93 protein-coding genes, 1 tRNA gene and 2 riboswitches (2 of these 96 cut by a window edge) are annotated in these 115,343 nt (G+C 70.1%); of the genes, 34 read left to right on the plus strand and 60 right to left on the minus strand.

The features are described from left to right. Positions 1 to 115: the 5' portion of a helix-turn-helix transcriptional regulator gene (locus NQ706_RS03560; RefSeq protein ID WP_404360402.1), read on the minus strand. The gene continues 701 nt to the left of window position 1, outside the view; 115 of the gene's 816 nt are visible here — the first part of the coding sequence; it begins with the start codon at positions 113 to 115; its stop codon lies off the left edge, out of view. A gap of 151 nt (positions 116 to 266) precedes the next feature. Between NQ706_RS03560 and NQ706_RS03565 the strand changes: the two genes are divergently transcribed. From NQ706_RS03565 to NQ706_RS03575, 3 genes are all read left to right on the plus strand, one after another. Next, positions 267 to 1,010, plus strand: coding sequence for an ABC transporter ATP-binding protein (locus tag NQ706_RS03565; RefSeq protein WP_051805890.1), 744 nt, complete (start codon positions 267 to 269; stop codon positions 1,008 to 1,010). Beyond that, positions 1,007 to 1,846 carry an ABC transporter permease gene (locus NQ706_RS03570; RefSeq protein WP_081873660.1) on the plus strand — a complete coding sequence of 280 codons (840 nt, stop codon included), beginning with the start codon at positions 1,007 to 1,009 and terminating at the stop codon, positions 1,844 to 1,846. The genes NQ706_RS03565 and NQ706_RS03570 overlap by 4 nt, the downstream gene beginning before the upstream one ends. A 134-nt stretch (positions 1,847 to 1,980) precedes the next feature. Then, on the plus strand, positions 1,981 to 2,928 hold the full coding sequence (locus NQ706_RS03575) for a heme A synthase (protein WP_235181918.1): 948 nt from the start codon (positions 1,981 to 1,983) through the stop codon (positions 2,926 to 2,928). A gap of 251 nt (positions 2,929 to 3,179) precedes the next feature. On the opposite strand, the gene NQ706_RS03580 is transcribed toward NQ706_RS03575, so the two are convergent. Beyond that, on the minus strand, positions 3,180 to 4,157 hold the full coding sequence (locus tag NQ706_RS03580) for a heme o synthase (RefSeq protein ID WP_038568290.1): 978 nt from the start codon (positions 4,155 to 4,157) through the stop codon (positions 3,180 to 3,182). 121 nt (positions 4,158 to 4,278) lie between these two features. Here NQ706_RS03580 and tkt point away from each other — a divergent pair, with 121 nt between their 5' ends. From tkt to pgl, 6 genes are read left to right on the plus strand one after another with little or no spacing between them, the layout of a single operon-like run. After that, on the plus strand, positions 4,279 to 6,426 hold the full coding sequence (gene tkt, locus NQ706_RS03585; protein WP_038568293.1) for a transketolase: 2,148 nt from the start codon (positions 4,279 to 4,281) through the stop codon (positions 6,424 to 6,426). A gap of 7 nt (positions 6,427 to 6,433) precedes the next feature. Beyond that, on the plus strand, positions 6,434 to 7,555 hold the full coding sequence (gene tal, locus NQ706_RS03590; RefSeq protein ID WP_038568295.1) for a transaldolase: 1,122 nt from the start codon (positions 6,434 to 6,436) through the stop codon (positions 7,553 to 7,555). Beyond that, positions 7,552 to 9,183 carry a glucose-6-phosphate isomerase gene (locus NQ706_RS03595; protein WP_038568298.1) on the plus strand — a complete coding sequence of 544 codons (1,632 nt, stop codon included), beginning with the start codon at positions 7,552 to 7,554 and terminating at the stop codon, positions 9,181 to 9,183. Before tal ends, NQ706_RS03595 begins: the two co-directional genes overlap by 4 nt. Further along, on the plus strand, positions 9,180 to 10,736 hold the full coding sequence (gene zwf, locus NQ706_RS03600) for a glucose-6-phosphate dehydrogenase (protein ID WP_038568301.1): 1,557 nt from the start codon (positions 9,180 to 9,182) through the stop codon (positions 10,734 to 10,736). The genes NQ706_RS03595 and zwf overlap by 4 nt, the downstream gene beginning before the upstream one ends. Next, positions 10,733 to 11,659 (plus strand): glucose-6-phosphate dehydrogenase assembly protein OpcA, encoded by a 927-nt coding sequence (locus NQ706_RS03605; RefSeq protein ID WP_038568303.1) that lies wholly within the window; start codon positions 10,733 to 10,735, stop codon positions 11,657 to 11,659. Before zwf ends, NQ706_RS03605 begins: the two co-directional genes overlap by 4 nt. Further along, positions 11,656 to 12,384: a 6-phosphogluconolactonase gene (gene pgl / locus NQ706_RS03610; protein WP_051805893.1), complete on the plus strand. Its 729-nt coding sequence runs from the start codon at positions 11,656 to 11,658 to the stop codon at positions 12,382 to 12,384. Before NQ706_RS03605 ends, pgl begins: the two co-directional genes overlap by 4 nt. A gap of 90 nt (positions 12,385 to 12,474) precedes the next feature. Here pgl and secG read toward each other — a convergent pair whose 3' ends face one another. The 10 genes from secG to uvrA form a co-directional block, all read right to left on the minus strand. Beyond that, positions 12,475 to 12,717, minus strand: coding sequence for a preprotein translocase subunit SecG (gene secG / locus NQ706_RS03615; protein WP_006945467.1), 243 nt, complete (start codon positions 12,715 to 12,717; stop codon positions 12,475 to 12,477). Positions 12,718 to 12,793: 76 nt separating this feature from the next. Beyond that, a complete protein-coding gene (gene tpiA, locus NQ706_RS03620) occupies positions 12,794 to 13,588 on the minus strand; it encodes a triose-phosphate isomerase (protein WP_038568306.1) in 795 nt (264 codons plus the stop codon). An 89-nt stretch (positions 13,589 to 13,677) separates the two neighbouring features. Then, positions 13,678 to 14,874 carry a phosphoglycerate kinase gene (locus NQ706_RS03625; protein ID WP_038568309.1) on the minus strand — a complete coding sequence of 399 codons (1,197 nt, stop codon included), beginning with the start codon at positions 14,872 to 14,874 and terminating at the stop codon, positions 13,678 to 13,680. Between the two features lie 12 nt (positions 14,875 to 14,886). Beyond that, positions 14,887 to 15,894 carry a type I glyceraldehyde-3-phosphate dehydrogenase gene (gap, locus tag NQ706_RS03630; RefSeq protein ID WP_038568312.1) on the minus strand — a complete coding sequence of 336 codons (1,008 nt, stop codon included), beginning with the start codon at positions 15,892 to 15,894 and terminating at the stop codon, positions 14,887 to 14,889. A 155-nt stretch (positions 15,895 to 16,049) separates the two neighbouring features. Next, on the minus strand, positions 16,050 to 17,027 hold the full coding sequence (whiA, locus tag NQ706_RS03635; protein WP_038570925.1) for a DNA-binding protein WhiA: 978 nt from the start codon (positions 17,025 to 17,027) through the stop codon (positions 16,050 to 16,052). Positions 17,028 to 17,112: 85 nt separating this feature from the next. After that, entirely contained in the window at positions 17,113 to 18,096 is a 984-nt protein-coding gene (gene yvcK, locus NQ706_RS03640; protein ID WP_006945440.1) for a uridine diphosphate-N-acetylglucosamine-binding protein YvcK, read from the minus strand. Continuing rightward, positions 18,093 to 18,965, minus strand: a complete 873-nt coding sequence (gene rapZ, locus NQ706_RS03645) for an RNase adapter RapZ (protein ID WP_038570927.1) — start codon at positions 18,963 to 18,965, stop codon at positions 18,093 to 18,095. Before rapZ ends, yvcK begins: the two co-directional genes overlap by 4 nt. A gap of 17 nt (positions 18,966 to 18,982) precedes the next feature. Beyond that, positions 18,983 to 20,986: an excinuclease ABC subunit UvrC gene (uvrC, locus tag NQ706_RS03650; protein ID WP_038568315.1), complete on the minus strand. Its 2,004-nt coding sequence runs from the start codon at positions 20,984 to 20,986 to the stop codon at positions 18,983 to 18,985. After that, positions 20,986 to 21,396, minus strand: a complete 411-nt coding sequence (locus NQ706_RS03655) for a Rieske (2Fe-2S) protein (protein WP_038570930.1) — start codon at positions 21,394 to 21,396, stop codon at positions 20,986 to 20,988. Before NQ706_RS03655 ends, uvrC begins: the two co-directional genes overlap by 1 nt. Beyond that, positions 21,396 to 24,494, minus strand: coding sequence for an excinuclease ABC subunit UvrA (uvrA, locus tag NQ706_RS03660; RefSeq protein WP_038568318.1), 3,099 nt, complete (start codon positions 24,492 to 24,494; stop codon positions 21,396 to 21,398). Before uvrA ends, NQ706_RS03655 begins: the two co-directional genes overlap by 1 nt. A gap of 119 nt (positions 24,495 to 24,613) precedes the next feature. Here uvrA and NQ706_RS03665 point away from each other — a divergent pair, with 119 nt between their 5' ends. Both NQ706_RS03665 and NQ706_RS03670 read left to right on the plus strand, forming a co-directional pair. Further along, complete coding sequence (locus NQ706_RS03665; protein ID WP_006945360.1) at positions 24,614 to 26,446, plus strand: glycoside hydrolase family 15 protein; 1,833 nt, start codon at positions 24,614 to 24,616, stop codon at positions 26,444 to 26,446. A gap of 177 nt (positions 26,447 to 26,623) precedes the next feature. Beyond that, positions 26,624 to 27,307 carry an MBL fold metallo-hydrolase gene (locus tag NQ706_RS03670; protein WP_006945413.1) on the plus strand — a complete coding sequence of 228 codons (684 nt, stop codon included), beginning with the start codon at positions 26,624 to 26,626 and terminating at the stop codon, positions 27,305 to 27,307. A gap of 463 nt (positions 27,308 to 27,770) precedes the next feature. Here the strand turns inward: NQ706_RS03670 and NQ706_RS03675 are convergent, their stop codons facing one another. Next, positions 27,771 to 28,088 carry a DUF3817 domain-containing protein gene (locus NQ706_RS03675; RefSeq protein ID WP_006945470.1) on the minus strand — a complete coding sequence of 106 codons (318 nt, stop codon included), beginning with the start codon at positions 28,086 to 28,088 and terminating at the stop codon, positions 27,771 to 27,773. Positions 28,089 to 28,146: 58 nt separating this feature from the next. After that, positions 28,147 to 29,751, minus strand: coding sequence for an HNH endonuclease signature motif containing protein (locus tag NQ706_RS03680; protein WP_051805899.1), 1,605 nt, complete (start codon positions 29,749 to 29,751; stop codon positions 28,147 to 28,149). Between the two features lie 215 nt (positions 29,752 to 29,966). Here NQ706_RS03680 and NQ706_RS03685 point away from each other — a divergent pair, with 215 nt between their 5' ends. Continuing rightward, complete coding sequence (locus NQ706_RS03685) at positions 29,967 to 30,377, plus strand: NUDIX hydrolase (protein ID WP_038568324.1); 411 nt, start codon at positions 29,967 to 29,969, stop codon at positions 30,375 to 30,377. Between the two features lie 69 nt (positions 30,378 to 30,446). Beyond that, positions 30,447 to 30,668, plus strand: a complete 222-nt coding sequence (locus NQ706_RS03690; protein WP_038570941.1) for a hypothetical protein — start codon at positions 30,447 to 30,449, stop codon at positions 30,666 to 30,668. Between the two features lie 48 nt (positions 30,669 to 30,716). Here the strand turns inward: NQ706_RS03690 and uvrB are convergent, their stop codons facing one another. The 4 genes from uvrB to NQ706_RS03710 all read right to left on the minus strand — a co-directional run bounded on the left by uvrB (position 30,717) and on the right by NQ706_RS03710 (position 37,119). Then, the gene (uvrB, locus tag NQ706_RS03695; protein ID WP_038568326.1) at positions 30,717 to 32,822 is read right to left on the minus strand and encodes an excinuclease ABC subunit UvrB; all 2,106 of its coding nucleotides are present in this window, start codon (positions 32,820 to 32,822) and stop codon (positions 30,717 to 30,719) included. 48 nt (positions 32,823 to 32,870) lie between these two features. After that, complete coding sequence (coaE, locus tag NQ706_RS03700) at positions 32,871 to 33,458, minus strand: dephospho-CoA kinase (RefSeq protein ID WP_006945478.1); 588 nt, start codon at positions 33,456 to 33,458, stop codon at positions 32,871 to 32,873. A gap of 10 nt (positions 33,459 to 33,468) precedes the next feature. Then, positions 33,469 to 35,832, minus strand: coding sequence for a dephospho-CoA kinase (gene coaE / locus NQ706_RS03705; RefSeq protein WP_038568329.1), 2,364 nt, complete (start codon positions 35,830 to 35,832; stop codon positions 33,469 to 33,471). A 126-nt stretch (positions 35,833 to 35,958) separates the two neighbouring features. Continuing rightward, positions 35,959 to 37,119, minus strand: coding sequence for an aminotransferase class I/II-fold pyridoxal phosphate-dependent enzyme (locus NQ706_RS03710; RefSeq protein ID WP_038568331.1), 1,161 nt, complete (start codon positions 37,117 to 37,119; stop codon positions 35,959 to 35,961). A gap of 98 nt (positions 37,120 to 37,217) precedes the next feature. Between NQ706_RS03710 and NQ706_RS03715 the strand changes: the two genes are divergently transcribed. Both NQ706_RS03715 and cobF read left to right on the plus strand, forming a co-directional pair. Further along, positions 37,218 to 38,669 (plus strand): cobyric acid synthase, encoded by a 1,452-nt coding sequence (locus tag NQ706_RS03715; protein WP_006945436.1) that lies wholly within the window; start codon positions 37,218 to 37,220, stop codon positions 38,667 to 38,669. 3 nt (positions 38,670 to 38,672) lie between these two features. Beyond that, positions 38,673 to 39,461, plus strand: coding sequence for a precorrin-6A synthase (deacetylating) (gene cobF / locus NQ706_RS03720; RefSeq protein ID WP_038568336.1), 789 nt, complete (start codon positions 38,673 to 38,675; stop codon positions 39,459 to 39,461). Positions 39,462 to 39,558: 97 nt separating this feature from the next. Here the strand turns inward: cobF and NQ706_RS03725 are convergent, their stop codons facing one another. Genes NQ706_RS03725 through cobN form a run of 3 tightly spaced genes read right to left on the minus strand, consistent with a single transcriptional unit; the run spans position 39,559 to position 45,658 of the window. Continuing rightward, entirely contained in the window at positions 39,559 to 39,918 is a 360-nt protein-coding gene (locus tag NQ706_RS03725; RefSeq protein ID WP_038568339.1) for a VOC family protein, read from the minus strand. Next, the gene (gene bluB, locus NQ706_RS03730) at positions 39,918 to 41,981 is read right to left on the minus strand and encodes a 5,6-dimethylbenzimidazole synthase (RefSeq protein WP_200874209.1); all 2,064 of its coding nucleotides are present in this window, start codon (positions 41,979 to 41,981) and stop codon (positions 39,918 to 39,920) included. Before bluB ends, NQ706_RS03725 begins: the two co-directional genes overlap by 1 nt. Continuing rightward, positions 41,978 to 45,658: a cobaltochelatase subunit CobN gene (gene cobN, locus NQ706_RS03735; protein WP_038568342.1), complete on the minus strand. Its 3,681-nt coding sequence runs from the start codon at positions 45,656 to 45,658 to the stop codon at positions 41,978 to 41,980. The genes bluB and cobN overlap by 4 nt, the downstream gene beginning before the upstream one ends. Before the next feature lie 58 nt (positions 45,659 to 45,716). After that, a riboswitch (cobalamin riboswitch) is annotated at positions 45,717 to 45,838 on the minus strand. 10 nt (positions 45,839 to 45,848) lie between these two features. Here cobN and NQ706_RS03740 point away from each other — a divergent pair. From NQ706_RS03740 to NQ706_RS03760, 5 genes are all read left to right on the plus strand, one after another. Continuing rightward, on the plus strand, positions 45,849 to 47,132 hold the full coding sequence (locus NQ706_RS03740; RefSeq protein WP_051805902.1) for a hypothetical protein: 1,284 nt from the start codon (positions 45,849 to 45,851) through the stop codon (positions 47,130 to 47,132). Next, entirely contained in the window at positions 47,129 to 47,800 is a 672-nt protein-coding gene (locus NQ706_RS03745; protein WP_038568351.1) for a precorrin-8X methylmutase, read from the plus strand. Before NQ706_RS03740 ends, NQ706_RS03745 begins: the two co-directional genes overlap by 4 nt. Continuing rightward, a complete protein-coding gene (locus NQ706_RS03750) occupies positions 47,800 to 49,377 on the plus strand; it encodes a precorrin-2 C(20)-methyltransferase (protein WP_038568355.1) in 1,578 nt (525 codons plus the stop codon). The genes NQ706_RS03745 and NQ706_RS03750 overlap by 1 nt, the downstream gene beginning before the upstream one ends. A gap of 72 nt (positions 49,378 to 49,449) precedes the next feature. Next, positions 49,450 to 49,740 carry a hypothetical protein gene (locus NQ706_RS03755; RefSeq protein WP_038568358.1) on the plus strand — a complete coding sequence of 97 codons (291 nt, stop codon included), beginning with the start codon at positions 49,450 to 49,452 and terminating at the stop codon, positions 49,738 to 49,740. A 123-nt stretch (positions 49,741 to 49,863) separates the two neighbouring features. Then, complete coding sequence (locus NQ706_RS03760; protein ID WP_038568361.1) at positions 49,864 to 50,388, plus strand: hypothetical protein; 525 nt, start codon at positions 49,864 to 49,866, stop codon at positions 50,386 to 50,388. A gap of 73 nt (positions 50,389 to 50,461) precedes the next feature. On the opposite strand, the gene cobM is transcribed toward NQ706_RS03760, so the two are convergent. Continuing rightward, positions 50,462 to 51,205, minus strand: a complete 744-nt coding sequence (gene cobM, locus NQ706_RS03765) for a precorrin-4 C(11)-methyltransferase (protein WP_038568363.1) — start codon at positions 51,203 to 51,205, stop codon at positions 50,462 to 50,464. After that, complete coding sequence (gene cbiE / locus NQ706_RS03770) at positions 51,202 to 52,578, minus strand: precorrin-6y C5,15-methyltransferase (decarboxylating) subunit CbiE (protein ID WP_051805904.1); 1,377 nt, start codon at positions 52,576 to 52,578, stop codon at positions 51,202 to 51,204. Before cbiE ends, cobM begins: the two co-directional genes overlap by 4 nt. 72 nt (positions 52,579 to 52,650) lie before the next feature. Beyond that, a riboswitch (cobalamin riboswitch) is annotated at positions 52,651 to 52,714 on the plus strand. Positions 52,715 to 52,791: 77 nt separating this feature from the next. On the opposite strand from cbiE, the gene NQ706_RS03775 reads away from it, so the two are divergent. The 7 genes from NQ706_RS03775 to NQ706_RS03805 are packed head-to-tail and all read left to right on the plus strand — an operon-like array spanning position 52,792 to position 61,668. Next, positions 52,792 to 54,936, plus strand: a complete 2,145-nt coding sequence (locus NQ706_RS03775) for a VWA domain-containing protein (protein ID WP_038568368.1) — start codon at positions 52,792 to 52,794, stop codon at positions 54,934 to 54,936. Beyond that, positions 54,936 to 55,550: a cob(I)yrinic acid a,c-diamide adenosyltransferase gene (gene cobO / locus NQ706_RS03780; RefSeq protein ID WP_038568371.1), complete on the plus strand. Its 615-nt coding sequence runs from the start codon at positions 54,936 to 54,938 to the stop codon at positions 55,548 to 55,550. The genes NQ706_RS03775 and cobO overlap by 1 nt, the downstream gene beginning before the upstream one ends. Next, positions 55,544 to 58,063: a cobyrinate a,c-diamide synthase gene (locus tag NQ706_RS03785; RefSeq protein WP_038568373.1), complete on the plus strand. Its 2,520-nt coding sequence runs from the start codon at positions 55,544 to 55,546 to the stop codon at positions 58,061 to 58,063. Before cobO ends, NQ706_RS03785 begins: the two co-directional genes overlap by 7 nt. Continuing rightward, entirely contained in the window at positions 58,060 to 59,157 is a 1,098-nt protein-coding gene (gene cobA / locus NQ706_RS03790) for a uroporphyrinogen-III C-methyltransferase (RefSeq protein ID WP_081873662.1), read from the plus strand. The genes NQ706_RS03785 and cobA overlap by 4 nt, the downstream gene beginning before the upstream one ends. Next, positions 59,157 to 59,978, plus strand: a complete 822-nt coding sequence (locus tag NQ706_RS03795) for an adenosylcobinamide-GDP ribazoletransferase (protein WP_038568376.1) — start codon at positions 59,157 to 59,159, stop codon at positions 59,976 to 59,978. The genes cobA and NQ706_RS03795 overlap by 1 nt, the downstream gene beginning before the upstream one ends. Continuing rightward, positions 59,975 to 60,598, plus strand: coding sequence for a bifunctional adenosylcobinamide kinase/adenosylcobinamide-phosphate guanylyltransferase (locus tag NQ706_RS03800; RefSeq protein ID WP_038568379.1), 624 nt, complete (start codon positions 59,975 to 59,977; stop codon positions 60,596 to 60,598). Before NQ706_RS03795 ends, NQ706_RS03800 begins: the two co-directional genes overlap by 4 nt. Then, on the plus strand, positions 60,595 to 61,668 hold the full coding sequence (locus NQ706_RS03805; RefSeq protein WP_235181919.1) for a CobD/CbiB family cobalamin biosynthesis protein: 1,074 nt from the start codon (positions 60,595 to 60,597) through the stop codon (positions 61,666 to 61,668). The genes NQ706_RS03800 and NQ706_RS03805 overlap by 4 nt, the downstream gene beginning before the upstream one ends. Positions 61,669 to 61,733: 65 nt before the next feature. Here the strand turns inward: NQ706_RS03805 and NQ706_RS03810 are convergent, their stop codons facing one another. Together NQ706_RS03810 and rpsA are read right to left on the minus strand one after the other, a co-directional pair. Continuing rightward, positions 61,734 to 62,477 (minus strand): cobalt-precorrin-6A reductase, encoded by a 744-nt coding sequence (locus NQ706_RS03810; RefSeq protein WP_038568384.1) that lies wholly within the window; start codon positions 62,475 to 62,477, stop codon positions 61,734 to 61,736. A gap of 111 nt (positions 62,478 to 62,588) precedes the next feature. Next, positions 62,589 to 64,088, minus strand: coding sequence for a 30S ribosomal protein S1 (gene rpsA / locus NQ706_RS03815; protein WP_006943310.1), 1,500 nt, complete (start codon positions 64,086 to 64,088; stop codon positions 62,589 to 62,591). Between the two features lie 219 nt (positions 64,089 to 64,307). On the opposite strand from rpsA, the gene NQ706_RS03820 reads away from it, so the two are divergent. Continuing rightward, a complete protein-coding gene (locus NQ706_RS03820; protein ID WP_038568386.1) occupies positions 64,308 to 65,117 on the plus strand; it encodes a class I SAM-dependent methyltransferase in 810 nt (269 codons plus the stop codon). Between the two features lie 54 nt (positions 65,118 to 65,171). Here the strand turns inward: NQ706_RS03820 and NQ706_RS03825 are convergent, their stop codons facing one another. The 5 genes from NQ706_RS03825 to NQ706_RS03845 all read right to left on the minus strand — a co-directional run bounded on the left by NQ706_RS03825 (position 65,172) and on the right by NQ706_RS03845 (position 69,605). Continuing rightward, positions 65,172 to 66,155 carry a UDP-glucuronic acid decarboxylase family protein gene (locus NQ706_RS03825; protein WP_038568389.1) on the minus strand — a complete coding sequence of 328 codons (984 nt, stop codon included), beginning with the start codon at positions 66,153 to 66,155 and terminating at the stop codon, positions 65,172 to 65,174. 2 nt (positions 66,156 to 66,157) lie between these two features. Then, positions 66,158 to 67,231 (minus strand): DUF3068 domain-containing protein, encoded by a 1,074-nt coding sequence (locus NQ706_RS03830; protein ID WP_038568392.1) that lies wholly within the window; start codon positions 67,229 to 67,231, stop codon positions 66,158 to 66,160. A 72-nt stretch (positions 67,232 to 67,303) separates the two neighbouring features. Next, positions 67,304 to 67,873: an HAD-IIIA family hydrolase gene (locus NQ706_RS03835; protein WP_051805906.1), complete on the minus strand. Its 570-nt coding sequence runs from the start codon at positions 67,871 to 67,873 to the stop codon at positions 67,304 to 67,306. Then, positions 67,870 to 68,496 carry an SIS domain-containing protein gene (locus tag NQ706_RS03840; protein WP_235181920.1) on the minus strand — a complete coding sequence of 209 codons (627 nt, stop codon included), beginning with the start codon at positions 68,494 to 68,496 and terminating at the stop codon, positions 67,870 to 67,872. The genes NQ706_RS03835 and NQ706_RS03840 overlap by 4 nt, the downstream gene beginning before the upstream one ends. After that, positions 68,496 to 69,605: a GHMP kinase gene (locus tag NQ706_RS03845; protein WP_006943302.1), complete on the minus strand. Its 1,110-nt coding sequence runs from the start codon at positions 69,603 to 69,605 to the stop codon at positions 68,496 to 68,498. Before NQ706_RS03845 ends, NQ706_RS03840 begins: the two co-directional genes overlap by 1 nt. 71 nt (positions 69,606 to 69,676) lie before the next feature. Here NQ706_RS03845 and NQ706_RS03850 point away from each other — a divergent pair, with 71 nt between their 5' ends. Beyond that, a complete protein-coding gene (locus NQ706_RS03850; RefSeq protein WP_038568401.1) occupies positions 69,677 to 70,792 on the plus strand; it encodes an acyltransferase in 1,116 nt (371 codons plus the stop codon). Here NQ706_RS03850 and NQ706_RS03855 read toward each other — a convergent pair. The 3 genes from NQ706_RS03855 to NQ706_RS03865 are packed head-to-tail and all read right to left on the minus strand — an operon-like array spanning position 70,731 to position 75,849. Beyond that, a complete protein-coding gene (locus NQ706_RS03855; RefSeq protein ID WP_404360422.1) occupies positions 70,731 to 74,276 on the minus strand; it encodes an alpha-(1->3)-arabinofuranosyltransferase family protein in 3,546 nt (1,181 codons plus the stop codon). The genes NQ706_RS03850 and NQ706_RS03855 overlap by 62 nt on opposite strands. Continuing rightward, entirely contained in the window at positions 74,273 to 75,010 is a 738-nt protein-coding gene (locus NQ706_RS03860; RefSeq protein ID WP_038568407.1) for a bifunctional 2-polyprenyl-6-hydroxyphenol methylase/3-demethylubiquinol 3-O-methyltransferase UbiG, read from the minus strand. Before NQ706_RS03860 ends, NQ706_RS03855 begins: the two co-directional genes overlap by 4 nt. Next, entirely contained in the window at positions 75,007 to 75,849 is an 843-nt protein-coding gene (locus NQ706_RS03865; protein ID WP_051805908.1) for a class I SAM-dependent methyltransferase, read from the minus strand. The genes NQ706_RS03860 and NQ706_RS03865 overlap by 4 nt, the downstream gene beginning before the upstream one ends. A gap of 86 nt (positions 75,850 to 75,935) precedes the next feature. On the opposite strand from NQ706_RS03865, the gene NQ706_RS03870 reads away from it, so the two are divergent. Next, positions 75,936 to 77,171 (plus strand): glycosyltransferase family 4 protein, encoded by a 1,236-nt coding sequence (locus NQ706_RS03870; RefSeq protein ID WP_038568411.1) that lies wholly within the window; start codon positions 75,936 to 75,938, stop codon positions 77,169 to 77,171. A gap of 113 nt (positions 77,172 to 77,284) precedes the next feature. Here NQ706_RS03870 and NQ706_RS03875 read toward each other — a convergent pair whose 3' ends face one another. The 5 genes from NQ706_RS03875 to NQ706_RS03895 all read right to left on the minus strand — a co-directional run bounded on the left by NQ706_RS03875 (position 77,285) and on the right by NQ706_RS03895 (position 85,629). Then, positions 77,285 to 77,434, minus strand: coding sequence for a hypothetical protein (locus tag NQ706_RS03875; RefSeq protein WP_156444985.1), 150 nt, complete (start codon positions 77,432 to 77,434; stop codon positions 77,285 to 77,287). A gap of 87 nt (positions 77,435 to 77,521) precedes the next feature. Continuing rightward, positions 77,522 to 79,459, minus strand: coding sequence for a hypothetical protein (locus NQ706_RS03880; protein WP_167539839.1), 1,938 nt, complete (start codon positions 79,457 to 79,459; stop codon positions 77,522 to 77,524). A 4-nt stretch (positions 79,460 to 79,463) separates the two neighbouring features. Continuing rightward, a complete protein-coding gene (locus NQ706_RS03885) occupies positions 79,464 to 80,537 on the minus strand; it encodes a glycosyltransferase family 4 protein (RefSeq protein WP_038568413.1) in 1,074 nt (357 codons plus the stop codon). Continuing rightward, positions 80,534 to 81,376, minus strand: a complete 843-nt coding sequence (locus tag NQ706_RS03890) for a glycosyltransferase family 2 protein (RefSeq protein ID WP_038568416.1) — start codon at positions 81,374 to 81,376, stop codon at positions 80,534 to 80,536. The genes NQ706_RS03885 and NQ706_RS03890 overlap by 4 nt, the downstream gene beginning before the upstream one ends. Before the next feature lie 2 nt (positions 81,377 to 81,378). Then, positions 81,379 to 85,629 carry an alpha-(1->3)-arabinofuranosyltransferase family protein gene (locus NQ706_RS03895; RefSeq protein ID WP_038568419.1) on the minus strand — a complete coding sequence of 1,417 codons (4,251 nt, stop codon included), beginning with the start codon at positions 85,627 to 85,629 and terminating at the stop codon, positions 81,379 to 81,381. A gap of 114 nt (positions 85,630 to 85,743) precedes the next feature. On the opposite strand from NQ706_RS03895, the gene NQ706_RS03900 reads away from it, so the two are divergent. After that, a complete protein-coding gene (locus NQ706_RS03900) occupies positions 85,744 to 87,075 on the plus strand; it encodes a lipopolysaccharide biosynthesis protein (RefSeq protein WP_167539840.1) in 1,332 nt (443 codons plus the stop codon). A gap of 128 nt (positions 87,076 to 87,203) precedes the next feature. Here NQ706_RS03900 and NQ706_RS03905 read toward each other — a convergent pair whose 3' ends face one another. The 6 genes from NQ706_RS03905 to NQ706_RS03930 form a co-directional block, all read right to left on the minus strand. Further along, entirely contained in the window at positions 87,204 to 88,076 is an 873-nt protein-coding gene (locus NQ706_RS03905; RefSeq protein ID WP_038568425.1) for a class I SAM-dependent methyltransferase, read from the minus strand. Between the two features lie 132 nt (positions 88,077 to 88,208). Then, positions 88,209 to 88,676 carry a hypothetical protein gene (locus NQ706_RS03910; RefSeq protein WP_038568428.1) on the minus strand — a complete coding sequence of 156 codons (468 nt, stop codon included), beginning with the start codon at positions 88,674 to 88,676 and terminating at the stop codon, positions 88,209 to 88,211. Beyond that, a complete protein-coding gene (locus tag NQ706_RS03915; RefSeq protein ID WP_038568431.1) occupies positions 88,651 to 90,165 on the minus strand; it encodes an acyltransferase in 1,515 nt (504 codons plus the stop codon). The genes NQ706_RS03910 and NQ706_RS03915 overlap by 26 nt, the downstream gene beginning before the upstream one ends. 33 nt (positions 90,166 to 90,198) lie before the next feature. Beyond that, positions 90,199 to 92,064 (minus strand): acyltransferase, encoded by a 1,866-nt coding sequence (locus NQ706_RS03920; protein WP_038568434.1) that lies wholly within the window; start codon positions 92,062 to 92,064, stop codon positions 90,199 to 90,201. Further along, the gene (locus tag NQ706_RS03925; RefSeq protein WP_268746208.1) at positions 92,061 to 92,183 is read right to left on the minus strand and encodes a hypothetical protein; all 123 of its coding nucleotides are present in this window, start codon (positions 92,181 to 92,183) and stop codon (positions 92,061 to 92,063) included. The genes NQ706_RS03920 and NQ706_RS03925 overlap by 4 nt, the downstream gene beginning before the upstream one ends. A gap of 45 nt (positions 92,184 to 92,228) precedes the next feature. Beyond that, positions 92,229 to 92,819, minus strand: a complete 591-nt coding sequence (locus NQ706_RS03930; protein ID WP_038568437.1) for a hypothetical protein — start codon at positions 92,817 to 92,819, stop codon at positions 92,229 to 92,231. Positions 92,820 to 92,913: 94 nt separating this feature from the next. Between NQ706_RS03930 and NQ706_RS03935 the strand changes: the two genes are divergently transcribed. Both NQ706_RS03935 and NQ706_RS03940 read left to right on the plus strand, forming a co-directional pair. Beyond that, positions 92,914 to 94,899 carry an acyltransferase gene (locus tag NQ706_RS03935; RefSeq protein WP_167539841.1) on the plus strand — a complete coding sequence of 662 codons (1,986 nt, stop codon included), beginning with the start codon at positions 92,914 to 92,916 and terminating at the stop codon, positions 94,897 to 94,899. Continuing rightward, the gene (locus NQ706_RS03940; RefSeq protein ID WP_051805913.1) at positions 94,896 to 95,891 is read left to right on the plus strand and encodes a sugar phosphate nucleotidyltransferase; all 996 of its coding nucleotides are present in this window, start codon (positions 94,896 to 94,898) and stop codon (positions 95,889 to 95,891) included. Before NQ706_RS03935 ends, NQ706_RS03940 begins: the two co-directional genes overlap by 4 nt. Before the next feature lie 210 nt (positions 95,892 to 96,101). Here NQ706_RS03940 and polA read toward each other — a convergent pair whose 3' ends face one another. Further along, a complete protein-coding gene (polA, locus tag NQ706_RS03945) occupies positions 96,102 to 98,771 on the minus strand; it encodes a DNA polymerase I (protein WP_038568440.1) in 2,670 nt (889 codons plus the stop codon). A gap of 46 nt (positions 98,772 to 98,817) precedes the next feature. Between polA and NQ706_RS03950 the strand changes: the two genes are divergently transcribed. Next, the gene (locus tag NQ706_RS03950; RefSeq protein WP_369815081.1) at positions 98,818 to 99,279 is read left to right on the plus strand and encodes a PaaI family thioesterase; all 462 of its coding nucleotides are present in this window, start codon (positions 98,818 to 98,820) and stop codon (positions 99,277 to 99,279) included. 75 nt (positions 99,280 to 99,354) lie between these two features. Here NQ706_RS03950 and NQ706_RS03955 read toward each other — a convergent pair whose 3' ends face one another. The 15 genes from NQ706_RS03955 to NQ706_RS04025 form a co-directional block, all read right to left on the minus strand. After that, positions 99,355 to 99,954 carry an ANTAR domain-containing response regulator gene (locus NQ706_RS03955; RefSeq protein WP_006943731.1) on the minus strand — a complete coding sequence of 200 codons (600 nt, stop codon included), beginning with the start codon at positions 99,952 to 99,954 and terminating at the stop codon, positions 99,355 to 99,357. Between the two features lie 10 nt (positions 99,955 to 99,964). Then, the gene (locus NQ706_RS03960; RefSeq protein WP_038568446.1) at positions 99,965 to 100,777 is read right to left on the minus strand and encodes a shikimate 5-dehydrogenase; all 813 of its coding nucleotides are present in this window, start codon (positions 100,775 to 100,777) and stop codon (positions 99,965 to 99,967) included. A 70-nt stretch (positions 100,778 to 100,847) separates the two neighbouring features. Continuing rightward, positions 100,848 to 100,928, minus strand: a tRNA-Leu gene (locus NQ706_RS03965). A gap of 86 nt (positions 100,929 to 101,014) precedes the next feature. Next, entirely contained in the window at positions 101,015 to 102,490 is a 1,476-nt protein-coding gene (gene pyk, locus NQ706_RS03970) for a pyruvate kinase (RefSeq protein WP_006943809.1), read from the minus strand. Positions 102,491 to 102,660: 170 nt separating this feature from the next. Continuing rightward, the gene (locus NQ706_RS03975; protein WP_038568449.1) at positions 102,661 to 104,118 is read right to left on the minus strand and encodes a glutamate synthase subunit beta; all 1,458 of its coding nucleotides are present in this window, start codon (positions 104,116 to 104,118) and stop codon (positions 102,661 to 102,663) included. Position 104,119: 1 nt separating this feature from the next. Continuing rightward, entirely contained in the window at positions 104,120 to 108,655 is a 4,536-nt protein-coding gene (gltB, locus tag NQ706_RS03980; protein WP_038568453.1) for a glutamate synthase large subunit, read from the minus strand. Positions 108,656 to 108,823: 168 nt separating this feature from the next. Further along, entirely contained in the window at positions 108,824 to 109,723 is a 900-nt protein-coding gene (lgt, locus tag NQ706_RS03985) for a prolipoprotein diacylglyceryl transferase (RefSeq protein ID WP_038568456.1), read from the minus strand. Then, complete coding sequence (locus NQ706_RS03990; RefSeq protein ID WP_081873668.1) at positions 109,723 to 110,475, minus strand: thioredoxin domain-containing protein; 753 nt, start codon at positions 110,473 to 110,475, stop codon at positions 109,723 to 109,725. Before NQ706_RS03990 ends, lgt begins: the two co-directional genes overlap by 1 nt. Positions 110,476 to 110,523: 48 nt before the next feature. Next, positions 110,524 to 111,027, minus strand: coding sequence for a MauE/DoxX family redox-associated membrane protein (locus NQ706_RS03995; protein ID WP_235181921.1), 504 nt, complete (start codon positions 111,025 to 111,027; stop codon positions 110,524 to 110,526). Beyond that, positions 111,024 to 111,824: a tryptophan synthase subunit alpha gene (trpA, locus tag NQ706_RS04000; protein ID WP_051805917.1), complete on the minus strand. Its 801-nt coding sequence runs from the start codon at positions 111,822 to 111,824 to the stop codon at positions 111,024 to 111,026. Before trpA ends, NQ706_RS03995 begins: the two co-directional genes overlap by 4 nt. Continuing rightward, on the minus strand, positions 111,821 to 113,098 hold the full coding sequence (trpB, locus tag NQ706_RS04005) for a tryptophan synthase subunit beta (RefSeq protein ID WP_038568460.1): 1,278 nt from the start codon (positions 113,096 to 113,098) through the stop codon (positions 111,821 to 111,823). The genes trpA and trpB overlap by 4 nt, the downstream gene beginning before the upstream one ends. Beyond that, a complete protein-coding gene (gene trpC, locus NQ706_RS04010) occupies positions 113,095 to 113,931 on the minus strand; it encodes an indole-3-glycerol phosphate synthase TrpC (protein WP_038568462.1) in 837 nt (278 codons plus the stop codon). The genes trpB and trpC overlap by 4 nt, the downstream gene beginning before the upstream one ends. Before the next feature lie 91 nt (positions 113,932 to 114,022). Then, positions 114,023 to 114,265 (minus strand): HGxxPAAW family protein, encoded by a 243-nt coding sequence (locus NQ706_RS04015; protein WP_136788427.1) that lies wholly within the window; start codon positions 114,263 to 114,265, stop codon positions 114,023 to 114,025. Positions 114,266 to 114,267: 2 nt separating this feature from the next. Beyond that, positions 114,268 to 114,948 carry a Trp biosynthesis-associated membrane protein gene (locus NQ706_RS04020; RefSeq protein WP_038568465.1) on the minus strand — a complete coding sequence of 227 codons (681 nt, stop codon included), beginning with the start codon at positions 114,946 to 114,948 and terminating at the stop codon, positions 114,268 to 114,270. Next, positions 114,945 to 115,343: the final stretch of an anthranilate synthase component I gene (locus NQ706_RS04025; protein WP_038568469.1), read on the minus strand. It continues 1,161 nt past the right edge of the window; 399 of the gene's 1,560 nt are visible here — the last part of the coding sequence; its start codon lies beyond the right edge, outside the window; its stop codon occupies positions 114,945 to 114,947. Before NQ706_RS04025 ends, NQ706_RS04020 begins: the two co-directional genes overlap by 4 nt.

Below are 115,343 nucleotides of genomic sequence, written 5' to 3' on the forward strand. Positions count from 1 at the left end.
CCGTCACGGGGCCGTGCTCGGAGACGGCCGTACGGACGCGTTCGCGGGTCGAGGTGGCCGGTGCCGTTGCGTTCGAGGCCACCTGCTGCGTGCTCACGTTCGTGGGCGTGTTCATGGTCGACCTCCTTCGCGTGAACGGCTCACACCTAAATTAACAACACCAATGTTGCGTAATTCCCTCGGAGAGTGAAACTGAGGTTCACCTCACCTCGATGCGGGAGTCGACGCGCCCGGGCCCGGCGCCGGGTCGCGCGTAGACTTCACGGGTGCCGAAACTGCCCGCAAGCCCCGACGACGGCGCCGCGACGGCTGCCGTCGACATCCGCGACGTCACGCACGCCTACTCCGGCAACCCCGCCCTGAGCGGGCTGTCGTGGAGTGCTCCCGCCGGTCGAGTGACGGCCGTCCTCGGCCGCAACGGTGCGGGCAAGACGAGCGTCATCGAGATGGCCGAGGGGCTGCGGCGCCCCGATTCGGGCAGCATCCAGGTGCTCGGGGTCGAACCGTGGAACGCCGATGCCGATCATCGCGCGCGCGTCGGTGTCATGCTGCAGGACGGCGGGCTGCCGATGGGAACCAAGCCGATGGCGCTGCTGCGTCACCTCGCGTCGTTCTACCGCGCCCCCCGCGACGTCGATGAGCTCGCCGGGCGCCTGGAGATCCCGTCGTTCAACCGCACGAGCGTGCGACGCCTGTCGGGCGGCCAGCGCCAGCGGGTCGCACTCGCGGCGGCGATGGTGGGGCAGCCCGACCTGCTGTTCCTCGACGAACCCACCGCCGGCCTCGACCCGCACGCCCGCCGCGAGGTGTGGGCGATCATCAGCGACGAACGCGACCGCGGCGCGAGCGCCGTCGTCACGACGCATTCGTTCGAGGAGGCTGAACGCCTCGCCGACCACGTCGTCATCATGAACGCGGGAACATGCGTGGCGCAGGGCCCGCTGGATGCGGTCACCCACGGGCGTGACCTCGAGGACGTCTACTTCGACCTGACGGAGGCCGCGCGATGACCCGCCCCGATTCGACCCCGACGACGTCGGCGTCCTCGACGACATCGATGGCCGAGATGCCCTCCAAGCGCTCGACGGCTGCTGACGCGTCGACCCGGGCGGCTGCGCCCAATCGGCGAATGCGCGCCCAGGCGGCGTTCGAGGGCCGCACGTTGCTCGCGAACGGCGAGCAGCTGCTCGTCTCCTTGCTGCTCCCGGCGATGGCGCTGCTCGGTCTGCACTTCGCCTCGACGCCGGATCTCGGCCCGGGGCGCCGGATCGACCTCGCGACGCCGGGCGTCCTCGCGCTCGCCGTGGTGTCGACGGCGTTCACCGGCCAGGCCATCGCGACGGGCTTCGATCGGCGCTACGGCGTGCTGCGACTGCTCGGTGTGACGCCCCTCGGCAGCCGCGGTTTGCTCGTCGCCAAGGCGGTGGCGGTCGCCGGTGTCGTCGCGGTGCAGACGCTCGTCCTCGGCGGGCTCGGGCTCGTGCTCGGCTGGCACCCGCACTGGGCGGGCGTGCCGCTCGCCGTCGTGTTCCTGCTGCTCGGGTGCTGGGTGTTCGTCGCGCTCGCTCTCGTCGTCGCGGGCCGGCTGCGCGCCGAGGGTGTCCTCGTCGTCGCAAACCTGCTGTGGGTCCTGCTCGCCGTCGGCGGTGGCCTGCTGCTCGCGACCACGCAGTACCCGTCGTGGTGGGAGCCGATCGCGCGCTTCCTGCCCACCGGCGCGCTCGGCGACGGTCTGCGCTCGGCGCTCACCGGCTCGGGAGCGCTGGCGCTCCCCCTCGTCGTGCTCGTCATCTGGGGTGCTGTGCTGACGTTCGCCGCGTCGCGGTTGTTCCGCTGGTCCGACTGAAATTTTTCCTGCTGCGTGGCAAGCGAGCCTTTGCGTAGCGCCCACGTGGCTCCGGCAGGTGGTGACGAAGGTCCCCCGCCCCAGGCGCGACCGCGCGTCCGATATGTGATGGGCGCCCACTACGCTTGGATGTCGTGACTCACTCCTCCCCGATGACGTCCGACGCGGCCGTTGGCGCCGCGCCCGTCGCGCCTCCTGAATCTCGTCCCGTCAACCCGTGGTTGAAGCGGCTGTTCTGGCTCAACCTCGTCGTCGAGATCGGCATCGTCGTGACGGGCGGGCTCGTGCGTCTCACCGGTTCGGGGCTCGGGTGCCCGACATGGCCGCAGTGCGTTCCCGGCTCATACACCCCGGTGCCGGAGCAGGAACAGTCCTGGCACAAGTACATCGAGTTCGGCAACCGGACGCTGACGGGCGTCGTCGGCATCGTCGCCATCGCGCTGTGCCTGGGCATCTTCTTCTGGGCTCGCACGCGTCGTCGCCTGCTCCTGCCCGCCGGGTGCGTCGTCCTCGGCATCGTGCTGCAGGCCGTCGTCGGTGGCATCACGGTTCACATGGATCTCAACCCGTTCATCGTGGCCTTGCACTTCATGCTGTCGATGCTGCTCGTCACGGCGTCCGCGTGGCTCGTGTGGCGTGGGCGTGAGGGCGACGGGCCGAAGCGACCGCTCGTGCCGACGCCCATCGCCGTCGTCGCGAAGGTCGCCGCCGTTCTCGCGTTCGTCGTCCTCGTGCTCGGCACGATGGTGACCGGTTCCGGTCCGCACAGCGGCGACGCCGACGAGCCCGCCCGCACCGGGTGGGACGCGCGGAGCGTCGCGTGGCTGCATGCCGACACCGTCATGCTGTTCTGCGGGCTCGTCGTCGCCGTCCTGCTCTCGCTGCTCGTCCTGCGCAGCCCTGCCACCACGCGACGCACCTGGATCGGCCTGCTCGTCATCACTCTGCTGCAGGGCGTGCTCGGCTACGTCCAGTACTTCACGGGCGTGCCGTGGGTGCCGGTGCTGTTCCACATGCTCGGCGCGTGCCTGCTCGTCACGTGGATGACCTGGGCCCTCTGCTCCCTGCGCGAACGCCCCTGAGACGCCTGCTCCGCCAACTCCCCCTCCACCACGACCCGTCAATCATCGCTGGCGGCGGCGATCGTCGGACCTGACCGGGTGCCGTGAATGTGGACGAAAATCGCAGGGGTGGCCGAGAATTGCGAATGTGGACGGAAATCGCGAACGTGGACATGAATCGCGAGTGTGTCCACCGGACGACGAAGCGGGCCTCACCAGATGGCGGGGCCCGCTTCGTCGTCGAGTCGATGCGTTTCGGTGACTCGGTGTGATCAGCGGATGACCGCGTAGTACCAGATCGGGTCGAGGGCGACGCCGATGAACAGCAGCGTCAGGTAGCTGATCGAGTAGTGGAACAGGCGCATCGGCTTGAGCACCCAGTACGGGGCGCCTTCCTTCGCGCGCTTGAGCAGCATGTGCGCCTCGAGCAGGAACACGGCGCCGGAGACGACGGCGATGACGGCGTAGATCCATCCCATGGGCGCGATCGGGATGAGCGCGAGCGACGTCAACACCGTCACCCACGAGTAGGCGACGATCTGCTTGCCGACGGTCACGTCCTCGGCGATGACGGGCAGCATGGGGACGCCGGCGTTCGCGTAGTCGTCCTTGAAACGCATCGACAGCGGCCAGTAGTGCGGCGGCGTCCAGAAGAAGACGACGAGGAACAGCACGAGCGCCGACCACGACACCGAGTTCGTGACGGCGGACCAGCCGATGAGCACCGGCATGCATCCGGCGACGCCGCCCCACACGATGTTCTGCGACGTGCGGCGCTTGAGCAGGATCGTGTAGAAGCCCACGTACAGCACGATGGCGCCGAGCGAGAGCCATGCGCTCAGCCAGTTGACGAGCAGCCCCAGCCACAGTGTCGCGGCGACGCCGAGCACGAGGCCGAAGATCAGCGCGGCCCGCGGCGTGATCGCCCCCGTGACGAGCGGCCGCCCCTCGGTGCGGTGCATGAGCTTGTCGATGTCGCGGTCGAGGTAGCAGTTGAGCACGTTCGCCGAGGACGCCGACAGCGTGCCGCCGACGAGCGTCGCGACGATCAGCCACGCCTCCGGCACGCCGCGCTCGGCGAGAAACATCACCGGGAACGTCGTGACGAGCAGCAACTCGATGATGCGCGGCTTCGTCAGCGCGATGTAGTCGCCGATCTTCGCCTTGAGCGAGCGGTCACCGACGGGGCCTGTGGCCTCGCGGTTCGGCACAGTCGTGTCCTGTTCGAGCGCTGTCACGGTGTCCTTCATCGGTGCGATCGGGGCAGGCGGACGAGGGTCCGTCTCAGGCCAGTCTACTCAGGGTGACTCGCGACCTCGACGAGGACTAGGCTCGCCTGGAGTTCGATTCCGACACGAAGGAGCCAGACCCGTGACCACGGATCAGTCCACCCCCGAGCGTTCCGACGCACTTGCCCTGCCGAAGGCTGACCAGGCCGGCTGGAGCGACATCGACGTCCGGGCCGTCGACACGGCCCGCCTGCTGGCCGCCGACGCTGTCCAGAAGGTCGGCAACGGCCACCCCGGCACCGCGATGAGCCTGGCACCCGTCGCCTACCTCATCTACCAGAACCTCATGACGTACGACCCCACCGACACCGAGTGGATCGGCCGCGACCGTTTCGTCCTGTCCTGCGGTCACTCCTCGCTCACGCAGTATGTCCAGCTCTACCTGTCCGGTTCGGGACTCGAGCTCGACGACCTGAAGGCGCTTCGCACGTGGGGTTCGAAGACCCCCGGCCACCCCGAGGTGCACCACACCAAGGGTGTCGACATCACGACGGGCCCGCTCGGATCGGGCCTCGCCTCCGCCGTCGGCATGGCGATGGCGCAGCGCCGTCAGAAGGGTCTGTACGACCCGAAGACGCCGGCCGGCGAGTCGCCGTTCGACCACCACGTCTACGTCATCGCCTCCGACGGCGACATCATGGAGGGTGTGACGGCCGAGGCCAGCTCCCTCGCCGGCCACCAGCAGCTCGGCAACCTGACCCTCGTCTATGACGAGAACTACATCTCGATCGAGGACGACACGAACGTCTCCTTCTCCGAGGACGTCGCCAAGCGATACGAGTCGTACGGCTGGGACGTGCGCGTCGTCGACTGGCGCGCCTCCGCGAAGGACGGCGGCAAGTACACCGAGGACGTCGACGCGTTGTTCGAGGCGATCGAAGAGGGCAAGAAGGTCACGGACAAGCCGTCCATCGTCATCCTGCGCACGATCATCGCCTACCCCGCGCCGACGAAGCAGAACACGGGCAAGGCCCACGGTTCCGCGCTCGGTGAGGACGAGATCAAGGCGACGAAGGAGCTGCTCGGCTTCGACCCGGAGCAGACCTTCGAGGTCGACGACGCCGTCATCGCGCACACCCGCAAGGCGATCCAGCGCGGACAGGCCGCTCACGCCGAGTGGACGAAGAAGTTCGACGCGTGGAAGTCGGCGAACCCCGAGGCGGCGAAGCTGCTCGAGCGCGTCCAGGCCAAGAAGCTGCCCGTGAACTTCGACGAGGCCCTCCCGGTCTTCGAGGCCGACGCCAAGGGCATCGCCTCGCGCGCCGCGTCCGGCAAGGTGCTCAACGCACTCGCCGACGTCGTGCCCGAGCTGTGGGGCGGTAGCGCCGACCTCGCCGGCTCGAACAACACGACGATGGACAACCAGCCGTCGTTCATCCCCGCAGAGCGTTCGACGAGCACGTGGAAGGGCAACCCGTACGGCCGTACGCTGCACTTCGGCATCCGCGAGAACGCCATGGGCATGATCCTCAACGGCATCGAGCTCGAGGGCCTGACGCGCGCCTACGGCGGCACGTTCCTCGTGTTCTCCGACTACATGCGTCCCGCGGTGCGCCTCGCCGCCATCCAGCAGATCCCGTCGACGTTCGTGTGGACGCACGACTCGATCGGTGTCGGCGAGGACGGCCCGACGCACCAGCCGATCGAGCACCTGAGCGCGCTGCGCGCCATCCCGAACCTCAACGTCGTGCGCCCCGGTGACGCGAACGAGACGGCTCAGGCGTGGAAGAAGATCCTCGAGACGACGGATGCCCCGACCGGCCTCATCCTGAGCCGTCAGGAGCTGCCGACGCTCGACCGCTCCGAGTTCGCGTCCGCCGAGGGCACCACGAAGGGCGGCTACGTTCTCGCCGACAGCGAGGGCGAGCCGAACGTCATCCTCGTCGCCACGGGGTCGGAGCTGTCGCTCGCCGTCGAGGCGCGGAAGGAACTCGAGGCCAAGGGTGTTGCCACCCGTGTGGTCTCCATGCCGTGCCGCGAGTGGTTCGACGCACAGGACGACTCCTACAAGGAAAGCGTGCTGCCGAAGAACATCAAGGCGCGCGTCGCCGTGGAAGCCGGCCACCCGATGAGCTGGTACGACATCGTCGGCACGGACGGTCGTGTCGTCGGCATCGACCACTTCGGCGCCTCGGCCGACGCCAAGACGCTGTTCACCGAGTTCGGTTTCACGCCCGAGAAGGTCGTCGAGGCCGCCGAAGCATCCATCGCAGCTGTCGAAGGAAAGTGATTCATCCATGACTCAGAACGCCAACACCCAGGCCTTGTCCGACGCGGGCGTCTCCATCTGGCTCGACGACCTCAACCGTCCGATGGTCACCGGCGACGAGCTGTCGAAGCTCGTCGAGACGAACAACGTCGTCGGTGTCACCTCGAACCCGACGATCTTCGCGACGGCCCTGTCCGACGGCTCCGCCTACAACGAGCAGGTCGCCGAGCTGGCAGCAGCCGGCCAGGGCGTCGACGAGGCCGTCTTCGCGATCACGACGAAGGACGTCATGGCCGCGTGCGACATCCTGCGCCCCGTCTACGACGCGACGAACGGTGAGGACGGGCGCGTCTCCATCGAGGTCGACCCGCGCATGGCGCGCGACACCGAGGGCACCGTCACCATGGCGAAGCAGCTGTGGGAGACGATCGGGCGCGAGAACTGCATGATCAAGATCCCGGCGACGGTCGAGGGTCTGCCCGCGATCAGCGCCGTGCTCGCCGAGGGCATCAGCGTCAACGTCACGCTGATCTTCTCCCTCGACCGCTACCGCGGCGTCATGAACGCCTTCCTCACCGGCCTCGAGCAGGCCCGTGAGAACGGCAAGGACCTGTCGAAGATCCGCTCCGTCGCCTCCTTCTTCGTCAGCCGCGTCGACACCGAGTTCGACGCGCGTCTCGACGCCGTCGGCACCGACGAGGCGAAGGCCCTCAAGTCGAAGGCCGGCATCGCCAACGCGCGCCTCGCCTACCAGGCGTTCGAGGAGGTCTTCTCGACGCCGCGCTGGCAGACTCTCGCCGACGACGGCGCGCACGTGCAGCGTCCCCTGTGGGCCTCGACGGGCGTCAAGGACCCGAGCCTGCCGGACACGCTGTACGTGACCGAGCTCGCCGCGCCGAACACGGTCAACACGATGCCGCCGAAGACGCTCGCCGCACTCGCCGACCACGGCACGGTCGAGGGCGACCGCATCACCGGCACCCACGACGAGGCGAAGGCGACGATGGACGCCCTCGAGCACGCCGGCGTCTCCTACGCCGACGTCGTCGACAAGCTTGAGACCGAGGGCCTCGACAAGTTCGAGAAGTCCTGGGAAGAGCTGCTCGGCTCCGTCCGTTCCGAACTCGAGAAGGCAGGCGAGAACAAGTGACCTCCTCCGGTGTCAGCCTCGGCACCGTGGGTGCCGGGGCGGCAGCGATCGACGCTGCCGTCCCGGCGCTCGTCGCCGAGAAGTTCGCGAGCCGACTCTTCGCGCAGGATCCCACGCTGTGGGGTTCCGACGCCGAGTCGGAGGCCGCGAAGCGACTGTCCTGGGTGGGTCTCGCCCGCTCATCCCGTCCTCTCGTCGGTGAGATCGCCGCGCTGCGCGAGAAGTTCACCTCCCAGGGCCTGACGCGCGTCGTCCTGTGCGGCATGGGCGGTTCGTCGCTCGCGCCGGAGGTCATCTGCGCGACGGCGGGTGTTCCGCTCGTCGTGCTCGACTCCTCGCAGCCCGACATGGTGCGCGCCGCCCTCGCCGAGGACCTCGAGCACACCCTCGTCGTCGTCTCGTCGAAGTCGGGCTCGACGGTCGAGACCGACAGCCAGCGTCGCGCGTACGAGCAGGCGTTCGAGGACGCGGGCATCGACCCGACCGAGCGCATCGTCATCGTCACCGACCCGGGTTCGCCGCTCGACGAGAGCTCGCGCGCCGGCGGCTTCACGGTCGTCAACGCCGACCCGAACGTCGGCGGGCGCTACTCGGCCCTCACCGCGTTCGGTCTCGTCCCCTCCGGCCTGGCCGGCGCGGACGTCGAGGCCCTGCTCGACGAGGCCGAGTCCGTCACCGACCTGCTCGCCGAGGACGACGGGGCCAACCCGGGCCTGCAGCTGGGCGCCGTGCTCGGGGGCACCTCTCCCCTGCGCGACAAGGTGATCCTCGCCGATGCCGGGACGCAGATCCCGGGCTTCGGTGACTGGATCGAGCAGCTCATCGCCGAGTCGACCGGCAAGGACGGCAAGGGCCTGCTGCCCGTCGTCGTCGGGCGTGACGAGCCCTCGAGCCTCGCGGCGGACGAGAACCTCGTCCTGCTCACGGCCGAGGACGACGAGCGCACCCCGGAGGGCGACTCCGTCACGACCGTCTCGGGTTCGCTGGGCGCGCAGATGCTGCTGTGGGAGGTCGCGACGGCCGTCGCCGGCCGCCTCATCGGCATCAACCCGTTCGACCAGCCGGACGTCGAGTCGGCGAAGGCCGCGGCGCGCGAACTGCTCGACGCGGGCATGGGCGCCGCTGATGCTCCTGCGTTCGTCGACGGCGCCGTCGAGGTTCGCACGGCGGGCCCCGACTTCCTCGCGGGCGCCGACACGCTCGATGCGGCGCTCCAGGCGCTCGTCGGGCAGCTGACGCCTACGGGTTACCTCGCCGTCATGGCTTACCTCGATCGTCTCGCCGACACCGAGCTGGCCGCGACGCGCGCGCCGCTCGAGAGTGCGCTGGAACGACCCGTCACCTTCGGGTGGGGCCCGCGCTTCCTGCACTCGACCGGCCAGTACCACAAGGGCGGCCCGGCGAACGGTGTGTACCTGCAGATCACGACCGTCGCGGGCGAGGATCTCGCCGTGCCCGGGCGCGACTTCACCTTCGGGCAGTTCTGCGATGCGCAGGCCGGTGGTGACGCCTCCGTCCTCGCCGACCACGGCCGGCCCGTCCTGCGGCTGCACCTCGCCGACCACGACGCGGGCCTGAAGCAGGTCGTCGCGGCCCTGACGAAGATGTCCGGAGGCGAGGCTCGGTGACGCCGCCCACGGAGATCTCCAAGGGCCACAACCCTCTGCGCTCTGAGGAGGACAAGCGCCTACCCCGCATCGCCGGGCCCTGCAGCGTCGTGCTCTTCGGAGTCACGGGTGACCTCGCCCGCAAGAAGCTCATGCCGGCCATCTACGACCTGTTCCACCGCGGTCTGCTGCCGCCCGGTTTCTCCCTCGTCGGCTTCGCCCGACGTGACTGGGAGGACCAGGACTTCATGCAGATCGTCAAGGAGTCGGTCAAGGAGCGTGCGCGCACGGGCTACGACGAGGAGGTCTGGACCAACCTCGCCGACGGCATCCGTTTCGTCCAGGGCACCTTCGACGACGCCTCCGCCTTCGAGAACCTGGCGACGACGCTCAAGGAACTCGAGGACAGCCGCGGCACCGAGGGCAACACGGCCTTCTACCTGTCGATCCCCCCGGGATCGTTCGCGCAGGTCTGCGAGCAGCTCGAGACGGCCGGCCTGACGAAGCCGAGCGAGGCGAAGCCGGACGCGTGGCGCCGCGTCGTCATCGAGAAGCCCTTCGGGCACGACCTCGAGAGCGCGCGCGAGCTCAACGCGATCGTCGAGAGCGTCTTCCCGCCCGACTCGATCTTCCGAATCGATCATTACCTCGGCAAGGAGACGGTGCAGAACATCTTGGCGTTCCGTTTCGCCAACCAGATGTTCGAGCCGATCTGGAACAACAACCACGTCGACCACGTGCAGATCACCATGGCCGAGGACATCGGCATCGGTGGCCGCGCGGGCTACTACGACGGCATCGGGGCGGCGCGCGACGTCATCCAGAACCACCTGCTCCAGCTGCTCGCCATCACGGCGATGGAGCAGCCGCTCACCTTCGACGCGAAGGATCTGCGCACGGAGAAGGAGAAGGTGCTCGCCGCGGTGAAGCTGCCGCAGGATCTCGCAGCCTCGACGGCTCGCGGGCAGTACGCCGAGGGGTGGCAGGGCGCGGAGAAGGTGCCCGGCTTCCTGCAGGAGGAGGGCATCAAGCCCGACTCGCAGACCGAGACGTACGCCGCCGTCAAGCTCGGCATCAACACGCGGCGTTGGGCGGGTGTGCCGTTCTACCTGCGCACCGGCAAGCGACTCGGCAAGCGCGTCACCGAGATCGCCGTCGTGTTCAAGAACGCGGTGACCCCGTTCGACGAGAACCAGACCGAGGAGCTCGGCCGCAACGCCATCGTCATCCGGGTGCAGCCCGACGAGGGTGTCACGATGCGGTTCGGTTCCAAGATTCCGGGCTCGAACGGCTTCGAGGTGCGCGACGTGACGATGGACTTCGGCTACGGCTCGGCGTTCACCGACTCGAGCCCGGAGGCCTACGAACGTCTCATCCTCGACGTGCTGCTCGGCGATCCGCCGTTGTTCCCGCGGCACGAAGAGGTCGAGTTGTCGTGGAAGATCCTCGACCCGATCGAGAACTTCTGGGCCTCGATGGATGCGCAGCCCGATCAGTACGAGTCGGGCACGTGGGGGCCACAGAGCTCCGACGACATGATGGCCCGCGACGGACGCCACTGGAGGATGCCGTGATCGTCAACCTGGACAAGACGTCGACGACGGAGATCTCCAAGAAGCTCGTCCAACTGCGCAACGAGGTCGGCTCGATGACGATCGGGCGTGTCATGACGCTCGTCGCCGTCTGCCGCGGTGAGGACGTCGAGGAGTCGCTGCACGTCGCGGCGGAGGCCACGCGTCTGCACCCGAGTCGCATCATCGCGCTCGTCGCCGACCCGGATGCCGCCGACGCGTGGCTCGACGCCGAGATCCGTCTCGGCGGCGACGCCGGTGCATCCGAGATCATCGTGCTGCGTCTGCACGGTGAACTCGCGCAGCACGGCGCGTCGGCCCTGACGCCGCTGCTGCTCGCCGACTCCCCCGTCGTCGCGTGGTGGCCGATGAAGGCCGACGAGAACATCGGTGAGACCCCGATCGGTCGGATGGCGCAGCGTCGCATCACGGACGCGTCGCTTTCGGCCGACCCGCGCAGCGAGATCCTGCGCCGCGCGATGCACTACACCGCCGGCGACACGGACATGGCGTGGGCCCGGACGACGCGCTGGCGCGGCCTGCTAGCGGGGGCACTCGACGTGCCGCCGTACGAGCCGGTCACGAAGGTCATCGTCACCGGAGCGAGCGACTCGGCCTCCACCGACCTGCTCGGCGGCTGGCTCGGCGTCGAACTCGGCTGCCCGGTCGAGCGTCGAGTCGGTGAACCCGGTCTGGGCCTCATCAGCGTCGAGCTGGAGCGTGCTTCCGGCCCGATCATGCTGACGCGTCACGGTGAGCAGGCGATCCTGAGCCAGCCCGGCCAGCCGGACCGTCAGATGGCGCTGCAGCGCCCGGACGCGGTCGCATCCCTCGCCGAGGAGTTGCGGCGCCTCGACAAGGACGAGGTCTACCGTGACGCCCTCGTGCGCGGCCTGCCGAAGCTCGCCGCCGAGGACGACGCGTGAGCGCTGCGAACGTCGAACGACGCGTGGCGGCGACGAAGGCTGATCTGGCCGACGCGATCGCCGAACGCCTGCGGGAGGTCATCGCCGACGCGGTGGCCTCCCGGGGCGTCGCCCACGTCGTCCTCACGGGCGGGTCGATGGGTGAGGCGAGTGCGCGAGCTCTCGCCCCGCTCGACGACATCGACTGGGCGCACGTGCACCTGTGGTGGGGCGACGAACGGTTCCTGCCCACGGGGGACGCCGAGCGCAACGAGACGCAGGCTCGGGTGGTGCTCATCGACGTCGTCGGCGTGCCCGCGGCGAACGTACACGCCATGGCGGCGTCGGACGGCCCGGACGGTGACGACCTCGACGCGGCCGTTGCGCGCTACCGCGACGAGCTGGCCACGGTGGCGCCACAGTTCGACATCGTCATGCTCGGGATGGGTCCGGACACGCACGTGGCGTCCCTGTTTCCCGGGCACGCGACGACACGCGTCGACGACACCAGCGTCGTCGCGGAGAACGACTCCCCCAAGCCGCCGCCGCAGCGCATCAGCCTCACCTTCCCCGCGCTCAACGCGGCGCGCGAGGTGTGGCTCATGATCGCGGGGGCCGACAAGGCAGACGCGGTGCGCGCAGCGTCGGGTTCGACGGATCGAACCGCTCACCCGGCCTCCGGCGTACATGGACGCGAACGCACGATCTGGTGGCTCGACGAAGCGGCAGCCGGGCCCGGCGCCTGAAGCACCCATCCAACGCGACGAAGCTCGTCACCTCCCGCTGGAGATGACGAGCTTAGTCGCGTCGGCGATCATGGGCGCCGATGGAATCCGTCAGTTGAAGCGTTCGACGAGCCCCAGGCCGATGATGGCGAGGATCCAGATCGTCGCAGCGCCGACGGTGATGCGGTTGAGGTTGCGCTCAGCGCGCGAGGAGCCGCCGAGGTTGGCGCCGGAGCCACCGCCGAACATGTCGGACAGACCGCCGCCGCTGCCCTTGTGCATGAGGATCAACAGCACGAGAAACAGGCTGCTCAGCACGAGCAGGCCCTGCAGCAGGATCTTGACAATGTCCACGAAGAAATCTCACCTCACGACGGGGCGGGCGTGAGCCCGCACGAAATCAGCCCCCAGCGTACCGCGTGCCCGAGCCTCAGGCGTTCTGGTAGGTGCAGATGCCGATGAAGTCGTCAGCGACGAGCGACGCGCCGCCGACGAGGGCACCGTCGACGTCGTCCCCGGCCATGATCTCCGCGACATTGCCCGGCTTCACCGAGCCGCCGTAGAGAACGCGGACCTTGTCCGCGAGTTCCTGCTCGAACGCGTCGGCCAGGGCGACGCGGACGGCGGCGCACACCTCCTGCGCGTCGGCGGGCGTCGCGACCTCGCCGGTGCCGATGGCCCACACGGGCTCGTAGGCGACGACGAGCGTCGACGCCTGCTCGGGCGTGAGACCGGCGACGGCGGCGCGCACCTGGGCGACGCAGTGCTCGACGTGCTCGCCCGCCTGACGGACCTCGAGCGGCTCACCGACGCACAGGATCGGCGTGAGGCCGTGACGGTACGCCGCCTCGACCTTCGCGCGGACGATCTCGTCCGTCTCACCGTGGTACTGACGGCGCTCGCTGTGACCGACGCACGCGTAGGTGCAGCCGAGCTTCGCGAGGAATGCGCCCGAGATCTCACCGGTGTACGCGCCCTCGTCATGCTGCGACAGATCCTGTGCGCCGTAGACGAGCTTGAGCTTGTCGCCGTCGACGAGCGTCTGCACCGAACGCAGATCGGTGAACGGCGGCAGGATGGCGACCTCGACGGCCCCGAAGTCGTGACGCTTGTCCTCCAGGCCCCACGCGAGCTTCTGCACGAGGTGAGTGCCCGCGAGGTGGTCGAGGTTCATCTTCCAGTTGCCCGCCATGAGCGGCGTGCGCGTGTTCTTCGTCGAAGCCATGCCGGCTTCCCCTTTCACGTTGATCGGATACCGCGAACCCCGCCCCCGCCGAAGCGACGGAGGCGGGGTTCGCAGCTGTGGAGGTCAGATCAGCCGAGCACGGAGATGCCCGGCAGTTCCTTGCCCTCGAGGTATTCGAGGCTCGCCCCACCACCGGTGGAGATGTGCCCGAACTGATCATCGGAGAATCCGAGCTGACGCACGGCGGCGGCCGAGTCGCCACCACCGACGACGGTGAGGGCACCGTTCTCGGTGGCCTCGACGAGCGCCTGCGCGACCGCCTTCGTCCCGGCGGCAAACGGCTCCATCTCGAACGCGCCCATCGGGCCGTTCCAGAACACCGTCTTGCAGTCCGTCAGCTTGCTCGCGTACAGCTTCGCCGACTCCGGGCCGATGTCGAGACCCATCTGGTCGGCCGGGATCGCGTCGATCGAGACGACCTCGTGGCCCTTGTCGGCCGCGAACTCCGGCGCGACGACGACGTCGCTCGGCAGCACGATCTCGACGCCCAGCTCCTTGGCCTTCGCGATGTAGCCCTTGACCGTCTCGATCTGCTCGGTGTCGAGCAGGCTCTTGCCGACCTCGTGCCCCTCGGCCGCGAGGAAGGTGAAGACCATCCCGCCGCCGATGAGCAGCCGATCCGCGGTCTGCATGAGGTTCTCGATGACGGCCAGCTTGTCGGCGACCTTCGCGCCACCGAGGATCACGGCGTACGGACGCTTCGGGTTCTCGGTGAGCTGCTTCAGCACCTCGACCTCGGTCTTGACGAGCCCACCCATCGCCGACGGCAGCAGCTGCGCCACGTCGTAGACGGACGCCTGCTTGCGGTGCACGACACCGAAGCCGTCGGAGACGAACACGTCCGCCAGTGACGCGAGCTGCTCGGCGAACTGCTTGCGCTCCGCCTCGTCCTTGCTCGTCTCGCCCGCGTTGAAGCGCAGGTTCTCGAGCAGGGCGACGTCGCCGTCACCGAGGGATTCAACCGTGGAACGCGCCGAGTCGCCGACCGTGTCGGTGGCGAACGCCACGTCCTGACCGAGCAGTTCCGACAGGCGCCCGACGACGGGCTGCAGCGAGTACTTCGCCTCCGGCTCGCCCTTGGGGCGGCCCAGGTGCGCGACGACGACGACGCGAGCGCCGGCCTTCGTCAGCTCCTGGATCGTCGGGACGGACGCGCGGATGCGGCCGTCGTCGGTGATCGTCGAACCGTCGAGCGGGACGTTGAGGTCGCTGCGCAGCAACACTGTCTTGCCGCGCAGATCACCCAGATCGCTGATCGACTTCACGCCTGACCCCGATCAGAGGGAGGAGCCGACGAGCGTGGTCAGGTCGACGAGGCGGTTGGAGTAACCCCACTCGTTGTCGTACCAGCCGACGACCTTGACCTGGTTGCCGATGACCTTCGTCAGACCGGAGTCGAAGATGCAGGAGGCCGGGTCGGTGACGATGTCCGTCGAGACCAGCGGGTCCTCGGTGTACTGCAGGTAACCCTTGAGCGGGCCCTCGCTCGCGGCCTTCTTGACGATCTCGTTGACCTCTTCGACGGTCGTCTCGCGCGGAGCCTCGAACGTCAGGTCGGTCGCCGAGCCTGTGGGGGTCGGCACACGCAGCGCGTAACCGTCGAGCTTGCCCTTGAGCTCCGGCAGCACCAGCGCGACGGCCCTGGCGGCACCCGTCGAGGTCGGAACGATGTTGATCGCGGCGGCGCGGGCGCGACGCGGGTCGCTGTGCGGCGCGTCGTGCAGACGCTGGTCACCCGTGTAGGCGTGGATCGTCGTCATGAGGCCACGCTCGATGCCGAGGCCGTCGTTGAGGGCCTTGGCCATCGGGGCGAGGCAGTTCGTCGTGCACGAGGCGTTCGAGATGATCGTGTGCTTCGACGCGTCGTACTGGTCGTCGTTGACGCCCATGACGATTGTGATGTCCTCGTTCTTCGCCGGGGCGGAGATGATGACCTTCTTCGCGCCACCGGTGAGGTGCGCCTTGGCCTTCTCGGCGTCCGTGAAGAAACCGGTGGACTCGATGACGACGTCGGCGCCGACCGAGGCCCAGTCGAGCTTCGCCGGGTCCTTCTCGGCGAACGCGGCGATCTTCTTGCCGTCGACCGTGAGGAAGTTCTCGTCGTAGGAGACCTCGCCGTCGAAACGGCCGAGGATCGAGTCGTACTTGAGGAGGTTGGCGAGCGTCTTGTTGTCGGTGAGGTCGTTCACCGCCACGATCTCGACGTCTGCGCCCGAGGCCTTCACGGCCCGGAAGAAGTTGCGGCCGATGCGGCCAAAGCCATTGATACCAACGCGGACGGTCACTTGAGGACCCTGCCCTTCCCTAGGAATCGAGTGCTCACGCGCCCAGAAAGGCGCGAGGTCTTTCAACACCTCCACTCTATGACACGCAGGCGGGCCGCGGGGCACCGCGGGGCAGGTTACCGGTCAGTCAGGCCGCTGACCGGGGCGCGGCAGGGTCAGTCGTCCTCGAGCATGTCGGGCGTGAGGTTCGCGTCGGTGCCGGGGATGCCCTGATCGGCGGCGCGCTTGTCGGCCATCGCGAGCAGCCGGCGGATGCGTCCGGCGACGGCGTCCTTCGTCATCGGTGGGTCGGCGAGGGCGCCGAGCTCCTCGAGGCTCGCCTCCTTGTGCTCGATGCGCAACTCACCGGCCTGACGAAGATGATCGGGCACGTCCTCGCCGAGGATCTCCATCGCCCGCGCGACGCGGCTGCCCGCGGCGACGGCAGCGCGCGCCGAACGGCGCAGGTTGGCGTCGTCGAAGTTCGCGAGACGGTTCGCGGTGGCCCTCACCTCACGGCGCATGCGGCGTTCCTCCCACACGAGGCGCGCGTCCTCGGCGCCCATGTGGGTGAGCATCGCGCCGATCGCCTCGCCGTCACGGATGACGACGCGGTCGACGCCGCGCACCTCACGCGCCTTTGCGGGCACACCCAGCCGGCGCGCCGCGCCGACGAGGGCGAGGGCGACTTCGGAACCGGGACAGGTGATCTCCAGCGACGACGAACGGCCCGGCTCGGTGAGCGAACCGTGGGCGATGAACGCGCCGCGCCACGCGGCGGCGGCGTCGTCGAGGGTGCCGTTGACGATCTTCGGCGGCAGCCCGCGCACCGGGCGGCCCTTCGCATCGACGAGGCCGGTCTGCACGGCGAGCTCGGGCTTGGCGACGCGCACGAGATACGTCGTCTGACGACGGATGCCGCCGGCACTCATGACGGCGAGCTCGCTCGTGTGACCGTAGAGCTGCGTGATGTTCGTACGCAGACGACGCGCGGCGACGCCGGTGTCGAGCTCCGCCTCGACGACGACCCGCCCGGCGACGAGGTGCAGCCCGCCGGCGAAGCGCAGCATGGCCGCGACCTCGGACTTGCGGGTCTGCTGCGGCGTCACCACCACCCGGGCCAGCTCGTCCTTGACCGCTGCCGTCATCGCCATGTCGTCGTGCACCTTCCTCGTCGATCGCCCTGCGGGACGAAGGATCTATTGTGCCGAACGCGCGGCACCCGGCCCAAACGGGTGATCACGCGCGACGCCGCGCCTGGGCGCGGGCGGCCGATTCCATGACGTCGCGGTACGCCGTCGCGAGGCGCAGGGTGTCGTGGACGCCGGCGCTCTCCTGGTCGGCGACCGGCTTGTAGACGACGCTCGCGCCCAACGCGGCCGCCGACGACTCGAGCGCCTCGCGGGCGCGGGCGTCATCACCGACGACGCCCGGGTCGGCGAGGATCGCGTCGAGGTGAAGGGCCGGAGCATGGGCCGCGAGCACCTCGAGGTGATCGCTGGCCGAGAAACCGGAGGTCTCGCCCGTGTCCATCTGCACGTTGAGCGTCAGCATCCGCTTCGCCTTCGTCTGCACGAGCGCGTCGAGCAGGTCGGGCACGAGCAGGTGCGGCATGACGGAGGTGAACCACGAACCCGGCCCGAGGATGACCCAGTCGGCGTCGAGCACCGCGTCGATCGCCTCGCGGCACGGCTGCGGCGGGTCGGGGAACAGGCGCAGGTTGAGCACGGTGCCCGGCGTCTGCGCGACCGCGACCTGGCCGGAGACCTCGCGCACCCCGTCTGGATCTGCGGGGTCGGCGCCGCGGACTTTGGCGTCGATGCGCAACGGCTGCAACGACATGGGCAGGACGCGCCCGCGCGCGCTGAGCAGGCGCCCGACCATGTCGAGACCCTGGATCGGGTCTCCCAGCGAATCCCACAGCCCCGCGATGAGCAGGTTGCCGAGGGCGTGCCCGCCGAGCGGGCCCTCGCCGGGGAAGCGATGCTGCAGCGCATCACGCCAGGCGATGCCCCACTGGGAGTTGTCGCACAAAGCGGCCAGCGCCATGCGCAGGTCGCCGGGCGGGAGGATGTCGTACTCCTCGCGCAGGCGCCCCGAAGAGCCCCCGTCGTCGGCGACGGTGACGATGGCGGTAATCTTGTCCGTCACGAGACGCAGGGCCTCCAGCGAGGCGAACAGGCCATGCCCCCCACCGAGGGCCGCGACCGCGGGGCGCTTCACTCCCGCCCCAGATCACGGTGGACGACTAGGGTCCCGAGCTGATCGGAGGCGAGGCGCTTCGCCAGTTCCTCGGCCATCGCGACACTGCGGTGCTTGCCGCCGGTGCAGCCGACGGCGAGCGTGACGTAGCTGCGCCCCTCGCGCAGGTAGCCCTGCGTCATCGGTTCGAGCAGCGCGAGGACGCCGTCGAGGAACTCACGGGCCCCCGGCTGACCGAGGACGAAATCACGCACGACCTCGTCCTTTCCGCTGAACGGGCGCAGCTCCGGGTTCCAGAACGGGTTCGGCAAGAAACGCATGTCGAAGACGAGGTCGGCGTCGAGCGGGATGCCGTACTTGAACCCGAAGCTCATGACGGCGACGCGCAACGCCGGCCCGCCCGTGTCGCCGACGAGCTCGTGCACCTTCGCGGACAGTTGGTGGACGTTGAGACCGCTCGTGTCGATGAGGATGTCGGCGTTCGAGCGCAGGTCGCGCAAGATCTCACGTTCGCGGATGATGCCGTCCAGCATGCGCCCCTCGCCCTGCAACGGGTGCGGTCGGCGCACCGACTCGAACCGGCGCACGAGCGCCTCGTCGGTCGCGTCCATGAACACGACCGACGGGCGCCAGCCGTCGTCACGCAGACGTTCGAGGCCCGCGCGGAAGTCGGTGAAGAACGCGCGGCTGCGGACGTCGACGACGGCGGCGAGGCGCGGGACGTCCTCCGCGCTCGCGTCGACGAGCCCGGCGAGGTCGGGCAGCAGCTGAGGCGGCAGGTTGTCGACGACGTACCAGCCCTGATCCTCGAGCACGTTCGCGGCCGTCGAGCGGCCGGCGCCGCTCATGCCGGTGACGATCATCAACTCCGCGCGCGGTGGGTGTGACATGGCTGCCTCTCGCTCGTTCATTCGACGACCTCTCCGGTCATCACGTTAACCGCTGGCTCGCCCTGCTCCTGCCGGAGCGAACGCACGATGGTCTCGGCGAGCGTCGGACCGATGCCCTTGACCTCGCACAGCGCGTCGGCGTCCGCCGCGCGGATGCGCTTGAGCGAGCCGAAGTGCGCGAGCAGCGCCTTCTGCTTGGCAGGGCCGAGCCCGGCGATGCCGTCGAGCGCGGACGTCGTCATCGACTTCGAGCGCCGCTCGCGATGGAAGGTGATCGCGAAGCGATGCGCCTCGTCGCGCACGCGCTGCAGCAGGTACAAGGCCTCACTCGTGCGCGGCAGGATGACGGGGTAGTCGTCGTCGACGAGCCACACCTCCTCGAGACGCTTCGCGAGCCCGACGACGGGGATGTCGTCGAACCCGACGTCGGCGAGGGCCCGCGCGGCGGCGTCGACCTGCGGGCGTCCGCCGTCGACGACGAGCAACTGCGGACGGTAGGCGAAGCGCTTGATGCGGCCGTTCTCGTCACGCAGGGAGGGGCCTGCGGTCGCCGCGTCCGCCGGGATCTCGCCGGTCGTCGCGGGCGCGAGGTCGGCGCTCTCCTTCGCGAGCCGGGCGAAACGCCGCGTCAGCACCTCGTGCATCGCGGCGACGTCGTCGTTGCGCAGCGTGCCGTCCTCACCCTCGATGCCGTTGACGATGAAGCGGCGGTACTCCGACTTGCGGGGCAGACCGTCCTCGAACACGACCATCGAACCGACGACGTTCGTGCCCTGCACGTGCGAGATGTCGAAGCACTCGATGCGCAGCGGCGCCTCGGGCAGCCCGAGGTTCTCCTGCAACTCCTCGAGGGCCTGCGAGCGGGCCGTCAGGTCGGACGCGCGGCTCACCTTGTGGCGCGCGAGTGCGTGCTCGGCGTTCTTCGCGACCGTCGCGGCGAGCTCGCGCTTGTCGCCGCGCTGCGGCACGCGGACGTCGACGTTGCTGCCGCGGCGTTCGCGCAGCCACGAGCTGACCGTCTCGACATCGGGCGGCAACGACGGCACGAGCACCTCGCGCGGGACGTCGTCGCGCCCCTGAAGGTCGCCGTAGACCTCGAGCAGCATGGCCTCGACGAGGTCGGCGGTGTTGACGCCGGCGTCGCTGCCCTTGTCGGTGACCCAGCCGCGCTGACCCCGGATGCGGCCGCCGCGCACGTGGAAGACCTGGACGGCTGCCTCGAGGTCGTCCTCGGCGACGCCGAAGACGTCGGCATCCGTCGCGTCGTCGAACACGACGGCCGACTTCTGCAGCACTTTCTCCAGGGCACCGAGGTCGTCGCGCAAGCGCGCCGCTTGTTCGAAGTCGAGGTCGGCGGCGGCAGCCTTCATGCGTCGCTCGATCTCCCGGGTGAAGCGCGCGGAATCGCCGGCCATGAAATCGCAGAAATCCTGGGCGATCTCACGGTGCTCGGCCTTGCTGACCTTGCCGACGCAGGGCGCGCTGCACTTGTCGATGTACCCGAGCAGACACGGGCGACCCGACGCCTCGGCGCGTCGATAGACCCCGTTGCTGCACGTGCGCATCGGGAACACGCGCATGAGTTGATCGAGCGTGTCGCGGATCGCCCACGCGTGCGTGAACGGGCCGAAGTAGCGAGTGCCGGGACGCTTGCGCCCGCGCATCACCTGCGCGCGCGGCACCGCGTCGGACATCGTCACCGCGAGGTAGGGGTAGGACTTGTCGTCGCGGTACTTGACGTTGAAGCGCGGGTCGAACTCCTTGATCCAGGCGTACTCGAGCTGCAACGCCTCGACCTCGGTGCGCACGATCGTCCACTCCACCGAGGCGGCCGTCGTCACCATCGTCCGCGTGCGCGGGTGCAACAGCCGCAGATCCTGGAAGTAGTTGCTCAGGCGCGAGCGCAGGTTCTTCGCCTTGCCGACATAGATGACGCGCCCGTCGCGGTCGCGGAAGCGGTAGACGCCGGGTTCGGTCGGGATGTCGCCCGTCTTGGGGCGGTAGGTGCGGGGGTCTGCCATCAGCCGGTCACGTGCAGCTGGCTGCCCTTGACCTCGACCTTCTTCTCGGCGAGCGGCTTGTCCGCGGGGCCGGCGAGCACGGCGCCCGTCATCGGGTCGAAGCGGCTGCCGTGGCAGGGGCAGACGATCGCCTTGTCGGTGACCTCGCCGACCTGGCAGCCCTGGTGCGGGCACACGGACGTGAACGCCTTGAAGGTGCCCTTCGTCGGCTGAGTGACGACGATGGAGTTGCCGCGGTCGACGAAGCCGCTGCCGACGCTCACCTTGCTCGCGTCGATCGCGGCGTCGACGGACTTCGTCGAGGCCTCGTCGTCGCCCCCGCCGCACGCGGCGAGCATGCCGGTGCCGGCCACGGCGATCGTCGCGGTCATCGCGCTGCGGCGGGTGAACTGTGCCTGGAGGTCGCTCATCATGCCTTCTTCCGGGTCGTCTTCTTCGCCGCACTCGGCGCGGCGCTCGTGTTCTTTGCGGTCGTCTTGCCGGCCGCGGTCTGCTTGCTCGCCGTCTTCTTCGCGGCGGTCTTCTTCATCGCCGCGCGCGGGTCGATGACGGGCTTCTGCGCCACGATCGTCGGCGTCACGCCCGCGGCTTCGAGCAGCGGACGCAGGAAGCGACCCGTGTGGCTCGCCTCGACCTGCGCGATCTGCTCTGGCGTGCCCTCGGCGACGACCTCACCGCCGCGGAAACCACCCTCGGGGCCCATGTCGATGACCCAGTCGGCGCTCTTGATGACGTCGAGGTTGTGCTCGATGACGACGACCGTGTTGCCCTTGTCGACGAGGCCCTGGATGACCTCGAGCAGCTTGCGGATGTCCTCGAAGTGCAGACCGGTCGTCGGCTCGTCGAGGACGTAGATCGTGCGGCCGGACGAGCGCTTCTGCAGCTCCGCGGCTAGCTTGACGCGCTGCGCCTCACCACCCGACAGCGTCGGCGCCGGCTGGCCGAGACGGACGTAGCCGAGACCGACGTCGACGAGCGTGCGCATGTGACGCGCGATCGCGGGCACCGCTTCGAAGAACTCCGCGGCCTCCTCGATCGGCATGTCGAGCACCTCGGCGATCGACTTGCCCTTGAAGTGCACCTCGAGCGTCTCGCGGTTGTAGCGCGCCCCGTGGCACACCTCGCACGGCACGTACACGTCGGGCAGGAAGTTCATCTCGATCTTCAGCGTGCCGTCACCCGAACATGCCTCGCAGCGTCCGCCCTTGACGTTGAAGGAGAAGCGCCCCGGCTGGTAGCCGCGGATCTTCGCCTCCTGTGTCTCTGCGAAGAGCTTGCGGATGGCGTCGAACACGCCCGTGTAGGTGGCCGGGTTGCTCCGCGGCGTGCGCCCGATGGGGCTCTGGTCGACGTGGACGACCTTGTCGAGCAGTTCGGTGCCGGTGACGCGCTTGTGGCGCCCGGCGACCTGGCGGGCGCCGTTGAGGTCGTTCGCGAGCGTCGTGTAGAGGATGTCGTTGACGAGCGTCGATTTGCCCGACCCCGACACGCCGGAGACGACGACGAGGTTGCCCAGCGGGAACGCGACGTCGATGTCCTTGAGCGTGTGCTCACGCGCTCCCTCGACGACGAGGCGGCGACCGTCCTGACCGCGACGCGTCTGCGGCACCGGGATGGACAATCGGCCGCTGAGGTAACCGCCGGTGACGGACTTCTTCTCCGCGAGCAAGCCCTTGACCGGGCCGGAGTAGACGACCTCTCCCCCGTGCTCGCCGGCACCGGGCCCGATGTCGACGATCCAGTCGGCCGTCGCGATCGTGTCCTCGTCGTGCTCGACGACGATGAGCGTGTTGCCGAGGTCGCGCAGGCGCGTCAGCGTCTCGATGAGGCGGTGGTTGTCACGTTGGTGAAGACCGATCGACGGCTCGTCGAGGACGTAGAGCACGCCGACGAGACCTGAGCCGATCTGCGTCGCGAGGCGGATGCGCTGCGCCTCGCCACCCGACAGCGTGCCGGCGGGCCGGTCGAGCGAGAGGTAGTCGAGGCCGACGTCGAGCAGGAAGCCGAGACGCGCCGCGATCTCCTTGATGACGCGCTCGGCGATCTGCCGCTCGCGCGAGGTGAAGTCGACGTCGTCGAGGAAGTGCGCGGACTCCGAGATCGGCAGCGCGCACACCTCGGCGATCGACTTGCCGCCGATCGTCACCGACAGCGACTCGGGCTTGAGGCGTGCGCCGTTGCACGTCGGGCATGGCACCTCGCGCATGTAGCCCTCGTAGCGCTCACGGCTCCACTCCGACTCCGTCTCCGTGTGGCGACGCTTGACGAACGGGATGACGCCCTCGAAGCCCGTCGAATAGGAGCGCTCACGCCCGAAACGGTTGCGGTAAGTGACGTGAACCTTGTGGTTCTTGCCCTCGAGCAGCATCGTCTTCGCCTTGGCCGGCAGGTCGCGCCACGGGGTGTCGAGGTCGAACCCGCTCTCCTTGCCGAGCGCGCCCATGACGCGGACGAAATAGTCGGCGGCACCGCTGCCCTGCGCCCACGGCAGGACCGCGCCCTCGCGCAGCGTCTTGTCCTCGTCGGGGATGATGAGGTCGGGGTCGACACGCAGCTCGGTGCCGAGACCGGTGCAGGCCGGGCAGGCACCGAACGGGCTGTTGAACGAGAACGAACGCGGCTCGATCGCGTCCATCGACAGCGCGTGGTCGTTCGGGCAGGCGAGCTTCTCCGAGTAACGGCGCTCGAGCGGCAGCTCGTCGTGCGCGTCCTCGGCGCCCTCGCGCACGACGCGTTCGATGACGACGAGGCCGTCCGCGAGGCCGAGGGCCGTCTCGACCGAGTCGGTGAGGCGCTGGCGGCCGCTGAGGTCGTCCGGCCCCTTCGCGACGAGACGGTCGACGACGACGTCGATCGTGTGCTTCTTCTGCTTCTCCAGCGTCGGCGGTTCGCTCAGCGTCACCGTCTCACCGTCGACACGGGCACGGGAGAAGCCCTTCGTCTGCAGTTCGGCGAACAGGTCGACGTACTCGCCCTTGCGGGCGCGCACGACGGGTGCAAGCACCTGGAAGCGGGTGCCAGACGGTAGCTCCTGGATCGAGTCGACGATCTGCTGCGGCGTCTGGCTGCCGACCGGCGCGCCGCAGACGGGGCAGTGCGGGCGACCGGCGCGGGCGAAGAGCAGACGGAAGTAGTCGTAGACCTCCGTGATCGTGCCCACCGTCGAGCGCGGATTGCGGTTCGTGCTCTTCTGATCGATGGAGACGGCGGGGCTGAGGCCTTCGATGAAGTCGACGTCCGGCTTGTCCATCTGACCGAGGAACTGACGCGCGTACGCCGACAGGGATTCGACGTAGCGGCGCTGGCCCTCGGCGAAGATCGTGTCGAACGCGAGGGACGACTTGCCCGAGCCGGACAGCCCGGTGAACACGACGAGCGCGTCACGCGGGATCTCGATCGAGACGTTCTTGAGGTTGTGCTCCCGTGCGCCGCGCACGAGAAGGTGATCGTGGCCGCGACGTGGGGCCACGGCGTTGCTGCTGCTTGGAATCTTCGGCACGTCCCCCATGCTAGGTGCGCGCACCGACAACCCCCGAACGGCGCGGAGAAACCCACCCCTGTGGGCACCCGGGACACGCCCACGACGACGGATCAGGCCATGGCGCCGGTCCGATTAGTCTGGGGCGCATGTCTGTGGATTTCACCCCTTCCGAGGTCAACACCACCCCGATCGAGGACTACGCCATCATCGGTGACACCGAGACGGCGGCGCTCGTCAGCCTCCGGGGGTCCATCGACTGGTTGTGTCTGCCCCGCTTCGACTCGTCGAGCTGCTTCACGGCGCTGCTCGGCACGCCGGATCACGGACGCTGGCTGCTCGGGCCCGCCGAGGAGGCCACGACGACGCGGGCGTACCGCGAGGACAGTTTCATCCTCGAGACGATCCACGAGACGGCGACCGGCAAGGTTAAGGTCACCGATCTCATGCCCGTCAGCGACGGCCGCGCAGACGTCCTGCGTCGCGTCGAGGGCCTCGAGGGTACCGTGACGATGGAGCAGGAGTGGGTCGTCCGCCTCAACTACGGCAAGGTGAAGCCGTGGGTGAGCCACCACCCGGGGCACGTGCAGGACGAGGAGGTGCTCGTCGCGATCGCCGGCCCCGACATGCTCATCTTCCGCGGCGACCGGCTTCCCGTCGGCAACGAGGGGCGTCACCGTGACCTGTTCGACGTCTCCGCCGGTGAGACGCTCGACTTCAGCATGACGTGGGTGCCGAGCTACAAGCCGATCCCGATCCCGCTCGACACCGACAAGCGCATCGCGTCGACGCTGGGGCGCTGGAACGACTGGATCGGCCACTGCACCTACGACGGGCCGCACGCCGACGTCGTGCGTCGCAGCCTGCTCGTGCTCAACCTGCTGACGGACAGCCGCCGCGGCGGCATCGTCGCGGCGCCGACGACCTCGCTGCCGGAGGACTTCGGTGGTGAACGCAACTGGGATTACCGCTACTGCTGGCTGCGCGACGCCTCGCTAGGTCTCGAGTCGCTGCTGCGCGCCGGCTACGTCGACGCGACGATCAAGTGGCGCGAGTGGCTCGTGCGTGCCCTCGCCGGTGATCCCGAGGACATGCAGATCATGTACACGATCGACGGTGGGCGCGAGCTGCCCGAGCGTGCACTCGACCATCTGCCCGGGTACGCGGATTCGCGGCCGGTGCGCGTCGGCAACGGCGCCGTCGACCAGAAGCAGACGGACGTCCTCGGCGAGGTCATGATCGCCTTTGAGCACGCGCGCGCCAAGGGTGGGTACGAGAACGAGCAGAGCTGGGCGATCCAGGCCGCGCTCGTCGACCAGCTCGCCGAGCACTGGGACGAGCCGGACAACGGTTTGTGGGAGATCCGCGGGCCGCTGCAGCACTTCACGCACTCGCGCGTCATGGTGTGGGCTGCGTTCAACGCGGCGATCGCCGCCGTCGAGAAGCACGGCCACCCGGGCGACGTCGAGCGGTGGCGCGAGGTGCGCGAGCTCGTGCGTGAGGAGATCCTCACGAAGGGTTTCAACGTGCAGAAGAACACGTTCACGCAGCACTACAACACGACCGAGGTCGACGCGTCGCTGCTGCTCATCCCGGCCGTCGGGTTCCTGCCCGCCGACGATCCTCGCGTCATCGGCACGGTGCGGGCCATCGAGAACGACCTCATGCGCGGCGGTTTCCTCCTGCGCTACCGCACCGAATCGGGCGTCGACGGCCTCGCCGGAGACGAGCACCCGTTCCTCGCCTGCTCGTTCTGGCTCGTCTCCGCGTACGCGAAGATCGGTGAGCTCGACAAGGCCGAGGAGCTGTTCGACCGGTTGTGCGACCTGCCGAACGACATCGGACTCCTCGCCGAGGAGTACGACCCCGAGGAGATGACCCAGGTCGGCAACTACCCGCAGGCCTTCAGTCACCTCACTCTCATCGGCGCCGGCTACGACCTGCATGAGGCGCAGGTCGCTGCGCGCGGGGCGAACGTCTGACGCGGTGGGAGCGGGGTTTCCTGCCCCGGCGGCCCAAAGCGACGACACTGATGACGCGGCATTCACTGCTCGCTCGCGCTGCCACGGGACCGGGCCGCCCCTGCGCGCGGCGTGGCCCGGGCCACCCGGCGCCGATACCTGTGGCGCCGGCGGCTGGGTGGGTGAGATTCTAGAGGCATGAGTTCTTACCTCTCCGATGTGAAACCGGGCGACGCGCCGTCGCGACTCGACCTGCCGGGGCTGACGATGTGGAAGCTGTCGGTTTCCGACATGCACAACAACGTGTATCTGCTGCGTGATGCGACGCCCGAGACGGGTGGTGCAGCGGTGCTCATCGACGCTGCGGCAGATGCCGGAGCCATCACTGCGATGCTCGACGAGGCGCGCGTCGATCGTCTCGATGCCGTCGTGACGACCCACAAGCACTGGGATCATCACCGCGCCCTGCCCGAGCTCGCCGAGCGTGCTGACGCGACGCTCGCCGGTCTCGAGGACGGACCGCACCTCCCGGTCGCGCCCGCGCGGACGCTGAGTGACGGTGACACGATTCAGTTCGGCGCGCAGACGCTCGTCGCGCACCACGTGCCAGGCCACACCCCCGGCAGCGTCGTCTTGTCGTGGACGCCACCCGCCGGCAGCGACGCTCTGCCTCAGCTGTGGACGGGCGACACGCTGTTTCCTGGCGGCGTCGGCGCGACGACGCATTCCGATGAGCAGTCGTTCGACGAGCTGTTCACCATGGTTCGCGATCGCATCTTCGGGCGTTTCGACGATGCCGACGTTCACCCGGGCCACGGCGACGACACGCGTCTGTCTGTCGAACGCCCGCACCTCGACGAGTGGCGCGAACGCGGTTGGTGAGCTGAGCGCCCGACATCATCGTCGCCCTTGACTGCATGGTCCCCTGACTGCACGATGCGGTCGTTGCGTGACCACCGCACCTGGATGCGTGGCGTGGGCAGGCCTGGCGACCTGGGCGCCCGACATCATCGCCGCCCTTGCCTGCACGACGCGGTCTTTGCGTGAATGACCGCACCTGGATGCGTGGCGCGGGCAGGCCTGGCGACTTGAGCGCCGACCACGACGCGGGTCTGCGGCGCGCCGCGGTGACCAACCGGATGGTCATGCCTCGACCAGGTGCGCGAACACCTCTGGTGCCTTGAGCGCCGGCGATGTCTCGTATCGCAGCCGCGGCTGAGTGACGCGCAGGCAGGGGCCGGCGTCGTCGGTGCGTCTCGTCGACTGGCGTGTCATGACGAACGAGCGGCGGGGCTGCGAACCCTCGCGGTTCGCGGCCCCGCCGGTCGCACGTGCAGGGGGATCGTCAGCCGGCGAGGGGCTTCTGACGCGGTTCGTCGCCGAGTTCGCCACGCGCTTCGGCGCGCTTCTCGAACCAGATCGTCGCGAACGGGATCACGGCGCAGAGCAGGCCGATGCCGATCGTCTTGTTCGGCCAGCTCTTCTCCTGCCACAGCTTGAGCGCGCACAGGACGTACCCGATGAACATGACGCCGTGGATGGGCCCGGCGATCTGCACTCCGACCTCAGTGGTCTTGAGCACCCACTTGAAGAACATGCCGATGAGAAGCAGACCCCAGGAAACAGCTTCGGCGAACGCGAAGATCTTGAAGATTCGAGACATGCGGCGATTCTACTGAGACGGCCTGAGTGCCGGCCGATGGAGCGTGCCTGCCAACAGCTCAGCTCGCGGGAGCGAGCGTGGTCGCGACCGTCTCCCCGCTCGGGAGAGTCGTCCAGCGGCGGCCGGTCGGTGACTCCCACGTGCAAACTCCGTCTGGCGTCATGGTCACGGCATAGCCGCCGAAGGTCTTGGCGCGGTGATGGTGGCGGCACAGGGCCTGCAGGTTGCCGACGCTCGTCGGCCCACCGTCGGCGTGCGGGACGACGTGGTCGAGGTCGCAGTTCGTCGAGACCCGGGTGCAGTGCGGGAAGCGGCAGTGCACGTCACGCTCACGGACAAGCCGCGCCACTCGCGCGCCGGGACGATACGTCGTCGAGCAACTCGCGAGCGTCGTCCACGCACCGTCAACGAGGTCGATCGTGAACGTGGTGTCGACGAGCGCCGCGACGCGCCGAACGGCTGCCGCGTCGACGTGGCCCAGGCCGGGGATGTGGGCCGCGCCCAATGTGTCCAGGGGTCGCGTGATGACGCCGATCGGCCCGGCCTCAGCGTGCTGACGGGGCCGACCAAGACCGTCCTCATCAAGACCGCCCTCGTCGAGACCGCAGTTGGGGACGGAGGCGAGCGACGCAGGGGGCTCCAGCGTTCCGAACCGCCGGTCGGAAGGCGCTGGTGGGCTCGCGTGGACGGGCACCTTGAGGTGCATGACGGTGTTGACCGTTGAGTTCGCGAAGACAAGGTCGAGCAGTGCGTCGACGCGAACGGCGCCGAGGGGTTCGGTGCCACTCCCTGCCACACTGACGTGGCTCGCGGCGCGCCACCGCGCGAGTTCGTCACGTGGATCTGGCGCATGGTCGTTGAGCGTCTGAGCGTGCGCTTCGATCGCGGCGCGGAGACGGGCAGCGTCCTCGGTGGCCATGATCAGACGCACCTCGGTGAGGGTGTCGCAATCGAGGTGGGGCGTGAACCATAGCCCGTGCTCACGACGGGGGTCGAGGGTGTCGGCCTCGGTCTGCGCCAGCCGCCTGTCGTGCAGCAGTTTGCGCGCCCGGGAGCGGGCACCGTCGACGCTGAGGTGGTGTGCTCCCCCGCTCACGAGATCCGTGAGCACCTCTGCAGCCAACTCGTCGTCGAGGTGCGCCATCTCACGCGCCAGCGTGGCGGCCACCATGGTGCGGCAGGCTCCCCGCAGCGTCAGTTCGTGCAGAGCGGGCGCGCGGTCGCGGAGCATGCGTCCGTCGACAGCGAGGCGCGACGCGGTGGCGCTCGAACACCCGAGGGCGTTCCCGAGATCATCCCCCGCGAATTCGCCTGCGGTCGGAGGGCGTTCGCAGAGCCCATAGTTCTCCTCGTCGAGGTGAGCACGCTGGGCGACCGTGTCTTCGTGTTCGACGGCGACGGCGTGAAGCACCGCGTCGGCGGCCCTCGTCACCTCCTGCGCAGCAACGGCGATGTCTTCCAGTTGTGCTTGGAGCGTGAACGTGCGCGTGTGGCGCTCATCGAAGGTTCGCGGCAACGCGTCGCCCGAGCAGGGCGCCAATGTCTCCGGGTCGGCCAGCGCCTGCTCTGCGATCGCGCGCGTCAGCAGAACCCATGCGCCCACCAGCTCGGTGGACGGCATGGCGGCGACCGTCTCGGCCGTCACTGCCAGCGTTTGATCCATGCCACTAGTTTAGTACACATGTTCGAATCTTGGTAGGGTCAAAGGGATAGTGAGTGAACCCACTGGCCGGCCCTTCCTCCGCGCCAGGGCTGCATCACGAATCACAAGAGCACCCGCCGCGTGCAACCCTGCGATCAGGCGGCGCTGGTTTGCACCCGCTTGGTCTACCGCCTGACGGCAGACGAGGTACAGGCGACTGGTGGTTGACTCATCCCATGGCCTCAGCGACGCTGCCCACGCACATTGCCGTCGTGGCACTCGTTCGGGACGCGAGGGTGCTACTCGCTCACCGCCACCCGAACCGGATGAATTATCCGGACCTGTGGGACCTGCCCGGGGGACACGTCGAACCCGGCGAGTCCGCCGAGTGCGCTGCCCGTCGCGAGTGCGTCGAAGAGCTCGGAGTGACGGTGATCGATGCAGAGCGATTTCCGATGGCCTGCAAGGATCCAGCCCTGTTGAAGCATGCGTTCTTCGCGACGCGCTGGGTAGGGAACCCCCGCAACATCGCGCCCGACGAGCACGACGACATCGGCTGGTTCGCCGAGAGCGAACTGCCCCGGTTGGCCATGGCCGATCCTGCGGGGTGTCAGGACCTCGTCAGGCTCATGCGGGCGATCAAATGACATCAGCCCCGGCGTGGCGTGACCGTATTTCGCTTGCCGGTCGGCTGCCTCGCCCATAGCGTGTCGAGCATGCCCCAACCTGCTGGCTTCGCCTTTCTCGAACGTGATGGCGTCGTTGTCATCACTCATCACGGACGCACAGCGACGACTCTTAGGGGCGCGCGTGCTGCGGACTTCTTGGAAGACGTCGAGGACGGTGACGCTCAGGAGATCATGGCGCGCCTCACCGGCAACTATCGCCGCGGCAATGAGCGTCAGGCCCGCAACCATCCTCGCAACAAGGGGCGATGACCACGCGGCGCCGAGATCCCACCCGGCGCCGCGGACGCCATCAGGGCGCTACTTCTGCGCCTCCGTCATCTGGCGCAGTTCTTTCTTGAGGTCACGTAATTCGTCGCGCAGACGCGCTGCGAGTTCGAACTGCAGCTCGGAGGCCGCCTCACTCATCTGGGCCTGCAACTCCTGGATGAGGCCCGCGAGGTCGGCGGCGCTGCTCGCCTCGCGCTTCGCGCCCGCGGCGACGTTCGCGTCGGCACTCGCCGCACCGCTGCCGCCGCGACCCTTACCACGCGACATCGAACGGCCGGAACCGAGCAGTGCGTCCGTGTCGGCGGACTCGCGCTGCAGCATGTCGGTGATGTCCGCGATCTTCTTGCGCAACGGCTGTGGGTCGATGCCCTTCTCCGTGTTGTACGCGATCTGCAGCTCACGGCGGCGCGACGTCTCGTCGATCGCCTCCTGCATCGACGGCGTCACCTTGTCGGCGTACATGTGCACCTGACCGGAGACGTTTCGCGCAGCGCGACCGATGGTCTGGATCAGGCTTCGTGCGGACCGCAGGAAGCCCTCCTTGTCGGCGTCGAGGATCGCGACGAGCGACACCTCCGGTAGGTCGAGACCCTCACGGAGCAGGTTGATGCCGACGAGGACGTCGAACTCACCCATGCGCAACTCGCGCAGCAACTCGACGCGGCGCAACGTGTCGACCTCCGAGTGCAGATAGCGCACCCGCACACCCTTGTCGAGCAGATAGTCGGTGAGATCCTCGGCCATCTTCTTCGTCAAGGTCGTGACGAGGACACGCTCGTTCTTGTCCGTCCGTGTGCGGATCTCGCCGAGCAGATCGTCGATCTGCCCCTTCGTCGGCTTGAGCACGATCTCGGGATCGACGAGACCCGTCGGGCGGATGACCTGCTCGACGTAGCCGTCGCTCTTGCTCATCTCGTAGTCGCCCGGCGTCGCCGAGAGGTACACCGTCTGCCCGATGCGCTCGAGGAACTCCTCCCACTTCAACGGCCGGTTGTCCATCGCGCTCGGCAGACGGAAACCATGGTCGACGAGGGTGCGCTTGCGCGACATGTCACCCTCGTACATCGCCCCGATCTGCGGGACCGTCTGGTGCGACTCGTCGATGACGAGGAGGAAATCCTCCGGAAAGTAGTCGAGCAGCGTGTTCGGCGCGGTACCGGGGCCACGACCGTCCATGTGACGGCTGTAGTTCTCGATGCCGGCGCACGACCCGACCTGCCGCATCATCTCGATGTCGTACGTCGTCCGCATCCGCAAGCGCTGCGCCTCGAGCATCTTGCCCTCGGCCTCGAACCGCTTGAGCTGATCGCCCAGCTCGACCTCGATGCCGGCGATGGCGCGCTCCATGCGCTCGGGCCCGGCGACGTAGTGCGTCGCCGGGAAGACGTACATCTCCGACTCCTCGTTGACGATCTCCCCCGTCAACGGGTGCAACGTGTAGAGCCGGTCGATCTCGTCGCCGAAGAACTCGATGCGGATCGCGAGCTCCTCGTACACGGGGATGATCTCGACCGTGTCGCCGCGCACGCGGAACGTGCCGCGCGTGAACGCGAGGTCGTTGCGCGTGTACTGCATCTCGACGAACCGGCGCAGCAACTCGTCGCGGTTGATCTCCTGGCCGACCTTGAGACGGGCCATCCGGTCGACGTACTCCTGCGGCGTGCCGAGACCGTAGATGCACGACACGGACGCGACGACGATGACGTCACGCCGCGTCAGCAGCGAGTTGGTCGCCGAGTGACGCAGCCGCTCGACCTCCTCGTTGATCGAGGAATCCTTCTCGATGTACGTGTCCGTCTGCGGCACGTACGCCTCGGGCTGGTAGTAGTCGTAGTAGCTGACGAAGTACTCGACGGCGTTGTGCGGCAACAACTCGCGGAACTCGTTGGCGAGCTGCGCCGCGAGCGTCTTGTTGGGCGCCAGCACGAGCGTCGGGCGCTGCACCTGCTCGATCAGCCACGCCGTCGTTGCCGACTTTCCGGTACCCGTCGCACCGAGCAGGACGATGTCCTGCTCCCCCGCCTTGACGCGCTTCGACAACTCGGCGATGGCCTTCGGCTGATCGCCGGCGGGCTCGAACTCGGATTCGACCTTGATGGGTGCGACAGAACGCTGCAGATCGGTGACTGGACGCATGCCGCAACCCTAGACCCGCCCACTGACAACCCCGGAATCCCGCGGTCCTCAGCCCTGCAAGTGCGTGCGCCACACGTCGTCGACGCGGCGACGCAACGTGTCCTCGTCCCCCGCGTTGTCGATCCACACATCGGCGACCGCGCGGCGCTGCTCGTCGCTGGCCTGACTGCGCATGCGTGCCTCGGCGACCTCACGCGGCATCCCGCGGTGCTCCTCGAGCCGCTGCAGACGCGTCTCGACGGGCGCATCGACGACGATGACGACGTCGTAGTCGCCCTCGCGCCCCAGCTCGACGAGCAACGGAATGTCGTGCACGAGCACCTGCCCCGGTTTCGCCGCGGCGAACAACTCGAGCGTGCGCGCCGCGATGAGCGGGTGCGTGATGGCTTCGAGGTCGCGCCGCGCGCCCTCGTCCGCGAAGACGATGGCCCCCAGCGCGCCGCGATCCAGCTCGCCCCGCGCCGTCAGGACGCCGTCACCGAAGCGGTCGGCGATCTGCGCGAGCCCCGCACTGCCGGGCGCGACGACCTCGCGCGCGACGGCGTCGGCGTCGACCACCAGCGCCCCGTGCTCGACGAGCAATCGGGCCACCGCAGACTTGCCCGAACCGATCCCACCCGTCAACCCGACCTTCATCGTCGCCTCCTCAGACGCGCGTCGCGGCACTGTTCAGCGCCGGTGCGACCTCATCGTCCCAGAACGCACCGACAGCCGCGTCGAGCTCGTCGATGCTGCCCTCGTTCGAGAGGACGACGTCGGCCGCGTCGCTGCGCTCGCGCCCCTGCGTGTCGGCGTCGATCTCGGCCCAGGCCTGCTCAAGATCCAGTCCACGCTCGGCCATGAGCCGTTCGACGCGCACCTCCGCCGGCGCCTCCACGACGACGACGTGGTCGAAGTCGCGCGGCGTCGCGGCGTCCGTCAGCAGCGCGAGGTCGAGCACGAGCACCGAGTCATCGCCCACGGCCTTGGCCCGGGCGTCGGCCTCCGCACGCACGAACGGGCCGATGACGGCATACATCCGCTCGCGCGCCGCGGGGCTGCGCGTCGTGAGGTCGTCGAGCGTGTGCCAGTCGATCGTGCCGTCGGGGTGGGCGATCGTCTCGGAGAACACCTCCCGCAACCGGTCGAGGGCTTCCTCGCCCGGCACGAGCAGTTCGCGCATCACCTCGTCGAACTCGACGACAACCGCGCCGCGGCGCTCGAACGCGTCGCCGACGACCGACTTGCCCGCGGCGACCGGCCCCGTCAGCCCGAGGGAGACGGCGGCGCGCTCCGCGGCCTGCTGCTGCGTCTGCGCCGTCGTCGGGACGTGCGTCTCGAACTCCGGCTCGGTGCCCTCCTCGAACTCGGGCAGGACGACGTAGGCGTCCTCGTCGAGCACGCCCTCGGCGGCGCGCCGCTCGTACTCCTCGGCGGGCAGCACCTGCTTCCACTGGCGGGTCCGCATCGGGCGTGCCGCTCCGGCGTCCTCACGCAGCGCCTGGAACAACAGCCAGGCCTGCAGGACCGTCAGGACCGTGATGGGGAACCCGATGACGATGATGACCTCCTGCAGCGCCGACAGCCCGTCCTCGCCCGCCGTGAGGATGATCGCAGCACAGACGGCGCCCACCGACAGCGACCAGAACACGCGCTGACGGCGCACCGACGCGTCCTCGTGGCCGTTGACCATGGCGTCCATGACGAGCGCGCCCGAGTCGATCGAGGTGATGAAGAAGATGACGATGACGGCGAGCGCCAGCGTCGCGACGGGCAGGTAGCCGGGCAGGTCGCGCAAGAACTGGAACAGCGCCGCCTGCGGGTTGTTCTCGTCGACGATGGTGTGCGCGAGCGAACCGCCCTGTCCCGCAGCCTTCGCGCTCGCTCGATCGCTCGTGATCGACGTGAGGCCGTACACGCCGATCCACACGATGACGAAGGCGCTGGGCAGCCCGATCGATGCCGTCACGAACGCGCGGATGGTGCGTCCGCGCGAGATCTTGGCGACGAACATCCCGACGAATGGCGCCCACGTCACCGTCCACGCCCAGTAGAAGACCGTCCACTGACCCGACCACGCGCCGTGGTGCATCGTGTCGTTGAACGTCGACAGCATCGGCAGCTGCGACAGGTAGCGACCGGCCGACTCGACGATGCCGCGCGCCACGTCGGAGGCCGACATCGCCGTCATCGCCACGAAGAGGAGCAGCGCGATCGCCATGAGGATGTTGGCGTAGGACAGGTTCTTGACGCCCTTGTCCATGCCGGCGAGCACGGACGTCAGCGCAGCCGCCGTGATGACGGCGAGGATCGCGGCCTGCACCCACCCGGCGATCGGCACGCCGAAGACATCGTTCATGCCCGAGTTGATCTGCAGCGCACCGAGACCCGTCGAGACGGCGAGACCGAAGACGGTGGAGACGACGGCGATGATGTCGATGGCCTGGCCGATGGGGCCGTGGATGCGGTCGCCGAGCAGCGGATGGAACGCAGACGACACGCGCGGCGGCAGGTTCCGCTTGTACGTGAAGTACCCGAAGCACAGGCCGGGCACGACGAGGATGGCCCACATGTGGATGCCGAAGTGGAAGTTCGCGATCGACAGCGCGTCCCACGCCGCTTCGTCCGAGTAGGGCGCCGCGCCGAGCGGCGGGCGCGCGTAGTGGTTAATCGGCTCGGCGATGCCCCAGAACATCAACGTCGCGCCGACGCCGGCCGCGAACATCATCGCGAACCACGACAGCCCCGAATAGGCGGGCTCGGCGTCGTCAGGGCCGAGCTTGACGCGCCCGTAACGGCTTGCGGCGAGCCCCAGCGAGAAGACGACGAGAAGGGTCGCGGCCGCCGTGTAGAACCAGCCGAGGTCGAAACGCAACCAGTGCGCCGCCGCACCGAAGACGGAACGCACCGGGTCGGGGAAGAGTGCCATGGACGCGGTGAACAGGACGATCAGCGCAGCGGAGCCGAAGAAGATCCGCGGTGACGTACGTAGGCCGAGACGGTCGTGCAGACGGGTGGTGAAGGAGCTCATCAACGCTTCGGGGTCGGTGGGGCCCGAGCCCGCGGACGATCGCCACGAGCCGGGTCGTGCCCTCGTGGCACGACGGCCAACCCTACGTGGTGCCCGCGGCTCGCGCCGAGCGCCCCCAGGCCGCCGTCAGTCGCCGAAGATGCTCATGCGCTCCAGGCGGTCGAAGGCCTCGTCGATCTGCTCCTCGCCGACGGTGACAGCGAGACGCAGGAACCCTTCGCCCGACGCGCCGAACGCGGTGCCGGGGATCGTCAGGATGTGGGCTTCCTCGACGATGCGCGCGGCGCACTCGAGCGACGTCAGACCGGTCTCGCGGATGTCGACCCACAGGTAGATCGTGCCCTGCGGCTCGAAGGCGTCCATGTGCGGCAGCCGCTGCACACGCTCATAAGCGCGCTGCAGGCGGCCGCGGTAGAGCTCCTTGACGGGCGGACGCAGCTCGGCGCGTCGTTCGAGAGCGTTGAGGGCCGCGCGCTGCGAGATCGAGGGCGCGGTGAAGACGTTGTTCTCGTTGACGTCACGCGCCGTCGAGACGAAGTCGGCCGGGGCGAGGATCCACCCGATGCGCCACCCAGTCATGAGGTAGTCCTTGCTGAACGACCCGATCGTCACGGTGCGCTCCGCCATGCCGGGCAGCGACGCGAACGGCACGAACGGCTCGCGGTAGGTGAACAACGTGTAGATGTCGTCGGCGACAACGACGAGGTCGTGCTCCGTTGCGACCCGCGCGACGCCCTCGAGCGCTTCGCGGCTCCACTGCACACCCGTCGGGTTGCACGGCGTGTTGACGATGACGCCGCGCGTGCGCGGCGTGATGGCGGCCTCGAGGTCGCCGATCGTCACCTGGAAGCCGTTCTCCTTCGTCGTCGGCACGAAGACGGGCACGCCGCGCGCGAGACGCACCTGGTGCGGGTACGGCGTGAAGTACGGCTCGATGACGAGCACCTCGTCACCGTCGTCGAGCAGCGTCTCCATGACGAGCCACATCGCGTGGCAGCCCGACGTCGTCACCATGACGTCGTCGACGCTGCGTTCTACGCCGTAGTCGTCGCGGTACATGTCGACGATGCCCTGGCGCAGCTCCGGGTAACCCAGGCTCGAGGTGTAGTGCGTGTGGCCGGCCTTCGCGTCGGCCGCGGCAGCCTCGATGATGCCGGCGTCGGTCGTCAGGTCGGGGTCGCCGAGGCTGAAGTTGATGACGTCGTCGAACTCGCGCGCACGGTCGGCGATGACGGACATCTGCGTCGCGGAACCCGCCTGGTAACGGGAGGAGATGAAACGAGGCACGGTGCGCCTTTCGAGCTGGTGGCCCCGCGGATCTCGCGGGGCCCGACGCAGCCATCATGCCGCAGAGCGAGACCTCGTGAAACGTTTAGGGTGGGGGCGTGAATGGCCTCCTCGTGACCGGTACCTCCTCCGATGCGGGCAAGTCGCTCGTCGTCACCGGGCTCGCGCGGGCGTGGGCGCGACGCGGGGTGCGTGTGGCCCCGTTCAAGTCGCAGAACATGTCGAACAACTCGATGGTGTGCCGTGACGGCAGCGAGATCGGGCGCGCGCAGTACCTGCAGTGCGAGGCTGCGGGCGTCGAGGCCGCGAGCGTGCACAACCCAGTCCTGCTCAAGCCGGGCAGCGACCGGGAGGCGTTCGTCGTCCTGCGTGGCCGACCGGCAGGGCGGTTGCGCGCCGGTGAGTACGCGACGGGCCGCCGTCACCTCGCGGACGCGGCGTTCACGGCCTTCGAGGAGCTGGCGGGCGACGTCGACGTCGTCATCGCCGAGGGTGCCGGCTCCCCCGCCGAGATCAACCTGCGCGGCGGCGACTACGTCAACATGGGGCTCGCGCGCCGCTTCGACCTGCCCGTCGCCCTCGTCGGCGACATCGACCGCGGCGGTGTGCTCGCCGCGCTGTACGGGACGTGGGCGTTGCTCGACGACGACGATCGTCGCCATCTCGCGGCGTACGTCATCAACAAGTTTCGCGGCGACGCGTCCGTCCTCGAGCCCGGCCTCGACGAGATCACGCGACGTACCGGCCTGCCCTGCCGCGGCGTGCTGCCATGGCTCGAGGATGTGTGGCTCGACTCTGAGGATGCCTTGTCGATCGGTCGGTGGCGACCGAGTCTTGCGGGCGGCGATGCAGACGAGGCGTGTCTGAGCGTCGCCGTCGTCCGGTTTCCGCGCACGAGCAACGCGACCGACGTCGATGCTCTCGCCGCCGAACCGGGCGTCGACGTGAGGGTGACGACGGACGCCGACCTGTGCCGTGAGGCCGACCTGCTCGTCCTGCCGGGCAGTCGCGCGACCGTCAGTGATCTGGCTTGGCTGCGCGCCCGCGGGCTCGCCGACGTCGTCGCCGACCGCGTTCGGCGTGGGGCGCCGGTGCTCGGCATCTGCGGCGGCTACGAGATGCTCGTCGACCGGCTGGAGGATTCCGTGGAATCCGGTGTCGGGGCGGTCGACGGGCTCGGGCACCTGCGCGGATCGGTGAGGTTCGAGGCGGAGAAGACGTTGGCTCGGCCCGCTGGAACGTGGCGGGGCGAGGACGTCGACGGCTACGAGATCCACCACGGTGTCGTCACCGCCGAACCGAACTTTCCCGGCGGTACGTGCGCGGGGGCCGTGTGGGGCACGATCTGGCACGGCACCCTCGAGAACGACGGATTCCGGCGGGCGTGGCTGCGTGACGTCGCCCGCGCGTCGGGCTCGGCGTGGGTGCCTCGCGACGGCGCGATGGGGTTCCGTGCCCGACGTTCAGCCATGATCGACGCCCTCGCCGACGCCTGCGACGAACACCTCGACGTCGACGCGCTGCTCGACCTGGCGATGAGGAAGGGCTGAATCATGACGGACACCACGACTCCTCGCGAGGTTCGCGTCATCGGTATCGGCGCGGGCTCCCCGCGTCATCTGACGCTCGAGGCGATCGACGCGATGCGTGAGGTCGACGTCTTCCTCGTCGCCGACAAGGGCGATGAGAAGCGCGAGCTCGTCGAGGTGCGCGAGGCGCTGTGCCGCACGCATCTGGCCGAGGGCAGCTACCGGTTCGTCGCGCTCCCCGATCCGCGGCGCGGCCCCGACGCCGAGCGTGACGCGCACCAGTACACCGACGGTGTTCTCGATTGGCACGACGCGCGCGCTCACGCGTGGGGCGAGGTGATCGACGCGCTCGAGCCGGGAATCGTCGTCGGATTCCTAGTCTGGGGTGACCCCGCGTTCTACGACTCGACGATCCGCGTCGTCGATCGACTGGCGCGCCATCGGCCGGTGAACTCGCTTGTCATTCCGGGCATCTCGGCGTTCCAGACCCTCGCCGCGGCGCACGGCATCGTGCTGCACGAGATCGGCCAACCGGTGCACGTCACGACCGGACGACGGCTCGTGAGTGAATGGTCCCCCGGCCTCGGAACGGTCGTCGTCATGCTCGACGGGCACCTCGCCTGCCGCCACCTCGTCGAGACGCACCCTGCCCTCGTCATCCACTGGGGCGCGTATGTCGGCATGCCCCAGCAGACGCTGCGCGCGGGCCGCCTCGTCGACGTCATCGACGAGATCGTCGACGTTCGTGCCCGCCTGAAGCAGGAGCACGGCTGGGTCATGGACGTCTACGCGCTGAGCCTGCCGGCATCCTGACGAGTGGCCCCGCCGTCGGCCACCGCACTCCTGGGTCTCGTTCCTGAGAGGCGGGATGTCGTGAGAGCCGCGATCGCGCCATACAGGGTTTCAGCTCTCAACCGTCGAGGATGCAGAACTCGTTGCCCTCTGGGTCGGCGAGGACGGCCCAGCCGAGGTCGCTGCGGCGATCGTCGACCATCGTCGCGCCGAGGGCGAGGGCACGCTCGATCTCGGCATCACGCGTCGAGGCCTGAGCCCGCAGATCCATGTGGGCGCGATTCTTCACCTGCTTCGCATCGGGCACCCGGTAGAACAGCACGATGGTGCCGTTCGGGGCCTCGAGTGAGCACTCGTCCGAGCCGGGACGGTACGACTCCGGCTCGGCGATCTCCCATCCCATGAGTGCGCGCCAGAACTGCGCGACGGCGAACGGATCGCGCGCGTCCCAGGTCGTGTGGGACAGATACAGCCCCATCAGCTGTCTCCTGCCGCATCACCGTCGCCGAGTACGCCGCCGGCATCGGTCGTGCGCACGGAGGCGCGGCGCGCGTCCAGCGCCTGCAGGATCATCCCCGCAGCGAGACACGCACCGACGCCCTCGCCGGCGCGAAGGCGCAGGTCGAGCAGTGGTTCGAGGCCGAGTTCGTCGAGCATGAGACCGTGCGCGCTCTCCCGGCTGCGCTGACCCGCCACGAGATACGCCTGGACCGACGGCTCCATCCGTGCGGCCGCCAAAGCCGCGACAGACGTCGCCAGTCCGTCGAGGACGATCGGCGCGTGCGCCTCAGCGGCGCCGAGCACGACACCTGCGAGCACCGCGACCTCCGGCCCACCGACCTGCGTGAGTGCCAGGCGGGCACGCTCGCCCCGATTCGTGGCGACGTCACGTGAGCCTTGGCTGCGCTCCAGTGCGGCCTCGACCACGCGCTTCTTGCGCGCCATCATCGCGGCATCCGCGCCCGATCCGAGGCCGAGCACAGCGTCGGACGGAGCCTCGAGCAGCGCCGCCGCGAGAGCAGCGGCGATCGTCGTGTTGCCGACGCCGACCTCGCCGAGCACGACGAGACCGCTCGCCCCGGCCCTCGCCCCGAGCCGCCGCCCGGCCGCAAGACACGCCTCGACGTCGTGCGGGGTGAGCGCGTCGGCGTCAACCAGGTCACCCCGTGGCCCCACGAGGTCCACGCGCTCGGTGGGGACGCCCGCGGAAAGCTCATCGGCACCCGATGCAGGCGCCGGCTGCCGCCCGTCCACGCCGGCATCGACGACAAGACAGGCAAGGCCGGCCGAACGCGCATGTGCCGCTCCAAGGGAAGTGCCCGCCCTGGCCGCGCGCATGACGTCGGCCGTCACGGACGAGGCGTAGGCGCTCACGCCGTGGCGGGTGACCGGGTGGTCGGCACCGGCCAGGACCAGTGTGCCGCCGGCGACGTCCGGCCCGGCGATGGCGGCGACCCGGTTGACGACGCGGTCGAGCACCCCGAGCGCCTCCGGCGGAGCGAGCAGGCGGTCGGCGTCGTCGCTGGCGGCGACGAGACGGGCGCCTTCGGGGCCGGCGAGGTAGGACGGTGGCGGCTCGGTCGGTCGCAAGCCTGACGCGGGGGCCCCTGGACCGAACGCCGCCGCCGGGCCGCCGTCGACACCCACGGTCTCCGGTTCGCGTGCCGTGGCATCGATCTCACCCGTCTCGGGCCAGCGTTCTGCCAGCACGACGTCGTCGAGGGCCAGCTTGGCCGACCATGCGGCGCGCTGCAGACCTGGTTCGGGCGGACGCTCGTCGGGCCAGCCGAGGCACATCCAGCCGAGGGTCTCGACGCCGTCGGGCAGGCCGAGCAGATCAGCCAAATCGGCGGGTTCGAACAGCGTCACCCACCCCATGCCGAGGCCGTGGGCGCGCGCCGTCAGCCACATGTTCTCGATGGCGCACGCACACGACCAGACGTCCGTGTCGGTGAACGTCGCCCGCCCGAGCACGCCCGCTGCGGGCACGCGCCGGTCACAGGCCACGACGACGCCGACGGGCGCCTCGCGCAGCCCTTCGAGCTTGAGGTCGAGCAACCGCGCCGCCCGCTCGGGCAGCATCTGACGAGCCTGCCGCAAGCGTGCCGTGTCCGCGAGGTGCGCAGCGCGATCCCGGGTCGCCGGATTGCTCACGACGATGAACCGCCACGGCTGTGAATGGCCGACCGACGGCCCGGCATGACCCGCCGCGAGCACCTCGCGCACGAGCTCGTCCGGCACCGCGTCGGGGCGATAACGCCGAATGTCGCGACGCGCCCCGATGACGTCGGCGAGGGCTTCCTGCACCTGCGCGCCCATGGACCAGCCAGCCGGATCATCGCGGCGTTCGCGCGCCGACGAGGCGTCACCGATGACAGGCGTCGGACGACGGAAGCCACCTCCGTCGCTCGAGTCGGCGATCCGAGAAGACTCCGCGAGCGAGGCGTCCCCGACGTGACGCCGAAGCCCCTCGACATCCGGGGACGGCGCACCCCGCGCAGGCCCTGCCGGCACTCCACGCAGCGACTCGTCGGGGCTCACTCCTCCAGCTCACCTTCGACGTCGAGGTAGACCTGCTGCATTGCGGCGACGGTCTCGGGGTTGGGTTCCGCCCACAGTCCACGCTCGGCCGCCTCGCCGAGCTTCTCGATGATGCCGCGCAGCGCCCACGGGTTCGCGTGGCGCATGAACGCCTGGTTCGTCTCGTCGAGCACGTACTCGGACGCGATCGACTCGTACATCCAGTCGGGCACGACCTGGCTCGTCGCGTCGAAACCGAACAGGTAGTCGACGGTCGCGGCGAGCTCGAACGCGCCCTTGTAGCCGTGGCGCTGCATCGCCGAGATCCAGCGCGGGTTGACGACGCGGGCGCGGAAGATGCGGGCGGTCTCCTCCGTCAGCGTGCGGGTGCGCACGGCGTCAAGGCTCGTCGAATCTCCCACGTACGCCTTGGGTTCGGCACCCGTCAGTGCCTTCACCGTCGCGACCATGCCGCCGTGGTACTGGAAGTAGTCGTCGGAGTCGAGGATGTCGGATTCGCGGTTGTCGACGTTCTTCGCCGCCACCTGGATGCGTCGATAGTTGCGCTCCATGTCGTCGCGCGCGGGCGCGCCGTCGAGGTCGCGGCCGTAGGCGAACCCACCCCACGCCGTGTAGACCTCCGCGAGGTCGTCGTTGCTGCGCCAGTTGCCCGACTCCATGACCTGCAGCAGGCCCGCGCCGTACGAACCCGGTTTCGAACCGAAGATGCGGGTGCGGGCGCGCCGCTCGTCGCCGTGCGTCTCGACGTCGGCGAGGGCGTGCGCGCGCGGGAAGTTCTGATCGAGCGGCTCGTCGAGGTCGACGACGAGCTTGACGGCGTCGTCGATCATCGCGACGACGTGCGGGAAGGCATCACGGAAGAACCCCGAGATGCGGACGGTGACGTCGATGCGCGGACGCCCGAGCTCCTCGAGGCTGATCGGTTCGAGCCCGACGACGCGGCGTGACTGCTCGTCCCAGATGGGCATGATGCCCAGCAGTGCAAGGATCTCGCCGATGTCGTCGCCGCTCGTGCGCATCGCGGAGGTGCCCCACGCCGACAGCCCGACCGATTCAGGCAGCGCGCCCTCGTCCTCGCGGTAGCGGGCGATGAGCGAATCCGCCATCGCGCGGCCCGTCTCGTACGCGAGGCGGCTCGGGATCGCCTTCGGGTCGACCGAGTAGAAGTTGCGGCCCGTCGGTAGGACGTTGACGAGCCCGCGCAGCGGCGAACCGCTCGGGCCGGCGGCGACGTACCCACCGTCGAGCGCGTGCAGCACGGAGGTGATCTCCTGCGGTGTCTGCTGCAGACGCGGCACGATCTGGGTGCAGGCGAACCGCAGGGACGCCTCGACGCCGGCGCGGTCGACGCCGGCGACCTCGTCGTCCGCCAACCCCGCGAGGTGCGCCTCGACGACATCGGAGACCGACGCGGCATCCCACCCGGCAGCAGCCAATGCGGTGACGAGGGCGTGCGCGTGCCGCTCGGCGTTGTCGGTGGCGTCGCGGTCGTCACTCGTCGGGTCGAGGCCGAGCGCGGTGCGCAAGCCGGGCAGCCCGTCCTTCGCACCGCCGAAGAGCTGGTTGGAGCGCAGCATCGCGACGACGAGGTTCGTCAGGCCCTCGCCGTCGGGCGCGGCGCCGAGCACGTGCAGACCGTCACGAATCTGCACGTCCTTGATCTCGCACAGCCACCCGTCGACGTGCATGACGAACTCGTCGAACGAATCCTCGTCCGGCATGTCCTCGAGGCCGAGGTCGTGGTGCAGCTCGGCCGCGCGGATGAGCGTCCAGATCTCGCCCTGCAGCGCCGGCGCCTTCGCCGGGTCCATGACGCTGACGTTGCCGTACTCGTCGAGCAGCTGCTCGAGGCGGGCGATGTCGCCGTAGCTCTCGGCGCGCGCCATCGGCGGCACGAGGTGGTCGACGATCGTCGCGTGCGCGCGTCGTTTGGCCTCGGTGCCCTCGCCGGGGTCGTTGACGAGGAAGGGGTAGATGAGCGGCAGCGAGCCGAGCGCGGCATCGGTGCCGCACGAGGCGGACATGCCGAGGCTCTTGCCCGGCATCCACTCGAGGTTGCCGTGCTTGCCCATGTGGACGACGGCGTGGGCGCCGAACTCCTCCTCGATCCACCGGTAGGTCGCGACGTAGTGGTGCGTCGGCGGCAGGTCGGGGTCGTGGTAGATCGCGATGGGGTTCTCACCGAAGCCGCGCGGCGGCTGCACGAGGATGACGAGGTTGCCCGCCTGCAGTGCCGCGGTGACGATCTCGCCGGCCTCGTCATGGGAGCGGTCGACGAACAGCTCACCGGGCGCCTCACCCCAGTGCTCGCTCATCCCCTCGCGCAGATCCTCGGGCAGGCGGGCGAACCACTCGCGGTAGAGGGCTGCGGGGATACGTACGTGCGCGTCGGTGAGCTGCGCGTCCGTCAACCACTCCGGGTCCTGCCCGCCCGCGGCGATCAGGGCGTGGATGAGCGCGTTGCCCGCGGTCGTGTCGAGCTCCTCGCCCTCGATCGGTTCGACGTCGTCGAGACCGGGGATCGCGCCGCGTTCGCCGAGGTCGTAACCGGCCTCGCGCATGGCGCGCAGCAGCCGGATCGTCGAGACGGGCGTGTCGAGGCCAACGGCGTTGCCGATGCGCGAGTGCTTCGTCGGGTACGCCGACAGCATGACGGCGATGCGGCGCTCCGCCGGGTCGAGATGACGCAGCCGCGCGTGCCCGACGACGATGCCCGCGACGCGGTCGCAGCGCTCCGGGTCGGCGACGTAGGACGGCAGGCCGTCCGAGTCGAACTCCTTGAAGCTGAACGGAACGGAGATGATGCGCCCGTCGAACTCGGGCACCGCGACCTGCGTCGCGACGTCGAGCGGCGTCATCCCGTCATCGGAGGCGGCCCACTGCTCGCGGCTCCACGTCAGGCACAGCCCCTGGACGATGGGGACGTCGAGCGCGGCGAGGGCCTGGACGTCCCAGCTCTCGTCGTCCTCCCCCGCGCCCGCGGACGCCGGACGCGACCCGCCGGCGGCGAGCACCGTCGTCACGAGGGCGTCGTAACCGGCGAGGTGGTCGAGCAGTTCGGCGTCGGCCTCGCGCAGGCTGGAGACGTAGATCGGCACCCCGATGCCGCCGGCGCGGTCGATCGCGTCGGCGAGGGCATGGGCGTACGCGTCGTTGCCCGCGACGTACTGGGCACGATAGAAGAGCACCGCGACGCGGGGCTTCTTCGTGGCCGTGGCGCCGTCGGTGCTCTCGGCGTCATCGGCGATCTCGGGGCGCTCGAGCACACCCCACGAGGGTGTGACAACGGGCGGTTCGAAGCCTTCGCCGGTCATGAGCAGCGTGTCGCTGAGGAACGCGTGCAGCTCCTTGAGGTTCGCCGCACCGCCCTGCGCGAGGTACTCGTGGGCCTGCGCCGCGACCCCGGGCGGCGTCGTCGAACGCTCCATGAGGGCCGCGTTGGGCTCCTGCTCACCGCCGAGGACGACGACGGGACGGCCGGAGGCGGCGTACGCCGCGAAACCAGTGCACAGATCCTGCGGGCCGCCGAGCAGGCGGACGACGACGATGTCGGCGCCCTCGGAAGCGTCGCCGTGCGTCGGCACGCGCCCCGGGTTGGAGACGGCGTAGTCGGCACCGCTCGCACGGGCGCTGAGCAGATCGGTGTCCGAGGTGGAGATGAGGGCGATGCGCGCCATGAGGGCAGCTCCTTCGCGGGTGTCCACGCCCGCGTCGTCGTGAGAGGGCTCCCGTGGCACGGGAGTCGATCGTCAGGGCGTTCCTGACTCGCCGACGCACGCGTCGGACACACAGTGGCGGGACCGTCCCGGATTCGCACCGGGTTCCATCACCTGACGACCGTGCCCGAGCCTAACGGAGACGGCTCGTATGCTGCTCGCTGTGCCCGTACGAGATGTCGACGACCGCTGCCCCGGTGTGCTGCGCCCGTTCGCAGCTGCCGACGGCGCCATCGTCCGCCTGCGCGTGGCCGGTGGGCGCGTGTCGAGCCATGACCTCGTGACGGTGTGCGATCTTGCCGAACGATTCGGTCAGCCGTTCGTCCAGCTGACGTCGCGAGGCAACCTGCAGCTTCGCGGTTTGGACGAGCCGCTGCCGGGCGCGTTCGTCGACGCCGTCGCGGCGCTCGGGATGCTGCCGTCAGCAACGCACGAGCGGGTGCGCAACATCGTCGCGGGGCCGGATGCGTCGCTCGATTCCCTGGTGGGTCAATTGGATTCGGCGATCCTCGACGCACCGTCGTTGGCGTCATTGTCGGGGCGATGGATCTTCGCGCTGGCCGCCGGGGACGAGACGCTGCCCGCGGTGCCGGCCGATGTCGCGTTCGCTCTCGGCGCGGACGACGACGGCTCGCGGGCCGGTGAGATGCGCGTCGATCAGATGCGTGCCGGCGAAGTGCGCGTCGGTGGCCGGTCCTTCGCATGTGCTGCGCACCAGGCCGCGGCGACGCTGGTCGCTGTCGCGGAGGACTTCGTCGCGACGACGCAGCATGATGACGGGCGGTTCTGGAACGTCACAGACCTGCCCGACGACCATCCGTTCTTCGCCCGACTCGACAAGCGGGTGCGCGCCGCCGATATGCCCCGCGCCGAGGCCCGGCCCGCGACCGGCACCGCGGCGGCCACGTCCAAGAGCCGCCTGGAGGTTCATCTCCCGCTCGGCCTGCTCGACGCGCCGGCCGCTCGCGCCCTGGACGAGGTGACGCAGGACGTCGTCGTCACCCCCGAGCGCAGCATCGTCGTGCGTACGCTGCGCGACGGCGCCGACCTGCCCAGCGCGACCAGGCATCTGCGCGGCGCCGGGTTCGTCACCGAACCCGGTTCGGCCCGAGCGCGATTCAGCGCCTGCGTCGGCGCACCATACTGCCGTCGCACCGACGTCTCGACGCTCGACCTCACGCGGGCCGCGGCGAGGATCTTCGACGACGGCAACCGGTGTGACACGGCGCTCGATGACAGCCGCATCGGCAGCGTCATCGCTGCGAGCACGCCCGAGCATGCCAGCGCCGATGATCGACGTGCCACCGTTTCCGCCGCACCCCGCGTCCACGTCGTCGGGTGCGAGCGTGCGTGCGGCCGCCCCACCGGCGAGCATCATCTCGTCGTCGCCCCTCACAACCTGACCGACATCCTCGACCCGAACGGCCGCTCATGACCGACATCGCTCCCCCGACCCGCCGCTACGACTACGAGCGTGACGGGCGTGCCATCTATCGCGAGTCGTTCGCGACGATCCGTCGTGAGGTGACGCTCGACCACCTGCCCGAGGGCGTCCACCGTGCTGCGGTGCGGGTCGCGCATGCCGCAGGCGACGTCGGCGTCATCGACGAGATCGCCGGCAGCACGGACGTCGGCGAGGCCGCTCTCGCCGCGCTGCGCGCCGGCGCGCCCGTCATCACCGACTCGCACATGCTCGCCGCGGGCGTGACGCGCAGCCGACTGCCCGCCGACAACGACGTCATCTGTACGCTGCGCGAACCGCAGGTGCCGGCGCTCGCACAGGCCTGGTCGACGACTCGCTCGGCCGCCGCCGCGTCGTTGTGGGCACCGCACCTCGACGGCGCCGTCGTGGCCATCGGCAACGCCCCGACGGCCCTGTTCCACCTGCTCGAGATGCTGCTCGACGGCGCCCCGCGCCCAGCTGCGATCGTCGGGATGCCCGTCGGTTTCGTCGGCTCCGCCGAGTCCAAGGTCGCTCTCGCCGAGCATCGTCTCGACGACGGATCACAGATCCCCTGGCTGACCGTCCATGGGCGCCGGGGAGGCTCAGCCATGGCTGCGGCCGCCGTCAACGCCCTCGCGACCGAGCAGGAGATCCTGTGATGACGGGCAGCCTGTGGTGCGTCGGCGTCGGCCCCGGCGACCCCGAACTCATCACCCGCAAGGCCGCTCGGCTCATCGAGACCGCCGACGTCGTCGCCTACCACCGCGCCGGTCATCGTCCGAGCACTGCACGCACCATCGCGGCCGATCTCATCCCGGACGGCGTCGTCGAGGAAGAGCTCGTCTACCCCGTGACGACGGGTGAAATCGACCATCCCGGCGGCTACCACGGTGCGATGGCGGCATTCTACCTCGAGTGCGCCGAACGCCTCGGCGCCCACCTCGACGCCGGACGCAGCGTCGTCCTGCTCGCCGAGGGCGACCCGTTGTTCTTCGGTTCGTCGATGTACGTCCACGACCTGCTCGCCGAGCGTTTCGACGCCCATGTCGTGCCCGGGGTGACGTCGGTCTCCGCGGCGTCCGCGGGCCTGTCGACAGGGTTGTGCAGGCACGAGGACGTGCTCACCGTGCTGCCCGGCACCCTCCCCGTCACCGAGATGGCGCGCCGCCTCGCCGACACCGACGCCGCCGTCATCATGAAGCTGGGCCGCACCTTCGCGAACGTGCGCGAGGCACTCGCCCAGGCGGGCCTGCTCGAGCGCGCCTGGTACGTCGAGCGGGCGAGCCGTGACGGTGAACGCCTCCTCCCTGTCACACAGGTCGACCCGGCGCACGTGCCGTACATGTCGCTCGTCGTCGTGCCCGGGCTCGATCGACGCGCCGACGCCGCCGGCCGCGCGTCGGGAAGCGCGAACAGTTCGAGCCGGGCCGCGATGCAGCGAGTCCGCGGCGTGCTGCCGGCCGCAGCGACGTCCGAGAGGTCGGGCGAGCCCGGAACCGTGTTCGTCGTCGGGCTCGGGCCCGGCCCCGACGCCTGGCTGACGCCCGAGGCGGCTGACGTCCTGGGGCGCGTCTCGTACGTCATCGGCTATGCGCCGTACGTGGCCCGGGTCCCCACACGCGATGGCCTCGTCCGGCTCCCGAGCGGCAACACGGTCGAGGTCGATCGCGGCACCCAGGCACTCGAACTCGCGCATGACGGGCACGACGTCGCCGTCGTCTCCGGGGGCGACGCCGGGGTGTTCGGGATGGCGTCGGCCGTCTTCGAGGCGCGCGAGCGACCCGAGAACGCCGCGCTCGCCGGGATGCCCGTGCATGTCGTTCCCGGCGTGACGGCGGCACACGCCGCGGCCGCCCTGGCCGGCGCCGTGCTCGGAGGTGACCACGCGCTCATCTCCCTGTCCGACCGCCTCAAGCCGTGGGACGTCATCGACGCGCGCCTGCGCGCCTGTGCCCGCGCCGACCTCGCGATGGCGTTCTACAACCCGCGTTCGGCGAGCCGCCCCCATCAGTTCGCCCAGGCGCTCGCCGTGCTGCGTGAGGAACTGCCAGGCGACCGACCCGTCGTCGTCGCACGTCATGTGGGCCGCGAGCAGGAGGCCCTCGAGGTGACGAGCGTGGCTGCGCTCGACCCCGAGGCGATCGACATGGGTTGCCTCGTCATCGTCGGCTCCCAGGGCACCCGCACCACGGCCGACGGGCGCGTGTGGACGGCGCGATTCGTCCCGTCGAGGTGATCACGCCGGCGGTCGAAAAACCGTCGGGTCTCTATGGACACAGGAGACCCGCGGGCACGTAGCGTCAGGGGTATGAGCGACTTCACCCCCCACGCCGGCTCCTCCGAGTCGCCGTCGGTCACCTACCCCGACGGCTCGACGCTCGGTGTCGAGGTGGATGGGTCCCAGGTGCATCTCGTCGCACGCGGCGACGTCCACGACCTCATCCGCGACACCAACCTCTCGCCCGCCGAGGCCCATCACCTCGGGGAGGCGCTCGTCGAGGCCTCCGCCGAGGCCGGGGCTCCGGAGCCGCCCCGCCGAAACGACCCCGCCGAGATCGACGCACTGCTCGATAAGTTCGCGCTGGACGAGCCCGCCTGAGCCACGCGAGTCTGCCTCAGACAGACGTCAGGCCGACGCGGGGCGCGAGTTCGGTTGCGTGCCGTCACGAACCCCGGTTAGATGCACGTGATACCGGAACATCACCGTTCAAGGGGGAGAACGATGCGTCGAATTCTTGTCGCCGGCGCGGCTGCCGTCTGCTTGCTCGTCGAAGGCGCGGGCCCGGCGTCCGCTGCTGAACCCACGTCGGTGACTGCCGCGTCGACCAGCGTCTCGTCTGCGGCGTCAGCACGAGCCGCAGCTGTCACCTGGGGCGTTGGGACGGCAGGTGTTGCGGCGCCCGGTGCCCAGAACGTCGCGTTCGTCGACGCGTCGACGAACCATCAGTCCATCGGGCAGCAGCCCGAGCGGCGGCGCACGCCGTCCCGCAAGAAGCGTCGCAGCGGCGGGGTCGGGCGATTCTTCGGCGGGCTCGTGTTCATGTTCATCGGGTTGCCGCTGCTCGTCGTCGCCGCGCTCGTCCTGTTCTTCATGGTGCGTCGCGGTCGCAAGCAGCGCGAGCAAGCCTTCGCGCAACAGCAGCGTCGTCAGACCCAGAACGGCCCCTACCAGGCGCAACAGGGCCCCTACCCCGGCGCGAACGGCACGAACGACGTCGACGGGCAGAACCCGACGCACCGGTACTGAGCGACGCCGGTCAGGACACCGAGCGAGCAGGCCACCCGAGAGCCACCGCCGATGACGCGGTGGCTCTCGTGCGTCACGTTCGTTCGCGGCTGCAGCTGTAGAGGTGCGACTCGGCGAAGCCGTGGGCCGCGAGCGCAGGCCCGACGAGGATGACGGCGGCCTGCCGCAGCCCGGCGTCCTCGACCTGATCGGCGATGTCGGCGAGCGTGCCGCGCAGGATGAGTTCGTCGGGGCTGCTGACCTGTGAGCCCACGACGACGGGACAGTCGGTGCCGTAGTGCTCGGCCAGCTCGTGTGCGAGCCGCCGCGTGTGACGGATCGCGAGGTGGAGCACGAGTGTCGCCCCCGTCCGCGCGAAGTTCGCGAGCTCCTCACCCGCCGGCATCGGCGTCGAATCGCGCTGTGCACGCGTCAGGACGACCGACTGCGTCACCTCGGGCACCGTCAGCTCGCGTCCGACACGCGCGGCTGTGGCCGCGTAGGCCGGCACGCCCGGGCAGACGTCCCAGGCGATGCCGGCTGCGTCGAGGCGCCGGCCCTGCTCGGCCACGGCGCTGTAGACGGAAGGGTCGCCCGAGCACAGACGCGCCACGTCGTGCCCCAGCGCATCCGCGGCGACGATGTCGTCGATGATCTCGTCGAGGGTGAGGTGCTGTGTGTCGACGCGGCGCGCGCCCGGCGGGCAATGGGCGAGGACGGCGTCGTCGAGGTAGGTGCCGGCGTACAAGCACACCTGCGAACTCTCGATCAGGCGCACCGCGCGCAGCGTCAGCAGGTCGGCGGCGCCGGGGCCAGCACCGATGAAGTGAACGGTCATGTCAGATCCTTCGCGTAGCTCCACTGGACGACGGCGCGCGCGGGGCGCCAGCCGTGCAGCCGGCCGAGGGGTTCGAGGTGTTCGACGGCCAGGCGCGTGAGGTCGCCGCCACGCGTGCGCCAGGCGTGGAGGAGGATGCTCTCGCTCTCGAGCGTGACGGCGTGAGCGAGGAGGCGGCCACCGGGGCGTAGAGCCGCGAGGGCAGCGTCCACAGCCTCGGCGCTCAGCCCGCCACCGAAGAAGACCGCATCGGGAGCGCTGTCACGCGCGTCGCTCGTGCCGCGAGCGGCGCCGTCACGGCAGGGGCCGCCGGCGGTGCCATCGGGGTGCTGCACGCCGCGGACGGCGACATCGTGGACGACGACATCATGGACGCTCGCCTCGACGACGTCGACGCGATGATCGACTCCGAGGGCGCGGGCGTTCTCGCGGGCGCGTTCGGCGCGTACGGGATCGCGTTCGACGGCGACGGCGCGAGCCTCGGGCGCGGCGAGCGCCCATTCGATGCCGACGGCCCCCGAGCCGGCGCCGAGATCCCAGAGCAGCGCGCCGCGCGTGGGGCGCAATCGCGCGAGTGCCGCAGCCCGCACGTCGCGTTTCGTGATGAGCCCGTCATTGCCGAACCACGTCTCGGTGCGGCCCGGAACCGTCCCGACGACGTCGGCCGCGCCCAGTTCGTCGGGCACCTCGACGCAGACGAGGACGAGGTCGGGAATCGGCTCGGCGAGGTCGCGTTCCCCGTCGGGCCACCCCTGGGCGGTGGCCTGTAGCGACCCTTCCCCGGGCCCGCCGAGGTGCCACCAGGCCGTCAGCCTCGCCTCCGGTGCTCCCGACTGCACGAGCAGCGCGGCGAGCTCGCCCGGGCCGCGCGCGTCGGAGCACAGCACGACGAGTCGCGCTCTGGGCGTGACGAACGGGCGCACTCGCTCGATGCTGCGGCCCACCGTCGTCACGACGTCGACGCTCTCGGCCGCCCACCCCATCCGGGCGCGCGCGAGGGTCTCGCTCGACAGTGCGGGATGGACGCGAACGGCGCCCGCACCGAACTCGTCGATGAGCGTCGTCGCGACACCCGAGCGCAGCGGATCGCCGGAGGCGAGCACGACAACGCGCCCGGACGCGGCATCGTCCGTCTCGTGGGCGTCGGACGACGTGGCGCGCCCATGGGCATGGTCATCGGCATGGAACAGGAGCTCGCGCAGCCCGTCGCGCAACGGGCGCGGCCACGTGAGGCGCTCCTGGCCCTCCACCTGCGGCAGCAGCTCCAGGTGCCGTCGTCCGCCGACGACGACGTCAGCGTCCGTGACGAGTTGCCGAAGGTGGGCGGGCAGCAGCGCCCACCCACCGTCCTGGATGCCGACGACCTCGATCATGGGCGACACCCTATGCCCCGCCGGGGCCTCGGGCGGCGTCGGCGTCTGTCATGATGGGGCCGTCGCGCGCGAGGAATGCCGGTGCGAATCCGGCAGCGGTCCCGCCACTGTGATCCCCGACGGGGTAAGCCAGGACGTCGCCGCGACCACTGGCGTCGTCCGGCGTCGGTGCCCCCGAGCGGCAAGCGTGGTCACTTGCCAGGAGGCGAACTGATGCCCCGTTTTCCCTTCACCGCCGTCGTCGGCGCCGACGACCTGTCCACCGCCCTCGTCCTGACGGCCATCTCCCCCGCCATCGGCGGCGTTCTCGTCCGGGGTGAGAAGGGCACCGCGAAGTCCACGATCGTGCGTGGTCTCGTCGGCGTCCTGCCGCGGGTGGAGGTCGTCGCCGGGTGCCGCTTCTCGTGCGACCCCGCCGACCCCGCGCCGGACTGCCCGGACGGCCCGCACCCGATCGGCGCTGACGCGGCCGTCACCGCTGAGCGACGCCCCACGCGCCTCGTCGAACTCCCTGTCGGTGCGAGCGACGACCGCGTCACCGGCTCGATGGACCTCGCGCAGGCCCTCGGCGCCGGCCGCACCGAGTTCCACCCCGGTCTGCTCGCGCAGGCGCACCGCGGGCTGCTGTACGTCGACGAGGTCAATCTGCTCGCCGACCACCTCGTCGACCTACTGCTCGACGCCTCGGCGATGGGTCGCAACACCGTCGAACGTGACGGCATGTCGGTGACGCACCCGGCGCGCTTCGTGCTCGTCGGGACGATGAACCCCGAGGAAGGCGAACTGCGCCCCCAGCTGCTCGACCGCTTCGGGCTGTCGGTCGACGTCAATGCCTCCCGCGACCCCGACGAGCGGGCCGAAGTCGTGCGTCGACGTCTCGCCTTCGATGCCGACCCGGACGCGTTCTCTGCCCGCCACGCGGCAGCCGAGACCGAGCTCGGGGCACGCATCGTCCGGGCGCAGGAGGCCCTCGACGGCGTCGACCTGAGCGCGTGGGCGCTACGCACCATCGCCCGTGTGTGTGCCGGATTCGACGTCGACGGCATGCGCGCCGACATCGTCATCGCCCGCGCGGCGCTCGCCCACGCGGCGTGGTGCGAGCGCGATCGCGTGACGCGTGACGACATCCGCGTCGCCGCCCGGTTCGCGCTGTCGCACCGTCGCCGACGCGGGCCGTTCGACCCGCCCGGCCTCGACGAGGAGCTGCTCGACCGGCTGCTCGACGAAGAACCCGAACCGCCGACCGACCCCGAAGGCCCCGACGATCCGCAGCCCCCGTCGGGTGGTTCGGACGACGACCCGAACGGCGAACCGGGTGACGGTGACGACGCGCCTGACAACGACGACGACGCGCCCGGCAACGATGACGCCGGGCCTCCCCCGGCTGGCTCGCAGCAGCCACCGGCATCGAGCGATCCGGCGACTGACTCCTCGTCGGATTCGGTTGATCCGCAGCACGATTCGCCGTCCGATGCGGAGGAGTCCTCCCAGGAGCAGCCGTCCTCCCAGCAGCGAACCGGCGCAGCCGCCGCCGTCGGCACGGCCTCGGCGGGCACGCCGTACCGTCCGCGCCGTTTCGAGGTACGCGGTGTCGGTCGCGGTGAGGCCGGTCGGCGCAGCGCGGCCGAGACGACGCGCGGACGCGTCATCGGTGTCTCCCCGACGACGACCGGCCGCGTCCACGTCACGGCCACCATCACGAGCGCAGCGTCGCGTCGCACCGCGGGGACGCGGGGCCGCCTCGACATCGCGGCGCACGACGTCCGCCACGCCCGGCTGCGGGGGCGCGAGTCGAATCTCGTGCTGTTCTGCGTCGACGCCTCCGGTTCGATGGCGGCGCGCAAGCGCATGGACGAGGTGAAGACGGCTGTACTGTCGCTGCTGCTCGATGCGTACGAGCGTCGCGACAAGGTCGGGCTGGTCGCGTTCAACGGCGCCGACGCGCACGTCCTGCTCGCCCCGACGTCGTCCGTCGATCGGGCGGCCGCGGCACTGACACAGCTACCGCACGGCGGACGCACGCCCCTCGCGGAAGGGCTCACGCTGGCCGCGAGTACCCTCGAACGTGAACGCCGCCGCGACCCGCGCCGGCGCGCGCTCGTCGTCGTCGTCACCGACGGGCGTGCCACGAGCGGGCCCGATGCCCTCGCGCGCGCCCAGCGCACCGCGTCGGCGTGGCCTGGCCTCGGCGTCGACACCGTCGTCGTCGACTGCGAGAGCGGACGCTTCCGCATGCGCCTGGCCGCCGACCTCGCCCACCGCATGGGCGCGACGCACGTGCCCCTCGAGAACGTCTCCGCCGCGGGCCTCGTCGACGCCGTCGCCGCCGCTCGCGCGCCGCACGGAAAGGCCGCCTGATGCCCCAGGGAGAAACGACCGTCACCCCGGACGACGGCCTGACGACGCGTCAGCGCCGCAACCGGCCCGTCGTCGCCATCCACTACGGCGCGGGCAAGGGCAAGTCGACAGCGGCGTTCGGGCTGGCACTGCGCGGCTGGAACCAGGGGTGGTCGATCGGCGTGTTCCAATTCGTCAAGTCGGCGAAGTGGAAGATCGGCGAGCAGGAGGCGCTCATGGCGCTCGGCGAGGTGCACGAGCGCACCGGCCGGGGCGGGCCCGTCGAGTGGCACAAGATGGGTTCGGGCTGGTCGTGGTCGCGCAAGGGCGGCACCGAGGCCGACCACGCCGCGGACGCGCTCGAGGGCTGGCGCGAGATCCAGCGTCGCCTCGCGGCGGAAACCCACCGGATGTACGTGCTCGACGAGTTCACCTACCCGATCAAGTGGGGCTGGGTCGACGGCGAGGAGGTCGCGCGCACCCTGGCGGAGCGACGCGGAAACCAGCACGTCATCATCACCGGGCGCGACCCGCACCCGGCGCTGCTCGAGGTGGCCGACATCGCCACCGAGATGACGAAGGTCAAACACCCCTTCGACACCGGCCAGAAGGGCCAGCGAGGTATCGAATGGTGACGCGACTGCCGCGCGTCGTGCTCGCCGCGCCGGCGTCCGGGCAGGGCAAGACGACGGTGAGCGTCGGCGTCATGGCCGCCCTCGCCGCACGCGGCCTGCAGGTGGCGCCCGCGAAGGTCGGCCCCGACTTCATCGACCCCGGCTACCACGCGCTCGCGACAGGACGCGTCGGGCGCAACCTCGACCCGTGGCTCGTCGGCCCCGAACGCGTCGCACCGATGCTCGTGCACGGCGCGATGACGCCGGCGCCCGCCGACGTCGCCGTCATCGAGGGCGTCATGGGGCTGTTCGACGGGCGCCTCGGCACGGAGGGGTTCGCCTCGAGCGCGCACGTCGCGACGCTGACGCACTCCCCCGTCGTCCTCGTCGTCGACATCAGCTCGTCGTCGCGTTCGGTCGCCGCGAGCATCCACGGGTTGCGCACGTTCGACCCGCAGCTCGACGTCGCGGGCGTCGTGCTCAACAAGGCCGGCTCCGAACGTCACGCAGGCGAGGTGCGGCGCGCCTGCGAACGCATCGGCGTGCCGGTGCTGGGTGTGCTGCCGCGTGACGCAGGCGTCAGCGTCCCGTCACGGCATCTGGGCCTCGTCCCGGCCGACGAACGGGACGCCGCACGCGCGACACTCGACCGACTGGCCGAACGCACCGCCGCTCACATCGACCTCGATGCGCTGCTCGAGATCGCCTCGGGCGCACCCGATCTCGCTGACGAACCGTGGTCACCCGCACCCATGTCTGCGGCGCCGACGACGGCCGGGAGGGACGCCCCCGTCGTCGCCGTCGCGGGGGGTCGTGCCTTCACGTTCCGTTACGCCGAGACGCTCGAGATGATGCGCGCGCGAGGTCTCGAACCCGTCGTGTTCGACCCCGTCCGTGATCGCGAACTGCCCGCCGGCACCCGCGCGCTCTACCTCGGCGGCGGCTTCCCCGAAGTGCACGCGCGCTCGTTGGCGGCCAACACGAGCCTGCTGGTCCAGCTGCGGGACGCCGTGACGTCGGGGCTGCCGACCGTGGCCGAGTGCGCCGGGATGCTCTATCTCCTCGAGGCCGTCGACGGTCACCGCTTCTCCGGGGTACTGCCCGCGACGGCGGCGATGTCACCACGGCTGACGCTGGGCTACCGCGAGGCCGAGGCACCCGTCGACACGCTTCTCGCCGACGCGGGCACGCGGGTGCGCGGCCATGAGTTCCACCGCACGTTGACGACGCCGGCCGCCGATGACGGCGAAGGTGGGGGCCACGCGGCCTGGCTGCTCGACGCGGGTGCCGACGGCTTCTCCGCCGCCCACGGCTCCGGCAGCGAGCCCACCGTCCACGCCTCGTACCTGCACACGCACTGGGCGGGGTACCCCGAGTTGGCCGACCGTTTCGCCGCCGCCACGCATCGCGCGGCGGGCCTGGGCCTCGTCGCGACGACGCTGCTGAGCCTGCCCCGCCCGAGTGTCGACGCGCGAGCGGGCGCGGCGCTGCCGGGCGCTGCGACGCCCGGCGACGAGCATCACGGCGACGCCGAGCTCGGTGACGGGCTCGTCGACTTCGCCGTCAACGTCCGCGCGAGCACGCCCCCGGCGAACCTGCGGCACGCCCTGCGCGGCGTGCTCGACGAGGCCGCCCACTACCCCGATGCACGCACCGCCACCGACGCGGTCGCCGCGCACCATCGGCTGGCGCGTGAGCAGGTGCTCCTCACGAACGGAGCGGCCGAGGCGTTCACGCTCATCGCGCGGGCGCTGGCGCCGCGCGCACCCGTCGTCGTCCACCCGCAGTTCAGCGAGCCCGACGCCGCGCTGCGCCGCGCCGGGTGCCCGGCCCGGGCGCACGTGCTCGACGTCCGCTCCGGTGCGCACCTTGGGGGCGCTGACGTCGCGGCGCTCGACGGCGCCGATCTCGTCGTCCTTGGCAACCCGACGAACCCGACGGGCGTGCTCCACCCGCGCGCGCAGCTCGAGAAGCTGCGCGGTTCCGGACGCGTGCTCGTCGTCGACGAGGCGTTCATGGATCTCGTGCCGGGTGAGAGCGAGAGCCTCATCGGTGGCGACATGACCGGGGTGCTCGTCGTGCGATCGCTGACGAAGACGTGGTCGATCGCCGGGGTGCGCGCCGGCCATGTCGTCGGCGACGCGGCCCTCATCGCGACGCTGCGCGCGCAGCAGCCGCATTGGTCGGTCAACTCACTCGCCCTCGAGGCGACGCGGTACGCGATGACGGCCCCCGCCGCGCGTCAGGTCGCCGAGTGGGCCGAGGAGACGAGCCAGTGGCGCGAGCATCTCGACCGCGGCCTGCGTTCGCGCGGCGTGCCGGTGCTGGCGTCCGCCGCCCCGTTCGTGCTCGCGCGCGTCGGATCGGGCGCGCACGCCGCGTGGCGGGACGCCGGGTTCGCGACACGCCGCGCCGACACCTTCCCCGGCCTCGACGGCTCCTGGGTGCGCCTCGCCGTCCGAGACCCGCTGACGACGGATGCCCTCCTCACCGCGTACGACGCGTTCCGCCAGAGCGGGCAGGTTGCCTCATGACGCGCGTGTTGCTCCACGGACCGGGGGTGTTCGGCCCCAGCCTGCCCGGGATGATCGCCGAGCTCGCCCGCGCGGGGGCGCAGGTCGATGTCCTTCTGGATGTGGGCGAGAACGCGAGCGCCGGCGCTGCTCACCTCAGCTCTCCCCACCTTCAGGCTCCCGCCCCTCATGCTCCCCACCTCGACGACCTGGCCGCACGCGGGCTGTGTCGACTCGTCACGGACGCCGATCCGCTGCGCTATGACGAAGTGCGTCGCCTCACCGTCAACCAGCCCGTCAACCAGCCGGGCGAGGAGGCTCCCCACGGACCTGCCGGTGAGGCCAAGCGTCCTGGGCGAGTGACGCTCGTCGGCGGCGGCCCGGGTGATCCGGGCCTGCTCACCGTCGCCGGGCTGGGCGCGATCGAGCGCGCCGACGTCATCGTCTGCGATCGCCTCGCTCCCCTCGACGCCCTCGCACACGCCCGAGCCGACGCGACGATCATCCACGTCGGCAAGATTCCGCGCGGCGCGTTCACGCCGCAGGAGGAAATCAACCGGTTGCTCGTCGAGCACGCGCTCTCCGGGCGTGACGTCGTGCGGTTCAAGGGCGGCGACAACTTCGTCTTCGGTCGCGGCGGCGAGGAGGTGATCGCCTGTCGAGACGCCGGTCTCAGCGTCGACGTCGTGCCGGGGGTGACATCGGCGATCGCCGTGCCGGCGCTCGCCGGCATCCCCGTGACGCACCGGACGTCATCGCAGGGGTTCACGGTCGTCTCGGGGCACGTCGCGCCCGGCGACCCGCGCTCGGATCTCGACTGGGCCGCACTGGCCTGCACCTGCACCACCCTCGTCGTCCTCATGGGCGTCGCGCACCTGCGCGCCATCGCATCGGCACTCGTCGACGGTGGCCTGCCCGCCTCGACGCCCGCCGCAACGATCGCCGACGGCGCCATGCCGAGCGAGCGACGCGTCGTGGCGACCCTGGCGACGTTGCCGGACGCCGTCGCCGACGCCGGCCTCGGCGCACCTGCCATCACCGTGATCGGCGACGTCGTCGCAGCTCTCGACGGCACCCGGCTCCATGCGTCGTCCGACGACGCCGGAGCGGTGTGATGAGCGACGCTGTCGTGACCCGACCGGCACGGGAGGGGCTGCGCCTCGCGACGGGGACGTTGAGCGTCATTCCCGTCGGCGCGATCCCGCCGATCACCACGCCGGTGGCGCGCTGGGCGATGACCCTCGCGCCCCTGGCCGCCGTCCCGCTCGCTGTGGTGACGTCGCTCGTCCTGTTCGTCGGGCACTGGGTCGACGCGCCTCCGCTCGTGGCCGGTTTCTGCGGGGTCGCTGCCCTCGCGGCCGGCACGCGCGCCATGCACGTCGACGGATTGGCCGACACCGTCGACGGATTCGGCGCGGGGTGGAACCGGGAGCGCGCCCTCGAGGTGATGAAGCGTGGCGATGTCGGGCCGATGGGTGTCATCGCCGTCGTCGTGACGGCCGGCGTGCAGGCGGCGTGCTTCGCGGCGCTCCTCGACGCGCCGTGGCTGGCCGGCGCCGCCGTCATCGTCTCGCGGGTGGCGTGCACGACCCTCGCCCACCGACGGTGGAACGCCGCGCGGCCCGACGGGATGGGCGCCGTCGTGCTGTCGGCCGTCCGAACCCCGGAGCTCGCCGCCGTAAGCGTCGTGGGATGGCTGGTGCTCGTCGGCGGATCTGCCCTGGCTGATGGCTCAGGTGACGATAGGTTCTCCACCGGCGCAACGCTTCTCGCCGCTCCCCTGGTCGCCTCGGCGGCCGCCGGCATCGCGCTGGAGTGGCTCGCTCGTCGCGCGACGCGCACCTTCGGCGGCCTGACGGGTGACGTCATGGGAGCCGGCATCGAGGTGGCCCTCACCGTCATGCTCATCGTCCTCACGCTCGGAGTCTGGCGATGAGCGCCCCGCGCCGCGTCCTCATCACCGGCGGCGTGCGCTCGGGCAAGTCGACGTACGCCGAACGCCTGCTGTGGGAGGCGCCCACGACGTACCTGGCCACGGGGCCGACACGTCCCGACGATGACGAGTGGCGTGCCCGCGTCGCAGCCCATCAGCAGCGGCGGCCGTCACACTGGTCGAGCCTCGAGTCGGTCGATGTTCCCCGCGCGCTCACCGAGATCCACGGTCCGTGTCTGCTCGACGACGTCGGCTCGTGGCTGACGTCCGCCCTCGAGGAGTCCGGCGCCTGGGTTTCTGACACCGGCGAAGGCCCTCGCCGAGGCGACGAGGAGCCATCGACGCCCCCGCCCCCGTCGATGCCGACGTGGCACCAGCGGTACGCCGCCCGGGCCGATGCCTTCGTCGCGGCGATCGCGGCGTTCGAACACGACCTCGTCATCGTGACGAACGAGGTGGGCTTCGGTCTCGTCTCTCCCTACCAGTCGGGGCGCCTCTTCACCGACGAGCTGGGCCGCCTCAACCAGCGCCTCGCGCGAGCGTGCGACGACGTCGTCCTCGTCGTGGCGGGTTGCCCCCTCGTGATCAAGGGCGAGCCCAAGAACCCATCGGGGGCATCGTGAGCCATCCTCTTCTCCTGCGACTCGCGCACCTCGGCGGTGCGGTTTCGCGCTGCGCGACGACCACCGCCGCGGCAAAGTTCTTGACGCGGACAGGGCTTCTGAGGCGGACAGCGCGCGCGAGCGCCGGCTGCGATCCGACCGCGGCCGGTGTGGCGCTCGGGTATCTCGCCGACCGGCGCTGGGGTGACCCGGCCCGGCATCACCCCGTCGCCTGGTTCGGTGGCTGGGCGGCGGCCTGCGAGCGCCGGCTGTGGGCGCCGCGACGCTCGCGGGGCATCGCGTATCTCGTCGTGACGCTCGCTCCGCCGGTCGCCGGCGCGCTCGTTCTCGATCGACGTCGGCCGCTGATGCGCACCCTCATCACGGCGCTGGCGACGTGGGCGGCCCTCGGCGGACGTTCGCTGGAGCGAGAGGCGATGGCGGTGCACGACCTGCTCGCTGCCGACGACCTTAACGGCGCTCGTCACCGCATTCGCTCGCTCGTCGGACGCGACACGTCGCAGGCCGGACCCGACGAGTTGGCCCGGGCCGTCGTCGAGTCGCTTGCCGAGAACCAGTCGGATGCCGTTGCGGCAACCCTCGTCTGGGGCGCGGCGTTCGGGGCGCCCGGCATCGTGCTGCACCGCTGCGCCAACACGCTCGATGCGATGATCGGGCACCGGACCGAGCGGCTCGAGCAGTTCGGTTGGGCCGCAGCACGACTCGACGACGTCCTCAACGCCGTCCCGGCCCGTGTGAGCGTGCTCGCGACGACGATCAGCTGTGTCGTGGCGGGCGAGCCGTCGCGCGTGCGTGACGTCGTGCGCGCCGTCCGCCACGATGCCCCCGCGCATCCGAGCCCCAACGCCGGGCCCGTCGAGGCCGCCGCCGCGGGCGCACTCGGGGTGCGCCTCGGCGGAACGAACGTGTACGCCGGTCGCACCGAGCATCGTGGTGAACTCGGCGACGGACGCGCGGTCGACGTCACCGACATCCCGCGTGCGGTACGGCTCACCCGACGCGTCGGACGCACGGTCCTCGTCCTCGCGCTCGGCGCGCGTCTCCTCGCGGGGCGTCGCACGATGAACTGACCGGTTCGCGTGTGCGGGCACAGCCGAACCTCGTGCGTGTTCGAACGCAGGAAAAGCCCCGCTCGTCAGCTCCGCAGGAACGTCACGACCTCGTCGAGCGTGCTCACCTCACGCAGCCCGGCCGGTGCCGCGGGGCGTGCGACGACGACGACGGGGACACCGAGTTCGCGTGCTGCGGTGAGCTTCGCGGCGGTGTAGCTGCCGCCGGAGTCCTTCGTCAGGAGGACGTCGACGGCGTGCTCCCGCATCGTCGCGATCTCGGCGTCGACGTCGAACGGCCCGCGGGTGTGCAGCACCGTCCACGCCTGCGGCGCGGGGACGTCGAGCGGTTCGACGATGCGCACGAGCGCGGCCGTGTCGTCCCAGCCGAGGTAGTGCTCGAGTGTCTGACGCCCTGTGGTCACGAACGGGCGACGCCAGCCTTGCGCGTCGACGAGCGCCTGCGCGCCGGCGTAGGTGCTGACCCAGTGCCAGGTGGGCGCATCCGGGTGCTCACGCCAACTGGGGCGCGCGAGGCGCACGAGCGGGACGTCGGCGGCCGCGCAGGCAGCCACCGCGTGGGAACGCATCGTGACCGCGAACGGGTGCGTCGCGTCGACGACGTGCGTGAAGCGGTCGTCGCGCAGCGCCGCCGTCAGCCCTGCGACGCCGCCGAACCCGCCGATCCTGACGTCGCCGACCGGCAGCCTTGGCCGCGACACGCGCCCGGCCAGGGAACTGACGAACGCGATCCCCAGCTCGTCGAGGCGAGCTGCGAGAGCGCGGGCTTCACTCGTTCCGCCGAGGACGAGCACCTTCGTCGATGACACGCCCGCAGCCTACCGACCCGTGCCCCGACAACGCCGTCGGCCCCCCTCACCGCAGTGAGAGGGGCCGACGTTCAACGGGTGAGAGCCGTGGCTCTCAGCTGATCGCGTGGATCAGTTGCCCGTGAGCTTCTCGCGCAGAGCAGCCAGCGCCTCGTCGGAGGCGAGGGTGCCTTCGGCCGGAGCCGAGCTCGAGCTGGAGCTCGACGACGAGGAGGACGAACCCTGCGAGCTGGAGCCCGAGTTCGACGACGAGTACGACGTCGGGGCGGTCTCGCCGGATGCCGCAGCCTCAGCGTCGTCCTTGCGGGCCTGCTCGATCTGGGCCTGGTGGGCCTCCCAGCGCGAGTGGGCCTCGGCGTACTGCTTCTCCCACTTCTCACGCTGCGCGTCGAAGCCCTCGAGCCACTCGTTCGTCTCCGGGTCGAAGCCCTCGGGGTACTTGTAGTTGCCCTGCTCGTCGTACTCCGCAGCCATGCCGTACAGCGTCGGGTCGAACTCGGAGGCGGCAGCGCCGTCCTCGTTCGCCTGCTTCAGCGACAGGGAGATGCGGCGACGCTCGAGGTCGATGTCGATGACCTTGACGAAGATGTCGGAACCGACGGTGACGACCTGCTCGGGCAGCTCGACGTGACGCTCGGCGAGCTCGGAGATGTGGACGAGACCCTCGATGCCGTCCTCGACCCGCACGAACGCACCGAACGGGACGAGCTTCGTGACCTTGCCCGGCACGACCTGGCCGATGGCGTGCGTGCGAGCGAAGTGCTGCCACGGGTCTTCCTGCGTCGCCTTGAGCGACAGCGAGACGCGCTCGCGGTCCATGTCGACGTCGAGCACCTCGACGGTGACTTCCTGACCGACCTCGACGACCTCGGACGGGTGGTCGATGTGCTTCCAGGACAGCTCGGAGACGTGGACGAGACCGTCGACGCCACCGAGGTCGACGAACGCACCGAAGTTGACGATCGAGGACACGACGCCGGAGCGGACCTGGCCCTTCTGCAGCTCCTTGAGGAACGTCGTGCGAACCTCGGACTGCGTCTGCTCGAGCCACGCACGACGCGACAGAACCACGTTGTTGCGGTTCTTGTCGAGCTCGATGATCTTGGCCTCGATCTCCTTGCCGACGTACGGCTGCAGGTCGCGGACACGACGCATCTCCACCAGCGACGCAGGGAGGAAGCCGCGCAGGCCGATGTCGAGGATGAGACCACCCTTGACGACCTCGATGACCGTACCGGTGACGACGCCGTCGTCTTCCTTGATCTGCTCGATCGTGCCCCAGGCGCGCTCGTACTGCGCACGCTTCTTGGACAGGATCAGGCGGCCTTCCTTGTCCTCCTTCTGGAGGACGAGAGCCTCGACGTCGTCGCCGACCTTGACGACCTCGCCCGGGTCGACGTCGTGCTTGATCGAGAGCTCGCGCGAGGGGATGACACCCTCGGTCTTGTAACCGATGTCGAGGAGAACCTCGTCACGGTCGACCTTGACGATGACACCTTCGACGATGTCGCCGTCGTTGAAGTGCTTGATCGTCGCGTCGATCGCGGCGAGCAGCTCCTCCTCCGAACCGATGTCGTTGACAGCGATCGGGGACGTGGTGGTGGAAGTCATGTGTAAGAAGTAACTTTCGGTGGGCAATTCGGGAGGCGAGACCATCTGGCGCGACAACGCGCAGGCGGACCGCCTCTGCGGACAAATCGAAACAACGTCTCGGGCGCGCCCGACCCCGTCTGCGAGCAACGGGGAGCGTGGGCACGTACGACACGCCCTCTCATCCTAGGCACGCGGGGCCATCAGGGCCAAATGGGCAGGGCATCGTAGCGTGGGTTCATGCAGACCCCCGACCGTGCCGGACGCTTCGACGTCGACGCAGCCTCCTCCGCCCGCGGAAATCGCTCGTGGTGGGACGCCGAGGCGCGCGACTATCTCGACGAGCACGGTGCCTTCCTCGGTGACGCCGAGTTCGTCTGGGGGCCGGAGGGGTGGCAGGAGGACGAGCTCCACGTCCTCGGCGAGCCGAGCGGCCTCGCGGGCCGCGACGTCCTCGAGTTCGGTGCCGGCGCCGCGCAGGCCGGACGCTGGTGCGCCAGGCAGGCTGCACGCGTCGTCGCGACGGACCTGTCCGGCGGGATGCTGCGCACGGCCGCGCAACTCGACGCCCGCACCGGCACGTCATTGCCGCTCGTGCAGTGCGACGCGAGCCGACTGCCGTTCGCGGACGCCTCCTTCGACGTCGTCTTCTCGGCCTTCGGCGCCGTTCCGTTCATCGCCGACACCGAAGCCCTCATGCGGGAACTGGCGCGCGTCACGCGCCCAGGCGGGCTTGTCGCGTTCTCGACGACGCACCCCGTCCGCTGGAGCCTGCCCGACGTGCCCGACGCCGCCGGGCTGACGATCCAGCACTCGTACTTCGACACGACGCCCTACGCCGAGACGGCGGGCGACGACGTCGTCTACGTCGAGCACCACCGCACTCTCGAACAGCGCGTGCGCGAACTGCTCGACGCCGGGCTCGTACTCGAGCAGTTGCGCGAACTGCCGTGGAAGGAGTCGAACGAGTCGACCTGGGGTGGCTGGAGCCCCCTGCGCGGACGTCTCGTGCCCGGCACGCTCATCCTCGCCGGCCGCAGACCTGCCTGAAGGATGAAGTCGCGCGAATACCGCCAACAGGGTCGGCCGCGGCCGGGATCGGCGTCAGCGGTTGAGGATCTCCTCGGTCTGACCGGGCGTCAGGACCGGAGCCGACGCGGCCTCGGTGCGAAACCACTCGATGGTGCGCTGCAGCCCAGTCTCCACGGGAACCTGCGGTGACCAGCCGAGCAGGCGCTGCGCCTTCGTCGTGTCGGGGCGACGGACCGTCGGATCGTCCGTGGGGCGCTCGATGAACTCGAGTGTCGAGGATGAGCCCGCCAGCTCGATGATCCACTGCGCGAGGTCGCGCATCGAGATCTCGTGCGGGTTGCCGATGTTGACCGGGCCGGGGTCGTGCGTCTCGAGCAGCATCGCGAGGATGGCCGCGACGAGGTCGTCGACGTAGCAGATGGACCGCGTCTGCTCACCGTCGCCACTGACCGTGACCGGCTCACCGGCGAGGGCCTGACGGACGAAGTTCGGGATGGCGCGACCGTCGTTGGGCCGCATGCGCGGGCCGAACGTGTTGAAGATGCGCACGATGCCGGCATCGACCCCGCGCGCCTCGCGGTAAGCGAGCACAAGCGCTTCCGCATATCGCTTGGCCTCGTCGTAGACGCCGCGCGGGCCGACCGGGTTGACATGACCCCAGTACGTCTCGGGTTGCGGGTGCACCTGAGGGTCGCCGTACACCTCGGACGTCGAGGCGAACACGAGCCGGGCGCCCTTGCGCGCCGCGAGTTCGAGCGCGTTCTGCGTGCCCTGCGAACCGACGCGCAGCGTCTCGATCGGCAGCTTGAGGTAGTCGACCGGTGAAGCCGCCGACGCGAAGTGGAGGATGCCGTCGACGTCACCGTCGACGTCGAAGGGCTCCGTCACGTCGTGCTCGATCAGCTCGAAACGACCTGAAGCCTTCAGCTGCCTGACGTTCGCGCGGCGCCCGGTCACGAGGTTGTCGACGGCGACGACCTCGTGACCGCGTGCGACGAGCGTCTCGGACAAGTGCGAGCCGAGGAAGCCCGCACCTCCCGTGATGACGATCCGCATGCTCAGTACTGGCCCCGCTCATCGGCGGAGTGCGCGCCACGCGACTGCGGGTGGTCACCGAACACGAGCGTGGAGTCGTCGTCGTGGCGCACGTCGTCGACCTCGCGCTCGTCACGGCGCTCATGACGGGCGGCGCGACGCTCACGGCCGGCACGCAGCGAGACGAGTAGGCCGAGCAGCAGCGCGAACAGACCGAGCAGCCCGAGCAGCAGCGGAGCCCACAGGCGCAGGATCTTGAGCTGGCTCGACTTCGTCTTGTAGTCGTCGACGTTCTTCTTGATCGTCTCGTCGGTCATCGTCGAGGTGGTGAGCATCGCGTCGACGGGCTTCGCGTTCGGCACCTCGAGCGTCTGGTGCTGCTTCTCCTGCAGCTTCATCATGACGCCCGTCTCCGGCTCGACCCACACCGTGCGGTCGTTCGTGTAGTACCGGTCGGCGAGCTTCGAACCCTTGGGCAGACCGAAGACCTCACCCGGGACGTCCATCGTCGTGAACTTCGTCTTTGGGATCGTCTGCGTGAACTTGTACGTCTTCAAACCCTTGATGTCCTCAGAACCCGCGTACTTCATCGGGAAGGCCTTGCCGAGCGTCGAGTCCCAGTAGCGGTAGGTCTTGTTCTTGTCGACCTGGAACGGGAACTTGATCGTCTGGCCCTCGTAATTGGTGGGCTTGCCGTCGAGCATGTTGCCGCTCCACTTGACGGCCTCACCCGAGGACTTGTCGACGGCGTACTGCTGCGTCGAGGCGTCCATCGGCGGCGGCGCCGTCTGGCCCTTGTCGTTGACGTTGTCCGTCGTCTGCCACTGGTCGATGACGATGACGTCGCGGCCGAGCTCCTTGGAGGCCTTCTTCGTCATCTCCTTGTTGGCGACGACGGTCGCCTTCGTGATGATCTTGCCCGACCCCGGCTTGACCGTGTCGGCGTCGAAGTAGCTGGCGTGATCGTCGGTGACCGTCTGCTGGGTGTTCTGATCACTCGGGATCACGGCCAGCTTCGGGTACGCGTAGAACCGCATCAGGAGCGCCATCGTCAGGAAGAACGCACCGAATCCGATCATGACTGCGGCTTTGCGCACGGGAGAGCCTCCTAGGCAGGGACTGGAACTTACGCGACGGTAACACCTGCAGCAGGGGCAATGTGACCGATTTCACCAACGAGATGGAATTGTGCCCGTTTCGTCATCCACGAGCGAATCGACCACCCCGGCGAGCCCGATCGTCGGCTCGCATCGCACGAACCGCACCCACGCGGCTGCGGCGGCTGCGGCATCCGTCTCGGCGTCACCGACCATGACGCTGCGCTCGCGCGACACGTGCGGATTCTCGTCGAACAGCTCGCACAGCAGGCCGGGCGCCGGCTTGCGGCACACGCAGGTGTCGGCCGCGTGCGGGCAGAGGCGGACGTCGTCGATGCGGCCACCGGCGGCCTCGACCTCGGCGATCAGCCGTGCGTTGACGGCGCTCAGCTGCGCCCACGTCAGCCGTCCCGTCGCAAGGCCCTGCTGGTTGGTGACGACGACGATCGCGCAGCCCGCAGCGCTCAGGCGCGCCACCGCGTCGACGGCCCCCGGCAGGAGCGCGAAGTCGTCGGGCGTGCGATACCCGGGGGCGAGGGCGTTGAGTGTGCCGTCACGATCGAGCAGGACGACGTCGTACGGGGCGCCGGCCCCGGGACGCGGCAGGCGCGTGTGGGTGCGTCCGCTCGGATCGGGGCTCACGCGCCGGGCTGGCTGAGATCGTCGACGGCCTCGCACCACGCGTGCGCCCACAGCATGTGGACCTCCTGGATGCGCGGCGTCTCGTGTGACGGCACGACGAGGAGGTGGTCGACGTCGTCGCGCAGGTGCTCTCCCCCGGCGCCCGTCATCGCGATCGTCGTGATCCCGAGCTCGCGCGCTGCGGCCAGGGAAGCGACGATGTTGGGGCTGCGTCCGCTCGTCGACATCGCGACGTAGACGTCGCCCGCGCGCCCGAGGCCGCGCACGCCGCGGACGAACACCTGCCCGTAGCCGTAGTCGTTGCCGATGGCCGTGACCGACGACAGGCTCTCGGCGAGGTTGATCGCCGGCAGCGGCGCACGATCGTGGACGCACTTGCCGAGGAACTCCGCGGCGACGTGCGAGGCGATCGCCGCGGAGCCGCCGTTGCCGGCGACGAGGATCTTGTGTCCGCCGGTGAGCGCGTTCGTCACCGCCTCCCCCGCGGCGACGACCTGCGCGTGCAGCGCCGCCTCGCGCACGGCGTCGACGAGCTGCGCCCACGCGGCGATACCGCCGTCGAGACGTGAGGTGAGCGCGGGCGAGGCCGCGCCGTCGGCCAGGGTGTGGATGGGGTGCTCCATCAGCTCTGCCCCCTCCACGTCGTGACACCGTCATGGCTGAAGATCGGCTCGCTCACCGTGAGGCCGAGGTCGATGAGCTGCTGGGCGACGATGTGACGGCGCTCGAACTCGCAGATGAACACCATGTGGCCGCCGCCGCCGGCACCCGTCACCTTGCCGCCGAGCGCGCCGTGGTCGAGGGCGCGGCGCATCGCCTCGTCGATGAGCGGCGTCGTGATGCGCGACGACATCTTCTGCTTCTCGCGCCACGCCTCCCCGAGCAGCCTGCCGATCGTGTCGACCTCGCCGCGCACGAGCGCGATCTTCATCCGCTCGGCGAGTTCCTTCTGCGCCCGCAACCCCTCGAGGGCCTCGGCGTTGCCCGTCTCGTAGCGGCTGCGCTGATCCTCGATGATGTGGTCGCTCACCCGCGTCCGCCCGGTGAACGCCAACAACATGTTGTGCTCGAGCTCGTGGACGGTGGCGCTGCGCACGCGCAGCGGGTTGACGACGACCTGGTCGGCGGTGAACTCGATGAAGTTGAACCCGCCAAACGCTGCGGCGTACTGATCCTGCGAACCGCCGGGAATGCCGAGATCCTCGCGTTCGAGGCGATAGGCGAGCTCGGCGATCTCGTACTGCGTGAGGTCGAGGCCGCAGTGCTGCGCGACGAGGCCGATGACGGAGACCATGACGGCGCTCGAACTGCCCAGCCCCGAACCGGGGGGCGCCGCGGTGTGGAGGAAAAGGTCGAACCCGCTGACGGGTAGCGCACCCGGCACCTCGCGGATGCGAGCTATCGCGGCCTTCGGCAGATCGAGCTCACCGTTGTACTCGACCGGGTCGTCGACGCCGAAGCCGATCGAGTAACCGAAGTCGAGCGACTGCACCGTGATGCGGCCGTCTGTGCGCGGACGCAGCGTCGAGTACGCGAACTGGCTGAGGGTGCCTGACAGGACGCAGCCGCCCTCGCGTTCGGGGAAAGGCGCGACGTCCGTGCCACCCCCGGCGAAACTGACGCGCAGCGGCGCTCGCGCACGCAGCACCGGACGTCGGTAGTCGACGTACGCCCGACCCTCGGGCGAAGGCCCGGGAGAAGATTCGGGGGTGGATCGCGCCTCGTCGTTCATGGGCGGCTAGCCTCCATTCGATGATGCGTGCCGGACGCACGCTACCCGATGGTAGATGTGAGGGAGGGCACATGCAGCGCATTCCATGGATCGATCCGCTGCGAGGCGTCGCGGCCGGGCTCGTCCTCGTCTCCCACGTCGCCTACTGGAGCGGCGGTTCGAGCATCGACGGCGTCGGGCGTCTGCTCGCCCGCGGTGACGTCGGCGTCGCCGTCTTCTTCGCCGTCTCGGCCTACCTGCTGACGCGTGGTGCGAGCGCGGGGACGGCCCCGACGAGGCACTACTGGCGCAAGCGCGCCGCACGCATCCTGCCGGCCTATCTCGTCGCGCTCACGGCGGTCGTCGTCGTCACGCTGGCGGTCGAACCGGGTGCGGTCGGCGTGCGCTCGGCGCTGTCACACCTGACGCTGCTGCAGGGATACGCGGGCGAGTCGTTCCGTGGATTCACGCAGGCCTGGAGCATCACGACGGAGGTGACGTTCTACGCCCTCGTGCCGCTGATCTGCCGGTGGTTGCGCGGCTGTCGCCGTGACGGTCGCTCTCCGCTGCCGGTCCTGATGTTCGTCGCCGTCGCCGGTCTCGTCGTGCAGACACTCGCCGCCTCGAGCGGACGAGCGAACCTCGGGGCCGTCAGCACGAGCGTCATTGGACACGCCGCGTGGTTCGCCGTCGGTGTGGCGGCGGGGTGGGTGTTCACGGCCGACCCGACGACCGGCGGGTCAGGCCGCCGGGCGCGGATGGGGCTCGCGGTGCGTGAGGCGTCGCCGTCAGCACTGCTGGGATGGGCGGGCGTCACGTACGTCGCGGTGGCCACACCGCTCGGCGGGCCGATCCACCTCGAGACACCGACGCACGGGCAGGCGCTCGTCAAGGAACTCGCGTACGCGCTCATCGCGGCGTTGCTGCTCGGCGCGGCCGTCCGAGCTTCGGAAGACGAGACGTGGCCGACGCGCGCCGAGGCGCAGGCCCTGCTGAGCGGCGCGGGCGACGTCAGCTACGGCCTGTTCCTGTGGCATGTTCTCGTGCTGCAGGTGCTGTTCGCGACCCTGCACCTGACCTTGTTCCACGCACCGTTCGCTCTCGTGCTCATCGTGACGCTCGTCGTGTCACTCGCACTGGCGCGACTCAGTTGGCGCGTCGTCGAAGCACCCGCCATCCGCTGGGCACACCGCTCACCTCGAGGCTGAACACGACGAGCGCGAGCGCCGTCAGCACCTGGCCGGAGACCGCGCCGAGCGATCCGCGATCGACGACGCCGAGCGCCGCCATGATCGGGCCGACCGTGACCATGAGCGCGATGACGAGGACCCGCCGTCGACGCCGCGGCACGAAGCAGGCGACGAGGACGACGGGTATCGCCACCCCTCCCAGGAGTGCCGCCGCGATGGCGGTGAGGACGGCAAGCGCGAGGGCGGCGCGGGGGCGCGAGGCCGGCACGGCAGATTCTGCTTGCGCTGCGAGTGCCCGCGGTGTCTGCAGCGCGAAGTCGTCTGAGGCTTCCTGGCGGCGTATCGGCGCAGCGCGTCGCGATGACGCCGCGGTACGCCACGTCGTGGCAATGAGCAGCACGAGGCACGCGAGTGCGCAGGCCGCACCGACGACGAGGCTGAGGCGGTGGAGGTGCTGCGGTGCGAAGACGAAGCGTTGTCCGGGTGCGGCGTGCTCGGCGCCCTGACGCCATCCGTCGAGGGTCACGAGGCGCGTGCTACCGGCGGGCGTGCCAGATGCCGGGGTGGGGGATGCCGGGTCGAGAGCCCAACCGGCGTTGGCGCCCCGCGTCGAGGCGAGCGTCGGGTCACCCCGCGTGCCCGTGCTCGAAGCCGCGGTGAGTCCGAGCTGTTCCCTGGCCGCCGCGGCGGCCGGAACAAGTGTCACACGTTCGACCTCAGGTGAAACCTTCAGGTTGACCTCGCCGGCAGGCAGGGCGATCAACCTCGTTCTCCCCGCAGCATCGGCCCCTCCAGCAGGCGCTCCGGCAGGCTGCCAGGCGCCGGATCCAGACCTCATCATGAGGGGCTCTCGCACCGATCCGGGCGCCACGCCAGCCTTGAACGTCAGCGTGACGTTCATGGTCGCGGCACGCGAGACCGTGAATGCTCGCGTCCACGCACCGTCATCCTCCGAGGCCAGCGCGTGACCGTCGAACCAGGGATGCGTGCGCGTCACGACGACGCCGTTTCGGGTGCCATCGACGGTGCCCGGCAGGTGTACGACGCTGACGACGGGGCGGGTGGAGCGCACCTCGACCAGCCCGACGGCTGCATTCTTCGTGCCCGTCCCCGGCGCCGCGCGCGGGGTGACCGCGACCGCGCGCGTCCCGGCCGGCACGTCGATTCTCCAGGTGCTACCCGCGCCTTGCTGCGGCTTCACGGATCGCCCGTCGGTGAGCACGTCGACGCTTGCCATCCGCGCGTCGCCCGTGGCCGCAGGGACGAGCGTCATCGTCTGAGCGGGGGCGCCGCCGTCCCACGTCACGCTCAGGGTGCCGGGCCGGTCGGCGCGCGTCAGCCAGCGCGTGGCGTCGGAGCCGTCGAACGCCGCGTCCGCAGACGTGCCCGGGCCGAGGTAGAGCGAGGCGAACGGGTCGGCGGTCGACGATGTCGCCTCGATGCGCGAGGCGCCGGTGACGCTGCGGACGCTGCTGCCCGCGTCACGGCCGGGGAAGTCGAGGTCGTGCGCGCCGACGCGCGTGGGCGCGGGGTCATCGGCGGTGAGGGCAGGCCCGAAGGCCCGTCCGACGACCTGGCCGTTGTTGTACGCGCGGCGTCGCACATCGTCGGTGATCCACCCGTCGGCACGGCCCGTGACGAACGGGCTCCTCGCGCTGACGCCGACGCCGGCGAGCGTCAGCGTAGACTCCGGACCGCCGAGGACGGAGACCGCAGCGCCCGTAGTCGACGGTGTGGGGGCCAGGTCGAAGACGTCGTAGCGCGTGGCGCCGCTGCCGTGGACGCGATGGGCGCTCACTCCGTCGGCGTGTGTCAGGGCTGCGACGTACGCCTGCGGCGGTGATGTCTGCTGCGACGTCGAACTCCCCCAGCGCACGACGATGCGGTGCACCCCCGCCCGTGCCGCCGCCTGCACGGCCTCGCTCGCCCGTCCCCGATCACTCGCGGAACCCGGCGCGAGGGCCGTGTCGACGGCATCGACGAGCCGCTGCGCACCCGGGTGGTAGAGCGGAGCCGAGGCGCGCACGACGATGGGCGACGCGGCGAACGCCGTGAGCGGTTCGTCGGTGGCGTTCCCCCAGTCCGCCTGGGCCGAGCGTGTCGACGGCAGGACGAGACTTGATCCGCCGTCGCGGGCTGCCGCGTCGTCCACGTCTCGGGCGGTGGCGACGAGCGAGGCCGGCCACGCGCGCACGCCGTTCGCGTCACCGAGACGCCCGACGAGCAACGGTGCCAGCGTGCCGACGAGAACGACGAGGATGCCGGCCCGCGCCACCCACGCGGTGCGTGCGGCGCGAGGGTGATCCGCACGAGTTTTCCTGCGCGCCAGCGCATCCCACGCCGCACCAACGCCGATGGCCAGGGGCAGTCTGGCGAGCGGGTCGAGCTTGTGAACGTTGCGCGCCGCAGCGAGCGGGCCGTCGAGCAGATCGCGCATCAGACCGGAGAACGGGCCGCTCGGCGTGCCGGCGTAGGGCAGGGCCATGCCGACGAGGCCGCCCGCGAGCAGGACGACCCAGGCGTCGCGGACGCGGCGCGCGGCGCGGATGACGTCATCCGACGCGCCCCGCGAGGCACCACCGCGCGTCGTCATGATCCCTGCGAGCGCGATGCCGGCGAGCGTCGAACCTGCGACGATGCTGAGGGTGCCCTGCGCGACGACCCACCCCGACTGCCAGACGGGGTGACCGTCGGCGTCGACGATGTAGGCGACCCAGTCGGACGCACCGCGCAGGATGGCGGGCAGCGTCGTCACGGCCGTCGTGATGCGCGCGGTCTCGATGAAGTCGAGGAACGGGTAGGCGTACCCGCCGAGGACGACGAGGGGCCCGAGCCACCAGGCGCTGCCGAACGCGGCGCCGATCACGTACGCGCCGACGAGGCGCCACTCGCGCGTCACGACGAGCGCGAACAATCCGGCGCCGAGGACGGCGACGAGCGACGCCGTCGCGTTGACGCCGCCGAGGCACGCGACGAGCACACCGGTGGACGCGAGCAACCTGATGTGGCGGCCGCTGCGCCATCCCCACCACACGGCAAGGACGAGCCACGGCAGCAGCATGCCCGGCCACGTCTCGACGCTGAGTTCCGACAGCAGCGTCAGCACGCGTGCGCTCAGCGCGTACGCGACACCGGTGACGCAGGCCGCCCCCCCGCTCAGCCCGGCGATGCGGCGCGCGACGAGGGCCGCGCCGAGAAAGCCGACGACGAGGATGAACGACCACCACGCGCGCTGCGCCGCCCAGCCGGGCACGCCGAGCGAGTGCAGGACGCCGAAGAACGGGCCCATCGGGAACAGGTAGCCGTAGGCCTGGTTCTGCAGTTCGCCGAAACCCGAGTGCGTCGACCACGCGTCGAGCGAGCGCGCGAGGTAACGCCACGGCGAGACGACGAGGTCGACCTTGGTGTCCGGCTGGATGACGCCCGGCTGCACGAGCCACGGCACGAACGCGAGGACCAACGCGACGCGCAGCGCGAGCAGCCGTGCGCGCGTCGCGTTCATCCGCGGCGCACGAGGACGAGCAGGTTCCACGTGACGATCTCGCGCAGCCCCGGCACCCGCAGGACGGCGCGAGCGGCATCCGGCCAGTAGCGGGGACGGGCGTCGATCAGCTCACCGCCGCGCTGCTCGACCGATCGCGCCCAGGCGAGCCCCTGCGCGACGCTCACCCGGAAAAGGCCCTCGTCGACGAGGTTCTTCGGTGGGTGGCCATGCCGACGCTCGTAGCGTCGCGCCGCCCGTTCGCCGCCGAGCCAGTGCCACGGCGACGTCTCGTGCCCACCCCACGGGCTCAACCAGTTCGTGTACGCGAGGAACAGCACGCCCCCCGGCGCAAGTGCGTCGAGCAACGAATCGGCGACCGCTTCGGGGCGTCTCACGTGCTCCCACAGGTTCGAGCTGAACACGACGTCGAAGGTTCGCGGTGCGAACGGCAGGTGCTCCGCGTCCGCGACGACGCCGCCGTCACGCACCGAGGGGACGCTCGCGTCGGCGTCCAACGGCACATAGTGGGCGCCGGCCGCGAGGAAGGCGTCCGCGAACTCGGACGGACCCGCGCCGACGTCGAGCACGCGCGCACCGTCGAGGTCGATGTGCTCGGCGAGGATCGCGATCGAGTCGTCGGCGAGAGCCGAGTAGAAGCGGTGCGGGTCGCTCTGCTCGACGAGGAACGCACGGAACAACCGGACGCTGCGCCCGAGGCCCCGTCGCGTCGCGGCACGTGGGCGAGACGTCACTCCGGCCTCCGCGCGACGAGGTGCAGCGTCGGGCGCAGCCGGGGCACGAGCGCGCGTGCAGCGAGAGTCAGCGGCAGCGTCGCACCGGCGAGAGCGAGCGTCGAGCGCTGCGTGAGAACCCCCTGCGGCCGCGGCGCAGGCCGTACGCGGCGGACGGTGCTCGCGGCGTCGTGGACGAGCGAATCGAGCGGCGGACGACGGATCTCGACGTCGTCAAAGCCTGCCTCACGCGCGGCGCGGACGAGGGAATCGGCGGTGAAGAAGCGCACGTGCGTCGGGTCCTCGAGCATCCACCAGCCGTCGCTCGCGAGGCGCAGGCCGGCCCAGTCGCCGGCCGGGGTGAAGAAGTGGGCGCTACCGCCGGGGCGCAGCAGGGTGTGCGTGCGGCGCAGCGTCTCGATCGGGTCGACGACGTGCTCGAGGACGTGGATGCCGTAGACGAGGTCGACGGACGGCTCCCCCACCGGCACGTCCTCGATGCCGCAGGCGTGCAGGCGAGCGTGCGCGACGACGACAGTGTCGACGTCCCGTTCGAGCTGATCCGGGTCGGCGCCCGCGACGCGCGCCCCCGCGTCATGGAAGGCGCGCAGCAATCCCCCGGCGCCGTACCCGATCTCGAAGACCGACGCGGGCGCGCCGTCGGCGACGAGGGCACGGTGGGTCAGGCGCAGGCGGGCCGCGTCGAGGGTCGGGTCTCCGCCGTAGGCATGATCGCGGTGGCGCGCGGGCGCGCGATCGAGGTCGCGACGCAGGTGCCCGCAACGGGTGCACGCGTCGAGGACGGAGCCTCCCAGGGGCAGATCCGTGCACGGACCACCGCACACTTCGCACGCGCTCATGGAAACGGGCCACCTGCCTTCCTCGACCCCGATACTCTAACGGGCGACCCGGAAGCAGGCAGCCGAACGGCGAGGAGAGCCACAGGATGCACGACGAGCGCGACGCCGAGCCTCTGCGCGTCCTCTATCTGTCGTGGCGCGACCGCGAGAACCCCGAGGCGGGCGGCTCGGAGGTGTTCGTCGAACGCACGAGCGAGGTGATGAGCGAGCTGGGCGCCGACGTCACGATCCACACGGCTCGTTTCCCCGGCGCCGCGCGCCGCACGATGCACGGGGACGTCACCGTGATTCGCGCCGGCAACCGGTTCACCTGCTACGCCGCGGGGCTGTGGCACCTCGTGCGGCACCAGCGTGACTACGACGTGGTCATCGACGTGCAGAACGGCGTGCCGTTCTGGTCGCCGCTCGTCGCGCGCATCCCCGTCGTCGCCGTCGTGCACCACGTCCACCGCGACCAGTGGGCGAGCATCTTCGGCCCGCGCCTCGCAAGGTTCGGCTGGTTGCTCGAGTCACGCGTCGCGCCGTGGGTGTACCGGCGCTGCCGCTACATCACCGTCTCCAAGGCGAGCCGCAGCGAACTCGCGAGCCTCGGCGTCGACGCCCAGCGCATCGACCTCGTCTACTCCGGCAACGACCACCCGCGCGATCTCGACTCCTACGCCGACGTGCCCCGCAGCGCCGCGCCATCGCTCACCGTTCTCGGCCGTCTCGTGCCGCACAAGCAGGTCGAGATCGCCGTCGACACCCTCGCCGAACTGCGTGAGGAGTTCCCGGGCCTGCACCTCAACGTCGTCGGCTCGGGTTATTGGCAGCCGAACATCGAGCGCCATGCCCGTGAACGCGGCGTCGAGGACGCCGTCCACTTCCACGGGTTCGTCGACGAGGCGACGAAGCACACGCTGCTCGCTTCGTCCTGGGTCGTCATGATGCCGTCCTACAAGGAGGGGTGGGGCCTGACGATCGTCGAGGCCGGCCTGCATGGCACCCCGGCCGTCGCGTTCGCGCAAGCCGGAGGGCCGAGCGAGTCGATCCAGCACGGCTCGACGGGCGCGCTCGCCTCGACGACGGCGCAGATGATCGACGACGTGCGCGTGCTGCTGTCGCGCGACGACGTGCGTGAGGCCTACGGACGCAACGCTGTGACGTACGCGCGCTCATTCAGCTGGGAATCGGCCGGCCGCAACGTGCACCACACGCTGCTCGACGTCCTCGGACGCGCCGAGCGCGCACCCCAGCCGCCCGACACGCCCCTGCACGTGCGACGCCTGCGCGAGCTCGTCGCCGAACGCGATGCCCGCCGCGGCGCTGCCGAGCTGAACTGACGTCATGCGCTACCCGGCGCGGGCGACCACTGAGCCGCGTCAGGGCATGCGAGAGCGGGGAACGACCGTCGAGGTCGTTCCCCGCTCTCGTCTGAGATGAGGGAGCCGGAGGCTCAGCCGTCGTAGCTGATCTTCGACTGGTACTGCTGCGGCTGGCTCGAGTTCTGCGACTGGACGAGACCCCAGATCGCGAACAGGGCGAGCAGGAAGCCGACAACGGCTCCGATGATGTTGTACATCGTCTTGTTCGTGGATGCGCCCATGGGGTTGACCGCCTTCACCTTCGCTCGTGGTCAGTCGCCGCGCCCCGGGGGGGCGCGACGGAGCATCGCCGGGGCGACGCGTTTGGTTCAGCTTAGCTGCTCCGGCGCGCGGGCGCATCGCTTTCGGCGCAATCGCCCGGTTCGGCTCGCACCCACGATGACCACACCGGCAGTGATGAGGCTGGTCACGAGGCCAAGCGCGCGCCACCACGGCGTCGACGGGCGAGGCGAAGCGCCGGGGACGGACCACGTCGTGAGGTGCGAGACCGGCCGCGCGGCGGCGAGCGGCGTCGCCCCCGCCCGCCGGACGAGATCCGTGACGGCGGCGGCGTCCGGCTGGTCGGTCTGGACGATGACGCGGCTGACGTCGGCCCGAGCCATCGCGTCACGCAATTCGTCGGCCGAGCGGTGAACGAGAGCGCGACCGACGGCGGCGGCGTGCGGGTCTTCCCCCGCGACGACCCGCACGCCAGAGCCCTGACGCACGGCCAGCGCGTCGTCGGCGATGACACGGCCGGTGAGCAAACGGTTCCACGGGTCGAGGACGGTGCGCTCGCCGTTCCAGGCATAGCGACGGTAGGTCGACCAGGGCAGGACGAGCGTCGCGCCGTTGGTCCGGGCGTCAAGGTCGCGCGCGACCTGCGTCCACGTCGCCGGATAATCGACGGTGCGCCACTGCCCACCGCGTGCCCACGCGAGGCCGGGCAGGAGCACGAGCGGGGCGACGATGCCACCGATGAGGGCGACGGACGCGAGGATGCTGCCGCGAGCGCGGCGCACCTCGGCGTCGATGAGCAGCCCCCAGCCGAGGGCGGCCGGAACGACCCAGAGGGCGACGAACTTCTGCCCGTCGCGCAGCAGCCCGCCGCCGGGCACGTGCAGGACGATCTCCGTCATGACGTCACGCAGCCCCGGCACGGTGCTCGCGCCCGCGAGGAACAGCCCCGTGACGGCGAGCGCCGTGATCGGCCCGCGACCGAGGCGCCGGGCGGCGGCGATGACGCCGGCGAGGCACACCAGGGCGGAGGCGATCACGATGAGCAGTGAACTGCGTTCGGCGAACCACGACGGCGCGTGCCAGATGCCGCCGCCGCCGAGCAGGGACGCCCACACGGGCCCCGCTCCGTCGCTGCGGGCCGCGAACGCCTCGACACCGGCCGCGTCGGCGGCGTCGCTCGGCGCGGCCGTGAGGAACGGCCACCACCACGAGGCGTTGAGGCCGACCCAGGCGAGCGCCGTCAGCGACGCAGGGCGCCACCCGGCGCGCCATGCCAGCCGTCCCGCGCCGGGTGCGAACGTCACAGCGGCGAGGGCCAAGGCGACGAGGACGGCCCCCGTCGAACCTGACGCCGCCGACATGACGAGCGCGACGGCGATGCTGCGGCGGGCGTGCGTGGCATCGGCGTCGCGGGGAGCGACGCTCTCTCTGGCGCGGTCCTTGTCGATCCAGGCGCCGACTTCTCCCGCCGAATCAGCGCGGCGAGCGGTCTCGGCCCCCGCGCGGCCGCCCGCGACGCCGTCCGACGAACGTGTGCGAGCGCGGCGCGCCTCGAGCGCCCCGACGATCGCCCACACACACGCCGCGTAGCCCCAGAGGTACCCCCAGTGGCCGATCGCGAGACGCTCGGCGACCCACGGGTTCCAGGCGAGCAGGACGCTCGCGCACACGCGCGCGAGCACCGGCGAGCACCCTCGATCGACGCCTGCGCCAAGGGCGAGGAAGGCCCCGAGCAGGATGATCTTCTGCGTGATGTCCCCGGCCAGGACGAGGTCGAGCAGCGCGACGATCGCGTCGTTCGGCACCGCGCGCGGCACCTGCCCGGCCGTACCGAGCGTCATGTCCGACAACGGCAGGTGCGGGACGAACACCATGTCGTAGTGCAGCCAGAACCCGCGCGTCAGCAGCATCGGGCCGAGGATGACGGCGGCGCACACCGCGCTCGCGAGCAGTCCGGCCTGACGGCCCGCCCAGCGCGTCGCGCCCCCCGCAGCCCCGTGCGTCTCTCCCCGGCCGGACGTCGTCACGGCGTCACTCGAACTCGGCAAAGGCCTCGCCCATCTTCGCGCTCTGATGGCGGATGTCGTGCTCGGCAAGCATGCGCTCGCGGTTCGCCGCCGACGCAGCACGCGCGGCCGAGTCGTCGGTGAGGAAGTGTACGAGACCCTCGGCGAGCGCTTCGGCCCCCAACTCCGTCAGCAGGTTGGGTGGGCGCACGGCTTCGTCATTGGTGCCGCACGCGGTCGTGACGACGGGCAACCCGCACGCCTGCGCCTCGAGGTAGGCGAGGCCGAGCTGTTCGGTCCACTTCCACGTCGGGCGCGGTGCCGTCGTGAAGACGCGCGCGGAGCGCAGCAGCTCGGCGACGCCGTGCGCGTCGAGTGATCCGGCGCGCACGACGGCGCCCGGTTCGGCCTGCTCGACCTCCTCGACGAGCCCCGCGAACGGCCCGCTACCGGCGACGACAAGTTGTGCGTCGGGCACGCGCCGGCGCACGAGGCGCATCGCGTCGAGGACCGTGTCGATGCCCTTGTTCGCCGCGAGCGGCGAGGTGAACACGACGCGCGGTCGGTCGGCGAGTTCGGCTGCGGGGTGGAACAGTTCGACGTCGATGCCCGGCTTGACGACGCGCACGCGCGACAGGTCGAATCCGTTGAGTTCGAGGTGGTCGCGCGCCGCGTCGACCATGCAGAGGATGAGGTCGGCGTCGCGGGTGCTCTCGAACGCCTGACGGTACGGCGGCAGCGCGTACAACGGTTGGCGCGGCAGGTTCTCCCAGGTGATGACGGCCTGCCGCAGCCCCGGGCGGCGTCGGCGCCGCGCGCTGAGCTGGCCGGTGACGAGCGAGCACAGCTCGAGGCTCGCGACCCAGTCGGGGCGCGTCCGCTCGAGCTGTTCGTCGAGCCCCTGCGCCCACGCGAACGCGCCGGCCTCGATGAAGCGCGTCACGGGGCGACGGTACGTCGTCGGCACCCAGGTGAGGTCGCCGAACGGCTCCTCGCGCGCCATCGCCGTGACGTGCGTGCCCGGCATCCGCGACATCCAGTACAGCTCACGGCGCGGCCGCTGATCGGGCAGCGACAGCCACAGCAGCTCGCGGGTCATCGCGCGTGATCGCGCCGTGCGCTCGCCGCGCCGAGGGCGTAGCCGACGGCCTCCATCGCGCGCATGCCGACCATGCCGGCCGCGTGCAGCGGACGACGCGCGAGGTCGTCGCGGTGCGCCCAGTACGCCGTCAGCACGTCCCGGCCCTGCTGCCCGACGGCGCCGTCGTGTTCGGCCGCGAAGGCAGGGATGCTGCGCCCGTAGTAGTAGCGCTTGGAGAAGACATCGCGCAGCGTGAGGCGGCCCTCGTCGTGGTCGATGATGATGGGGGCGAGCTCGATCCGCTGCCCCGCGAGGCGCATCTTGAGCCGCAGATCCGCGTCCTCCGGCCCCGACATCGCGAGGTGGAACTCGCCGTCGGTGCGCATGAAGTCGCGCCGCAGCAGCCGCGGGTTGTGCAGCCACGGCTGGTCGAGATAGCACTCGCGCTCCAGGGAGCGGCACGCCGTCCAGAAACCGTCGCCGATCGTGCGCTCGGGCAGCGCGACGCCGTCGGCGCCGGTGCGCTGCGCCGTGTCGAGGGCGACCTCGATCGTCCGCGGCGGCAGGATCATGTCGCTGTCGAGCCACACGATCCACGGCGTCTGCGCGGCCTCGATGCCCTTGTTGCGCTGCGCGGAACGCTCCGGCCCACCCTCGAGGTAGACGTCGGCCCATCGGCGCGCGATGTCCTTCGTCGCGTCCGTGCTGGCGTTGTCGACGACGATGAGCGTGACGCCCGGCTCGCTCTGCTCCTTGACCGAGCGCAGCGTCGCTTCGAGGGTGCGCTCGTTGTTGCGCGTGGGCACGATGACGCTGACACCACGCTCGAACATCGCGTCAGGGGTTCGCTCGTCCATCATCATCCTCGTTCTGCGATCGCCCGGTCGGTCGTGGCTGTCTTCGTGGCTGGGCCCGTGGCCGCCTCGGTGTGCGGCCCCGCGCGGTGGCTGCCGCCGCTGCGACGCACGGTGCGTGGCGCGTCGTGCTGACGCAACAACCCGATGAGCGCGATGACGAAGCCGGCGCCCGCGATGCGGTGCGGCCACATGTTCGCGGCGATGGCGTCGGCGCTCACCTGCCCGAGGCTCGGGTCGAGCACGAGGAACGCCCCGACGCCTGCGAGCACGAGCAGCGCACCCGCGACGACGAGATGACGCGAGCGCACCCGCGTCAGGCGCAGCACCGCGACCGCGACGAGCGAGGCGACGAGGCCCGCGGCGCCGACGCCGAACGTCGCGACGACGACGCACACCACATCGAGGCGCAGGCACTGAGCGTCGCTGCGCCGCGCAACTGCGTCGGCGCGGCGCATACTGCGCGCGTACCTCTCGCTGCGGTGCGGCACAGGCGCGCGCAGGCCGCCGCGTCGGGCGGCGACGATGACGATGGCGGCGATCGCCGCGAGCGTCAGCAGCGTGACGATCAGCGCCACGTTCGCCCAGCGCTGCGGCGCGAACCGCATCTCGACGGTGCCCTGCGCGCCGGCGGGCAGGATCCAGCCGGTGCTGTAGCCGTCGATCGTCGTCGGGGCGGGAAGCGCCTTGCCGTTGAGCGTCGCGCTCCAGCGTGCGTCGTAGCTCTGGCCGATGACGACGGCGCTCGGCGTCGCGCTCGATTCGAGGCGGATCGTCTTGTGCGTCGGCGTGTCGTCGGTGACGCGGAACGCGGGCGCCGCGGGCACGCTCGTCGCCTGCTTGCGGTTGTCGCGCAGGTCGAGGGAGTCGAGGACGAACCCGGAGGCCTGCTCGATGCGGCGATCGCCGGCGTCGAGCGTCACCGACGTGCACGAGACCCAGCGCGTGCCCTCCTGCGAGGAGCGGGTGATCGTGTCGTCGTCGAGGCGCATCGGCACGGCGCGCCCGTCGATCGTCGCGACGTCGAGGCAGCGGTTCTTGCCGGGTGAGTCGAACGGGCCGAGGTCGGAGGTCTTCATCGTCGCGCCCGTGTCGATGCGGGTGAACTCGGCGGGCGCCGCGAGCTCCGGGCCGTCGGAGGCGTCGATGACGACCCGCACACGCGAGCCGCGGGTGCCGTCGGGCAGCGCGATGTGCGTGTCGCCGTTCTTGTTCACCGACGAGCTCGCGACCTTCTTGCCGTCGACGAGCACCGACACCTTCGTCGCCCACTGCGTGCGCTTCGCGTCGCCGAGCGTCGGTTTCTGCGTGAGGTCGACGCTGGTGATGTCGCGCGGCGCCGTCGTCAGCTGCCACCAGGCGCCCTTGGGCGAGGCTCCCCCGGGCACCCAGCCCGTGTCGCTCTTGCCGTCGGCCGCGGCCGAGGCACGGTACTGGCGTTTGTCGAACCACACGCCCGACGACGTCGCACGCACCGCGTCGCTGTACCCGGCGACCTCGTCGTAGATCTTCTCCAGGTCGTCGCCGTCGATCCGCACGCGCGCGTCCGCGGTGAACGTGCGGCCCTGCGGCAGGGAGACGACGCGACGCAACGCGATCTCGCTGTCGTCGGCGGCCGCGGGCGTGTTCTCGACGCGGCGCAGCAGGACGTCGAGGGGCGCGGACGAGAACGCCGAGCGGCCCTTGTCGTCGAGGTTCGTGTAGAGGCGTGTCAGCGTCGTCGGCGTGCGCGCGGCGCGCGTCGCCTTCGGCCCGGGCAGGCCCAGTTCGGAGATACCGACGAGGTTGAAGCCGTCGCCGCGGATGCTGTCGATGTGGACGCTGACCCGGTCCGCGCTCGCGCCGCCCATGTTGAAGGTCGCCTTGCCCGAATCGGGGACGCGCACCGTGACGGAGCGGCCACCCGCCGTCATCGTCGCCTTGTCGATCTTGACGGGGCCGAGGTCGGGTTGGGCGATCGTGACAACACCGAGCGTCTGCCTCGCGGGCAGGGTGAGGTCGAGGCGCTGGCCGACGGCGCGGCGGAAATCGCCGAAGCGCCAGCTCGTGTCGGGGTTGCCGTCGAACGCGTTCTCGGGCACCGCGTACGGCAGGTCGAAGAACGTGCCGCCGGAGGTGGACGCGGTGACCAGCGTGCCGGAGCGCAGCAGCACCGTCTGATCGTCGGGAGAGTCGCCGAGCGTGCGCGTCGTGCCGAGCGGGTCGCCTGCGGCGAGCAGCGCGCCGTTGTTCGCGGTGAGGCGCTGCGCGATGGCAGAGCGTCGCGCGTTCGTGTCGGTGATGACGAGGCGTCCCTTGGCCTGCAGCGCGCGCGTCAGGGCGGCGGCGTCGAGATCCTGCGCGTACTGCACGCTCGGGGACGTGCGCAGCAGCCCGGCGTTCACCATCTCGGGGAACGACCAGCCGTCACCCGCGACGACGAGGGAGTTCGCCATGCTCTGCGCCCGCACGGCCGTGCGCGGGTCACGCACGGTGTACAGCTGCACGGGGCGCAGGCTCGCCTCGTTGTACCCTGCGGGCGAGGCGACGGGTGACAGGACGTTCTGCCCGGGCTTGCCGAAGTTGCCCGAACCGAACAGGCCGGTGTCGGTGCCGATGAGCGCCTGCACGAGGGCCGGGCGTGCTCCCCCGTCGTTCTCCCAGACGGTGTCGTGGCGCACCAGGACGTTGTCGGAGCCGAGGTAGCGCGCGAACGTCGACACCATGTCGCCAGAGGCCGTTCCCGACTGGACGGTGTCGTCGAGCGCCGCGAGGAAGTTGCCGCCGGGCGCGCTCGCGTTCGGCGTCGTCTCGGGGATGACGGCGTCGCGCTTGAGCAGCGAGTTCGTCAGGTCGTCGGGCCGTTGCACCGTCCAGCGGTACGTCGGGCGCGTCTGACCCGGCAGAACGAGCGTCGAAGAGTGCGGCGTGCCGTCGTCGGCGGCACGAGCTGCGTCGTCCCAGTACGACGGGATGTCCATGCGCGAGATGTAGAGCCCGTTCGCGAGGGCCGGCAGCATCCAGGCGGCGACGATGATGCTCGCGAGGGCCGCGGCGATCGGCGCGAGACCGGAACGGCGGCGCACGAGACGCGTGAGGTGGACGGCACCGAACGCGAGGGCGAGCGCGAACGACAGCGCGAGCAGCGCGCCGATCTTGTTCGTCGTACGGAAGGCGGCGAGCGGCGGAAACGACAACGCGGCTTGGATGAGCCAGCCCGCGGGGCTCTCCGCATGGTTCTCCCCCGAGAACAGCCCGACCATGACGACGGCCGCGATCGCCGCCGTCAGCGCCGCGGCGCGCCGCACCCCGGTGCGGGCCCAGCGCAGCGACACGAGCGCCAGCGCGGGCCACAGCGCCGTCAGGGCGATGACCCAGGGGCTCGTGATGTAGGCGGCGTTCTGCGGCACCCACGGACCGGCATCACCGTGGCCGTACAGCGGCCACAGCCCCAGCCCACGTAGCACCTCGGTGAACGAGGAGACCTTGTGGATGCCGTCGAGGGTCTCCGACGTGCCGACGATCTGGCTGCCGGTGGCCACGGCCGACATCGCCGGCACGAGCCAGTACAGCGACACGGTGATGACGAACAGTGCGCACTTCGCGGTGACGGCGGCGATCTCACGCCATGTGCGGTGCAGGTGCCAGCGCGCGACGGCGGCGATCGGGGTGATGCCGAACAGCTGGAACAGCGGCACGACGGCGACGTTCATGCCGCTCATCGCGAAGAACGCGAGCCCGAACAGCGCCGACCACGCCCACGACGACGGCCGCTGCAGGGCGCGTAGATAGCACAGCAGCAGCCACGGCAGGAACGCCATCGGCAACGCGATGGCGAGCGTGTTGCCGGCGGCGATCGCGTACGGGTTGGCGAGGTAGAACACCGCGGCGGCGAGCCCGAGCCAGCGCGTCGAGCGCGGCGCGACGGTGCGCGTCAAGCGCGCGGCGCCCCACGCCGCGACGAGCCACAGCGCGAGGTGGAAGATCTTGAACGTCCACTCCGGCGACAGCCCGATGCCGCGCAGCGCCGACAGCACGAGCAGCACGGGCACGAGACCGACGTTGAAGTTCGCCGAGCCCAGGTACGGCGACGCCGTCCACGACGACAGGTAGCGACCCACCATTTCCCACGGCGCGAGGTACACCTCGGGCTTGATGTCGGTGTTGAAATGACCGAGATCGTTGAGGAAGACGACGGCCGCGAGCACCACGGCGGCGACGGCACAGGCCACGGCGTAGGCATCGGGGCGTCCGCGGCGCAGGATGGGTCGTCGCACGAGCGTCCTTCCGGGCCTGGGCCGAGGGGGTTCACGGACGGTCGACCGTGAAGCACCTAATATAACCAGCAGGTAGCCCACGTCACACGGGCGTTCGGAAGTAGGGTCGTGCTGGTGAACGCCACATCCGCCGACGCGCGCCCGGTTCCGGCCTCCGACGCGGCGGAGGGCACGTCGGAGGCGCCGTCGGGGCGCGGCGGCGTCGTGCTGGCCGTCGCGATGGGGCTCGGCAACCTGCTCAGCTACGTCTTCGTCCTCATCCTCACGCGCGCGCTCGGGCCGGCCGGTTTCGGCGCGTACTCGGCGCTCATCACGCTCGGCATCGTCCTCGTCATCCCAGCGGGCGCGCTGCAGGTCGTCATCGCACGACGTTGGGCACACCCGTCGCTGCGCTCCAGCGGGCTGGGGCTCGCCGTGCGGGTCGGCGTCGCGCTGAGCGTCGCCACGATGCTCGCCTCCCCCGGCGTCGACGCGCTGTTCCACCTCGGCGGTTTCGAGCCGACGATCGCGATGGCGTTCATGCTCCTGCCGATGACGCTGACGGGCGCCTACCAGGGTGTCCTGCTCGGCAGCGGCGCCATCGCCCGCCTCGCCGCGCTCTACGTCGTGACGGCGGCGACCCGCGTCGCCGGCGCGCTCGGGTGCGCGGCGGCGGGCGCGAACGTCACGGAGGTCTTCGTCGTCATGGCGCTCACCGCGTGGTGCGCCGCCGCGTTCGGCCTGTGGGCGAGCCGCGACGCGCTCGTCGGCGTCGGCGCGGGCAGCGACGGGTTGGCGCGCGAGATGTGGCGATCGAACTCGACGCTCGCCGCGTTCACGGCGCTGACGAACGTCGACGTCGTCCTCGTGCGTCACTTCCTCGCCCCCGAGACGTCCGGTGCCTACGGTCTCGCCTCGACGTTCGCGCGCGCCATGTGCTGGGGCACGCAGTTCCTCGCGCTGCTCATCGTGCCGCGCCTCGCAGCCTCGAGCGCCTCCGCGGCGCACGCCGATTCGGGTGCGAATACTGGCGCGACGAACGGCACCCGCGCGTTGTGGCGGGCCGCCGGTTTCGTCGTCGCGCTCGGTGTGACCGGCTGCGTCGTCGGGTCGCTGCTCGACGCTGACGCCGTCATCGCCTCCGTCGGTGGCCACGCGTTCGACGGCAACGGCTCCCTCGTCATCGCGTGCCTCGCACTCGGCACCGTCTGGGCGCTCGCGCAGTTGTGGCTGTTCTCGCAGATGGCGGGCGACGACACGCGCCTCGGCATGCTGACGTGGGTCATGGTCGCCGTGGAACTCGTCGCCGGGTGGCTCTGGTGGCACGACAGCGTCTGGCAGATCGTGACGCTCGCCGCGGCCTGCGCGGGCGTCGTCGTCGTGGCCGGCGCGTGGCGCTCGCGCAGCACGCGCGTCACCCACGTCGAGGACGCCGAGGACCTGCTCGTGCTCGATCACACGAGCTGACCCCCGACGTCCTTCGACCTCAAGGTCGGCTCGCACCGCTCGAACCGGACCCATCCGCTCAGGCTGGTCGGCCTAGTCCTACCGCCCCCATCGGGGGGCCGGTTTCGCTCGGCGCGGCCCAACAGGGCTCAGTGCTGGTCAGTGCTCTTCTGGCCGTCGCTCTTCACACCGTCGTCACCGATCTGACGCGAGCGGCCGAGCAGCACCTTCGCGACGGCGGTGATCGGCCCGGGCACGACCCCGACGGCCTTCCACATCGCCGCGTTGAGGCGGTCCTGCACCGTCGTCTGGTAACGGCGCAGCATCTCGTCCTGACGGCTGAGGCGCTTCGCGCTGCCGGGGCGGCGACGGAACGTCAGCGCGTGGAGGCCGTTCGCCCAGCGCGGGTCGTCGGCGTGCGCAGCGTCCCACTGCTCGACGATCTGCCAGCCCGGGTGGCGCTTCAGGAACAGCCTGTGCGCCTTCTGCACGACCGGCCACGACGCGTCGTCGATGAGGACGAGCGCCTCGTCGGCGAGCAGCGGCTCGACGGCGGCGAGCGCGAGGTAGTGCGACAGCAGCGTGTGCTCACCGTCGTAGAAGTAGACCCCGACGGGGCGATCGAGTGCGCCGGGGCGCACCATGAGCTTGAAGCAGTCACCTTCGAGCAGCGTGACGTCGGCCTCCCCGGCGTGGGTCTCGAGGTTCGTCATGAGTTCGCGGCGCGCGAGCTCCCCCGCCATGCCGAACTCCATGAAGTTCTCCATCGCGGCGAACGTCTTGTCGTCGTTGCCCTGCACGGCGGCGCAGATCGAGCGACCCTTGAACGTGCCGACCTCGAGGTAGGCCTCGTCGGCGGGCATCGTTGCGGCGGCATGGTTGAGGACGGCGAGCTCGTTGGGCGCGGTGTACCCCGCGACCTCGTCGCACAGGGCCGACCAGCGCGGGTCGATCGGGTCCGACGTCGCGGGCTCACCGGCGAACAGGGCCGGCAGGTCGCGGAAGAAGGTCGAGGTGTCCATGGCGTTCCGTCCGTCGTGAGGGTCGAGAGGTGCGCGCGTACCGCGCGGTAACCGGTGACCATGGTCACACGTCGGGCGCACTTTCGCATGCGGTGTTCGACAACTCGCGCGCCGCCCCACGCGGGGTGAACCTCACCGTGCGGCGCCCGCGCGTTGCACCTGCGGCGCGAGCCACGTCCAGATCATCGCGGCGCCGCGCGGGGTGAAGTGCAGCGTGTCCTCGTAGAGGCTCACCCCGTTGATGACCGAGCGGTAACCGGCGCTGCACGTCTGGGCGTGCAGGTCGGCGAGCACCGCATCGGGGTGATGCTTCACCCACGCCGCGATGACGCCGTTCGCCCAGTCGACGGCGGCGTCGTTCGAGCCCTGCTCGGCGAAGAAGCGCAACGACGGATCGAGTCCCACCGGGTCGATGCGTCGGCACGGGAGATTGACGACGACCGTGCGCTCGACGCCTGCGGCGCGGGCGCGCTGTCTCCAGGAGTCGAGGGCCAGCTCGATCGCCTTGGCGCCCTGCGGCGTCTGCGGCGCGGCGATCACGCCGTCAAGGCGGTGCGTCGTGAGGAAGTGGGCGTCACCGACGATGACGAGAGCGCGCATGCGCGTCGCGCAACTGCTTCTCGACGCCCGCGCGCCAGCTCGCGCAGCGCGTGGACTCGGCGACGTCCTGGCCGTCGTGGCTGATCGGCGCGGGCACGAGGTCGCAGCCGATCATCGTCGCATCGCTCATCGACAGGTCGGTGTAGACCGACGGCGAAAAACCCTGCGCGAGTGAGGAACCCACGCTGTCGCCCACGATGCCGGCGTCCTGGTGCGCGCCCGTGCGGTAAGCGGGCGTCCCCGCGACGAGCGGCGGCACGTCCGTCGGCACGCCGGGTGCGCTCGTGCGGGCCTGGGCGGCGCTCGCCACCGCGAGCACCCCCGACGCGCCGATGGCGAGGGCACGGCGACGGCTGCGTCGCAGGTGCGGCCACACGCCACGCAACCCGTCCTGCAGGATCGGCGCCTCGAGGGAGCGGAAGCTCACGACGGCGAGCGCGAACGTCACGACGAACTGGAGGAACCCGAGCGCGGGCTGCGGCACGTCGGGGCGCAGCCACAGGTGCACCGGCCAGTGGTAGAGGTAGAGGCCGTAGGAGATCTGTCCGACGAAGGCCAGCGGCTGCCAGCCGAAGACGCGGTTGATGGCGAGGCCGCGCGGGTCGATGCTCGACCAGCCCATGAGCGAGGCGCCGAGCGCGAACAGCAGCACGCCGCCCTTCGCGTAGACCCACTCGGTCTGCGCGTCGAGCAGGAATACCGCGCTGATCGACACGATCGTGCCGAGGATGCCGAGGGTCTGTGTCACCTCGCGCGACGGCAGGCGCGGCCCCCGTCCGTCGGCGCCGACGCCGAAGGCGAACCCGAACGCGACACCGACGAGCAGCGCCTGCACGCGGGTGTCGGTGCCGTAGTACAGGCGCGCCTGATCCTCGAACGAGGCGAGCCCGAGGTGCGCCGTCCACCACGCACTCAGGCAGGCGAGCGCCATGACGAGGGTGAAGCGCAGGCGGCGCGAGCGCGTGAGTGCGCAGATCGCGAGGATGAGGAACGGGATGACGACGTAGAACTGCTCCTCGACAGACAGCGTCCAGGCGTGACGCAGCGGCGACGGGTTGCCGATCTGGTCGAAGTAGCTGTCGCTCCGGCCGATCAACCTCCAGTTGAGGTAGAAGCCCAGGGTGGCGAGTGCGTCGCCGCCGAACTGCTTCTGCTGGGCGGGTTGCTCGAGGAAGGCGGTGTGCGTCAGAACTGCGGCGACGAGGACGAACATCGCGGGCAGCACGCGCCGCGCGCGACGCACGTAGAAGCGGCGCACGTCGATGCGACCGGTGCGCTGACGTTCCTTGATGAGGATGCGCGCGATGAGGAAGCCGGAGAACACGAAGAAGTGGTTGATGCCCACCCAGCCGCCGACGAGGCCCGTCGCGCCGAAGTGATACGCGATGACGAGTAGGACGAACAGGCCGCGGTAGCCGTCCATGGCCGCGTAACGATCGGTGCGGGGACGCTCGACACGGCTCCCGCGCGAGCGTGCGGATGTGCTCATCGTCTGGCCACCATGCTCATCGGGCTGCCTCGTTCATCGGGCGGCCGCCACGATCTGCGGCGCGAGCCAGCCCCAGATCATCGGGGTCGCCTCGGGCGAGAAGTGGATGCCGTCGTCGTAGAGCGTGATGCCGTGGCGAGTCGGCTGGTACGACGAACCGCACACCGCGCCCGCGAGGTCGAGGACGGGCACGTGGTGTTCCTTCGCCCACGCCGTGATGATCGCGTTGACCCGTTTCGGGTGCCCAGCCTCGGCGACGAGTTGGGGGAACTTGTCGAAGTCGCCACGGTACTCGGGCGGCACCTGCAGTTCGTCGATGGTGCGGCACGGCACGGTCGTGACGGCGAACTTCGCCGCGCCCGAGGTGCGCGCGGTGGTGAGGGTCTTCGTCAGCGTGCGGGTGATGAGGTCGCGGTAGGCCGCGTCGTCGAGCCACAGCACCTTGCCGTCGACGTCGTGACGCAGTGCGAGGTAGAGCGTCGGCATGAGCACGGCCAGCCGGGAGTCGGAAGAACGCACCGTGGGCCCGAACGCCGCCTTCGCCTCGCGACACGGCGCGTCGTTGGGTTGCTGACGCGTCGCCATCCACTGCACGGGCGCGTCGAGCAGGTCGCAGCCGGGGGCGCCGGCGTTCGTCACGACGAGGTTCGAGAAGTTGTCCTTCGGCATGCGCTGGGCGAGGAAGTACGGCACCGAGTCGCCGTACAGCGTGACGGCGAGTGGTCGGGCGGGAGGCGTGTACGTCGCCTGGCCCTCGACGAGCGTCGGGATGTGCGCGACGTACTGCGGGTACTGCGGCGCAGACACCTCGTGGGCCGCCGTGCTCGCCCCGGCGGGGATGGCCAGCGCCGCGACGAGGACCCCGACGAGACCGACGGCGCCCGCGCGCCGCCCACCGAAGGCCCGCACCCCGCGTTTGATGACGGGCTTCTCGAGCCAGCGGTAGCTCGCGTCGGCGGCGGCGTACGAGAGCACAAGCGTCGCCACCGCGAGCGGGATGACGTGCCCGCGACCGAAGGCGCGCACGAGCCACAGGTAGATGGGCCAGTGGTAGAGGTACGGCCCGTAGGAGATCTTGCCGGTGTGCACCGCGAGACGGTTGGCGTGCAGCCGCACGAGCGGCGTCGGCACGCGTTGGGCACACCCGATGATCCACGCGAGGCCGGCGAGGCTCGTGAGGAGCATCCCGCCGCGGGTGAACATCCAGTCACTCAGCGGCTCGATGAGCGCGATGCCTGCGAGCGTCGCGACGAGGCCGACCCAACCGAGGATCTCGAGCCGGCGGTCTCCCGCATCGAGCGGATCGCGACGATCCCGTGCCCGCAGCAGCCCACCACCACGTCCACGATGCCCCGTCCACACGCCCGCGGCGACACCGAGGGCGAGGGCCTGCATGCGCACGTCGGTGCCGTAATAGGCGTGTGCCTGCCCGCCCGGTGAGTCGAGATCGATCGTCGACGCCCACGCCGCCGACGCGAGCGCGAGGACGACGAACCCCGCGGTGCGCGCGCTGCGGCGGTGCGCGTACGTCAGCGCCGCGATGATGAGCAACGGCACGACGAGGTAGAACTGCTCCTCCACCGACAGGCTCCACGCATGGCGCGTGATGCTCGGGTGGGTGAACTCCTCGAAGTACTGATCGTCGCGCAGCACGAGGCGCCAGTTCATGACGTACGTCAGGGTCGCGAGGATGTCGCCGCGCAGGTACGTGCGCTCCGCGGCTGGCGCGAACGCCCACCCGTCGAGGGTGACGGCGCCGACCATGACGAGCAGCGCCGGCGCGAGGCGACGCACGCGCCGTCGGTAGAACTCACGCACGCTGATCCACCCGAACTCACGCTGCTCGGCGAGCAGCAGGCGCGTGATGAGGAACGCCGAGAGGATGAAGAAGACGTTCATGAGGATCCACGCGCCGGCAGGAACGTCAGTACACCGACGTGCCACAGCATGAACACGACCATGCTGTAGCCGCGGATGCCGTCGAGCCCGGGGCGGTAGGCGAACAGTTTTGAGGCCATCGTCGTTTCTCCTGGCCTCGTTTCGCGGGGCCGGTACGGGCAGCGTCAGTCGCGCTCTTGGTCCGACAGGCGCTTGCGCCCGCGCGCGGTGCGGCGCTCGTGCACGTCGTCGTCCTCGCCGTCTTCGCCTGCGGCCCGCTCGACCTTCTCGATGCGCACGCCGCGCTCGTGGCGCTCTGCGTCGCGGTCCTCGTCACCGAGGCGTGCACGACGTGCGGGACGCTCCTCGGCGTCACGACGCTCGCGCCGCGCGGGGCGCACCGGACGCTCGTCGTCATCGTCGTCGTGCTCGTCATAACGGTCGTAGCGCTCGCGTCCGCGCGCGGCGCGCCCGGAGCCGTGCGTGCCGAACAGGAGGTAGCCGAGCGCGGCGGTGGTGAGCGCGAGCGCGAGGAACAGCAGCGCGCGGTGCAGCGATTGCCCCTCGATGATGTTGCACTGCCCCTTCGCGAGGCCGGAGGTGTTGGGGGACATCGGCGAACCGCAGCCGAACAGGCTGCCGTCCTTGCCCCTGAAGTTCGTCGGGGAGACGAAGAAGTAGACCGCGACGGCCAGGAGCAGCGCGGAGATGATGGCAGCGATCTTCGTGCCGGTCGCGAGACCCGTGGGGCCCGCCTCATCGTTCGTGTTCAGCATGACCGCATGCTAGCGGTGGATTCACCTGCAATGAGGTGTATGTCACAAATACACTCAGGGCTTCGAACGAATGACTCGTGGAAGAGGATCGACCGTGGCTCGCCGCCCCCACACCCCCCTGACATACCGCCCGGCCCTCGACGGCCTGCGGGCGCTCGCGGTGCTCGGTGTCCTCGTGTTCCACCTGTGGCCGAACGCGGCGCGCGGCGGGTGGCTCGGCGTCGACCTGTTCTTCGTCCTGTCCGGCTACCTCATCACGACGCTGCTCGTACGCGAGTACGTCCAACGCGGCGGCATCGACCTGCGCGGGTTCTGGCTGGCACGCGCCCGACGGCTCATGCCGACGCTCGTCGTCGTCCTTCTCGCGGTGCTCGTCATGGCGACGTTCTGGACGTTGCCGTCGCGTCGTTACGCCGTCTCGCTCGACGTGCTCTCGACCCTCGCGTACGTCGCGAACTGGCACTTCATCTCCGGTGACGAGGCCTACTTCGCCTCGAACGGCACGCCCTCTCCCCTGCGTCACGCATGGTCGCTCGCCATCGAGGAGCAGTACTACCTGCTGTTCCCGCTCCTGCTGCTCGCGCTCACGCGGTTCCTCACGCGCCGCCGCCACCTCGCGTTCTGGTTGCTCGCGCTCGCTGCTGCGTCGGCGCTGTGGATGGCGCACCTGTACGTGCCCGGCGTCGACCCGACGCGCATCTACTACGGCACCGACACCCGCGCGTTCGAACTGCTCATCGGCGCCGCCGCGGGTGCCTGGATCGGGCCGTCGCAGTGGGGTCATGCGCGCCCCGCGCCGTGGCTGCTGTGGCTCGAACGTCTCGCGTGGCCGGCGCTCTTCGCGCTGGTCATCGCGATGCTGACCTTCGACGAGTCGTCGTCCGGGCTGTTCCGTGGCGGGCTCGTCGCGTTCTGCGTCGTCGCGCTCGTGCCGATCCTCGCGGCAGCCTCGCCGCACCCGAACAGCTTCCAGCACGTGCTGTCGTTCGAGTGGCTGCGCCGGCTCGGGCTCATCAGCTACGCGCTGTACCTGTGGCACTGGCCGCTGCACGTCTACCTCGCGCCCGAGCGTCTCGGCCTCGACGCGGCGTGGGCGGGCGTCGTCCAGGCCGTCGCCGCCCTCGTGCTCGCGACGGCGACCTACCGCTTCGTGGAGCAGCCCGTGCGCCGTGGCGGGGTGCGCGCCCTGTGGCCGCGCTCGCCTGCACCTCGTCGGCTCGCCCCGATCGCGGCCGCCGCGACGGCACTCGTCGTCGCCGGTGGGGCGCTGGCGCTACCGCACGTCTCGGGTGGCGGTTCAGATCTGGAAGCCGGTTCGGGTGGCGGCGAACTGACGTACGCGATGAAGACGTACACGCCCGGTGAGGACGTCAAGGCGATCCTCGTCGGCAACTCGATCCCGCACAGCCTGTTCGCCAACTTCCCGCAGACACGCTTTCCCGACCTGCAGCTGACGGAATCAGCGAGCTTTGGATGCACGACGTTCGCCGGGCAGGAGAGCAGCGGCGGCCAGCCGGTGCCGTCGCTGTCGAAGTGCGACCAGTTCCACGACGACTGGTACTACGGCCTCGCCGGGCGCGACACGATGCTGTATTTCCTGCCGCAGAACCTGCTCAACGACTACGCGGTCGACGGACGGACGCTGCGCGCCGGCAGCGCCGAGCATGACGCGTTCGTGCGCTCCAGCCTCGACGGCGTCGCGCAGAAGGCGAAGCAGCAGAACATCACCCACCCCTACCTCGTCGACCTGTCGTGCCACCGCGTGCCGACGATAGGAACCGACCCGACGGTCGTCGCGACCAACGACACCGCGAAGGTCGAGCATCTCAACGACGTGGCGAAGGGCTGGGCGCGTTCCAACGGAGTCACCCTCATCGACCAGTTCGGCTTCCTCTGCCCCGGCGGGCAGTATCACGGCCGCATCAACGGCGTGAACCTCTACGCCGATGGGCTGCACTTCACCAGCGAGTCCGGCCCGATCTTCTGGAACTGGCTCGCACCGCAGATCCAGCAGCACGGTGACGGGTCGGGCGCGTCGAGCACCAGCTCGTCGAGTGCGTCGAGCACCAGCGGCCGATGAGCCTGCACGCCGTCGTCCTGGCCGGTGGGTACGGCACCCGGCTGCTGCCGTTCACGCGCCGCACGCCGAAGCACCTGTTGCCGATCGGTGACGAACCCGTCATCGCGCACCAACTTCATCGTCTCGCGACGGCGGGCGTCGAATCCGTCGTGCTCGCGACCTCGTACCACGCGGACGCCTTTCGTCCGGCGCTGGGTGACGGCGACGCGTACGGCGTCCGGTTGCGCTACAGCCGTGAGGAGCATCCGCTCGGCACCGGTGGCGCGCTGCGTCACGCGTGCGGGTTGCTCGATCTCGCGTCCGACGACGACGTGCTCGTCCTCAACGGCGACCTCATCACCGAGCATGACCTCGGCGCGCAGGTCGCCGCGCACCGGGCGCACCGGGCGTGTGCCGTTCGCGCCGGCGACGCACCCCCGATGCTCGCCACGATCCACGGACGCGCCGTGCCCGACGCGTCGGCGTACGGGTTGCTACACCTCGACGAGGCCGGGCGCGTCACGGCGTTCGAGGAGAAGCCACCGAGTGCGCCGGCGGGCGTCGTCAACGCGGGCACGTACGTCGTCTCCCCCGCCCTGGTCGATCTCGTGCCCGTCGACGCGGTTGTCTCCCTCGAACGCGAGGTGTTTCCTGAGGCGAGCGAGCGCGGCGGGGTGTTCGTCAACCGCGACGACGCACCGTTCCACGACATCGGTACGCCCGCCGCCCTGCTGGCGGCGAACCTCGCCTGGGCGCGTGAGCGTGACCTCGACGCCGTCGACCTGCGGGGGGTTGCTGGCACCCCTGACGCGGCTGCGATCTCCGGCAGCCTGCTGCTGAGCGGATCACGCGTCGCCGCCGACGCCATCGTGAACGGCTGCATCATCGGGCCCGGCGCGGTCGTGGGGGCGGGCGCTGTGCTGGAGGACTGCGTCATCGGTGACGACGCCGTCGTCACACCGGGTGTGCGCGCCCGCCGTGTGACACTCGACGTGGGTGAGCGACTGGGCTAAGAGCCCCATCAACGGCTCGAAGGGTCCCCGGCCGAAACCGTGGGCCCCCGGGCCCGAAGCGGTGATGAGCACCTCCGAGATGAGTGAAAAAGATCCCCAACCGGAATCTTCCACTCTAGGTCGGCTGCTCGGCCGAGAGGCAGCTGCGAACGTTTTCTTCTCACCGGCCGACCCGACGTGCCGGCTGTCGACCCTCACGGGCGGCGGCCGTCAGTGCTCGGCGTCCTGCCAGCTGCGTCCGGTGCCGACGTTGACGTCGAGCGGCACCGCGAGGTCGGCGGCCGCACCCATCTGCTCGCGCACGATGCGTTCGACTTCGTCGCGTTCGCCCGCGCCGACCTCGACGATGAGTTCGTCATGCACCTGCAGGAGCACCCGCGAGCGCAGGTTCGCCGCGCGCAACGCCTCGTCGACGCCGAGCATGGCCTTCTTCATGATGTCGGCCGCCGAGCCCTGGATCGGCGCGTTGAGCGCCATCCGCTCGGCCATGTCGCGGCGCTGACGGTTGTCGCTCGTCAGGTCGGGCAGGTAGCGGCGCCGACCCATCATCGTCTCGGTGTAGCCGGTCGCGCGCGCGTCGTCGACGATCTGACGCAGGTAGTCGCGCACCCCACCGAAGCGTTCGAAGTAGCCGTCCATGAGGCGCTGCGCCTCGGCCGTGGAGATGCGCAGCTGCTTGCTCAGGCCGAACGCCGACAGCCCGTACGCGAGGCCGTACGACATCGCCTTGACCTTCGCGCGCATCTCGGAGGTCACCTCGCTCGGCTCGACGCCGAACACGCGTGAGCCGACGAACCGGTGCAGGTCCTCGCCGTCGTTGAAGGCCTGGATGAGGCCCTCGTCGCCGGACAGGTGCGCCATGACTCGCATCTCGATCTGGCTGTAGTCGGCGGACATGAGGCAGTCGTAGCCCTCGCCGACCACGAAGACACGACGGATGCGTCGACCCGATTCGGTGCGGATCGGGATGTTCTGCAGGTTCGGGTCGGTCGAGCTGAGACGCCCGGTCGCCGCAATCGTCTGCTGGTAGGTGGTGTGGATGCGGCCGTCGTCACCGATCGACTTGATGAGGCCCTGCACCGTCGAGCGCAGCTTCGAGGCGTCACGGTGACGAAGCAGAGCGTCGAGGAACGGGTGCGGCGCCTTCTCCGACAGGTCGGCGATCGCCTCGGCGTCCGTCGTGTACCCCGTCTTCGTCTTCTTGGTCTTCGGCAGGCCCAGGGTCTCGAACAGCACGACCTGCAACTGCTTCGGCGAGCCGAGGTTGACCTGCTCGCCACCGATCGCGTCCCACGCGTCCTGCTGCGCGGCGACGACCTGCGCGTCGTAGTCGGCTTCGAGTTCGTGCAGCGCGTCGAGGTCGACGGCGATGCCTGCCTGCTCCATCGTCGCGAGCACCTCGACGATCGGCAGCTCGAGCTCGGCCATGAGCTCGATGCCACCGACGTCGGCGACCGCCTCGTCGAGCGCGGCGGCCAGGGTCGCGACGGCCGCGGCGCGCGCCATGGCGTCGTCCCCCTGCGTAGCGCCGACGTCACCGAGGTCGAGCATCCCCTGACCGGCTGCCTGCTTGCCGGTCTCGGGCAGTTCGATGTGGCAGTAGCGCAGCAGCAGATCCTCGAACCCGTACGAGCGCTGGTCGGGTCGCACGAGGTAGGCCGCGATGGCGGTGTCGTTCGTCAGCCCTGCGAGGGTGAGACCGCGCGCGGCGAGGGCGTGCATCGGGCCCTTCGCGTCATGCAGGGCCTTCGCCTTCGTCACGTCGGCGAGCCACTCGGCAAGCGCCTGCTCGTCCTCGGGTGCGAGGGTCGTCAGGTCGACGTACGCGGCGCGGCCGCTCTCGTCGGCGATCGCCAGGCCGCTCGCGTCACCCGCGCCCTTCGCCCACGTGCCGTCGACGAACAGCCCGGCGCGCCCGGTGATACCGGCGAGCCACGTCTCGACCTCGCCGTCGCCGAGCACGACGCCGTCGACGCTGACGTCGCCCTCCGCCTCGGGCTGCGCCGTGCCGAGCGTCGCGAACAGGCGGTCGCGCAGCACCTTGAACTCGAGACCGTCGAAGACGCGGTGCACCTCGTCACGGTTCCAGTCGTGGCGCGCGAGGTCGTCCGGCGTCACCGGCAGCGGCACGTCGACGAGCAGCTGGTTGAGGCGTCGGTTGCGCAGCACGCCGTCGAGGTGGGCGCGCACGTTCTCGCCGGCCTTGCCCTTGATCTGGTCGACGTTGGCGACGAGGCCCTCGAGGTCGCCGTACTGCCCGATCCACTTCGCGGCCGTCTTGGGGCCGACACCGGGCACGCCCGGCAGGTTGTCGCTCTTCTCGCCGACGAGCGCGGCGAGGTCGCTGTAGCGCTCGGGCGGCACGCCGTACTTCTCCTCGACGGCGGCGGGCGTCATGCGCGTCAGCTCCGAGACGCCCTTGACGGGGTACAGCACAGTGACGTTGTCGCGCACGAGCTGCAGCGCGTCGCGGTCGCCGGAGCACAGGAGCACCTCGTCGAAACCGGCCTGCGTCGCCTGGGTGGTGAGTGTCGCGAGGATGTCGTCGGCCTCGTACCCGTCGAGTTCGAGGTGCGTGACGCCCATCGCGTCGAGCACCTCCTTGACGAGGTTCACCTGCCCCTTGAACTCGCTGGGCGTCGTCGCACGGCCCGCCTTGTACTCGGCGTACTCCTCGCTGCGGAACGTCTGACGCGACACATCGAACGCGACGGCGAGGTGCGTCGGTTCCTCGTCGCGCAGCAGGTTGATGAGCATCGACGTGAAGCCGTACACGGCGTTCGTGTGCTGCCCCGTCGAGGTCGAGAAATTCTCCGCGGGCAGCGCGAAGAAGGCCCGGTAGGCGAGGGAATGTCCGTCCAACAACAACAAGCGCTTCACACGTGGCAGCCTATGTCCCAGCACCGACAACCCGAAAGGCGAGACCATGACGAGCTCCCCCACGCCCGAGAACGCAACCCACGCGCCCGAGATGACGCAGGAGCAGATGCTCGACGAACTCGCGCAGATGAGCCGCGGCACGCTCGACGAGCGCATGGGCATCCGCGTGCTCGAGGCCTCCCCCGAGCGTGTCGTCGCGACGATGCCCGTCGAGGGCAACACGCAGCCGTTCGGGTTGCTGCACGGCGGCGCGAACGTCGTCATCGCCGAGAGCGTCGGCTCCATCGGCGCGAACATGGCCGCCGGGCCGGGACGATTCGCCGTCGGGCTCGACATCAACGCGACGCATCACCGTTCCGCGAGGAGCGGCATCGTGACGGCGACCGCGACGGCGCTGTCGATCGGGCGCACCCTCGCGGCGTACGACGTCGTCATCACCGACGATGAGGGCAACCGCACCTGCACCGCCCGCATCACGTGCATGCTGCGGGATCTACCGAAGGGCTGAGACGCCTCCTCTGGCGACGAAGGGTTGTGGAGGCTCGCGATACCCATCGCGCGAACCTCCACAACCCTTCTCGCGTCAGGCGTCGCCGAACTCGGCGATGACGCCGTCGCAGACCTGCTGCATCGACAGACGACGATCCATCGCGGTCTTCTGGATCCAGCGGAACGCCGCGGGTTCGTCGAGGCCGAGCTTGGTGGTGAGGATGCCCTTCGCCCGGTCGAGTTGTTTGCGCGTCTCGAGCTTGGCGTTGATCGCCGCGAGTTCGTCACGCAGGGCGCGCATCTCGCGCCATCGGCGGGTCGCGACGGTGAGCGCCGGGCCGAGGTCGTTCCAGGTGAACGGTTTGACGACGTAGGCCATGACGCCCGCGTCGCTCGCGCGTTCGACGAGGTGGCGGTCGCTGAACGCCGTCAGGAGGACGACGGGGGTGAGGCCGTCGGCGCCGATCTCCTCGGCGGCGCTGATGCCATCCTTGCGGGGCATCTTGACGTCGAGCAGCGCGAGGTCGGGTCGGTGCTCGGCGATCGCAGCCACGGCCGCTTCCCCGTCGCTGACGGCGGCGACGACGTCGTAGCCGCCCGCATCGAGCATCTCGACGAGGTCGAGGCGGATGAGAGATTCGTCCTCCGCCACGACGACGCGCAGGCGCTGGTCTTGGTCGCTCGTCTCACTCACGGCGAAAATTCTACGCGTCCTGGCGCGAGAACTCGGACGCGGTACGGATCTGCTCGTCGCTGGGGCGTACGCCGGTGTAGAGGACGAACTGCTCGGCGGCCTGCAGCGCGATGACCTCGGCGCCGGTGATGACGTTCTTGCCCCGCTCCCGCGCGGCGACGACGAGCGGCGTGTCGCTCGGGCTCGCGACGACGTCGAAGATCCACGTCGCGGCGTCGATCTCGTCGGTGGTGAAGCTCAACCGCCCCTCACCCTCACCACCGGCCATGCCCAGGGGCGTGACGTTGACGAGGACGTCGGTGCCTTCCGGCACCTCGCGCGAGTGCTCCCAACCGTATTGCGCGGCGAGCTTCTCCCCCGCCTCGACGTTGCGCGCGACGATCGTTCCGCGCGTGAAGCCGGTGTCGCGGCACGCGGCGACGACCGCCTTGCCCATGCCGCCCGAGCCGCGCACGGCGATGCGCAGGTCGGTCGGCACGCCGTGGGTCTGCAGCAGCGACGCGACGGCGACGTAATCGGTGTTGTAGCCGGTGAGGATGCCGTCGTCGTTGACGATCGTGTTGACGGAGTCGATGGCCTTCGCCGATTCGTCGAGCGCGTCGAGCATCGGGATGACCTGTTCTTTGAACGGCATGCTCACTGCCGCGCCCCGGATCGGCAGCCCCCTGATGCCGGCGACGGCCTGCGCGAGATCGACCGGCGAGAACGCCTTGTAGACGAAGTCGAGCCCCAGCTCGTCATACAGCCGGTTGTGGAAGCGCGTGCCGATGTTACTTGGCCGCCCCGACATCGAGATGCACAGCTGCGTGTCCTTGGAGAGCATGCGCGCCAGCCTAGCGCCGCCGCCGCGGAACGACGAAGGGCTCGACCTTGACGGTCGAGCCCTGTGCGCGTGCCGACGGGGGGATTCGAACCCCCACGCCTTGCGGCAAAGCATTTTGAGTGCTCCGTGTCTGCCATTCCACCACGTCGGCTGGTGCCCGCTCACCTTACCCGAACGCGCGCTGCCCCCGCGCACCGGGCGCGGGGGCAGCAGCGTCGATCAAGGACTGAGGCAGGATCAGTTCTGCGCGGCGGCGCTACGGGCCTTCTCGTGGTCCTCGTAGGCCGGCGCGACGCGGTTCTTCGCGTCACCGATCTTGTGCACGCGCAGCGCGTTCGTCGAACCGGGGATGCCGGGAGGCGATCCGGCGGCGATGACGACGAGGTCACCCTCGACGCAGCGACCGTCGCCGAGGAAGATCTCGTCGACCTGCATCGACATCTCGTCCGTGTGCTTGACCTTCGGGCTGCACTCCGTCTGCACGCCCCACACGAGCGCGAGCTGCGAACGCACCGTCTCCGACGGCGTGAACGCGACGATCGGCAGGCGCGGACGCAGACGCGACATGCGCTGCGCCGAGTCGCCCGTCGTCGTGAAGTTGACCAGATGCGTGCACCCGAGCGTCTCCCCCACCTCGACGGCGGCCTTCGTCACGACGCCGCCCTTCGTGTGCGGCTGGATGCCGAGGTCGGGCACGCGCTCGAGGCCGTGCTCCTCCGTCGAGGAGATGATGCGCGCCATCGTCTTGACCGTCTCGATCGGCCACGCACCGACCGACGTCTCCCCCGACAGCATGACGGCGTCCGCGCCGTCGAGCACCGCGTTGGCGCAGTCTGAGGCCTCGGCGCGCGTCGGGCGCGGGTTCTCGATCATCGACTCGAGCACCTGCGTCGCGACGATGACGGGCTTCGCCGCGCGACGCGCGAGCTCGATGGCACGCTTCTGCACGATCGGCACGTCCTCGAGCGGCAGTTCGACGCCGAGGTCGCCGCGCGCGACCATGATGCCGTCGAACGCCTCGATGATCTCGATGAGGTTCTCGACCGCCTGCGGCTTCTCGATCTTCGCGATGACGGGGCGACGGATGCCCACCTCGTCCATGATCTCGTGGCAGCGCGTGATGTCGGCGGCGTCGCGCACGAAAGACAGCGCGATGAGGTCGGCGCCAGCCTTCAACGCCCAGCGCAGGTCAGCCTCGTCCTTCTCGCTGAGCGCGGGCACGCTCACCGCGACACCGGGCAGGTTGATGCCCTTGTTGTTCGAGACGCGGCCCGGCACGACCACCTCGGTCACGACGTCCGTGGCCGTCACCTCGACCGCGCGCAGCGCGACCTTGCCGTCGTCGACGAGCAGCATGTCGCCGACGTTGACGTCGCCCGGCAGGCCCTTGTAGGTCGTGCCGACGCGCTCGGAGTCACCGTCGACGTCCTCGGTCGTGATGGTGAAGCGGTCGCCCTTCGCGAGGTCGACCGGGCCCGCGGAGAAACGAGCGGTGCGGATCTTCGGGCCCTGCAGGTCGGCGAGGACGCCGACGGCGCGACCCGTCGCCGCAGCGGCGGCGCGGACGTGGTCGTACCGGGTCTGGTGCTCCTCGTACGAACCGTGGGAGAGGTTGAAGCGGGCGACGTCGAGGCCGGCCTCGACGAGCTCACGCGTCCGTTCGGCAGAGTCGGTAGCAGGGCCAAGGGTGGCAACAATTTTCGCGCGACGCATGCTGCCAACCCTATCGCCCGCGCGAGCGTTCCCTCAGTCGACCATCTCGCCCGGTGAGACCCCCGTCACCGTACTCGCGGGTAGGCCCGCGACGACGCGGAAACCCCCGCCGCCACGAGGGCGGCAGGGGCTTCCACGACGCCCGATCAGGCGTCAACACATGCGGACGATCACACCGTCAGCGGACGATCCGTCGGCTTGATCGGCGCGGGCAACGTCGAGTCACCCATGAGCCAGGTGTCGACGCCGCGCGCCGCGCTGCGACCCTCGGCGATCGCCCACACGATGAGCGACTGGCCGCGCCCACAGTCACCGGCGACGAACACGCCGGGCACGCTCGACATGTAGTTCGCGTCGCGCTGCACGTTGCTGCGCTCGTCGGTGTCGACGCCGAGCTGCTCGAGCAGACCCTCGCCCTGCGGGCCGAGGAAGCCCATCGCGAGCAGCACGAGCTGCGCCGGGATGACTCGCTCCGAGCCTTCGACCTCCTCGAACTTGCCGTCGACGAACTTCACCTCGACGATCTTCAGACCGCTGACGTTGCCGTCGTCGTCCGCGAGGATCTCCTTCGTCGAGGCGGAGTAGACGCGCTCGCCACCCTCCTCGTGCGCCGAGGCGACGCGGAAGATCATCGGGTACGTCGGCCACGGCTGGTTGGCCGGACGCTCCTCGCCGGGCTGCGGCATGATCTCGAGGCTCGTCACCGACTTCGCGCCCTGACGCAGCGCCGTACCGATGCAGTCGGCTCCGGTGTCGCCACCACCGATGACGACGACGTCCTTGCCGGTCGCGAGGATCTGACCCTCGACCTCGCCGCCGAGCGCGACGCGGTTGGCCTGGGGCAGGTACTCCATCGCCTGGTACGTGCCCGTGTGCTCACGCCCCGGCACCGGCAGGTCGCGACGCACCGTCGCGCCCATCGCGAGGACGACGGCGTCGTAGCGCGAGCGCAGCTGCTCCGCCGTCAGCGTCACGCCGATCTCGGTGTTGCAGCGGAAACGGGTGCCCTCGGCCTTCATCTGCTCGATGCGACGATCGAGGATGCCCTTCTCCATCTTGAACTCGGGGATGCCGTAGCGCATCAGGCCACCGGGGGCGTCGTCGCGCTCGAACACGGCGACGGTGTGCCCGGCGCGCGTCAGCTGCTGCGCGGCGGCGAGGCCGGCAGGCCCCGAACCGACGACGGCGACCGTCTTGCCCGTCAGGCGCGTCGGCACCTGCGGCGTGACGTAACCACGCTCGAAGCCCTCCTCGACGACCGTCTTCTCGACCTGCTTGATCGTGACGGCGGGCTGGCTGATGCCGAGCACGCACGCCGTCTCGCAGGGCGCGGGGCACAGGCGTCCGGTGAACTCGGGGAAGTTGTTCGTGGCGTGGAGGCGCTCGATGGCCTCCTCCCACTCGCCCTTCCACGACAGGTCGTTCCACTCGGGGATGAGGTTGCCGAGGGGGCAGCCCGAGTGACAGAACGGGATGCCGCAGTCCATGCATCGGCCGGCCTGACGCTGCAGGGTGCCGAGCTGCTGCTCCTCGTACACCTCCTTCCAGTCGCGGATGCGAACGGGAACGGGGCGACGTTCGGGCAGCTCGCGCTCCCGGGTCTTGAGGAATCCGCGGGGGTCAGCCACGTCAACTCACCTCCATGATCTTGTCCCACACCTGGGCGCTGTCGGGGTCGACGCCCATGCCTTCGGCGTCCTTGCGGATGCTCAGCACGCGCTGGTACTCACGCGGCGTGACGAGCGAGAAACGGACGAGGCTCGCAGGCCAGTCGTTCAGCAACGACTCGGCGACGGACGAACCCGTCTCGGCGGCGTGCTTCGTCAGCAGCTCCTTGACGACGTCCTCGTCCTCGGCGCGCAGACCGGTGACCTCGACGAGCTCGCGGTTGACGAGGTCGGCGTCGAGATCGAGGACATACGCCTCACCGCCCGACATGCCGGCCGCGAAGTTGCGTCCGGTCGCGCCGAGGATGAGCACGCGACCACCGGTCATGTACTCGCAGCCGTGATCGCCCACGCCCTCGACGACGGCCGTCGCTCCTGAGTTGCGGACGCAGAAGCGTTCGCCGACCTTGCCGCGCAGGAAGATCTCACCGCTGGTCGCGCCATAACCGATGACGTTGCCCGCGATGGCGTTCTCCTCGGCGACGAGGGCCGTCTCGGTATCGGGACGGATGATGATGCGCCCACCCGACAGGCCCTTGCCCACGTAGTCGTTGCCCTCGCCGACGAGCCGCAGCGTCAGGCCCTTCGGGATGAAGGCGCCGAAGCTCTGCCCGCCCGCACCGCGCAGCGTGATGTCGACGAAGTCGTCGTGGAGCAATTCATCGAGGTAGCGCTTGGTCAACTCGTGGCCGAGCATCGTGCCGACGGTGCGGTTGACGTTCGACACCTTCGTCTCGAACGCGACCGGCGTCTGTTGCTCGATGGCGTCCTTCGCCTTCGCGATGAGTTCGTTGTCGAGCGCAGCGTCGAGGTGGTGATCCTGACCCTGGGTGTTGAACAGCTCACCGCCGAACGGCATCTCCGCCTTCGCGAAGATCGGCGCGAGGTCGAGACCACTGGCCTTCCAGTGCTCGACGGCCTCGTCGGTGTCGAGCGCCTCGACGTGCCCGACGGCCTCCTCGATCGAACGGAAACCGAGCTCGGCGAGGATCTCGCGCACCTCCTCGGCGATGTACTCGAAGAACGTCTCGACGAACTCCGGCTTGCCGCTGAAACGCTCGCGCAGCTCCGGGTTCTGCGTCGCGATGCCGACCGGGCAGGTGTCGAGGTGACACACGCGCATCATGATGCAGCCGCTGACGACGAGGGGCGCGGTTGCGAAACCGAACTCCTCCGCGCCGAGCAGCGCGGCGATGACGACGTCACGGCCTGTCTTGAGCTGGCCGTCGGTCTGCACGACGATGCGGTCGCGCAGGCCGTTGAGCAGCAGCGTCTGCTGCGCTTCGGCGAGGCCGAGCTCCCACGGCCCACCGGCGTGCTTGAGCGACGTCAGCGGGGAGGCTCCCGTGCCGCCGTCGTGGCCGGAGATGAGCACGACGTCCGCGTGGGCCTTCGAGACACCGGCGGCGACGGTGCCGACGCCGACCTCGGAGACGAGCTTGACGTGGATGCGCGCGCTCGGGTTCGCGTTCTTCAGGTCGTGGATGAGCTGCGCGAGATCCTCGATCGAGTAGATGTCGTGGTGCGGCGGCGGCGAGATGAGACCCACGCCGGGCGTCGCGTGACGCGTGCGCGCCACCCACGGGTACACCTTCGGCCCGGGCAGCTGACCGCCCTCGCCGGGCTTCGCGCCCTGTGCCATCTTGATCTGGATGTCGTCGGCCTCCGTGAGGTACAGCGACGTCACGCCGAAGCGACCCGAGGCGACCTGCTTGATCGCCGAACGACGCTTCGGGTCGAGCAGGCGATCGACGTCCTCGCCGCCCTCTCCGGTGTTCGACTTCGCGCCGAGACGGTTCATCGCGATCGCGAGCGTCTCGTGTGCCTCCTTCGAGATCGAGCCGTACGACATCGCACCCGTCGAGAAGCGCTTGACGATGGCGCTCGCCGGCTCCACCTCGTCGATCGAGATCGACGGACGGTCGGAGGCGAACTTGAACAGCCCGCGCAGCGTCATGAGCTCCGCCGACTGGTCGTCGACGGCCTGCGTGTACTGCTTGAAGATGTCGTAACGACGCGCGCGCGTCGAGTGCTGCAGACGGAACACCGTCGTCGGGTTGAACAGGTGCGGTGCACCCTCGCGGCGCCACTTGTACTCGCCACCGACCTCGAGCTCGCGGTGCGCGGGGCCCTGGCCGTCGCTCGGGTAGGCCTTCGCGTGACGCGCCGCGACCTCGGCCGCGATGACGTCCAGACCGATGCCGCCGAGACGCGACGTCGTCGCGGTGAAGTACTCGTCGACGACCTCCTGGCTGAGGCCGAGCGCCTCGAACACCTGCGCGCCGCGGTAGGAGGCGACGGTCGAGATGCCCATCTTCGACATGACCTTGAGCAGGCCCTTGCCGAGCGCCTTGATGAGGTTCTTGACGGCCTGCTCGGGCGTCGTGTCACCGAGCGCACCCTCGTGGGCGAGCTGCTCGACGGACTCCATCGCGAGGTACGGGTTGACGAGCGCCGCGCCGTAGCCGACGAGCAGCGCGACGTGGTGGACTTCGCGCACATCGCCGGCCTCGACGACGAGCCCGACCTGCAGACGCGTCTTCTGACGAATGAGGTGGTGGTGCACCGCCGCCGTCAGAAGCAGCGACGGGATCGGCGCGAACTCGGCGTTCGAGTCACGATCGGACAGGACGACGAAGCGGTGACCGTCGGCGATCGCCTGGTCGACCTCGGCGAAGATGCCCTGCAGGCGTGCCTTGAGCGCGCTCGCACCACCGTCGACGCGGTACGTGCCGCGGATGACGTACGCCGCGAAGCCTGCGCGGTCGCCGTCGGCGTTGATGTGGACGATCTTCGCGAGCTCGTCGTTGTCGATGACAGGGAAGCCGAACTCGACCTGCTTGACGTGCTCGGGGCCGTCGGTGAGCAGGTTGCCCTCCGGACCCATCGTCGTGCCGAGGCTCGTGACGAGCTCCTCGCGGATCGCGTCGAGCGGCGGGTTCGTCACCTGCGCGAACAGCTGCGTGAAGTAGTCGAACAGCAGGCGCGGACGCGAGCTGAGGACGGCGACGGGCGTGTCGGTGCCCATCGAACCGAGCGCCTCGGCGCCCGTCGACGCCATCGGCGTCAGCAGGATCTTCAGCTCCTCGTTCGTGTAGCCGAACGTCTGCTGACGGCGCGTGACCGAGCTGAGCGAATGGGTGATGTGCTCACGATCCGGCAGGTCGCCGACCTTGACGATGCCCGAGTCGAGCCACTCCTGATACGGCTTCGCCGTGGCGAGTTCGCCCTTGATCTCCTCGTCCGGGATGATGCGCCCGGCCTCGGTGTCGATGAGGAACATCTTGCCCGGCTGCAGGCGCCCACGCTCGACGACGTCCTCCGGCGCGAGGCCGAGCACACCCGCCTCGGAGGCGAGGACGACGAGGCCGTCCTTCGTCACCGAGTAACGCCCGGGACGCAGGCCGTTGCGGTCGAGGACGGCGCCGATGAGCGAACCGTCGGTGAACGTCACGCACGCGGGGCCGTCCCACGGCTCCATGAACGCGGCGTGGTACTCGTAGAACGCGCGACGCGCCGGGTCCATCGTCGCGTGGTTCTCCCACGCCTCGGGGATCATCATGAGCACCGAGTGCGGCAGGCTGCGACCCGACAGGTGCAGCAGTTCGAGGGCCTCGTCGAACGTCGCCGAGTCGGACGCGTTCGGGGTGCAGATCGGCAGCAGGCGAGACAGGTCGCCGGGAATGATGTCGCTGCGCAACTGCGACTCGCGTGCGCTCATCCAGTTGCGGTTGCCGCGCACCGTGTTGATCTCACCGTTGTGCGCGATGAAGCGGAACGGGTGCGCGAGCGGCCAGCTCGGGAACGTGTTCGTCGAGAACCGGCTGTGCACGAGGGCCAGCGCCGTCTCGAACCGCTCGTCCGACAGGTCGGGGTAGAACTGCTCGAGCTGCGCCGTCGTCAGCATGCCCTTGTGGACCATGGTGCGCGCCGACAGCGACGCGAAGTAGACGTCGAGCTCGTTCTCGGCGCGCTTGCGCGCACAGAACGCGAGACGGTCGAGTTCGAGGCCCGAGGCGTCGCCGTCCTTCGCCGCGACGAACACCTCGCGGAAGACCGGCATCGTGCCGCGCGCCGACTCACCGACGACGTCGGGGTTGACGGGGACGTCACGCCAGCCGAGGACGACGAGGCCTTCCTCGTCGGCGATGCGGTCGAAGCCCTCGCCGACGTGCCACTGGCCGTCGGCGTCCTGCGGCAGGAACGCGATGCCGACGGCGTAGGAGCCCTTCGCGGGCAGCTCGAAGTCGACGACCTCACGCAGGAAGGCGTCGGGGATCTGCGTGAGGATGCCGGCGCCGTCGCCGACGAGCGGGTCGGCGCCCGTGGCACCGCGGTGGTCGAGGTTGGTCAGGGCCAGCAGCGCCGCGTCGACGATGTCGTGGCCGGCGTGGCCCCGCATCGTCGCGACGAGCGCGACACCACAGGCGTCATGCTCGAACGTGGGGTCGTACAACCCCTGGGCAGCGGGCTGGGCGGAGAAAGCATGAGCAGACATGACTCACCGTCCTGTTCGTCGTCGGGACGCCCGAGCGCAGGGCGCACGAGGCATCGGGTCGGGTCGAAACCACCGCGGGACGGCATTGGCCTGCGGGTTTTATGCATTCTATCGAATGTTCATGCGCGCTCACCAGGTGGACGAGCGCGTCTCAGCTGACGATACAGCTCAGGAGGCCTCGTCGGCCGTGGTGTCCGCATCGTGTGCACCGTGGGCATCCGGCTCGAGCTGGTGCGCCGCCCGTGGGTCGGCGGACGCACGCCGGCGCGCGATGAAGATCGCGAGGCCGAGCAGGAAGACGATGCCGCACACCCACACGTTGACGCGCACACCGAGGATGCGGTTCGCGAAGTCGCTGCGCATCAACTCGACGACGATGCGGCCGAGCGGGTACAGCATGACGTACAGCGCGAACGCCTGCCCCTGGCGCAGCCGCCCCGAATCCGACAGGCGCCAGATGACGAGGGCGATGAGCACGCACCAGATCGCCTCGTAGAGGAACGTCGGGTGGAATGTGCCGAGGACGACGGGGGCACCGGTCGAGTCGACGACCGCACGCCCCTTGTTCATGTCCCACTGGTGGATCTCGAGGGCCCACGGCACGTTCGTCGCGCGACCGTACAACTCGTTGTTGAAATAGTTGCCGAACCGGCCGATCGCCTGCGCGAGCGGCAGCGCGGGGGCGACGCAGTCGGCGAGCACCGCGAACGGGACGCCCGCCTTGCGCGCGCCGAACAAGGCGCCGACGGCGCCCAGGACGACTGCGCCCCAGATGCCGAGGCCGCCCTCCCACACCTTGAACGCGTCGAGCGGGTGCCCGCCCTCGCCGAAGTACGGCTGCGGCGTCGTGATGACGTGGTACAGCCGCCCCCCGACGATGCCGAACGGCACGATCCACAGGGCGACGTCGACGGCCGCGTCACGCGAGTAGCCGCGCCCTTCGAGGCGCCGCCCGGTGATCATCGTCGCGATGACGACGCCCGCCAGGATGCAGATCGCATACGCCCGAAGGGGTACCGGGCCCAGCCACAGCACCCCTTCGGTCGGTGAAGGAATCTCCGTCAGCATCAGAACTTGGCCAGCACCTTGTCGATCGTGGTGGGCGTCGCGTTCTCGATGTTCATCATGCCGGCCATGTCGGCGTTGTCGACGTCCTTGCCGTTGATCTTGACGACCGGCGTGGAGTTGACCCCGGCCTTGTTGGTCTCGGACTCGGTCTTCTTGACGTACGCCGAGTACCGGTTGTCGTTGACGCACTTCTCATAGGACGAGCCCTTGACGCCCACGTCCTTCGCGAGCTTGATGAGCGTCTCGTTCGTGTAGCCGACGCCCTCCTTGGGCTGGTTCTCGAACACCTTCGTCGTGAAGTCGGAGAACTTGCCGGCGGTGGCGGTGCAGAACGCGGCGTTCGCGGCGCGGGCAGAGCTGTCGCCGGGCAGGTTCTCATCGAGGAAGGTCTTGACGTGGTACGTCAGCTTGACGTCACCGGCCTTCGCCATGTCCAGGAGCTTGGCTCCCTGGGCCTGCTCGAACTGCTTGCAGAACGGACACTGGTAGTCGAAGTAGACGTCGACCTTCTTCGCGTCGGCCTTGGCCTTGTCGGCGAACACCGGCATGCCCTGGCCGTTGGCGAGTGCACCCGTCGGGGTGTCACCGGCAGCGACAGGGGTGTCGGTGTCATCGCTCTTGTTGAGCGAGAGGAAGGCGACGGCCGCGATCGCGATGACGGCCACGAGGCCGACGATCGCGGCGATCAAGCCCTTGCTGGGGCCCTGCTTGGGCGCCACGGATTGCAGCTTGGTGGAAGCATCAGGTCGCATGGGTGAAGCCTTTCACAGATGGCGGGGGCGTTGAGTCACGAAGATCGTTCAGCCCCACAGCGCGCCGTCGGCGCTGAAGCGGCTGCGCGGGCGCCAGGCGAGCAGCCCGGCGAGGATGAGAAAGACGATGTCGCGGCCGATCTCCTGCGGATACTTCGTCTGGCTCGCGGCAACCGCCCCGCCCTCGGAGAAGCACCCACAGTCGATCGAGATGCCGCGCGCCCACGCCGAGGCGATGCCCGCGATGAAGATGACGAGCAGCAGCGCGGAGATGATCGCCGCGAAGCGGGCGAACAGGCCGACGAGCAGGATGACGCCGAGCGCCACCTCCGCCAGCGGCAGGATCGTGCCGATGACGTTCGCGACGTCGTAGGAGAACAGGTCGTATGCGCGCACCGAGCGGCGCGAGGCGTCGAGGTGCGTGAGCTTCGGCAGGCCTGCATAGAGGAAGACACCGGCGAGCACGAGGCGCAGCACGAGGGCGATCCACGGCCAGCGGTTCGAGCGCTCGGCGGTGGGCTTGGTCGTGCTCGTGTCCATGCTGGTGCTCAACGTCGTACTCCGTCGCTCAGTTCCTTCGTGGCCTCGGCGAGGGCCGCCAGGCCGCGTTCGGGGTCGGTGTCGAGCAGCGTCTTGACGAGCGCGGAACCGACGATGACACCGTCGGCGTACCGGCCGATCTCGCGCGCCTGCTCCGCCGTCGAGACGCCGAGGCCGACGCAGACGGGCAGGTCGGTGGCGGCCTTCGTCCGCTCGACGAGACCCTTCGCGGCGTCACCGACGCTCGTGCGCGCACCCGTGACGCCCATGACGGACGCCGCATAGACGAAGCCCGAGCAGTTCGCCGTCGTCGCCGCGACGCGGGCGAGCGTCGAACTGGGCGCGACGAGGAAGATCTTCGCGAGGCCGAGCTCGTCGGCGACGGCGATCCACTCGTCGGCCTCGTCGGGCACGAGGTCGGGGGTGATGAGGCCGGCTCCCCCGGCGGCCTTCAACTCCTCCGCGAAACGGCGGATGCCGTAGCGCAGCACCGGGTTCCAGTACGTCATGACGACGGCCACGCCACCGGCGTCGGTGACGGCCCGCACGACGCGGAAGACGTCCGCGGTGTGCACACCGCCCTCGAGAGCCTGCGTCGCGGCGCTCTGGATGACGGGGCCGTCCATGAGCGGATCGGTGTACGGCAGGCCGACCTCGACGATGTCGCAACCGTTCTCGACCATGACCTGCGCGGCACGGATCGAATCCGCGACGCTCGGGAAGCCTGCGGGAAGGTAGCCGACGAGGGCGGCGCGGCCTTCGTCCCGGGTGGCGGCGAAGACGGCGTCAAGCGGAATGGGGGTGCTCACAGCTTCGTCTCCTCGACCTCGCCGCTGACGACGGTCTCGTCTTCATCGATGAGCCCGAACCAGCGGGCGGCGGTGTGCACGTCCTTGTCGCCGCGCCCGGAGAGGCTGACGAGGATCAGCCCATCCTCACCCAGCTCGGCGCCGACCTTCATCGCGCCCGCGAGGGCGTGCGCCGACTCGATGGCCGGCAGGATGCCCTCGGTCTGCGACAGCAGCCGGAACGCCTCCATCGCCTCGACGTCGGTGATCGGGTGGTACTCGGCGCGACCGATGTCCTTGAGGTAGCTGTGCTCCGGACCGACGCTCGGGTAGTCGAGGCCCGCGGAGACCGAGTGCGTCTCGATCGTCTGGCCCTCCTCGTCCTGGATGACGTAGGTGTAGGCACCATGCAGGACGCCCGGCGTGCCCTGGCCGCTGAAGCGCGACGCGTGCTTGCCGCTCGCGATGCCCTCGCCGCCGCCCTCGAGGCCGACGAGGCGAACGCCGTCGTCACCGATGAAGCGGTGGAAGATGCCCATCGCGTTCGAGCCGCCGCCGACGCAGGCGCAGACTGCGTCGGGCAGGCGCCCGGCCTCGGTGAGGATCTGCTCGCGGGCCTCCTCACCGATGAGCTTGTGGAAGTCGCGCACCATCTCGGGGAACGGGTAGGGGCCCGTCACCGTGCCGAGCACGTAGTGCGTCGTGTCGACGTTGGCGACCCAGTCGCGGAACGCCTCGTTGACGGCGTCCTTGAGCGTCTGGCTGCCGTGCTCGACGGGCACAACGCTTGCGCCGAGCAGCTGCATGCGTGCGACGTTGAGGGCCTGACGCTCGGTGTCGACCTTGCCCATGTAGACGACGCACTCCAGGCCCATGAGCGCCGCGGCCGTCGCGGTGGCAACGCCGTGCTGGCCGGCACCCGTCTCCGCGATGACGCGCGTCTTGCCCATGCGCTTGGCCAGCAGCGCCTGGCCGAGGACGTTGTTGATCTTGTGCGAGCCGGTGTGGTTGAGATCCTCGCGCTTGAGGAAGACGCGCGCGCCGCCGCAGTGCTCGGCGAAGCGCTTGACCTCGGTGATCGGGCTCGGACGGCCCGTGTATGTGCGGTGCAGTTCGGCGAGTTCGTGGCGAAACTCGTCGTCCACCATCGCCTTCTGGCGTTGCTCGTCGAGCTCTTCGAGCGCGGCGACGAGGGCCTCGGGGACGTAGCGTCCGCCGTAGTCGCCGAAGCGCCCGAGGCCGTGCGGCGCGAGACCGTCGTGGCGCGGTTCGCCGAGCGGGGTGGGGTCGGTCATGCGGGCGTCCCTTCGACGGCTGACGCGTTCGTGGCGTCGGCGCACGCGGTGATGATGTCGGCAAGCCCCTGCTGGGGGTCGCCGTTCTTGACGAGTGCCTCGCCGATGAGCAGCGCCTGTGCGCCCTCGCGGGCGTAGCGGGCGGCATCGGCGGGCCCGGAGATGCCCGACTCGGCGACCTTGACGACGTGCGCCGACAGCGTTGCGGCGATCGGGCCGAACACCTCGGGGTGGACGTCGAGCGTCTTGAGGTTGCGGGCGTTGACGCCGAGCAGCTGTGCGTCGACGGCGAGTGCCCGTTCCGCCTCGGCGGCGTCGTGAACCTCGACGAGCGCCGTCATCCCGAGTTCGCGCGTAAGAGCCGCGAAGTCGCGCAGCTGCGCGTCGTCGAGGGCGGCGACGATGAGGAGGACGAGGTCGGCGCCATGGGCGCGGGCCTCGAAGAACTGGTACGGCTCGACCATGAAGTCCTTGCGCAGCACCGGGATGTCGACGGCGGCGCGCACGGCGTCGAGATCCGCGAGCGACCCGCCGAACCGGCGCTGCTCGGTGAGCACCGAGATCGCGGTCGCTCCCCCGTCGGCGTACTGCGCGGCGAGCGCGGCCGGGTCGGGGATCTGCGCGAGCGCGCCCTTGCTCGGGCTGGAGCGCTTCACCTCGGAGATGACGGCGATGCGCCGCGCGTCACGGGCGGCGTGGAACGCGGCGAGCGCGTCGCGTGCGGGCGTCGCGGCGTCGGCGTCACGCGTGACGTCGGCGAGGCTGCGCGCGCGCACGCGCTCGGCGAGGTCGTCTCGCACCCCGGCGATGATCGAGTCGAGAACAGTGGTCACGGTCGAATCCAATCAGCGTGACAGGGCACGGCGCCGCCGGTTCCAGCGTGTGGTCACGGCGCGCGCCGGGCCCGTCATGCCGCGGCGTGGATCAGGCGGGCTTGCGCTCGGAGTCCATCGAGCCGTGCGCGGCAGCGCTGCGGCGGTTCGCCTTGCCCATGAGCCACCCGACGACGCCGCCGCCGACGACGAGGACCGCGCCGATGATGTCAAGCAGTTCGTTGCCGAAGTACACACCGAACGCGATGAGGAGCGAACCGACCATGCAGATGCCGACGCCCGTCCAGGCGGCGGGGCTGTGGCCGTGGTCGAGGTACGGGCTGTCTCCGGACATCGTCATTTCTCCTTGGAGCCGTGCTGCGCTGCCGACGTCTCCGTCACGCGCGTTGATGAACTGTTCTGGGTCATTGTGTCAGGCCCGTCCGGCTCGTGCGAGCCGGGGGCGGTCTCGGTGTCGGTCGGGTCGATGCCGCGGTTCATGAGATCCCAGTCGCTCTCGTGCGTCGTCGGCGCCTTGGTCTCCATCGGCGCGTCGTAGCGGCTCGACAGCCCCGCCCAGCGGCGCACGCCGAGCAGCGCCAGCAGGGACGCGGCGACACTGAGCAGGCCGGCGAACACCGCGGCCCAGAACCATGGCGTGAACGTGCCGCGCGCGACGGCCTCACCGTTGTGGCCGGTGACGGACGTCATCCGCGTCTTGACCGCCGAGGCCGGGTCGCCCAGCGTCAGCAGCGTGACGACGAGCAGCGCGACCGAGGCGATGAGCGAGACGAGCGCGGCGGGCCAACGCGCGATGCGGCCGGCCGTCGCGGCGGCAAGGACGCCGGCGATGGCGACGAGGGCGATCCCGAAGTAGCCGGGCACCGCCTGGTTGCCCGTGACGTCGACCTTGCTGCTCGCGATGACGCCATCGTTGAGGGAGCCGTTGATCCACGTGCGCCCCGAGACGATCGCGGCGAGGACGGCCGCGATGAGGCTGAGCAGGATGACGCTGCGTTTCGTCGTGAAGGTGCTCATGCGATTCCCGTCATGCCGTCGGCGGTCGCGACGGCGCGCAACGCCGCGGCGGCCTTGTTGATCGTCTCCTGGTATTCGCTCTCCGGCACCGAGTCGGCGACGACGCCGGCGCCCGCCTGGACGTGCGCGACACCGTCCTTGAGCACGGCCGTGCGGATGGCGATGGCGGCGTCGGCGTCGCCCGCGAGGTCGAAGTAGCCGATGACGCCGCCGTAGATGCCCCGACGGGTGCCCTCGCGCGATTCGATGATCTGCATCGCGCGTGGTTTCGGCGCGCCCGAGAGGGTGCCCGCGGGAAACGTCGCCTCGAGCACGTCGTAGGCGGTGACGTCGTCGCGGCGTGCGCCGATGACGGTCGACTCGAGGTGGATGACGTGGCTGTAGTTGCGGATGTT

This window comes from Dermacoccus sp. BD5 (genome assembly GCF_044878485.1).
In the GTDB taxonomy this organism is placed as follows: Bacteria; Actinomycetota; Actinomycetes; order Actinomycetales; family Dermatophilaceae; genus Dermacoccus; species Dermacoccus nishinomiyaensis.

Excerpts from the sequence above, each read along its gene's own strand:
- NQ706_RS03570 (WP_081873660.1), top strand. The coding sequence starts at position 1,007 with ATGACCCGCCCCGATTCGACCCCGACGACGTCGGCGTCCTCGACGACA.
- NQ706_RS03580 (WP_038568290.1), bottom strand. The coding sequence starts at position 4,157 with ATGAAGGACACCGTGACAGCGCTCGAACAGGACACGACTGTGCCGAAC.
- tal (WP_038568295.1), top strand. The coding sequence starts at position 6,434 with ATGACTCAGAACGCCAACACCCAGGCCTTGTCCGACGCGGGCGTCTCC.
- tpiA (WP_038568306.1), bottom strand. The coding sequence starts at position 13,588 with ATGGCTTCGACGAAGAACACGCGCACGCCGCTCATGGCGGGCAACTGG.
- whiA (WP_038570925.1), bottom strand. The coding sequence starts at position 17,027 with ATGGCGATGACGGCAGCGGTCAAGGACGAGCTGGCCCGGGTGGTGGTG.
- rapZ (WP_038570927.1), bottom strand. The coding sequence starts at position 18,965 with ATGTCACACCCACCGCGCGCGGAGTTGATGATCGTCACCGGCATGAGC.
- uvrC (WP_038568315.1), bottom strand. The coding sequence starts at position 20,986 with ATGGCAGACCCCCGCACCTACCGCCCCAAGACGGGCGACATCCCGACC.
- NQ706_RS03655 (WP_038570930.1), bottom strand. The coding sequence starts at position 21,396 with ATGAGCGACCTCCAGGCACAGTTCACCCGCCGCAGCGCGATGACCGCG.
- uvrA (WP_038568318.1), bottom strand. The coding sequence starts at position 24,494 with ATGGGGGACGTGCCGAAGATTCCAAGCAGCAGCAACGCCGTGGCCCCA.
- NQ706_RS03665 (WP_006945360.1), top strand. The coding sequence starts at position 24,614 with ATGTCTGTGGATTTCACCCCTTCCGAGGTCAACACCACCCCGATCGAG.
- NQ706_RS03670 (WP_006945413.1), top strand. The coding sequence starts at position 26,624 with ATGAGTTCTTACCTCTCCGATGTGAAACCGGGCGACGCGCCGTCGCGA.
- NQ706_RS03675 (WP_006945470.1), bottom strand. The coding sequence starts at position 28,088 with ATGTCTCGAATCTTCAAGATCTTCGCGTTCGCCGAAGCTGTTTCCTGG.
- NQ706_RS03680 (WP_051805899.1), bottom strand. The coding sequence starts at position 29,751 with ATGGATCAAACGCTGGCAGTGACGGCCGAGACGGTCGCCGCCATGCCG.
- NQ706_RS03685 (WP_038568324.1), top strand. The coding sequence starts at position 29,967 with ATGGCCTCAGCGACGCTGCCCACGCACATTGCCGTCGTGGCACTCGTT.
- NQ706_RS03690 (WP_038570941.1), top strand. The coding sequence starts at position 30,447 with ATGCCCCAACCTGCTGGCTTCGCCTTTCTCGAACGTGATGGCGTCGTT.
- uvrB (WP_038568326.1), bottom strand. The coding sequence starts at position 32,822 with ATGCGTCCAGTCACCGATCTGCAGCGTTCTGTCGCACCCATCAAGGTC.
- coaE (WP_006945478.1), bottom strand. The coding sequence starts at position 33,458 with ATGAAGGTCGGGTTGACGGGTGGGATCGGTTCGGGCAAGTCTGCGGTG.
- coaE (WP_038568329.1), bottom strand. The coding sequence starts at position 35,832 with ATGAGCTCCTTCACCACCCGTCTGCACGACCGTCTCGGCCTACGTACG.
- cobF (WP_038568336.1), top strand. The coding sequence starts at position 38,673 with ATGACGGACACCACGACTCCTCGCGAGGTTCGCGTCATCGGTATCGGC.
- NQ706_RS03725 (WP_038568339.1), bottom strand. The coding sequence starts at position 39,918 with ATGGGGCTGTATCTGTCCCACACGACCTGGGACGCGCGCGATCCGTTC.
- cobN (WP_038568342.1), bottom strand. The coding sequence starts at position 45,658 with ATGGCGCGCATCGCCCTCATCTCCACCTCGGACACCGATCTGCTCAGC.
- NQ706_RS03740 (WP_051805902.1), top strand. The coding sequence starts at position 45,849 with ATGCTGCTCGCTGTGCCCGTACGAGATGTCGACGACCGCTGCCCCGGT.
- NQ706_RS03745 (WP_038568351.1), top strand. The coding sequence starts at position 47,129 with ATGACCGACATCGCTCCCCCGACCCGCCGCTACGACTACGAGCGTGAC.
- NQ706_RS03750 (WP_038568355.1), top strand. The coding sequence starts at position 47,800 with ATGACGGGCAGCCTGTGGTGCGTCGGCGTCGGCCCCGGCGACCCCGAA.
- NQ706_RS03755 (WP_038568358.1), top strand. The coding sequence starts at position 49,450 with ATGAGCGACTTCACCCCCCACGCCGGCTCCTCCGAGTCGCCGTCGGTC.
- NQ706_RS03760 (WP_038568361.1), top strand. The coding sequence starts at position 49,864 with ATGCGTCGAATTCTTGTCGCCGGCGCGGCTGCCGTCTGCTTGCTCGTC.
- cobM (WP_038568363.1), bottom strand. The coding sequence starts at position 51,205 with ATGACCGTTCACTTCATCGGTGCTGGCCCCGGCGCCGCCGACCTGCTG.
- cbiE (WP_051805904.1), bottom strand. The coding sequence starts at position 52,578 with ATGATCGAGGTCGTCGGCATCCAGGACGGTGGGTGGGCGCTGCTGCCC.
- NQ706_RS03775 (WP_038568368.1), top strand. The coding sequence starts at position 52,792 with ATGCCCCGTTTTCCCTTCACCGCCGTCGTCGGCGCCGACGACCTGTCC.
- cobO (WP_038568371.1), top strand. The coding sequence starts at position 54,936 with ATGCCCCAGGGAGAAACGACCGTCACCCCGGACGACGGCCTGACGACG.
- NQ706_RS03785 (WP_038568373.1), top strand. The coding sequence starts at position 55,544 with ATGGTGACGCGACTGCCGCGCGTCGTGCTCGCCGCGCCGGCGTCCGGG.
- cobA (WP_081873662.1), top strand. The coding sequence starts at position 58,060 with ATGACGCGCGTGTTGCTCCACGGACCGGGGGTGTTCGGCCCCAGCCTG.
- NQ706_RS03795 (WP_038568376.1), top strand. The coding sequence starts at position 59,157 with ATGAGCGACGCTGTCGTGACCCGACCGGCACGGGAGGGGCTGCGCCTC.
- NQ706_RS03800 (WP_038568379.1), top strand. The coding sequence starts at position 59,975 with ATGAGCGCCCCGCGCCGCGTCCTCATCACCGGCGGCGTGCGCTCGGGC.
- rpsA (WP_006943310.1), bottom strand. The coding sequence starts at position 64,088 with ATGACTTCCACCACCACGTCCCCGATCGCTGTCAACGACATCGGTTCG.
- NQ706_RS03820 (WP_038568386.1), top strand. The coding sequence starts at position 64,308 with ATGCAGACCCCCGACCGTGCCGGACGCTTCGACGTCGACGCAGCCTCC.
- NQ706_RS03825 (WP_038568389.1), bottom strand. The coding sequence starts at position 66,155 with ATGCGGATCGTCATCACGGGAGGTGCGGGCTTCCTCGGCTCGCACTTG.
- NQ706_RS03840 (WP_235181920.1), bottom strand. The coding sequence starts at position 68,496 with ATGGAGCACCCCATCCACACCCTGGCCGACGGCGCGGCCTCGCCCGCG.
- NQ706_RS03845 (WP_006943302.1), bottom strand. The coding sequence starts at position 69,605 with ATGAACGACGAGGCGCGATCCACCCCCGAATCTTCTCCCGGGCCTTCG.
- NQ706_RS03850 (WP_038568401.1), top strand. The coding sequence starts at position 69,677 with ATGCAGCGCATTCCATGGATCGATCCGCTGCGAGGCGTCGCGGCCGGG.
- NQ706_RS03855 (WP_404360422.1), bottom strand. The coding sequence starts at position 74,276 with ATGAACGCGACGCGCGCACGGCTGCTCGCGCTGCGCGTCGCGTTGGTC.
- NQ706_RS03865 (WP_051805908.1), bottom strand. The coding sequence starts at position 75,849 with ATGAGCGCGTGCGAAGTGTGCGGTGGTCCGTGCACGGATCTGCCCCTG.
- NQ706_RS03870 (WP_038568411.1), top strand. The coding sequence starts at position 75,936 with ATGCACGACGAGCGCGACGCCGAGCCTCTGCGCGTCCTCTATCTGTCG.
- NQ706_RS03875 (WP_156444985.1), bottom strand. The coding sequence starts at position 77,434 with ATGGGCGCATCCACGAACAAGACGATGTACAACATCATCGGAGCCGTT.
- NQ706_RS03885 (WP_038568413.1), bottom strand. The coding sequence starts at position 80,537 with ATGACCCGCGAGCTGCTGTGGCTGTCGCTGCCCGATCAGCGGCCGCGC.
- NQ706_RS03890 (WP_038568416.1), bottom strand. The coding sequence starts at position 81,376 with ATGGACGAGCGAACCCCTGACGCGATGTTCGAGCGTGGTGTCAGCGTC.
- NQ706_RS03905 (WP_038568425.1), bottom strand. The coding sequence starts at position 88,076 with ATGGACACCTCGACCTTCTTCCGCGACCTGCCGGCCCTGTTCGCCGGT.
- NQ706_RS03910 (WP_038568428.1), bottom strand. The coding sequence starts at position 88,676 with ATGCGCGCTCTCGTCATCGTCGGTGACGCCCACTTCCTCACGACGCAC.
- NQ706_RS03915 (WP_038568431.1), bottom strand. The coding sequence starts at position 90,165 with ATGAGCACATCCGCACGCTCGCGCGGGAGCCGTGTCGAGCGTCCCCGC.
- NQ706_RS03920 (WP_038568434.1), bottom strand. The coding sequence starts at position 92,064 with ATGAACGTCTTCTTCATCCTCTCGGCGTTCCTCATCACGCGCCTGCTG.
- NQ706_RS03925 (WP_268746208.1), bottom strand. The coding sequence starts at position 92,183 with ATGGCCTCAAAACTGTTCGCCTACCGCCCCGGGCTCGACGGCATCCGC.
- NQ706_RS03930 (WP_038568437.1), bottom strand. The coding sequence starts at position 92,819 with ATGCTGAACACGAACGATGAGGCGGGCCCCACGGGTCTCGCGACCGGC.
- NQ706_RS03940 (WP_051805913.1), top strand. The coding sequence starts at position 94,896 with ATGAGCCTGCACGCCGTCGTCCTGGCCGGTGGGTACGGCACCCGGCTG.
- NQ706_RS03950 (WP_369815081.1), top strand. The coding sequence starts at position 98,818 with ATGACGAGCTCCCCCACGCCCGAGAACGCAACCCACGCGCCCGAGATG.
- NQ706_RS03960 (WP_038568446.1), bottom strand. The coding sequence starts at position 100,777 with ATGCTCTCCAAGGACACGCAGCTGTGCATCTCGATGTCGGGGCGGCCA.
- pyk (WP_006943809.1), bottom strand. The coding sequence starts at position 102,490 with ATGCGTCGCGCGAAAATTGTTGCCACCCTTGGCCCTGCTACCGACTCT.
- gltB (WP_038568453.1), bottom strand. The coding sequence starts at position 108,655 with ATGTCTGCTCATGCTTTCTCCGCCCAGCCCGCTGCCCAGGGGTTGTAC.
- lgt (WP_038568456.1), bottom strand. The coding sequence starts at position 109,723 with ATGCTGACGGAGATTCCTTCACCGACCGAAGGGGTGCTGTGGCTGGGC.
- NQ706_RS03990 (WP_081873668.1), bottom strand. The coding sequence starts at position 110,475 with ATGCGACCTGATGCTTCCACCAAGCTGCAATCCGTGGCGCCCAAGCAG.
- trpB (WP_038568460.1), bottom strand. The coding sequence starts at position 113,098 with ATGACCGACCCCACCCCGCTCGGCGAACCGCGCCACGACGGTCTCGCG.
- NQ706_RS04015 (WP_136788427.1), bottom strand. The coding sequence starts at position 114,265 with ATGTCCGGAGACAGCCCGTACCTCGACCACGGCCACAGCCCCGCCGCC.
- NQ706_RS04020 (WP_038568465.1), bottom strand. The coding sequence starts at position 114,948 with ATGAGCACCTTCACGACGAAACGCAGCGTCATCCTGCTCAGCCTCATC.